We start from the raw sequence: 82735 nt of genomic DNA on the forward strand, positions 1-82735 counted from the left end.
ACTTCAGGATGTCCTTCGTGTCCGATCAAAATTGCTTTTGTTCCTTTACGGCTGGCTCTCGCCACCTGCATATGGACTTTAGTCACAAGCGGGCAGGTCGCATCAAACACTTTTAATTCACGACGTTTGGCTTCTTGACGTACGGCTTGCGAGACACCGTGAGCGGAGAAAATCACAATCGCACCGTCCGGCACCTCATCCAGCTCTTCGACGAAAACCGCCCCCTTAGCTTTTAAACCGTCGACGACGAAGCGGTTATGCACCACTTCATGACGTACATAAATCGGTGCACCGTGAATTTCCAACGCAAGTTCTACGATTGAAATCGCGCGGTCTACCCCCGCACAAAAGCCCCTCGGATTGGCTAAAATAATGTTCATTTAATCACTCTTTTTTACTTTTACGATGTTCTAACACGGAGTCTAAAATCAGTAATCCGGCTCCCACGACAATACCGATATCGGCAATGTTAAACACCGGATAATGATAAATATCCCAATAAAAATCTAAAAAATCAACGACATAACCGTGATATGCCCGATCAACGGCATTCCCTATTGCGCCACCGATAATTAAGGCATAAGCTGCGTTTTGCAATTTAAGTTCGGCATTATTTTTAAACAGCATCACCACGAGCGCAATCGAAATCACGATAGCTAACCCTAAGAAGAAATACTTTTGCCAACCGGCGTGATCCGCCAAAAAGCTAAATGCCGCACCGTAATTTCGTACATAAGTGAGGTTAAAAATCGGCAGTATATTGACACTTTCATACAACTCAAACCGTTGTACCACAATATATTTGGTCCATAAATCCACGACCAGCACGACAGCACTCAGCCATAACCACGGCAAACCTGTTTTTTTCATGTGTTTCCTTTTATCTTATTTAAAAAAGAGGTAAAGTTTCTTTCAATCCGCTCTCCCGCTTTATTAACGTGGGGGAACTTAAATGGCTTCTTCGTTCTCTTCGCCCGTACGGATACGGATCACACGTTCCACGTCGTACACAAAAATTTTACCGTCGCCGATTTTACCCGTTTGAGCGGTGTCGATAATCGCTTCAATGCATTCATCCACCTGTTCGTCCGTGACGATAATTTCTAGCTTCACTTTCGGCAGAAAATCGATGGCATACTCCGCCCCGCGATAAAGTTCCGTATGCCCTTTTTGGCGACCGAAGCCTTTGACCTCGGTGACGGTCATCCCCTGAATACCGACATCCGTTAATGCTTCACGGACATCATCTAATTTAAATGGTTTAATAACAGCTTCAATTTTTTTCATCTTTTCTTCCTACAACTAAGCTAAATAAATCATCGGGATATCGTTATCCAAATCCTCAACCGAGACGGCGTCTTTTAATCCGTTGATGAGGGATAAAATAAGGCTGTCCGCATTTTCAATGCGCTCTGTCGGAATAGCTAAGAAATTGGTATCGGCGGCATGTGTATCAAGTTCATTAAACGGCATTGATTGATAAAAATTTTGCTGTTGGTATCGAAGCGATACCGCCCAAACGACACGGTAGTTCTCTTGTTTTAACAAATGCAATACCTCGTCGCAAGTATCATACTGAAATTCGACAAAAATATACGGGCGGAAACGCCGAATAGTATTTACCGCCCCTTTCAGTACGTTAGCGTCAAACCCTTCGGTATCAATTTTCAATAAATCGAGGGAATCTAACCGCTTGATCGGGGCAAAGTCATCCAATGCAATAATATCAATTTCTTCTTTTGAGACATTACCGATAAACGGATATTCCGTGCTGAAGCCTTTATCAATCGAAAAACTGCCATAATTCCACGGTTGAGCGTAATCGCTGCTTTCAATCCAAGCCTTACCGTTTTGTTCACTGACTCCCTGTCGATAACTTTCCACATTGACCAAATCATTCAGCGCTAAATTACAACATAAAAGTTGATAAATAATGCGCTGAGGTTCAAAGCACAGTACCTTCCCCGCAGGAACGGCTTTTGCCAACGGAACCGTATGCATGCCGATGTTGGCACCGACTTCGATGACCGTCGAATGCGGTTGAAGGAGTTGACGGAGAAGTCGCACTTCGGTTTCCGCCCATTCTCCGTAATGTGCGGCTCTCTCGCTAATCATATCGCCTTTGATGAGGTTAAATTTGCCCCAACGAAGATCTTTCAAATAGGTTTTCATCTTATCTTCTCGCCGCTTTCGGTCGAAAACTCTCACAAATTTCAGGGTGAGTGTCGATATAAATGTCGCTTAACAGCTGTAAACAGTAAGGAACAGCGCTGAAAATACCGCGAACAAGTACGTTTCCGTGTTGATCTTTTACGCCTTCTAAGGTTTCTCTAATCGCCTTAGGCTGCCCCGGTAAATTTAAGATGAGCGAGTCGTGGCGAATCACACCGACTTGGCGGGAAAGAATGGCCGTCGGCACAAAGTGCAGGCTGACTTGTCGCATCTGTTCACCGAAACCGGGCATTTCACGGTGAGCGACGGCAAGGGTGGCATCGGGGGTGACATCACGTTTTGCCGGACCTGTCCCACCGGTCGTGAGAACAAGATGGCAAGCGCATTGATCGACGAGTTCAATCAGTGTTTGTTCAATCATCGCTTGTTCATCGGGAATGAGACGGGTTTCAAGCTCGAAAGGCTCAATCAACGCAGATTGTAACCAAGCCTGAAGCTCAGGAATACCTTGATCGGCATAAACACCGGAAGAAGCGCGATCGGATATGGAAACCAAACCGATTTTGAGGATTTCTTTACTTAAACAAGCGGTCATTTTCATTCTCTTTTTTGCAAAAATTAACTACGTGTTATTCTACCGTGCTAACTTCTTTTTCCAAAGTTTTAATCTTAAAGAAGAAATAATAATATTGATAAACAATAACGAGTGCTAACGTGAGTCTGCCCCATACGCTCGGCATGGTAATAAAGGCAACAATGCAGAAGGGCGCAGCAAAAGCCAAAATACTGATTTTCTGCTTCATCGTCATTGAGCGGGTGCGGTCGTACTCTTTAAGGTATTTATCGTAAATTTTAGTGCCCATGAACCAATGTTGAATGCGTTCGGATCCTTTGCCAAAGCAATAAAGCGCCAGCAATAAAAAGGGCGTAGTCGGCAAGCCGGGAAGTACAACCCCGATTAAACCTAACATTACACTGGCAAAACCTAAAAAAAGATAAATCGCTTTCATGTATGTAATTGAGAATAAATCGCATATTCGGATAATAGCGCATCGAGGATTTTTTTCAATGGATTACTCTTGGCTCCACTCCAGATTTAGCGGCAGAATTCCACGATGTTGTTCGGCTAAACACTTTTGCAAAGTGAGCATCTGTTGACAAATGTTCTCTGTCACGGTATTTGCCTCCGCTAAATGTGCTTTTGTCACGCCCTCGCGTATTTTGCCGAATAAAATGGTATCCAATAAATATTCTGCATGCATCCCTTCTCGACAGAAATGAAGTACGCCGTCGTCCTGAAAAGCGGTAGCTACTTGGGCGATTCTGGTGGTTGCAATGGCTAAGGCGCCGTCCTCTCCGCCAAATTTTCGGAATAGCTGATTTTGCGGAAATCCGCCACAGGCAAGAAAAAAATGGCGTCGGAAAACGACATTGCCGCCGCAAGTCATCCGCATATGTTGCCATGCATATTCAAAATTGGGATGAGTGCGATAACGTTCGGCGAGGTCAACAGGATTGAGCGCTAGTCGTACTACAGCGGTTTCGGGGCGAAATCGGAAAATTCCCTCCGCAACTTGCAGTGCGTTTGGTTGATAGGCATCGTCAGCATCTAAAAATGCAATAAATTCCGCTTCACTTTGTAAAGCTCCCCAATTACGAGCCTTTGCCGTACCGCCGTTACGAGGCATTTTTTCCACGTTAATTTTTGTCGGAACCTGTGCTTCAAATTGTTTTGCCAAGGCAAAGGTGTTATCCGTCGAAGCATCATCAATCAGCCATAGCGTACCAAGCTGCGGCTGGTTCAACACACTTTGCACCGCTCGTTGCAAGGTGTTTTCAGCGTTGTAGCAAGGGATAATCACATCAATCATTCAGCGTTCCTCATTAAATGCAAAACCTTGTGGCGATACCGCTAAAATTGAAGCGGTGTTACCCCAGTCGCCAAGGACAATGCGAGTGAACAAGCGGTCGGGTTTTGCTAATTTTTTGCAAAAATGCACCGCTTGTCGATGAGTATGCCCGTGAATTAACCAATCTGCCTGAAATTGCTCAACGAGTTGTGCGGTAAATTGTGGATTTACATCCATGATTTCAACCGATTTGGATTGTTTATCCGCACGGCTTTTAGCACGAATTTTCCGTGCAATTTTGAGGCGCAGCGAAAGCGGTAAACGCAAAAATAACCATTGTCGCCATATCTGATGAACTTTTTGACGAAAACGTTGATAGTGAACATCATCAATGCAGAGTGTGTCGCCGTGGCAAATTAAGGTTTTTTTACCGTATAAATCAATCACATCATAATCCGGCAATAAAACCATACCGGTTTCACGGGCGAAGCGTTCACCGATTAAAAAATCACGGTTACCGTGAATGAAATAGCACGGAACACCATTTTTGGTCAGTCGGCGAATGGCTTGTTTTACGGTATCAATCAGTGGCGATTGCTCATCATCACCAATCCAAAAATCAAACAGATCTCCTAAAATATACACTGACTCTGCAAGCGGTGCTTTTTCGGTCATAAATTGCAAAAACAGTTCGGTGATTTCAGGTTGGGATTCGTTGAGATGAAGATCAGCGATGAAGTAGATGGTCATTGAAGATATATTCTCGTTTTATGCCAAAGTGACTTTTTTAAAATCTCCTTGCTGCCCCTCTTTTTCAAAGAGGGGAACTAGCCTTGAGCAAATTTAATGTTCGGCGCTTTTGATTCCGCAAAATGAGCGCCCCCTTTTGAAAAAAGGGGGGATTTTTATTTACTGCTATCAAACCACCCTCGGATAAATTGCACCGAGAGGAAGAACGTTAATGCAAAGAAGGCGTAGAACAGATAACTAAACCATGGTTTTGAAACGGTTTCACCCGCTGGCAATGGTTTGATTGAAACGATGTTACGGAATTCGTTCAACCAATTAATACGCCAACCGTAATATTTGATTTCTACCATCTGTTTTTCATTTGCATAAGCTTGAGCTTTGGCTTGAATATCTGCCGAACCGAATTTGAAATACGGAGGTAGCCCCCAACCGGTATCTTCATTGCGATATACCATGACTTTTTTGGTAGTCGGCTCTTCGGTAAATAAGAAGTAGACATCACGCACGGCACCGTCCGCTGGGTTTGATTGGCTGATAATGCCGTCTTTATCCATACGGCGAACTTCCATTCCTGTTACCATTGTTGCTTCATAACTCGGCATAGCGTAGTTAATTGCGCCGATCAACACGATATGAAATGATAACATCACCAAAATCAGAAAATATTTAATCATTGCTTTCATAGAGTTTTCCTTTAATTAATGCGCAGGTTATATCCCGACTAACAGTTTATTTTAAACAGATTTTTCACGTTTTGGGTGGTTATTCGTGCAAATTCTTCGGTTGAAACGCCTTTCAATACCGCCATATACTCGCAAACTTCGCGGACATAAGCCGGTTGGTTCGGTTTGCCGCGATAAGGAATCGGAGCTAAATAAGGCGAGTCGGTTTCTACCAATAGACGATCGAGCGGCACTTGGCGGATGACTTCCCGTAATTCTTCCGCATTACGGAAGGTAATTATTCCGGAGATAGAAATATAAAAACCGAGATCCAATGCACGTTTCGCCATTGTCCAATCTTCCGTAAAGCAATGTAACACACCACCGCATTGTTCTGCATTACCTTTTTCAAGAAAATGCATCGTATCTTCGCGCGCTGAACGGGTATGCACGACAAGCGGTTTATTCACCTGTTTGGCAACCTCGATATGCTGTGCGAACAATGATTGTTGTAGGAATTTTGTTTCCGGCGTGTAGTGATAATCCAAACCGGTTTCTCCCACTGCAACTACGCGTGGCTCTTTCACCAAACGTTGTAGTTTTTCATAATCAAAAGGTTCATCTTCCACATTGAGCGGATGTACACCGCATGAAAGTGAAACTTCATGACGATGAGCGGTAAGCTGTTTAACGGTTTCAAAACGTCCAAGGGTCGTACAGATTGAAATCAGATGATGTACATCCCGCGCTTTGGCATTATCAATAACTTCGTCCACATTTCTGTGGCGGGTTTCATAATCTAACGAGTCTAAGTGGCAGTGTGAGTCAATAATAAATAAATTGTTCAAAGTTGTTCCTTTTATATAAATATAGGATGACGCAAGCGTTTACCATGATGTTTTAAATCAAGCTCTTTCTACCCCGAACGCCATCACTTGTTCGATACGTTCTAAGCCCATTGCAATCATTAATAAACGATCAACTCCAAGGGCAACACCGGAACAGTTTGGAATACCGGCACGAAGAGCATCTAAAAAGCGCGTATCCAATGGCTGAGGCGCTAATCCCATCGCCGTACGTTGTAAATTATCTTGTTCAAAACGACGAATCTGCTCTTTGGCATCAGAGAGTTCGTGGAAACCATTGGCTAATTCCAAGCCTTTATAGTAGAACTCAAAACGTTCTGCTACACGGTGATCTTCCGAACTTAGCTGTGCTAATGCGGCTTGTGTCGCAGGAAAATGATAAACCACCGTCGGACGTTCTTTGCCGATTTTCGGTTCTACGACTTCGCTAAATAAAAACTGCAACAGCGTATCGCGGTTTTCGTCATCTTCACACTGTAATCCCTGTTCGCGAGCTTTCGCAACCAACTGAGTTTTTGTTGCAGAAAGTGGATCCAAGCCGACATAGGTTTGAAACACAAACTGATAGCTATAAGATTCGGCTGATTCGCAGTCCAGAATTTGTTGCAATAAATCGTCGACTTCATTGATTAAACGATACATATCAAAAAACGGTCGATACCATTCCAGCATTGTAAATTCAGGGTTATGCCGTTTACCTGCTTCTTCATTACGAAAGACTCGGCAGATTTGGAAAATCGGACCGCTACCGCTGGCAAGTAAACGCTTCATGTGATATTCGGGGCTGGTAATTAAATGCAGCGTTTTAGCTTTGTTTTCAAAGGGGGAAAGAAATTGGGTACTAAAAGTTGAAAGATGTACATCGGTGACCGAAAATTCGCTCATAGCCGGTGTTTCCACTTCCAATAAACCGCGTTCGGTAAAAAATTGACGGATTTCCGTCATAATTTTTGCTCGTTTGAGTAAATGTTGAATGGTTGCCGAAGGTTTCCAATCCGGCAGCTCGTTTTGCAAATTTTCCATTAAATCGTACCGCTTGTAATCAATGAGTGAATATTATAGCAAAACCTTGTTTCGAGAAAGAATTTGACTGATAGAAAAAGGCGAGTACCATTGCATCTATTCAGATTTATAGGAATCGATCGTGCAATTTTTATCAATTATCCGCATTGTTGGCATTTTAGTGATGTGTTTTTCGTTCACTATGCTTGTGCCGGCCTTTGTTGCGCTGATTTATGGTGACGGCGGCGGGCGTTCGTTTTTAGAAGCGTTTTTGCTGAACTTTACCGTGGGAACCATACTTTGGTGGACGTGCCGAAAAAACAAACAAGAATTACGTTCACGCGAGGGCTTTTTAATTGTCGTGCTGTTTTGGGTGGTCCTTGGCACCCTTGGGGCTGTGCCGTTTATTCTATTGGAAAATCCGGATCTCAATTTTTCAGAATCCATTTTTGAATCTTTTTCCGGTTTAACTACCACCGGTGCAACGGTTATTACCGGTTTGGATAGTTTACCGAAAGCGATTTTATTCTATCGCCAGTTTCTACAATGGCTAGGCGGGATGGGGATCATCGTACTTGCGGTGGCAATTATTCCGTTATTGGGTATTGGCGGAATGCAGCTTTACCGAGCTGAAATGCCGGGACCGCTCAAAGAACAGAAAATGCGTCCGCGGATTGCCGAAACCGCGAAAGCGTTATGGATGATCTATGTTTCTTTAACAGCACTTTGCGCATTTGCATATTGGCTGGCGGGAATGAGCGGTTTTGATGCCATCTCTCACAGCTTTGCTACCGTTGCTATCGGTGGGTTTTCGACCCATGATGCCAGTATCGGCTATTTTAACAGTTCGATGATCGACTTTATCACGGTACTGTTTTTGTTGATCTCTTCCTGTAATTTTGCACTGCATTTTGCTTTTTTTGATCAATTTAACGGGCGCTATAAAAATAAACGCAAATCGAATTTTCTCAAATTATATTGGCGTGATTATGAGTTCCGTTTCTTTATTCTAGTGCAGTTTTCACTGTTTGTGATCTGTTTTGCGGTGTTGTTACTTTATAGTTATTTTGATAATCATTCGGTGACATTGGTGCAGGCGTTGTTTCAATCGGTTTCAATTTCAACAACGGCAGGATTCACGACGAATGATTTCAGTCAATGGCCGTCATTTTTACCGTTATTGTTAGTGCTTGCCTCTTTTATCGGTGGTTGTGCCGGTTCAACGGGGGGCGGTTTGAAAATGTTCCGTGTGTTGCTGCTTTATTTGCAAGGCAGACGCGAAATCCATCGCTTTATTCATCCGAACGTAATTCAGCCGGTAAAATTGGGGAAGTACGTGTTGTCCGAACGCATTATTGATGGCGTTTGGGCATTCTTTGCCGCTTATTTCTTTGTTTTTGTACTTTGTTGGATAGCAACCATTGCTTGTGGTATGGAAACTTTTGATGCATTGAATGCCGTTATTGCGACCATGAATAATCTTGGTCCAGCGCTCGGTACAGTCAGTAATAATTTTGTGCAAGTGCCGGACAGTGCCAAATGGGTACTTACCTTTGCAATGGTGTGCGGGCGATTGGAAGTTTTCACTTTGTTGGTTATTTTCAGCCCGACATTTTGGCGAGATTGATGGGAAGAAAGGTCAAGTTTGAAAAGATTTGACCTTTTCGGGTTAATTATTCGCTTTATTCCTATAAACGTGTTTTAATGCGCCCTAAGCTTAGACAGCCATTTATTTTAGTTCGTTATTATTGCACTTCCTGTTCTACAAGTTTTAAATTTGTTCTTGAAAGTTCTACCAATATCTACCTATGTAATTCAGTTCTTAGCGTTACTGCGTGTTCAAGCGCAAATTTAAATTTCTACAAAAGTAAGGAAGACAATATGTCTAAATTAAACGGTACAGTAAAATGGTTCAACGCTGACAAAGGTTTCGGTTTCATTACCCCTGCAAACGGCGGTAAAGATGTATTCGTGCATTTCTCCGGCATCGTAGGTGATAAATATAGAACATTAAACGAAGGCGATCGTGTTGAGTATAGCGTTCAAGATTCACAACGTGGTCCGTCAGCCGTTGATGTTGTTGTCGCACGTTAATCAAATTCGTGTTTAAAAGCCTCAGTCATGAGGCTTTTTTGTTTTTTATGTGCTTTGCACATTAAAAAATTCTAAAATTTTTTATTTTTCCCCTTGAAGCCCTCAATTTCATCCCTATTTATTGTTCCGTCTGAGCGGGAACGTCAAACTACTTCCCGTTTCTTTTTTGAAAAATGTTTGAGTTACCCTTGAAATGTGGTGAAAAAACACAATCTTGTCGCTAACTTGAACAAACTAACCAAATTTATATTAGAGGAATCAAATTATGGGAAAAATCATTGGTATTGACTTAGGTACAACCAACTCTTGTGTGGCGGTAATGGATGGTGACAAACCGCGTGTTTTAGAAAACGCAGAAGGTGCGCGTACAACCCCTTCTATCATTGCATATACGGATAAAGAAATTTTAGTCGGTCAGCCGGCAAAACGTCAGGCAATCACTAACCCGAAAAATACGTTATTTGCGATCAAACGTTTAATCGGTCGTCGTTTTACCGATGCTGAAGTACAGCGCGATATTGAAATTATGCCGTTTGAAATCACCAAAGCGGACAATGGTGATGCTTGGGTTTCTGTGAAAGGCGAAAAAATGGCTCCGCCACAAATCTCTGCCGAAGTATTGAAAAAAATGAAGAAAACTGCAGAAGATTTCTTAGGTGAGCCGGTAACCGAAGCGGTCATTACCGTGCCAGCGTACTTCAACGACGCACAACGTCAAGCCACCAAAGATGCCGGTCGTATTGCAGGTTTAGATGTAAAACGTATCATCAACGAACCAACAGCCGCTGCATTAGCCTACGGTTTGGATTCTAAAAAAGAGAACCAAATCATCGCAGTATACGACTTAGGTGGTGGTACATTTGATATTTCAATTATCGAGATTGATAATTTCGACGGCGAGCAGACTTTTGAAGTACGTGCAACCAATGGCGATACCCATTTAGGTGGTGAAGACTTCGATAACCGTTTAATCAACTACCTTGTTGAAGAATTCAAAAAAGAGCAAGGTGTGGATTTACGTAATGACTCAATGGCGATGCAACGTGTGAAAGAAGCCGCGGAAAAAGCGAAAATCGAGCTTTCTTCCACTCAATCAACCGAAGTGAATCTCCCTTATATCACTGCAGATGCAACAGGTCCGAAGCACTTGGTTTTAACGGTAACTCGTGCGAAATTAGAAGCGTTGGTTGAAGACTTAGTGAATCGCTCTTTAGAACCGTTAAAAACCGCATTGGCAGACGCAGGTTTATCCGTAAGTGAAATTCACGATGTTATCCTCGTCGGCGGTCAAACCCGTATGCCGTTAGTACAGAAAAAAGTGGCGGATTTCTTTGGCAAAGAGCCACGTAAAGACGTAAACCCGGATGAAGCGGTAGCTATCGGTGCAGCAGTACAAGGTGGCGTGTTAGCCGGTGATGTAACAGACGTATTATTGTTAGATGTCACTCCGTTGTCATTAGGTATCGAAACCATGGGCGGCGTGATGACAACCTTAATTGAGAAAAACACCACGATCCCAACGAAAAAATCACAAGTGTTCTCAACGGCGGAAGATAACCAAAGCGCGGTAACCATCCATGTGTTACAAGGTGAGCGTAAGCGTGCAAGCGATAACAAATCGCTCGGTCAGTTCAACCTTGAGGGGATTAACCCGGCACCACGCGGTATGCCGCAAATCGAAGTCACTTTCGACATTGATGCAAACGGTATTATCCACGTTTCTGCCAAAGATAAGAACACAGGTAAAGAGCAACAAATTAAGATCCAAGCCTCTTCCGGTTTAAGTGACGCGGAAGTTGAACAAATGGTACGTGATGCGGAAGCGAACGCGGAAGCCGACCGTAAATTTGAAGAGTTAGTTCAAACCCGCAACCAAGCGGATGCGATAGCTCACTCAACCCGCAAACAGATCACTGAAGCCGGCGATAAGTTAAGTGCGGACGATAAAGCGAAAATTGAACAAGCGGTGAGTGAATTAGAAGCCGTTGTGAAAGGTGAAGATAAAGCGGCTATCGAAGCCAAAATCGAAGCCTTAGTCAAAGCTTCTGAGCCTTTACTCCAAGCAGGTCAAGCGCAGGCTCAAGCAGGTCAGCAACAAGCCCAACAAGGTCAAAAAGATGACGGCGTGGTAGATGCTGAGTTTGAAGAAGTGAAGGATAATAAATAATATCCCTGCTCTTTGAGCATAATAAAGGGCGTGGAGACACGCCCTTTTGGTGTATTTAGACATCACTCAGATAGCACAAGTCCTCATGCTTGTGCCATCGTTTATAAGTTATAACAAGCGGTCTGATTTACAGGAAATTTTGCAAAAATGGCGCTTCAACTTTATCCGTTAGATTTTATTCGCACCCATAATTTTAACGAAAATGCAGGTGAGAAAATCCGCTCTTTATGGCAACGTAATGTGAAGCTGCTTCCGCAAAATGAGTCTTGTTATGTGGTGTATGATAATTATGAATCGGATTTTAATGGCAATTACCAGGTGAGTCTTGCTTTAGAAAGCAACCCGACAGGTAATACCGCAATTATTGAGATTGAAGACTTTGCTTGGTATGAGGTATTTCCAACTACTCGCGAATGTATCCTTCAAACCTGGCGACAGATTTGGAATAAAGAGAAACAGGGCTTACTAAAACGTGTTTATCAGACGGATTTTGAGAAATATTATCCTGACGGTAATGTTGAAATCTATATTTCACTTCAGCCACATTGTTAATCATGTCCTGATAGCGTAAGCGTCCGCGTTTGTGATTAAAAATAAAATGTGGCAGCTTGGCGTCATCATTGCTTATAGACAAGCGGTCAGATTAAGAAAGAATTTTACAAATTCAAAACGGAAAAAACTATGTCCAAAAAAGATTACTACGAAGTCCTTGGTTTGAAAAAAGGCGCCGATGATAAAGAGATCAAACGTGCGTATAAGCGTTTGGCAGCGAAACATCACCCTGACAAAAACCAAGGCAGTAAAGACGCTGAAGAAAAATTTAAAGAGATTCAAGAAGCCTACGACGTATTAGGTGACAGCGAAAAACGTACAATGTACGACCAATACGGTCACCAAGCCTTTGAACAAGGCGGTGGAGCCGGCGGTGGCTTTGGCGGATTCGGTGGCAGTGGCTTCGGTGGCTTTGAAGATATCTTCAGCGAAATGTTCGGCGGTGGATTTGGTGGTGGTAGCCGCCGTCAGCGCGTGATTCGCGGTGATGATTTACGCTACGACCTAGAAATTACCCTTGAAGAAGCCGTTAAAGGTGTGAAAAAAGATATCCGCATTCGCACACTGATGCAATGTGATACTTGCCACGGTTCAGGCGCGGAAGCCGGTAGTAAAGTGGAAACCTGTCCGCACTGTCACGGATCAGGACGAATTCGTCGTCAGCAAGGCTTCTTTATGACCGAAACCGTCTGTCCAAGCTGTCACGGTACCGGTAAGAAAATCGAAAAACCGTGTAAATCTTGTCACGGTGACGGGCGTGTGGAGAAAACCAAAAATCTCTCCGTCACCATTCCGGCAGGCGTGGATACAGGCAACCAACTTCGCTTATCCGGCGAAGGTGCTGCAGGGGAAAACGGCGCGCCGGCAGGTGATTTATATGTGGTCATTCACGTAAAAGATCATGATATTTTCGTGCGTGACGGATCAAATCTCTATTGCGAAGTGCCGATCAGCTTCACCATGGCTGCACTTGGTGGTGAAATCGAAGTGCCGACTTTAGACGGGCGAGTGAAACTGAAAATCCCAGCGGAAACCCAAACCGGTAAATTATTCCGTGTACGCGGTAAAGGAGTCAGCGGCGCAAGAGGCGGCTATGCAGGGGATTTAATCTGCAAAGCCATTATCGAAACGCCGGTATCGTTAAACGAAGAGCAGAAAGAACTCTTGCGTAAACTGGAAGAAAGTTTAGAAGGCAAAGGCAAACACCGCCCGAAACATGAAGGGTTCTTTGACGGTGTGAAAAAGTTTTTCGATAACCTTGGGAAATAATCCAAGAGGTAAATTAGTAAAATTAGGCGCCAAACCGACCGCTTGTCGATATCAAAAAAAGTCCGAGAGTATGTCTCGGGCTTTTTTATTTCAACGGATAATGCCTTTCAACAGAATCTCTTTTATAATCCGACAACATCTAACAAAAACGTGGTGCTTGTGATGAAGCGTGAAGCATTAATTGAATATATTCGGCAACAATATGCGGTGGAACCTGAATTTCCATGGTCAACATCACCCAATTTTGCGGTTTTCCGCCACACCGGCAACCAAAAGTGGTTTGGATTGGTGATTGATATTTCAGGGGATAAACTTGGCTTGGCGGATAATCGAATTATTGAAGTGTTGAATGTAAAAGCACCGGTGGAAATGGTTGGCCAACTGCGCCAGATAAAGGGTATCTTTCCGGCTTATCACATGAATAAAGAACACTGGATCAGTGTTCTTTTAGACGGCGGGCTAGACGATAAAACGATTTTAGAAATATTGGATGACAGCTACTCGTTAACAGCGCCCCGCCGCCCGAAATCAACGGTTTAAATTTTGTGATGGTATCTCTGCTCTTTGATCACAAATCCCCATAATTGCGGCAGCATTTGTACAATCAAACGTAATTGCTGCAACAACATCAAAGTTTGTTCATCAATTTTTTCCTGATAGTCCGTTTCAAACTGTAATAATTGCTGATCCATCTCACGAATGGTATTCTCGGTACATGTTTCTCCTTTCGCCATATCCTCCAGCAATTTCGCCACCAGTTTTCCTTGCTTAAAAAAGATCGCTGCAAAATCAATATGATGGTTAAGATTGTGACAGTCAGTACGGTGAGCGCCTAAGGCGGAAATATAACTGAGTAAGGTGTAACCTAATCCGAGTAATGTCGGTGCAAAGGTTAACGCTTCGCGGTATTTTTGGGGTTCGCCCGTCATATCCGATACCGCCGTACTTAGCCCTGCAACGGCATTTTGTGCTGCACGACGTGCAATTCGGTAAGACAGTTGGTCACGGTAACCGAATTGTAATTGGGCGATAATATAGCGCAGATAAGTCGCACTGCTTGACAAGGTATTTTTCAGACTGTTATGCAGATTGAGATATTTCCAATCCGGCCACAAATAGGAAACGGCAAACCACGCAATGCCTGCCCCTATCAACGTATCGATAATACGCGGTAACATCGCTCCGTCAGGATCCAATCCTACAACATCAAAACTAATAAGTACCTGAATAGTAATGAAAAAAGTTGAAAAGCTATAATTGTTGGTTCGGAAGAAAAAGAACAGGCTACTGGAAGCCACAATCAACCCGAGCTGCGCTTCCAGACTCGGAGAAAGGTAACGAAATGAAAGCCCGACAACCACCCCCAGTATTGTACCGACAACCCGTTGAATCAATCGTTTCTTCGTTGCCGAATAGTTTGGTTGGCAAACTAAAATCGCAGTTAAGAGAATCCAATAGCCTTGCTGTATTTGAAAGACTTCAATCATCAGACTACTGAAAAATACCACAATGGATAATCGGACAGCATGGCGAAAAAGCGGTGAACCAAAATGGCATTGACTACGAATGGCTTGTATCATATTGCGAAAGCCGGAAATATTTTCGGCGATCAAGCGGGCGGTTTTCGGTGATTTTTTGCGAATATCCGGTGCAATCGTTTCGTCGGCAAGTTGCGCTAATTGCCCTTCAATATTGCGTAAATTTTCTGCAATGGATTGAAGCTTATAAAGCTGTTTCACTCCTTTTTGTTGATGATAAATCAAAGATTGTGCCAACCCCTGCAAAGCTTTTTCACCACGGATGTGATGCTGATAAGGCTCGTTGTGGCGCAATGCCGTCGCGACTTGTTGGCAGGCGATGGCTTGTAATTCCAGAATACGCTGGAAGCGAAAAATTAAATCCGAATTTTGCAGTTGTTGAAATAGCGCATCATATTGTGAATGGCTAGAGCTTGCACGTTCCCAAATATCCTGTCCGGTAAAATAATAACGTAACATCTTTTGGGTGCGTAAATGACGGTGCTGCCCGCGTAATCGGTAAAACAGCGATACACGCGCTTTATCAAACGTATTCATCACCGCAATATTTGCTTTAGCAAGCGCAAGCTGTTTGGTCGGTAGGCTGTCTGTTTCATCAGGGTCAAAAAAATCCGCTTTAATCTGTAGATAGCGACTTAATGCTTCAAAATATTGCGCCATATTTTCTTGTACCGTGCGGTTCGGAAAAATCAAATAAACGGCTACTGCGACAAAACCGTAAAGTAACGTGCCGGCCAAAATCAGCAACGGATTGCTGTACCAGTCGGTTTCAGGGGTATAGCTGAGCGTGGTATAGACTGCTACCAGCAAAGTGCCGAAAGCAATGGTACTGTAGCGTTGTCCAATGGCTCCAAGCATAATTACCACAAAAGTAATCAACGTAATCAGCGGAATAAAAATCCACGCGTGACTTAAGGCAAGTTGTGCGCTTAATGAAGAAACGGCAAAGGCGATTAAGGTGAAAAATAAATTTTTTAAACGACCGGTCAAGCGGTTATCCAAATCCGATAATCCGGCGGCAATAATGCCCAGCACCAACGCCATGGTATGTTCGGAAATATCAAGTTGCCAAACGGTCAACGCAGCCAAATTTGTCGCAAAAAAGATGGGTAAGGCACCGATAATATTGGTATTTAACCAATCTGAGGAGAGTTTTTTTAACAACATATTCATACAAGCGGTCGGTTTAAGCGGATATTTTGCAATTTTATGCCAAATTCAGGCACAAAAAAACCTCGAACGAGTCGAGGTTTTTTCTATCACATCAAATTATTTGAATTCATAACGACGAATCGTTTTTAAATCCGCATCTTCTTGATTGTACGTATCGGCAACGACAACTCGAGCACCTACTGCCGCATGTGCGTCATACGCACGTGTTAAGGTAACAAGTTCACCATTGTCTTTTTTTACGGTTAGTTCTTCTACGCCCGGAGAAACGGTTTTACTGCTGATAACGGTTGCATTGCCTTTATTCGAATAGACATTTGCCGTACATGCAGCCAAAACCGCACTCATTAATACAATCAAAGATAATTTTTTCATGTGATGTCCTTATGATATAAAAAATAAAAGAAAGAAATGAATGAATTATAAAATCGAAACGTTGAGATCCGAGCTTGAACCCACGATTCTCACGCGTTTACCCGGAACGAATCCTTCCTCTTTTTTCTGAACAACAGCAATTTCTTTGCCATCGTCTTTACGAATAACCATTTCCAACGCAGTGACTTGGCTTGCTTTTTCTTCTACTTTGCTACCAATCATTGCACCTGCAATTGCACCAACTGCGGCTGCCAGGGCTTCCCCTCTGCCGCCGCCAATAGCTGAACCGGCAATACCGCCGACTACACCACCGCCGACAGGACCGATGATTCCGGAGTTCTCCGCTTGAATTTTTACTTCACGTACTGACACGATAGTCCCGTAGCTGATTGATCGCGCTTCTTTTGCTTGATCGCCACGATAAACATTGCCACCATATACATCGGTATTTGCACAACCGACCAGCAATAAGCCAGACATAAATGCCGCTGCTAAGCCACATTTTTTCATATTTATTCTCCAATTAAAAAATTCAGAGTTCATTACTCTGAACAAATGACGTGCTTTATATCATAAGGATGCAATTTTAGACAACAATTATTACCGGAAGTTAGTGATTTTATTGTAAATGTGATCGCAATCGTTGGGTTCGGTAATTGTTCGCCTTTCACCTGTGGTTGGCTGATTTTTAACTGAATGTGCGGGTTGGTTTCCAGTTTGAAATGTGCAAGTGTGCGGGCAACCCATTGCTCAGCCGTTTCATCATTTAGTCTCGGAAATACCGCCTCAATATGTTCCCAGCCTTGCTCCGGATAAATTTTGCCTTTCGGAAACGGTAATTCAATCACATCAACGGGTTGCCCGCAAAATATTAACGGTTGATTCAACTTAAACAAGCCGATCGAACGTCCGTTTACTTCGCTCTCTTTCAACAATTTGCTGCCTTCAAGCAGCATTGTACGCCATGTTCGGGCAGTTTCGTTGTCGTTCATTCTGACGGCTAAGTGATCGATATGTAATGATGTTAAGTCGATCCCTGAAACTCGGGCTATTTGTATGATATTGTCTTCAAATCGGTTAAGTTCGCCGAAACAAGCGGTCAGTTTCATGAAAAAATTTGCAAATTCTGAGCTTTTAGCGGGGTTTTTTAGTATCATTGCATTCATTTTTGTATCTGGAAAATAATAGGTTAACTTGTGAATATTCAACACATTCTATCGGAAAAAATTAAGCAGGCAATGATTGCAGCGGGGGCTGAACAAAACGTTGAGCCGTTAGTTCGTCAATCAGGAAAACCGCAATTCGGTGACTATCAAGCAAACGGCATAATGGGAGCGGCAAAAAAATTAGGTATCAATCCGCGCGAATTTGCTCAAAAAACGTTGGATAACGTTGAACTTAACGGTATTGCGGATAAATTGGAAATTGCCGGTCCGGGATTTATTAATATTTTCCTCAATCCGATATGGCTTGCTTCCCAAGCACAGCAAGCATTAAATGATGCACATCTTGGCATCGCTCGCAACCAAAACCAAACCGTGGTCGTCGACTACTCTTCGCCAAATGTGGCGAAAGAGATGCATGTCGGACATTTACGCTCCACTATTATCGGCGACGGAGTGGTGCGTGCGTTAGAATTTTTAGGCAATAAGGTGATTCGTGCCAACCATGTAGGCGATTGGGGAACTCAATTCGGTATGTTGATCGCCTATCTTGAAAAAATGGAAAACGAACACGCTTCCGAAATGGAATTAAGTGATTTAGAAGCCTTCTACCGTGCGGCAAAAGCGCATTACGACAGTGATGAAGCTTTTGCAGAAAAAGCGCGCAATTATGTGGTGAAACTGCAAGGCGGAGATGAATATTGCCGTACGATGTGGAAAAAATTGGTGGATATCACCATGCAACAAAACCAGCATAACTACGAACGGTTAAATGTGACTCTTACCGAAAAAGACGTGATGGGAGAAAGTCTATACAACCCGATGTTGCCAGGTATTGTCGCGGATCTAAAAGCGCAAGGTTTAGCGGTAGAAGATGACGGTGCATTGGTCGTATTTTTAGATGAATTCAAAAACAAAGACGGTGACCCGATGGGGGTTATCGTACAGAAAAAAGACGGTGGCTTCCTTTATACGACTACCGATATCGCCGCAGCCAAATACCGTTATGAAACGTTGAACGCTGATCGTGCATTAGTATTTTCCGACACTCGTCAAAGTCAACATATGCAGCAAGCGTGGTTGATTACCCGCAAAGCGGGCTATGTACCGGAGTGCTTCAGCCTTGAGCATCATAATTTCGGAATGATGTTAGGCAAAGACGGCAAACCGTTCAAAACTCGTACAGGCGGTACGGTAAAATTGGCGGATTTATTGGATGAAGCGGTAGAACGTGCAGAAAAACTGATCGCAGAGAAAAATCATAGTTTAACCGTCGATGAATTAAATGCGGTTGTTGAAGCGGTGGCAATCGGAGCTGTGAAATATTCCGATTTATCTAAAAACCGTACCACCGACTATGTGTTCGATTGGGATAATATGTTGAGCTTTGAGGGCAATACCGCCCCTTATATGCAATATGCTTACACACGTATCCGCTCGATCTTCAGTCGTGCAGGTATCGAGCCGAGCTGTCTTTCCGGCAATATTGTATTAACCGATGATAAAGAACGCGCTTTAGCATTGAAGCTTCTACAATTTGAAGAAGCCGTCACCGCCGTTGCCAAAGACGGTACACCACACGTGTTATGCCAATATTTGTATGAATTGGCGGGCATATTCTCCGGTTTTTATGAAGTTTGTCCGATTCTCAATGCGGAAGAAAGCGTGAAACAGAGCCGTTTACAATTAGCTCATCTCACCGCCCAAACCTTAAAGCAAGGTTTGGATCTATTAGGAATTAAAACCGTCGAGAAAATGTAGTTTTTAAGAATAGTAGCGAGAGCAAATGCTTGCGCTACTCGTATGTACCTTTGCTCAAAGTTCAAGCAAAACACTTCTCCTGATTCCACACGTTATTATATCGAATGTATAGATGGTTTTCGTGAAATAGTTGTTTCACTTTCACCCTGTCCGAAAGGGATAAAAAAACGCTTGTAGAATTTCTTCTACAAGCGGTCTGTTTGGGGAAAAGTTTTGCAAATTACTTTCTACACGCTCTCGTAAGTAAGGCAAACTCAGCGATAATGAGCGGGGCGCTAAGCCATAGCGGGAGTGATTCAAACTTCCAAAAGGTGGTAATAATGATGGCACCGAGAATAGTTAAGCGGATGAAACTGCTGCTACCGTTTTGGTTTTTTAGGCTTTGATTAATTTCGCTGAGGCGTAAATTAATCTGTTTTTGTTGCTGTAACGCTTGGAACATTGCCTCCGGAAACTCGGCAAAATGTTCTCTGAATTGAGGCGCACGCTGTTTTAAATCGCGCCACATTGCTTTAAAACCAACCTGTTCATTTAGCCAATCTTGTAAAAACGGTTTTGCTGTTTGCCATAAATCTAATTGCGGATAGATTTGGCGCCCTAAGCCTTCGATATAGAGCAACGTTTTTTGTAGTAGCACTAATTGCGGTTGCACTTCCATATTAAATTCACGTGCAACATTGAACAGATTCAGCAAAACGTGCCCGAAAGAGATTTCCGACAAGGGTTTGGCGAAAATCGGTTCACACACTTCGCGGAAGGCTTGTTCAAAGGCGTCGATATCCGTGTCGGCAGGCGTCCAGCCCGATTCTACGTGCATTAACGCCACACGGCGGTAGTCACGGTTAAAAAATGCGACAAAACTTTCTGCCAGATAGCGTTTGTCATTTTGGTTGAGCGTACCGACAATACCGCAATCAATACCGATATATTGTGGATTTTCCGGGTGATTCGGGTTGACGAAAATATTGCCCGGGTGCATATCGGCGTGGAAAAAGCTGTCGCGGAAGACTTGGGTAAAAAAGACCTGAACGCCACGTTCCGCCAATAATTTCATATTGGTGCCGTTCGCTTCCAGTTCGGCGACATTCGCCACCGGAATGCCGTAAATGCGTTCCATAACGATCAGATTTTTGTCACAGAAACTCGGATACATTTCCGGAATATAGAGCATTTCGCTGTTTTCAAAATTCGCGCGTAAGCGGACGGCATTCGACATCTCTTTGCGTAAATCCAGTTCGTCGAGCAAGGTTTTTTCATATTCGCGGATCACTTCGACGGGGCGTAAGCGCTTGCCCTCTTTATTCAGACGCGGAATCCAACTTGCCAAGAGGTACATTAAATCAATGTCGTCTTTAATTACGCCTTCAATTTCAGGGCGAATCACTTTTAATACCACTTCTTGACCGGCAAAGGGCTGAGATTGATTAAATCGTGCGGTATGTACTTGAGCAATGGAGGCGGAGGCAAGCGCCTGCTCATCAAAATCATCAAACCAAGTTTCGAGCTTGTCGCCCAACGTGTGTTCGATAATTTGGCGGGCAAGCTTGCCGTCGAACGGTTCGACCGAATCTTGCAATAATGCTAATTGGTCGGCAAGTTCTGGTTCAAATAAATCACGGCGAGTAGAAAGCATTTGTCCGAGTTTAATCCAAACCGGTCCAAGTTCTTGTAATGCTAATCGTAACCGTACGCCGAAAGGCTGATTCGGGTATTGGTTTTTCACCCAACAGAGCGATTTACGCCCAAAACGTACCGTGCGAGTGAGCGGAATATCAGGAATGACCTCGTCAATGCCGTAGCGCAGAAAGGTATGAATAATATGATAAAGGCGGCGGATATTTTTAGCTTTCATTAATCAATCGATAGTTCTTTAAGTTATTTAACGCGGCAGTAATTTTGCAAATTTTTGCTCTAAACGGACCGCTTGTTGCTCCAGTTCGCTGACTTGATCGCAAAAATCGGCGATTTGCAAACGGTGAACCAGCACCGGGCGCTCCACCAATAAATTATCCACCAGATATTGGCTGTCTTGTTGAAACTGCCGTTTAAGTTTGTCAAAAATACCTTTTGCAAAATCGGTGGAAGATTGGGAGATGACATCTCCGACAAACGGTGAGAGCAGTTCCGCAGGATCTTTTTCCAACTCATCTAACAGCGCAGTGAAATGTTGTAAAACTTGAATATCACCTTGTAATATCAACGACTTATTATTAATTAACTCGGTCAGTTTGGTTTTATCGGCAAGTTTAGGTAGCGCCGTTACTTCAAGTTTAATGGCACAACTTGCTTCGCCTTCGTAATTTCCTAATAAGTCGATACGGCTTTCGCTGAAAAAGAGAAAAAGGTGCGCGTTCGGTTGAGTTAATTGAATTTCCAGTATTTTATCGTCAAGTTTGCGTAATATCGGCAATGCGGAAGGTGAACGGTTAATTAACGCATTGAGTGCCGTTTCTAGCGCTCCGACTGCAAATTGAGCAAACATCAGTTGTTGGGTAACTGTTTTCATCATCATTCCAAATAGTCAGTGACAATAACAACGCTAAAACTTATAACCTCGATGTAATGCTACAATTCCGGCGCTGAGATTATAGTAATTGACGTTCTCAAAGCCGGCATTTTCCATCATTGTTTTCAGTTCGTCCTGTTTCGGGTGCATTCGGATAGATTCGGCGAGATAACGGTAGCTATCACCGTTATTCACCACTAATTCCCCCACTTTCGGTAAAATATTGAAGGAGTAAAAGTTATACACTTGGCTGATGGGGTCGATAATCGGTTTGGAGAATTCCAAAACCAGTAAACGTCCGCCCGGTTTCAATACGCGGAACATGGAACTTAACGCTTTATCTTTGTCGGTGACATTACGTAAACCAAAGCTGATTACAATACAGTCAAAAGTATTATCGGCAAAAGGCAGAGATTCCGCGTTTGCTTGTACGTAATTCACATTGCCGACGACGCCTAAATTGCGTAATTTCTCTCGTCCGACTTGGAGCATGGAGCTATTGATATCGGCGAGTACCACTTCACCGCTTTCGCCCACCATTCGTGAGAATTTGGCTGTGAAATCGCCGGTTCCGCCTGCCAAGTCCAATACTTTTTGCCCTTTACGTACGCCGCTGCAGTCGATGGTAAAACGTTTCCACACGCGGTGAATACCAAATGAGAGCAAGTCGTTCATTAAGTCGTATTTACCGGCTACGCTGTGGAACACATTGGCAACTAACCGCTGCTTTTCGTCTTTGGCAACGGTTTTAAAGCCAAAATGAGTCGTTTCATTTTGTGGTTGTTGAGGAGATTGTGTGTCGTTCATAGTGTTAAATATGTATCCAAAAAATTAGGCGTACCATAACAAAAAAGCGGTTTGATTTCCTTAACATTTTACAAAATCTGTTAAGATAGCGACAAAATATTCTGGGAACGATAATGATGAAAACCTTAATACTTTATTTAACTCGTGACGGGCAAACTCAAAAAATCGCGGAGAAATTGGCGCAGGATTTAACCGGAGAAGCGGAGGTGCTTTCTTTACGGGAAAATATCGAAATAAGTGTGGAAAAATTAGCGGAATATGATTTGATCGTAATTGGTGCCTCTATTCGTTACGGTCATTTTGATCCGTGTTTAGAGCCATTTATCACCAAACATTATCCGTTATTAAACCAAAAGAAATCGGCATTTTTCAGTGTAAATTTAACCGCCCGTAAATCTAACCGTAATACACCGGAGACAAATGTCTATACCCGAAAATTATTAGCGCGAATCCAATGGCAGCCAACATTAGTGGAAGTCATTGCCGGTGCATTGCTTTATCCGCGTTATAAGTGGTTTGATCGTGTGATGATTCGCTTTATTATGAAAATAACCGGCGGTGAAACGGATACAAGTAAGGAAGTCGAATATACCGATTGGCAGCAAGTTAAAATATTCGCGCAGCGTTTACAAAAAATAGTGTAATTAATACCTATCAATATATTGTTATTAATTGTATAAGCGTAAATTTTGTTAAATTTTTACTCAAAAGGGCGAATTAGATTATAATAATTGCCTGCCAAATTTCAGGCAGTTTATTTTTTATTCATTTTTGTGTTTAAGGAAAAGTAATGAGTATTTTAAAAGAGTTCCGTGAATTTGCGGTAAAAGGTAATGTTGTTGACCTAGCAGTCGGTGTGATCATCGGTGGTGCTTTCGGTAAAATCGTTTCTTCTTTGGTAAGCGATGTGATTATGCCACCGATCGGTTTATTAATTGGCGGCGTGGATTTTAAAGATCTTGCAATCGTTTTAAAACCGGCACAAGATGGTGTGGAAGCAGTGACATTAAAATACGGTGCATTTGCTCAACATGTTTTTGATTTCTTAATTATCGCAATCGCTGTGTTTGCAATGGTGAAAGTGATCAACAATCTGAAGAGAGCGCCAGAGCCTGAGCCGGAAGCTGCTCCTGAGCCGACAGCGGAAGAGAAACTGCTTACTGAAATCCGTGATTTGTTAAAAAATAAATAATCGCAGATTAAAAATAAAAAACGCGAACTTCGGTTCGCGTTTTTTATCGGAATTTGCAAATTATTGTCGATAGCTGACCGCTTGTAACGCTAATCGGCACGAATACGGTGTAAGAATCGTTTAGTACGCTCATGCTGCGGATTTGCAAATAAGTCTTTCGGGGAGCCTTGTTCAACAATTTCGCCGCCGTCCATCACAATCACTACATCCGCGACATCCAAGGCAAATTTCACTTCGTGAGTGACTACGACCATTGTCCAGCCTTCATTTGCCAGCGCTTTCATGGTATTTAGCACGTCTTGTACCAACTCCGGGTCGAGAGCCGATGTCGGCTCATCAAACAGCATTAATTCCGGTTGAATCGCGAGCGCTCTGGCAATCCCTACACGCTGTTGCTGTCCGCCGGAAAGTTGAAACGGGTAGAGATCCATTTTATCCGCTAATCCAACCTTCGTAAGTAACGCTTCTGCTTCGGCTCGCGCTTGTTCTGCGGGTTTACCTTGTACAAAAACCGGTCCTTCCATCACATTTTCAAGAGCGGTTTTATGCGGAAATAAGTTATAGTTTTGAAACACCATGCCCGATTTACGTCTTAGGGCTAGGATATCTTTTTTGATTGATTTTGCGGAAAAATCAATTTTAAGCGGAGCGTCGTTGTTAAATTCAATCGTACCTTGTTCCGGCATTTCCAATGCATTTAAACAACGCAAGAAAGTGGTTTTTCCGGAGCCTGAAGGACCGAGAATAACGATCACCTGACCTTTATCGATATCTAAATTAATACCGCGTAAAATCGTATTGTCACCGAAGGATTTATGAATATTTCGAATTTTAATCATCGTTTATTTCGCCACATATCGATCAAATCGTTTTTCTAAACGGGCTTGAATTAAAAACAGTACCCAGCAATAGCACCAGTAAATGACGGCAGCTTCAATATATACCGGTAAAAAGTCGTACGACATATTGGCAACCTGCTGGGCAACACGGAACATTTCAGTTACCGTAACGACTGATGCCAATGACGTATCTTTGAATAAACCGATAAATGTATTACTTAACGGCGGCACGGCAACACGGAATGCTTGCGGAGCAATAATTCGGCGAAAGGTCTGCATATATGTCATACCGATGGTATAGCCCGCTTCCCATTGCCCTTTCGGCACAGAAAGGATTGCGGCGCGGATCGTTTCAGATCCGTATGCTCCGATATTTAACGAAAAACCGATAATGGCCGCCGGAATCGGATCGATAAAGATCCCGATCGCCGGTAATCCGTAAAAAACGATACAGATCTGTACCAGCATCGGTGTGCCGCGAATGATCGAAATATAGGTTTTAACGAACAGAGTAAGTAAGCGATGAAACAAACTTCTTGACAGGCTAACGCGCACCAAAGCGACCGCTACGGCGATCACCATACCGATTAAAAAAGAAGCGATGGCAAGCGGAATAGACACGAGTATTGCCGCTTGTACCATCGGTAAAAAACCGTTTATGACCAATTCCGCACGGGCATCGGTCATAAACGGTAGGGACGTTAATATACTATTTAACACTAATATCTTTTCCGAAGAATTGTTCACCTAATTTTTTCAACGTACCGTCTTGCTGAAGTTCTACGACTGCGGCACTGATTTTAGCTAAGGCTTCATCATTTCCTTTATTGGCAATGAAACCGGCTCCGATTTTTTCGTTCGACTCCCAAACCGGTTTTAAGCCGGAGTTCGGGTTTTTCTTTAAATAATCTAATAATGCTAACGAATCATTAAACGTCACGTCCGCACGTTTTTGTTGAATTAACAGCAAACCTTGCGCCATGCCGTCAATCGGTACGATTTCCGCTTCATATTTACGTGCCATTTCACCGTAGTTAGAACTTAATGTTTGTGCTGCTTTCAAGCCTTTAACATCTTCCGGCTTAGTAATTCGGGTTTCGTCATTGCGCGCTAACAACATCGCCCCTGACCAACTGTACGGCTCGGATTTATCAAACGTTGCTTGGCGTTCCGGAGTGGTTAAACCGACTTGGTTTGCGACTAAATCAAAGCGTTCACCTTTTAAGCCGGCGAGCATAGCATCCCATTGAGTCTCTTTAAAATCGATTTTTACGCCGAGTTTTTCTGCGACAGCGCGAGTCACTTCCACATCGTAACCGGTTAATTTACCGCTGGCATCATGATAAGTGAAAGGAGCATAAGTTCCTTCGGTTCCAACGGTGATCGTACCTTTATTATTGATACGCTCTAACAGGCTTTCTTTTGCCGTCGCTGAAACGGAAGTTATCAGAGCAAGTGCGGATAATGTAATAACTGATAGTTTTTTGAACATAATAGAATCCTTTTAATAGGTAAAATTAATTTTTTGCAAATTTAAGGGTAAAACGGACCGCTTGCAAATAACCAAATGGAATATCTAACAATTAAATAGATATACCAAGTTAAAGGATTCCGCAACAGTGTTTAAATTTTTTGCCTGAGCCGCAGATACAGGGCTGTTTTTGTGAAGGACGAGGCACGGTGGGATCAACAAAATACCAGCGTCCGTCTATCCGTACAAACAAAGATAATTCGTGATGCGCTTGTCTTCCTTCTTCAGCGTGAAACAGTGCGTTGAATTCAACCGTACTATGATTTTTGCTCAGGTTCGGTTGGTGAGAAAGTATTTCTAATCCGGCCCATTGGGTTGTTCTTCCCCATTGTTCCATCGCATCTTGGTTAAGCAGTTTTTGTTGGCTCGGCACTGTTGTCGCAACGAGATAAGCAATGTTTACTTGCGTATAAGCTGCATAACGCGAACGCATTAACTGTTCTGCCGTTTCCGGCAATACTGAACCTAAGTGGAACGGTTGGCAGCAATCGCTGTAGCGTTTGCTGGATTGGCAGGGGCAAAAGGTTGTCATATTTTTCCTTATCATATAAAAAAACCTGCATTATTTCACAATAACGCAGGTTTTGATTTTATTTTGTCAGATTATTTTTTAGTACGGGTGTGTAAACCTTTCTTCTCTAAATTACGATAAATGAGCCATTGTTGGACAATTGTAATTAAGTTTGAGGTTAACCAGTAAAGCACTAAGCCGGATGGGAACCACAAGAAGAAAACGGTAAATAGCACTGGCATAAATGTCATGACTTTTTGTTGCATTGGATCGGCAATCGGGGTTGGAGACATTTTTTGTAATAGGAACATCGAACCACCCATTAATAACGGCATGATGTAATACGGGTCTTGTGCCGATAAGTCCTGAATCCAGCCGAAGAATGGCGCATGACGTAATTCTACCGCTTCCATAAAGGTCCAATATAATGCGATGAAAATCGGCATTTGTAGTAGAATCGGTAAACAACCGCCCATTGGGTTCACTTTTTCTTCTTTATAAAGTTTCATCATTTCTTGGCTCATGCGTTGACGGTCATCACCGAAACGCTCACGCATTTCTTGAATACGCGGCTGCAACATCCGCATTTTTGCCATGGAGGTGTATTGCGCTTTGGTTAACGGATAAAGTATGGTTTTAACCACGATAGTGACGCAAATAATCGCTAAACCCCAGTTAATCACGACTTTTTGAATATTGGTTAATAACCAGAAAAGCGGTTTAGCAATAAACCAAGCCCAGCCGTAGTCTACGGTGAGGTCGAAGTTATTTGCAGCTTCTGCCATTGCCGACTGATCTTTCGGACCGGTCCATAAATGGCTGGTGATTGTCGCTTCACTGTTCGGTGCAACTTGTGTAATCGGACCGCGATAACCTATTGTGCCAATGCCGTTTGCGGTGCGGCTATAAAGGTTGTTATCTACATCTTGATTAGGGATCCAGGCTGAAACGAAATAGTGTTGCAAAATGGCTGCCCAACCGGCTTTCGTATCGATCGACAAGTTTGCTTTCGCCATGTCGTCAAAGCTGTATTTTTTGTAGTTCACTTCAGAAGAAGAATAAGCGCCACCGGTATAGGTCGGCATAGCAAAGTTGCCTGAACTGTCGATTAAGGTATGTTTTAACTGACCGTACGGTTGAAGTTCGAGCGTTTCTGCCGTCGGGTTGTTGATCGTATAGTTCACCGCGATATCATAGCTGCCACGTTTTAATACGAACGTTTTGGTGTAAGTGACACCATCTTTCTCAAACACGAGCGGTACGCTTAATTCGTTCTGACCGTCTGTTAACGTGAATTTGTCTGCGCTTGTTTGATATTGCGCACGGCCGGCATTGGTATCAATTCCGTTTTTGCCGACTAAACCGCTTTGTGCAACGTACAGTACTTTACCGTTGTCTTGTAATAATTCAAAAGGTGTATTTGAATTTAATTCCGCGTTATATTTTAACAAATCAGAATCAACCACATCACCGCCTAAAGTATCAACGGTTAAACGTAGTACATCCGTTTCAATGGTAATGGTTTTACCTTTAGTTGATTGTTCGTTAATCGCTGACGCTGCATTGGAAGACGCGGGTACATCACCGCTGGATTGTGCGGCAGCTTGTTGTGCTTGAGCTTGAGCATGGGCTTGCTTTTGAGCCTGGATTTCCGGGTCAAAATCTTGTTGCCATTGTGTAAAAATCAAAAATGACACAAGAAGCAAACCCATAATCAGTAAACTACGGTTTGAGTTCATTTTAGGTTCTCTGTGGTTAAAGTGAAAAGGCGGTAAGCCACCGTGAAAAGCAACTATTCTAATATAGGTTGCCGAACTCTCCAATGGCCTTTTGCAAATTTTAGTGAGAAAACGACCGCTTGTAGCGCTTTGCAGGCGGTCGGTAAAGTGCAAAATCATTGAACATTATTGTGATGTAATTCAAAAAAATAACAAAAATGTAACAAATATCCGCCAAAAAGTGTGGATTTATGCCATAATTTCAACTACCGCATTCGGCGGCAATGACACATAGCAAAACATCTCTTTTAGGAGGTTCTTGTGAGCCAAAAAAATACCATTATCTATACTCATACCGATGAAGCGCCCGCTTTAGCTACTCAGTCTTTACTACCGATCATTCGCGCTTTTACAAAAAGTGCCGATATTGATGTCGTGCTTTCCGATATTTCATTAGCCGGTCGTATTATTGCCTCTTTCCCTGAATATCTGAACGCCTCGCAGCGTATTCCTGATGCGTTAGCCGAATTGGGCGAGTTGGTGACAAAACCGGAAGCGAACGTCATTAAATTGCCTAATATCAGTGCTTCCGTGCCGCAACTGGTTGCAGCAATTACCGAATTAAAATCGCAGGGGTACAACTTGCCTGACTATCCGTCGGATCCTCAAACGGACGAAGAGAAATCGGTACGCGAGCGTTATGACCGAATCAAAGGCAGTGCGGTAAACCCAGTATTGCGCGAAGGAAACTCTGATCGTCGAGCACCAAAAGCCGTGAAAAATTTTGCGAAAAAATATCCGCACGGCATGGGCGCATGGAGCAAAGACTCCAAATCACACGTTGCGACAATGCAGGGCGGAGATTTCTTTGCAAACGAGCAGTCGGTGACGGTAGCGGCGCCGACAACGGTTTCTATCGTATTTACCGATAAAACCGGTCAAAAAAGCGAATTACGCAAACCGTTAGCATTAAAAGCCGGTGAAATTATTGATGCGACAGTCATGAGCAAAAAAGCGTTAGTCACGTTTTTAAATGAGCAAATTGCGGATGCTGCCGCTAAAGGCGTTCTGTTTTCTTTGCACATGAAAGCAACAATGATGAAAGTGTCCGACCCGATTATTTTCGGCCATGCAGTGAAAGCCTACTTCGCCCCGGTATTTGAACAATTCGGTGAACAATTAGCTGCCGCCGGTGTGAATGTGAATAACGGTTTCGGCAATTTGTTGGCAAACTTAGATAAATTAGACGCAGCGACCCGTAGCGCCGTTGAAAATGCTATCGCGGCGGTATATGCGCACAACCCTGATTTAGCTATGGTTGATTCCGACAAAGGCATTACCAATTTACACGTGCCGAGCGATGTGATTGTCGATGCGTCTATGCCTGCGATGATTCGTAATTCAGGTCGTATGTGGGATAAAAACGGTGAAGCACGTGACACCAAGGCCGTTATTCCGGACAGCAGCTATGCAGGCGTATATCAAACCGTGATTGATTTCTGCCGTGAACACGGTGCTTTTGATCCGGCAACAATGGGGACAGTACCCAATGTCGGTTTAATGGCGCAAAAAGCCGAGGAGTACGGTTCGCACGATAAAACTTTTGAAATCGCAACGGACGGTGTTGTTCAAATCGTGGATGACAAAGGCAATGTGCTAACTTCTCACCACGTGGAAGCAGGCGATATTTGGCGCGCTTGTCAAACCAAAGATGCGCCTATTAAAGACTGGGTGCAGTTAGCGGTCAATCGCGCTCGTTTAAGTCAAACACCGGCAGTGTTCTGGCTGGATAAAAACCGTGCGCACGATCGCAGTTTAATCGCCAAAGTGAACCAATATTTAGCGGAATCGGACACCGAAGGCCTGGATATTCAAATTCTTTCACCGGTTGAGGCGTGTTTATTTAGCTTGAAACGTTTGAAAAACGGCGAAGATACCATTTCTGTGACCGGTAATGTGCTACGCGACTATTTAACCGATTTGTTCCCGATTTTAGAGTTGGGTACCAGCGCTAAAATGTTATCGATCGTGCCATTAATGAACGGTGGCGGTATGTTTGAAACCGGTGCCGGCGGTTCAGCGCCGAAACACGTTCAACAATTCATCGCGGAAAACCATCTCCGTTGGGATTCTTTAGGCGAATTCTTAGCTTTAGCGGTGTCGTTAGAGCATTTGGCGCAGAAAAACGGCAATGCGAAAGCGCAAGTGTTAGCAGATACTTTAGATACGGCAACGGAACAGTTGTTATTAAACGACAAATCGCCGAAACGCAAAGCCGGTCAATTAGATAACCGCGGTAGCCATTATTTCCTCGCGCGCTACTGGGCGGAAGCTCTTGCGGCACAAGAGAAAGACGTTGAATTAAAAGCGCGTTTTGCGCCGATTGCCGACAAATTAGCCGGTGGGGAAGCTCAAATCCTTGCGGAATTAAATCGTGTTAGCGGTGCTGTGGATATTGGCGGCTACTATGCGCCGAATCCGCAAAAAACGGCGCAGGCAATGCGTCCAAGTGCAACGCTAAACGCAGTCATCGATTCGTTGTAATCTGCGTTATCTATCATTGAAAAACAAGCGGTCGGAATTTGCAAAAAATTTGCAGATTTCGACTGCTTGTATTTTTATCTAGCTTTGGAGTCAATACCGTCTATCGTACCGAATTGCAAAATATTGCTGCAATCAGACCGCTTGTCGTTACAATAAAATGGTGACTTTCAAACCTTTTTCACCGTTTATGTCATAGCCGTTTTCCACCTTCAGGTTGAAATGATGTAGCTCGGCGATACGCTGTACAATCGATAGCCCTAAGCCGCTACCTTTTTCATTTTGCCCGGCGGGACGATAGAAACGTTGTCCGAGTTTTGCCAAATCGACGTCATCTACGCCGCCGCCGTTATCTTCTACAATAATCTGACGCTTATTGAGGCTGATTTTCACCGTGCTGCCTTCCGGACAGTAACGTAACGCGTTGTCAATCAGGTTACGCAACATTAATGACAGCAACAATGGTTGACCGTTTTTCACATCCGGTGTGGCGATATGTTCGAATTCCAGTTCTATATTACGTTTTTGCGCACTGAAGTAGAGTTCGCCGATTAATGACGGAATCAATTTATCCCAATGAATCTCTTCAAGCCCTTCCAACGCTTTTAAATTATCCAAACGGGAAAGGGTGAGCAGCTGCTCAATCAGCTGTGTTGCACGATTAATTCCTTGAGTCAGATTGCCTAGCGCCTTTTCACGCAGAGCGATATCGTCACCGGCAATTTGTGCGATTTCCGTTTGGATTTTTAATGCGGCAAGCGGGCTACGCAGTTCGTGGGCGGCATCGGAAGTAAACCGCCGCTCTCTGAGTAACATGGTCGATGTTCTATCAAAAAAGTGATTTAAGCTGTTGACCAAAGGTAATATTTCTTTCGGCACTTCCGTTGAAAGCGGGCTGTTATCGTCAGGCGCCCGCTGTTTGACTTGTTCGCCGACACTTTTTAATGTTTGTAATTCTCGATTAATTATCCAAACAATTAAACCAAGCAGTAAGGGTAAACTGGCAAACCAGATCCACATTTGGCTAAACACCATGTCCGGCGTGAGATCATTGCGGTAGTCGAGTTCCTGCCCGACCGCCACTAAAAAACGATCGTTTACGGGTAGCCAGAAAATTCGCCATTCATCGTCATCCTCGGAATTTAATCGGGATATGGTAAAACCGCTGGCTTTTTCAAAAGGAAAATTTGCTCCATTGTTACCGTCGCTGAGTACCATTTCCCCTTGAGCGGTAAAGATAGCAAAGGCTAAAGCATCGTCATCAAATTTTGCTTTTTTGAATTTTTTATGATGTTCGCCTGTATATGGGCGTTGAGATTTGCGTTCTACCAGTAATGTACGAAGATCAGAAGAGGCGAGGCGCTGTGCAAATAAAATCTGATGGGCATCAAAGACTTTATTGACTTCGTGGCGAACTTGAACCCATGCAATTGCGGTGGAAACCAGCCAAATCAATACTGCCGTGCATGAAATCACGACGATTAAGCGAAAGCGTAGGCTGGTATTTTTAATAAGTTTCATCGTGTTTTCCTAAGGCATAGCCTACGCCGTGAACGGTACGAATAAATTGTTTTCCTAATTTTTGGCGTAAATTGTAAATATGGACTTCCAGCGCGTTGCTGCTGACTTCATCGTCCCAAGTATAGAGTTTTTCCTCAATCGCCGAACGGGTCAACACGCGGTCTTTGTTCAGCATAAACAGCTCGAGCAGATTATATTCGCGGGTCGTCAGCGTCACTTCTTCATCGCGTAAAAAAACTTTGCGTTGGTTCGGATCAAACTTAACCAAACTATGTTCAATAACCGGATTGGTATGGCCATAGCGACGGCGAATCAGTGCTTGTAAGCGGGCAACCACTTCGGCAAGAGCGAACGGTTTACAAAGATAATCGTCCGCACCGCGTTGTAAACCGGTAATGCGCTCGTCTAAGGTATCGCGGGCGGTTAAAATCAAAACAGGGACATCTTGATTGGCTCGGCGCCAGTTTTGTAACACATCCAAACCGTCCATTTTAGGTAAGGTGAGATCGAGTACAACGGCATCATAAGGCGCAGAGTCAATGGCATTTAAGCCGGTTTTTCCGTCGGTAAACCAATCGACACTGAATCCCGATTTGGTTAACCCGAGTTTTAAGCCTTCACCGATTAACGAATCGTCTTCAATTAATAAAATTCTCATTGCTCACCTCTCATTCAAACGGAAAAAGTGGCATTACTGCCACTTTCTACCGACGGGTTAGTTTAGTTTTTCAATGTTGTGGGCTTCCACTTCGGTTTTATTCCACGATTTATCTACTTCACCGTACACTTTGATTTCATCATTCGGCGTAATTTGCTGACTGCGCCATGCTTTACGTTCAATTTCAACCACAATCTCACCTGATGCATCACGGAAAAGAAATTCATCGTTATCGACTTGTTGAACGATTTTGCCTTGTAACACGACATATTGATCGTCTTTCATTGATGCAATATCAATCACTTGGCTCACGGCTTGTCCTTTATTCACGAAACCACCGTTTTGCATTGCTGCCTTGTTCGATTGATCTGACGGCCCTTGAAATCCGCCTTGTTGCGGGCTGGCTAATGCAGAAACGCTTGCGGTGGATAAGACAAGCGCTGTGATAAATGCTAATTTTTTCATAAATAAATCTCCGATAAAAGGTATTACAAATTTGCCGTAACATTGCCTCTTGGCTTTGTTGGATGCTATTACAGCAAACGAATCTTAAGGAAATCTTAAGCACTTAACAAATAAAAAGTGTGGCGATCACACACGTAATACAAGCGGTTGGTTTACGGTAATATTTTGCAAAAATCTTTAATACGTATCTTGATCCCGTAACAAATGCACATTCCCTTTGCGCCGTAAAAAACCCGAGCGGTCGAAATATTCAATCAATTGTACGGTGAGTTTACGCCCGTATTGGATTTCATCACGTAGTTGATTGACGGAAATTTCACCGTGTTGCACGATAAAATCTTTGATCAATTGTGCAAAGGCGACGATCTGCTCGTGTAATAAGAAACGATCTTTAACGATCGGCACCAAATAGCCGAGTTTACCCGCTTTATACAGCAGGTTTCGCATGTGTGTTTCATCCACCGAAAGGGCGGTAGCAATATCGCGTACCCAAAGTGCTTGGTTGGTGCGCTCAAAAATCGGGCGAATTTCCGCCCAAAGTTGCAATTCTGAATCGCTCAACTCAATACGATGTTGCGGAGTGTGGATCCAACCGCGGGTTTGGGCTAACTGTTTGTTTTCAATCAGTTCGTCAATAAAGTTGTAGATCAAAGCCTCTGGCTGTTCTAACGCGGCAATGCGATATAAGCGGGCTTTGGTGACACCGAGTTGATCATTGTGTTGGTGATGGTATTCCGTCAGTTTTTCGATAATCCGTTGCTGAATGTGTTGCTTGAAGGTCTCGGTAAATAACCATTTGGCACGGGTTTGATAACCGAGTGCGGCGAGATCTTCGGCAAAGATCTGTTCTATCCACAACAGTTTGTCCAGCGGCATGGCTTTGTCCGCCAAATAAATTGCAAATTTTTGCGCTAAATCGACCGCTTGTAACAGGCGGGTCAGATAAACCAATCGGAGATCGCTGCGTTTATGCCGTTTCGGCGAATCTATTTCGATCACATGTGCGCCGGCGAGGGTTTGGCTATCGTCACCGCTGCGGATAATCAGCTTATCGCCGAATACAATATGTAACGGTTCGTCCAAGATGATTTCGGCGACAGTTTCACTGTTCGCCGCCGCTTGTTTATCCGCTAATAAATTCATTTTGCCGGTAATATGGCTGGCGTAATGATAGAGATGGACAATGGTATTTTCTTTCAACGCTTGCGCCGTGGTGAGTTTTACCGTAATACGATCGGTGGCAAAGTTCGGAGCAAGTTCGGTGATCCAATCGCCACGCTGAATCTGTTCTTTTTCGACATTCGCAAGATTCAACGCCAAACGTTGTCCGGCAACGCCTTTTTCACTTTCTTGATTTTGAGCGTGAATATTTTTAATACGTACTTTTTGACCATCGGAGAGATAAAGCTCGTCACCGATATTCACACTGCCGGCGACAGCAGTGCCTGTAACGACTAATCCTGCGCCTTTCACATTAAAAACGCGGTCAACGGCATAGCGGAACGGTTTGTCGATCAGCTTGCTTTGCTGACTCAAATTCACCAAATGCTGTTTCAGCGGTTCAAGTAAACCCGCCGTGGCGGAGGTAATAAAAAACAGTCCGTCCTGTAAAAACGGAAATTGTTGTTTGAGCTGTTGAATTAAGGCTTCGATTTGGCTTTGCTGTGCACGATCGGCTTTGGTAATCACCACCATAATGTGCTTAAAATTGAGCAAACGAAGAATGGCTAAATGCTCGACGGTTTGCGGTTTAATCCCTTCATCCGCTGCGACAACCAGCATGGCGTGTTGTACCCCGCCCAAACCGGCAAGCATATTGGATAAAAATTTCTGATGCCCCGGCACATCAATAAAGCCGAGAATATCATTTTCAATCGGCAAATAAGCATAGCCGAGGTCGATAGTCACTCCGCGCCTTTTTTCTTCAGGCAAATGGGCGGTGTGCGTGCCGGTTAAGGCGTGTAATAAAGTCGTTTTGCCATGGTCCACGTGACCGGCGGTGACGATGATCATTGTGTCTCCAACATCAAAATAAGTTGCTCAAACTGCGCCACGCTTCTTACATCCAACCACATTTTTTGTTGGAAAAGACGGGCGATGATTGGGCGGGAGAAGGCTTTAAATTGCTGCTCTAATTCAAGTAAATCGCTCTGTTTGTCGGCGGAAATCGTGACTGCAAGAGAAGCGATGTTTTCGGTCGGCAACGCCCCGCTGCCGATTTGGGCGGAACTTGGTTCGATTTGCAAAATATAGCGCGAATCTAACCGCTTGTGGAGGGCGTTTTTAAGCCGTTCGGCTTTAAGCTGCAAACTTTCCGGCGATTGAGTCAGCAGCTGTAATGTCGGTAATGCTTCGCTTAACCGCTCCGGCAGTAAATAGTGGCGCAAAGTTGCTTCCAGCGCGGACAAAATCACCTTATCACAGCGCAGTACCCGTTTGAGCGGATGTTGTTGTAGCCGTTCGATAAAATGTTGCTTGCCAACGATAATCCCTGCTTGCGGTCCGCCTAATAATTTGTCGCACGAGAATGAGACTAAATCTACACCCGCAGCAACTTTTTGTTGCACCATCGGTTCGGCAGGCAAGCCCAATGCTGCCATGTCGATGAGTGAACCGCTTCCTAGATCGCTGATAACCGGTAGATTGAATTCTTTAGCAAGAGCCACTAATTCCTCTTCGCTGACGCTGGAAGTAAATCCCTGAATTTGATAGTTACTGGTGTGAACTTTCATTAAAAAGGCGGTATTTTCGTTGATCTCGTTGCGATAATCCTTTATATGGGTTCGGTTGGTCGTGCCGACTTCTACCAATCTACAGCCGGCTTGCGCCATAATATCGGGAATACGGAATGCGCCACCGATTTCGATCAATTCGCCACGTGAAATAATCACTTCTTTACCTTGTGCAAACGTTGCCAACATCAATAATACGGCTGCCGCGTTGTTATTGACGATACAAGCGGCTTCTGCACCGGTGAGTTGTTGAATCAATTTGGAAATGTAGAGATCGCGGTGGCTACGTTTACCTGCATCAATATCAAATTCTAACGCTACGTTATGACGCATTGCGTTCGTTGCGGCTTCTATCGCTTTTTCCGACCATAAACCTCGCCCGAGATTGGTGTGTAAGACCACGCCTGTCAGGTTAAACACACTTTTGATTTCTACCTGCTGTTGCTGTTTTAAACGTTGCTCAATCACCGAGAAAATAGAAGTCTCGGATGTGATAAAGTTCGGTAGCGAATGGGTTCGTTGGATTTGTCGGCGAATTTGTTCGATCAACTCGCGAGCTTGCTCCACAACGGTTTTATGCCCGAATTGTACAATTAATGATTTACCTTGGGGTGTCTGAATCAGCTTGTCGATCGAAGGAATAGCTCGAAATAAATTTTGCATAGAAGGAATCCGTTGAGATATTTTGCACAATTCTAATAAATTCAGTAGAATAGCGCCACTTTTTCGGAGGTGCGTCATGTCCGGTGATGTGGCAGGATTTCAAATCCTGTTGAGGACGCCAGCGTTCTCGGGTGGGTTCGACTCCCATGCGCCTCCGCCAATAAACTGACTCTTCAAACCATGACCAGCAAACGTAAACGTCCGACACTTCAAGATATTGCCACTCATCTCGGTATTACCAAAATGACCGTTAGTCGTTATTTACGTAAGCCGGATTCAGTCGCGTTTGAAACGCAACAGCGTATTGCTCAAGCGATTGAACAGTTCGGTTATATTCCGAATCGTGCGCCGGATATTCTGTCAAATGCCAAAAGCCGTGCAATCGGTGTGCTAGTACCTTCTCTTACCAATCAAGTTTTTGCCGATGTGATTAAAGGGATTGAACTGATTACCGATAATGCCGGTTATCAAACGATGTTAGCGCACTACGGCTATAGTGAAATAAAGGAAGAACAGCGAATTGAGTCTTTACTTTCTTATAATGTGGACGGTTTGATTTTGTCGGAAAATCATCACACCGAGCGTACACTGAAAATGTTGGAAGTTGCGAATATTCCGGTGATCGAAATAATGGACAGTAGCGAAATCGGAATTCAACAAGCGGTCGGTTTTGACAATATTTCTGCAGCGCAATCGATGGTTGAAACGATGATCAACCGCGGGCATAAAAATGTGGTTTATTTTTCTGCGCGGATGGACAAACGGTCTCATCTTAAAATGCAGGGCTATGAACAGGCAATGCGTAAACACGGTTTAACTCCGCACAGCTTAACCACCGAAGAACCGTCCTCTTTTACTTTGGGGGCGCAGCAGTTACGCCAAGCGTTAAAACAATTTCCTGAAATTAACGGTATTTTCTGCACCAACGATGACTTGGCGATCGGTGCGTTGTTTGAGTGTCAGCGTTTAGGGATTAAAATTCCAAAACAGATTGCCATTGCCGGTTTTCATGGTCACGATGTCGGACAATCTCTTACCCCGCAGTTAGCGACAGTGATCACGCCGCGTTTGGAGATTGGTAAAGTCGCCGCTCAAGAGTTACTCAACCGCATTCACGGTATTCCACAGCAAAGCAGTATTATTAATCTCGGCTATCAAATTCATTTAGGGCAGAGTATTTAATTTACAAGCGGTCTGTTTCTGCGGATTATTTGCAAATAAAAAACGCAGACAGAAGACCGGCTGTCAGCGCTTTTTTAAATAGATTTAGATTAAATGGCTGCGGCTTTTTGTCTGACGATCTCAAACAAACACACGCCTGTCGCCACGGATACATTCAGCGATGATACCGATCCTGCCATTGGAATACTCACCAGTTGATCACAATGTTCACGGGTAAGACGACGCATTCCATCCCCTTCTGCCCCCATCACTAACGCAACCGATCCAGTTAATTTCACCTGATACAGACTTTCTGTGGCTTCGCCAGCTGTGCCGACGATCCAAATATTACGTTCTTGTAACTCACGCATAGTACGGGCGAGATTTGTTACGCGAATAAGTGGCACGGTTTCCGCTGCACCGCAAGCCACTTTGCGAGCCGTTGAAGTGAGCTGTGCCGATTTGTCTTTTGGCACAATCACGGCATCAACCCCTGCCGCATCGGCAGTACGCAAACAAGCCCCTAAGTTATGGGGATCGGTCACACCGTCTAAGATCAATAAGAACGGATTTGCTTTGCGATCTAAAATTTGGTCAAGATCGCTTTCATTTAGCTCTTTAGCTGGAATGACTTTGGCGATAATCCCTTGATGTACTTCGCCTTGGGCTTTGTTATCAAGGGCTTGGCGATTGACCTGCTGAACTCGAATACCTAAACGTTGTAATTCGTTGAGTAATGGAGTTAATCGTTTATCTTCACGACCTTTTAGCACAAACACTTCGATTAATCGTTCGGGTGCGACATCTAAAAAGGATTTAACGGCGTGAATACCGTAGATTTGTTCGCTCATAATAGTATTTTGTTAAATTAGACTTTGATTGTTTTCTCTCACTTCGTGTTTTAAGGCTGCCAAATCTCCCCTAACCCCTCTTTGCTAAAGAGGGGAATTAAATCGAAGAAAATTATTCATTCATTTGACAAATTGATATCGTTTTGAAGTTCTTCGATATTTAAATTTCCTATGAAACAGTCCCCCTCTTTAGCAAAGAGGGGTTAGGGGAGATTTGGCAGAATAAATTCACGAAGAAAATAATTTTAATGCTCTCTTGTTTTAAAGAATTCCACATCCGGATAACGTTCTTGAGCCAAGTTGAGATTTACCATTGTCGGGGCTATATAGGTTAAGTTATCGCCACCGTCTAAGGCTAAATTCTGCTCGTTTTTGCGTTTAAATTCTTCAAACTTCTTCACATCTTTGCATTCCACCCAACGGGCGGTCGCCACATTGACGGTTTCGTAGATGGCTTCGACGTTATATTCAGTTTTCAAGCGTGAAACCACCACGTCAAACTGAAGCACACCGACTGCACCGACGATTAAGTCGTTATTCATCAACGGACGGAACACTTGCACCGCACCTTCTTCCGACAGTTGTACCAAGCCTTTAAGCAACTGTTTCTGCTTGAGCGGATCTTTTAGGCGGATACGGCGGAACAATTCAGGGGCGAAGTTCGGAATACCGGTAAATTTCAAGTTTTCCCCTTGGGTAAAGGTATCGCCGATTTGGATCGTGCCGTGATTATGTAAACCGATAATATCGCCGGCGTATGCTTCTTCAGCGTGAGAGCGGTCGCCAGCCATAAAGGTTAAGGCATCGGAAATGATCACATCTTTGCCGATACGAACGTGCTTGAGCTTCATTCCTTTTTCATATTTGCCCGATACTACACGCATAAAGGCAACACGGTCGCGGTGTTTTGGATCCATATTCGCTTGGATTTTAAACACAAAGCCACTGAATTTTTCTTCGTTGGCTTCCACTTTGCGTAAATCAGACTCACGGGCTTGCGGAGCGGGTGCCCATTCCGTTAGACCATCTAAGAAGTGATCGACCCCAAAGTTACCTAATGCTGTACCGAAGAAAACAGGGGTTAATTCGCCGTTTAAGAAGGCGTCCAGTTCAAATTCGTGGCTTGCCCCTTGTACCAGTTCTAATTCGTCACGCAATTGTTGGGCTAAATCATCGCCCACAGCGGTATCAAGTTCAGGATTGTTCAAGCCTTTGACGATACGCACTTCCTGAATGGTATGTCCTTGCCCTGTTTGGTAAAGATAGGTTTCATCTTTATAGAGATGATACACCCCTTTGAACAACTTACCGCACCCAATCGGCCACGTGATCGGCGCACAGTTGATCTTCAACACGTTCTCAACTTCATCTAACAGTTCCATCGGATCACGAATATCACGGTCTAGCTTGTTCATAAAGGTTAAAATCGGCGTATCACGCAAGCGGGTGACTTCCATCAATTTAATGGTACGTTCCTCAACCCCTTTTGCACTGTCGATCACCATCAAACAGCTGTCCACCGCCGTTAAGGTACGATAGGTATCTTCCGAGAAGTCTTCGTGCCCCGGGGTGTCAAGTAAGTTTACCAAGCAATCGTTATAAGGGAACTGCATTACAGATGTGGTAATCGAAATCCCACGTTGTTTTTCCATTTCCATCCAGTCGGATTTTGCGTGCGCTTGCGAGCCTTTGCCTTTTACCGAACCTGCGGTTTGAATAGCGTTTCCGTAAAGTAACACTTTTTCGGTGATGGTCGTTTTACCGGCATCGGGGTGAGAAATAATCGCAAAGGTTCTGCGTTTATTGACTTCTTGAGGGTAGTTATTTAGTGACATTCTATTCTCGTTTTCTGTTTCAAAAATGGCGGGTATTTTCGCTTATTTGAGTGCTCATCACAACCGACAAAGGCGTTTTATCCTAAATTTGCAATATTTTTGCCAAAAGTGACCGCTTGTAAGTTACAACGCTGACCGAAAGCCCAAATAATTTCAGTGCATAATTTACAAGCGGCAAGATTTTAAGCATAATTTGTACATAATTCTTTGATCTTTCAACTTTACTTTTTTATAGGAGCTTACAATGCGTTGGTATTTTTATGCCATAAAAAATATTTTTAACTATAGTGACCGAGCGAGAAGACGGGAATATGGTTGGTTTTTTCTCGGGAATTTTTTGGTTTCACTTGCGATAGTTCTTATTTTATGGTTAGTGATGGCAGGGGCGGTTTTAAGTATTGTTTCTTTCGGTCAAAACACTAGTATGTCGATGGGCGGAGCGGTGAGCTTGGGCATTTTTGGGATTTTAATCTACTTGTTTCTCTTTCTTTACGGCGCCGTTGTGTTTCTCGTTTCACTGAGTGTCACTGCGCGTCGTTTGCATGATTTGGGCTGGTCCGGTTGGTGGCAGATACTGTTTTATGCTCTTCCGATTTTTGCGTTCATTCCGTTTCTAGGTGCTTTGGCTGATATGGGGATAGAGATGGAGCGTTTAAATACGGATATTATTCCGTCTCAGTATGTTTCTATGGCGAATACATTTGAATTAACGTTTGGGGCCGTTTGTCTTGTGATGTTGGTGATTTCTTGTTTTTTAATGTTCAAAAGCGGGCAGCCTTTTGACAATAAATACGGTCCGAATCCAAAAGCGGGAGAATCTAAACCAACGACAGAAATTACTCCGCAACAGATTGAGCCTAACGTGTCAGAAGTTAAGGCACAAACTCCACAACAACATTCGCGTTTTGTTCAATAACAGCAATATCTTCGTTTAAAAGTCGATAAAAAGGAAGCGTTCGGATTATTTTGAAGCAAATTAGTGTGATCTTTTACTGATTTTGAAGAACGACTTCTTTTTTGTTTGCCAGAACTATGTAACTATTGAACAATGAGTCGACAAAGTTCGTGTTTTCATATTAGAAAACTCGTATAATTCGTCGCACACTTTTATTTCATTTATTTATTCTAAGAGGTAACACTATGGGTGGTATTAGTATTTGGCAACTGCTGATTGTTGTGGCAATTATCGTTTTATTGTTCGGTACGAAAAAACTGCGAACCCTCGGTTCGGATTTGGGGGAATCGGTGAAAGGTTTCAAAAAAGCGATGAGTGACGATAAACCGAAAGATGCCGAATTTGAAAAAGTAGAACAAAAGCAGGCGGATTCGGCGGAACAAAAAGCAAAAGACAAAGAGCAGGCATAATCCGTGTTTGATATTGGTTTTTCCGAATTAGTCCTCGTGTTTATCGTGGGCTTGGTGGTGTTAGGGCCGAAACGCTTACCGATCGCCATTCGTACGGTGATGGGATGGGTTCGTACTATTCGCGGATTGGCGGCAAACGTTCAAAATGAATTGGCACAAGAACTCAAATTGCAAGAGCTGCAAGAGAGCATAAAAAAAGCCGAAGCATTGAACTTAAGCAAACTTTCACCGGAATTAAGTAAAACCGTTGAAGAATTAAAGCAATCGGCGCAAAAAATGCAAGCGGATTTGACCTCGGCCAAAAGTGATATTCAGCACCTTACGGAAGAACAAGTTGCCGAAATTCAAAACAAAATAGAGCAGGAAAGCCAAACGTTAGCGTCGGGAAATCTGCAAAATTCCGAGTCAAACGCACCTGATGTAGAAACGACAGAACCTCAACTTTCGGAGGCTGAAATTGCTGAACTTGCCGAAGCAGATGAAGAAAAACTGATGGCATACTATCCGCCTGACGATGATCTTGCTTCTGTTGACCCTCAACCAAAACAGGATAAACAGAATGTCAGTTGAAGAGTCTCAACCCCTGATTACTCATTTGATTGAACTGCGTAACCGCTTACTCAAAGCGGTTATTTGCGTTTTAATTGTATTTTGTGCCTTGGTTTATTGGGCGAATGATATTTATAGTTTATTAGCCAGCCCGCTTACCGAACGTTTACCGGCAGGGGCGACTATGATTGCGACAAATGTCGTGACGCCGTTTTTTACGCCGATTAAGCTGACGGCGGTCGTTGCCGTGTTTTTGTCGGTGCCTTACATTCTGTATCAAGTTTGGGCGTTTGTTGCACCGGCATTGTATAAAAGCGAGAAACGTTTAGTTTATCCGTTATTGATTTCGAGTACTTTGTTATTTTATTTAGGTGTCTTTTTTGCTTACTACGTCGTGTTTCCGTTAATCTTCGGGTTTCTGACGACCACCGCACCGCAAGGTGTGGTGATGGCGACGGACATCAACAGTTATCTGGATTTTGTGCTGACCATTTTCTTGGCGTTCGGTGTCTGTTTTGAAGTGCCGGTTGCGATTATTCTGCTTTGTTGGGCAGGCGTGACGACGCCGGACGATCTCCGCGCCAAACGTCCTTACATTATTGTGGCGGCGTTTATTATCGGCATGTTGCTGACGCCGCCGGATGTGTTTTCGCAAACCTTGTTGGCGGTGCCGATGTGCTTGTTATTCGAGGTCGGCGTGATTGTGTCTCGATTCTACACACCGAAAGACGATGAAAACGAATCGGAACACGAACATAACGCATAGCATACCCTGTCAACCCGCTTACAAGCGGGTTGATTGTTTACATATTTTGCAAAATAGGAATTGAATATGACCCAATATCTTTTATCACCTTTTCCGACGCGACGCATGCGTCGTTTACGTAAACATGATTTCAGCCGTCGTTTGGTGGCGGAAAATACATTAACGGCGGCGGATCTGATTTATCCGGTCTTTGTCATTGAAGGGGAAAATCAGCGGGTTGCCGTACCGTCGATGCCCGGTGTCGAACGTTTAACCCTTGATCAACTATTGATTGATGCGGCGCTGTTAGTTAAATACGGCGTACCGGCGATCGCCCTGTTTCCGGTGGTCGGCGACGCGAAAAAATCGCTGACGGCGGAAGAAGCGTATAATCCGAACGGATTAGCACAACGCGCGGTGCGGGCGTTGAAACAAGCTTTCGGTGACAAACTTGGAGTGATTACCGATGTGGCGTTGGATCCGTTCACCACTCACGGACAAGACGGCATCATTGATGATGAGGGGTATGTGGTCAATGATATTACTACCGAAGTGTTGGTTAAACAGGCATTATCGCATGCCCAAGCCGGTGCGGATATCGTTGCACCGAGCGATATGATGGACGGACGTATCGGCGCCATTCGAGCCGCCTTGGAAGATAACGGCTTTATTCATACGCAAATCATGGCGTATTCGGCAAAATATGCTTCGAATTATTACGGTCCGTTCCGTGATGCCGTCGGTTCTGCGGGCAATCTCAAAGGCGGAAATAAGAAAACCTACCAACTCGATCCGGCGAACGGTGACGAAGGGTTGCAGGAAGTGGCTCTCGATATTCAAGAAGGCGCGGACATGGTGATGGTGAAGCCGGGTATGCCTTATTTGGATTTGGTTTATCGGGTGAAAGAAGCCTTCGGTGTGCCGACGTTTGCTTACCAAGTATCGGGCGAATATGCCATGCATATGGCGGCGATTCAAAACGGCTGGCTGAAAGAGAAAGAGTGCATTATGGAATCACTACTTTGCTTTAAACGTGCCGGCGCCGACGGTATTCTGACCTATTTTGCCAAACAGGTGGCGGAATGGTTATATCTTGAAGCCAAAGCTAAATAGCTCTATAAGCGGTGGTTTGGTAAATCTGGGGCATCACAAGTGAAATTTCCGATCTACTCCCACCGCGCAAATTCAATGTATTCCGCTAATTCCGGATATTGTTTTAACCATTTTTGCCATTGCACTTTATCCACTTCCACTTCAATCAACCGATCACCGAATTGATTAAAACGTTCGGCTTTAATGCAATGCTGTTGGTAAAATTCGGCATAAATCCGACCGCTTGTTGTAGGTAACAGCACGGTTTCGCAAACTAATTCATTTTTCAACCTTGCGCGTATTGCCTCAAACAATAAATCAATGCCCTGATTGGTTTGGGCTGATAAATACACAGCCACCGGTTTGTCGTCATCACTGTAATCAATATGCGGCTCAATCCCTTCCAAGCGATCGACCTTGTTAAACACTAACAAGGTGGGAATATCTAAGGCGCCGATCTCATCCAACACGGCATTGACCGCTTCAATATTCTCATTTTTACGTTGATCGGCGGCATCAATGACGTGCAATAGTAACGTAGCTTCGGTGGTTTCTTGCAGCGTAGATTTAAACGCCGAAACTAAATCATGCGGTAAAAAGCGAATAAAACCGACTGTATCGGCAAGAATGGCGGTACCAACATCTTGTATTTGAATGCGTCGCAACGTTGGATCAAGAGTAGCGAACAGTTGGTCCGCGGCATACACACCGGCATGAGTAATTGAATTAAACAGTGTGGATTTGCCGGCATTGGTATAACCGACTAACGATATCGTTGGAATATCCGCTTTTTGGCGCGTCTTACGGTTTTGATCACGCTGTTTGCTAACTTTTTCCAAACGGTTTTGGAGTTGTTGAATTCGTACTCGAATTAAACGGCGATCGGTTTCCAGCTGTGTTTCACCCGGTCCGCGTAAGCCGACGGCTCCACCTTTTTGCTGATCCTGATTACCTAAACGGCGCACAAGACGGGTAGATAAGTGGCGAAGCTGTGCCAATTCAACCTGTAACTTACCTTCATGAGAACGCGCTCTCTGTGCAAAAATATCGAGAATCAACCCTGTTCGGTCAACAATACGGCAGTCACATAACGACTGTAGATTACGGGTTTGCGCAGGGCTGAGCGAATGATTAACCAATACTACCGTTGCTTCAAACTGTTTTACTGCATCGGCGATTTCTTCTGCTTTTCCTTGCCCGACATAATATTTGATGTGCGGAGCGGAACGGGTTGTCGTGAGGGTTGCTGCAATTTCTACCCCGGCAGATTCGGCTAAAGTTTGGAATTCAATTAAATTCTCAACGTCTTTATGTTGAGACAAATAGAGATGAACCAAAATCGCGCGCTCTTTCGCCTGATTTGGCAGTTCCGTCGCGGGCGGAGTTGATTTTTCTTCAGACAATGTAAAACCAAACACAGAATCCTCTGTGTTTGGTTGTGATAATACGAAGTGTGGTGTCGTACTCAGTTGCGATTATTCCGCTTTTTCCGCCACATCGCTTTGTTGCTGCGCGTGACCTGAATTATTGTTGTGAGAAATCGAACGAGCCGGAACTACAGTCGAAATAGCATGTTTATATACCATTTGACTTACGGTATTTTTTAATAAAATTACAAATTGATCAAAAGATTCGATCTGCCCTTGTAACTTAATGCCGTTAACAAGATAAATTGAAACAGGAATACGCTCACGGCGAAGAGCATTCAAATATGGATCTTGTAAAGACTGACCTTTTGCCATTTTCTTTTCCTTCTAATAATTATATTTTATGTAATTTTAGGATAATAAATATTTATCATCCCAGCCCTTAAAAGCAGGATGATATTACCACAGTTTATCTTGCTTTTGCTCCAAATTTTCAATGATTTTCATATACGAACCTTGCGGATTCAAGCTATCAAGCCACTCCAGTTCACTGCTCCAACCTCTTAACCACGTAATTTGGCGCTTAGCAAGTTGACGGGTAGCGCATATCCCTTTGAAGATCGCCTCATCCAAACCGATCTTCCCATCGAGGTATTCCCACATTTGGCGGTAACCTACACAACGGATTGAGGGTAAATTTGCGGTTAAATCGCCGCGTTCGTATAAGCGTCGTACTTCTTGTTCAAAGCCCAGTTCAATCATCTTGTGAAAGCGTTGTTCAATACGTTGATGCAATACCGCACGCTCTTGCGGCGCAATGGCAAACTGTAAAATATCGTAAGGAATCGGCTCACCTTGTTGTGTAGTCAATTCGGTCATTGTTTTGCCTGAAATATAGAACACTTCTAACGCTCGGTTAATCCGTTGGCTATCGTTCGGATTGATCCGTTCGGCAGCAATCGGATCGATTTTCAGCAGATCTTGATGTAACGCTGACCAACCGAACTGCGCCGCTTTTGTTTCGATTTCGGTTCGAACAGCCGGATCGGATGATGGCAAAGGAGATAACCCCTCCAACAAGCCTTTGTAATATAACATGGTGCCGCCAACCAACAAGGGGATCTTCCCTTGCGCACTGATGTCTGCCATTTCACGCAAGGCATCTTCGCGGAAATTAGCGACCGAATAACTTTCCAGCGGATCGAGAATATCGATCAGGCGGTGAGGAGCCAGCTCAAGTTCGGCTTTGCTCGGTTTGGCGGTACCGATATCCATGCCTTTATAAATCAGCGCAGAATCGACGCTAATTACTTCAACCGGTAGATTTTGACGGAGTCTGATGGCGAGATCGGTTTTTCCCGATGCGGTCGGTCCCATTAAAAATATGGCAAGAGGTTTCTGCATTTGGTGGTTATCTAAAAAATTACAAGCGGTGCGATTTTACCGAAAATTTGCAAATTTTTCAGTAAATCTGACCGCTTGTTTGCGATTCGATGACATTATAATCCTATCGCATATTTCAACGCTTTTTTCTTTAACGGCGATACTTTTTCCGCCATAATCAACGCCAAATTGCGAGCCACTTTAATCGGTAATAACTCCGTTTTAAAGGCTTTATAAAATACGTCCATGCCGGTTTGCATTAACAGATTATCCGGTTTGCGTTTTTGTTCATAGCGTTTTAACACGGCGTTATCGGCTAAGTCTTCGCCTTTAGACAACGCTTTTTCAAACACGTCAAGCAGTGCTTTGACATCTTTGAAGCCTAAATTCACCCCTTGACCGGCAAGCGGATTGATCGTGTGAGCGGAGTCTCCGACCAATACAACACCGTTTTTAAAATAGTGCTGTGCGTGTTGGCGTGTCAGCGGAAAACCGGCGTGATGGATAACATCGACTTTGCCTAAACGCGTTGGGAAATGACACTTGATCTCCTCACTTAATTTCGCCGATGACATCTGTCTTAGCTGCTGAATTCGTTGCGGAGAATCATACCAAACCACACAACCGTTATGATCTGACAAAGGTAGAAATGCCCGCGGACCACTCGGAAAAAACTGTTGCCAAGTAACACTTTGCTGTGGCAGCTCGGTTTTTACTATCGCCAGTAAACAGTGCTGACGATACTGCCAACTGGTTAAGCCGATTCCCGCCCAGCTACGAACTATCGAGTTCGCACCGTCACAAGCAATCACTAACGGGGCGGAAAATTCCGTGTGATTATCTAAAGAAATCCGCCAATTCCCCATGTCATCCCGATTTGCAAAAATGTGCTCGAATCCGACCGCTTGCACACAATTCGGGTAATGATTAAGCGTTTGCCAAATCCCGATTTGAATCACGTTGTTTTCTACCATATAACCCAGTTTATCCAATCCCAATTCATTCGCATGAAAAGTCGTGTGAAAACCGTCGATTTCCCACGTTTCCAAACCGTCGTAGGGGCAAACCCGCATTGTCGCTATTGCCTGCCATGCGCCAAGTTTCTCCAGTAAATCCACCGATGCTACGCTGATTGCCGAAATGCGGACGTCGTACGGGTCCTCGGTCGAAAACGTCGGTAACGGATTTTTTTCAATTAAAGCGACCTTCAAGCCGAGTTTTGCCAAACCCAATGCTGTCGCTGCGCCGACCATACCGCCGCCAATCACAATAATCTCTTGCTGACTCATTATTTTTATCCTTTCAAAAAGTTGTGGAAATTTTACTACAACTGAGGCGAACCACACCGATTTTTGCGGTATTTTTGTGATCTGCGTCGACAAACCGATATTTTTTACTACTCAGGCAAGGAGATTCTTCCTAAGCTAGCGAAAAAGGAGGAAGATGATGTCTTTAGCGATTGTTTATAGTCGCGCTTCTATCGGGGTTGAAGCGCCGCTGGTGACTATTGAAGTACACATGAGCAACGGTAGCCCGGGGCTGAATCTTGTCGGCTTGCCCGAAGCGAGTGTCAAAGAAGCGCGTGATCGGGTGCGCAGTGCGTTGATAAATGCCAATTTTGATTTTCCTGCACGGCGAATTACCATCAATCTTGCCCCTGCCGATTTGCCCAAAGAAGGCGGGAGATTTGATTTGCCTATCGCCATCGGTATTCTCGCCGCTTCAGGGCAGATCGATTCGGATAAATTGAAATGTGTTGAGTTTTTAGGCGAGCTTTCACTCACAGGGCATTTACGTGCGATACAAGGGGCGATTCCTGCGGTGATTGCCGCCCGAAAAACCAAACGTGAAATTATTATTCCCCGTTCCAACAGCGACGAAGCTTCTTTAGTTCCCAATACCCGAACTTACTGTGCCAATACGTTATTGCAGGTTGCCAATTTTTTGAATAATCGTGACCAACTGCCCGTTGCTCAGCAACATTTGCAAAATAATCCGCCAAACCGACCGCTTGTATACCGTGATTTAACCGATATTATCGGGCAGCAACATGCGAAGCGAGCCTTGATGATTGCCGCAAGCGGGCAGCATAATCTACTGTTTTTAGGTCCGCCCGGTACAGGAAAAACTATGCTTGCCAGTCGGCTTGCCGATCTTCTGCCGGAGATGAATGATGAAGAAGCCATTGAAACGGCTTCGGTAACCAGCTTAGTACATAATGAACTCAATTTTCACAACTGGAAAAAACGCCCGTTTCGTTCCCCTCATCACAGTGCGTCAATGGTGGCGTTGGTCGGAGGCGGTTCGATCCCCAAACCCGGTGAGATTTCCCTTGCGCATAACGGCATACTTTTTTTAGACGAGCTGCCCGAATTTGAGCGTAAAGTATTAGATGCGCTTCGCCAACCGTTAGAAAGCGGCGAGATTATTATTTCGCGCGCCAATGCCAAAGTACAATTTCCAGCACGCTTTCAGCTGATTGCGGCAATGAACCCGAGTCCGACCGGGCACTATCAAGGTAGCCATAATCGTGCCACTCCACACCAAGTGATGCGATATTTAAACCGTCTGTCAGGTCCGTTTTTAGATCGATTTGATCTGTCTATCGAAGTGCCGTTATTGCCAAAAGGGGCGTTGCAAAATCGTAACGAACAACGCGGAGAAACCACCGAACAGGTGCGCAAGCGGGTGTTTGACGCGAGAAATTTGCAAATTGCCCGGCGAGGTAAAATCAATTCGCAACTGACTACCCGCGAAATTGAACAGGATTGCCGTTTAAGCGCCCAAGATGCTGCTTTTTTGGAAAACGCACTGACTAAACTAGGGCTTTCGGTACGTGCCTACCATCGTATTCTCAAAGTTTCCCGTACTATTGCCGATCTTGCCAACGAGCCGCAAATTCAGCAGGTACATTTAGCCGAAGCTTTGGGATATCGGGCGATGGATAAGTTGCTGCAACGATTACAGGAATAAATTTCCCTAGCCGAATACCTCTGTCACTAACTTGGTTAAGCAATCCATGAGCATTAATTCTTGATTAACCGCATTCACTTCTACCAAATCCCGTTGGGTTTGTTGAAGAATTTGATGCCCTTTCAATAATGCTTGAGAAGAGAGTACTTGGCTGAACGGAATAATTCCGTTTTGTAAATCGGGATTCACCCAACTGGTTGCGATAGCCATTTTGGCTTTTAGTGCGTCCGCAAAAAAAGAATCCAGCCATTCCAATTGTTCCAACACTTGGGCTTTTTCTTTATCAAAGGCGGAAAACAGCAACCAAACATCGCGGCTTTTATAGAATCGCCAAAATGTTTGCAGGAAGGTTTTTCGGTTCTGTAAGCGGTCGTTTTCAAGGAAAGTTTTGCAAATCAGCGGGCGGTGATGGCAAATACGTAATGCCGTTTCAATATCTGCCGTAGGAATTTCAGGGAATTGATGATGTAACCAATCATAGGCTTGAGCCATTTCCGGTGCATGAATCAACCACGTTTGGCAGCGGCTTTGAATCGTGGCGAGCATTGCCGATTGCTGTGGGGCTTTCAGCAAAAAATAGACTTTTTCATGGGGTTCTTCAAGGGTTTTCAATAACGCATTGGCTGCGGCTTCCGTTAAACGTTCCGCATTTGTAATATACACCACAGAATTACCGCCCTGTTGTGAAAATTGGTGTAATTTCGCGGTAATATCTCGAATTTGGTCGATACCGATATCTTTGTCGTCAATGGATTCGATCGGGTGAAAATCAGGATGATTACCGCTTTGCCACAGCAGGCAGCTTTTGCACTGCCCGCAAGGTTCACTGCCGTGCGGTTGCTGGCAGAAAAGCCAATGGGAAAATTGACGGATAAGATCGGTTGTATCAAGACCAATATCCGTTTTAAATAGCAAGGCGTGATGTCCCCGTCCGTTTATAAAAGCGTCGGTGAGTCGGGTATAGGTTTGAATATGCCAAGGATAGAGTGCGTTCATTTTTAACATCAAAGAAATAGCGATAAATGCTGCAACCAATTTTCCAACGCACGTTTAATATCCGCTGAAACTTGTTCCATCGGCTGCTCGGCGTCAATAATTACCGCTTTCGGATTATGTTGGGTCAATACCAGATAACGCTCACGGGTACGGTGGAAAAAGTCGATGTCGAGTTGCTCAATACGATCTAACGCCCCACGTCCCCTTGCTCGTTCCAACCCAATTGACGGTTCAATATCAAGGTAGATCGTAAAATCAGGTTCAAAATCACCTAAAATCACCGAGCCCACATTATCCACCAGATCTGCCAACCCTCGCCCACCACCTTGATAGGCTTGGCTTGACATATTGTGACGATCGCCGACCACCCATTTTCCTGTTGCCAATGCCGGCTGAATCACGGTTTCAACTAACTGGGTGCGGGCTGCAAAAATCATTAAAACTTCGGCTTTATCCGTGGTATGTTCACCGTCTTTACCTTCTTTCCATAAATTGCGAAGTGCTTCAGCAATCGGCGTTCCACCCGGTTCTCGAGTGGTAATAAATTCAATACCGTGCGCCATTAAAGTTTCGCTCACAACACATTGTGCATTGCTTTTGCCAGCCCCTTCCAATCCTTCAATGACAATAAATTTTCCACGCATTATTTGTTCTCACTCTTTTTATTTCGCTCAATTTGGATCCACTCTCGCACCGCTTTATTGTGTTCATCTAAGGTACGACTGAATTTATGTCCGCCCGAACCGTCCGCCACAAAATAGAAATAAGGCGTACTGTCAGGCTGTGCCGTCGCCTTAATCGAAGCCTCACTCGGCATTGCAATCGGTGTCGGCGGTAAGCCATCAATTACATAAGTATTATAAGGCGTAGGTTCAAGCAGATCTTTTTTACGAATGTTTCCGTCATATTTATCACCCAAACCGTAAATGACGGTCGGATCGGTTTGTAGTTTCCAACCGTCACGCAGACGATTAATAAAGACCGAAGCGACTTGCGGGCGCTCGCTTGCCACGCCGGTTTCTTTCTCTACAATCGAAGCTAAAATCAGCATTTCATACGGCGTTTTAAGCGGTAAATTTTCCGCCCGATTTTGCCAAGCTTGTTCTAACGCTTTTTGCTGTTTTTGATAGGCTCGTTTCAGCACCTCTATGTCTTTTGAATAAGGGACATAACTATAAGTATCCGGAGCAAACCATCCTTCTAACTTTTCATGAGGTACACCAAGCAATTTAGCAATTTCCGCTTCACTTTTACCCGTTAAGGTTTGCTCTAAATAACGCGCTTTCGTCAGCTGCTCCCGCCAAGTATTAAATGTTTTTCCTTCAATAAATTGTACGTTTAGCTGAACTTCTTTACCACTGTTGAAATGCTGTAACAGTTCTTGCAACGAGTTTATTCCGTTCAACGAATAAACCCCCGCTTTGAAATTACTGAGCTCAGGGTGTAAACGGATCAAATAAGGCAATAAGTCAATATCCGAGCTGTTGATGATACCCTGCTCTTTCAATAGATTCGCCAGCTTTTGGCTTGATGTGCCTTTTTCAAGGACAAATAATTGGTCCGGTGTGGTTGTTACCGCTTGGTTAGCTAACGTATCCAGCTTTTGCCATACATAAACGGCTCCGCCCGCTGCGACAATAAAAACTAACCCTATGATAAATAAAAACTTTTTAAACATTATTTTAAATCACTCAAAAATAAAAGGAGATAAACCTTACTATAACACCACAGAAAAAGCTACGACAAGCGGTGAGATTTTCGGCAAAGTTTGCAAATTTTTCAAAATTTTGTAAGAGGATGAGTACTGGGGATGACAAATAATTACGCAAAAGACCATATAATAATTGTGGCTAATTGCTATTTTTCTGTTTTTTAAATTTTTTAGTTCATTGTTGTGTGTTTAAAATAGGAGAAACCCCATGGAAAAATATCCCTTCCATAAAACCCTTATTGTGATTGCATTAGGTTCCCTCACCTTTTCCCTGTCAGCGCAAGAACAAGAAGCTGAAACTGCTTCAACGATAAATCCTCATGAAACCATCGGGCTGACCGAAGCGCTCAGCCAAAAGTACAGTGGCAAAAATGTGCGAATAGGTATCGTCGACAGCGGATATTTAGTCGAGCATCCGCTGGTCAACCGTAGCAAATTAAATTTAATCAAATTTACCTTGGACAATCTTCAAGGCAAAACCGAAACCTTCGACCCCGCACATTACGAAATTGAAGTCGAGCAGACAGAAAACGGAAAAAAAGAGGTTTATAATCAGCACGGAGGGCAAGTTGCCGGTACTATCGGAGCCGTTGCGGACTCGAATAGTGCATATCGTGGCGGTATCGCACCGCAAGCCGATCTGTATATTGCCACGACGGAGGCCAAAAATGAGCCGGAAATTTCCCCTTCCGAACCGGACAGCCCTGAATCGGAAGAAAAGAAAATCACGTCCTTACTGTTAGACAACGATGAAGACAACCGTCAATTGCGCAGAGTGCTTTCCACCGCGCTATCCAAAGTTGCTGAAAATAAGCCGTTTGCAATTAATAACAGTTGGAACGAAGATCCACAGGATGATACCGTACAAGAGGTCGATCAACGTTATAAAGCCGGGATTATGCAGGCAAAAGAGAATGTACTCCTCAACACCATTAAATCTATTGCTCAAAAACAAACATTACTGGTTTTTGCTGCCGGTAATGAAAAAAAACGGCAACCGGGTATTATCGCCGCGTTACCACGTTATCTTCCTGAATTAGAGCCTTATTATTTATCGGTTGTTGCGGTAGACACCGATAAAAATTTGGAAACTTATTCCAATCACTGCGGCGTATCCAAACAATGGTGTATTGCCGCTCCCGGTACCTTTACCTTGATTAATACGGAAGGTGCCGATACACGTAAAAAAATAGACGGACTCGCCACAGAATCCGGTACATCCTATGCGGCACCGGTGGTCACAGGCTCCCTAGCATTGTTGAAAGAGCGTTTTGCTTATTTTACTCCGACTCAAATTCGAGATACTTTGCTCACCACCGCCGAAGATTTAGGTGAAAAAGGCGTCGACGACCAATATGGTTGGGGATTAATCGACATCCGAAAAGCCTTGAACGGACCCGCGCAATTATTACGGGACGAAACATTCACCGTCACACAACATGACACATGGTCGAATGATTTAACCGGTAACTTCCGTTTTACCAAACAAGGTAAAGGCAACCTGACTCTTCGTGGTAATACTCAACTTCATACGATCAACAACCTTGAAGGGCGCATTAATCTCACCGGTAAAACCACTGCTTCCCAATTACATAATCAAGCAACATTATCCATTGCCGATGTCACCGTGACGGAAAGATATCAAGCTTCCCCGAACAGTACATTAATCCTCAACGGTTCAGCAGGGATCACGGCGAAAGATAACGCCGACATCATATTAGCCGGTAAACTTACCGTTGCCGAAAACAGATTGAGTAACGCGGTTAGCGGAACCAACAATACATTACTCACCTTACAGGATAAAGCGAATTATCAAGGCGGATTTACTCAACTGACCCCGAGCCAAACGCTCAAAAGTAAAGGGCTACGCCAAGATATTTATTTTACCGATAACGGTATTACGCTTAAAGTCAATAAAGAGGAGACTTTCCGTGATCCGAGCGCAAGCCACGATGCTCAAACCGGTTTGACGTTACTGAATAAATTGCGTGATACGCCGACGGCATGGCGTAAAGGGTTCTATAATAATTGGTTGCAAACCGCCATTGAAAACGGGAATCTACAAAACCTGCACTATGCAGTGACCAATACACTCTACGCAAACAGTTTGGATTTCCTCCGTCATACCGGTTCGGCGCAACTGATCAATACCCACGCCATACTAAACGATCACCAATATTTAGCACCCCATAGCACGAAACTATGGTTAAATAATCACAACGCCAAACACAAATCGATTAACACACCGTCTGCGGACAAAATGAGCGGTAAAACGCATCAAACCGAATTCGGACTTGCGCATCGTTTGAATGATGATCTGCTATTTTCCGCCAATATCCATCACCAAAGATCAACCTTTGAAAAATCAGCCGCATCCGCCGACATCAAACAAATGTACCTCAATGGTGGTATACGCTATCAACCGTCGAAAGATTGGTTTATCGGAACCTCCGCCCATTTCGGCAACGTCCGCTATCATCAAAAACGTGAGTTTAACGGCTCGACGCTCGGTAAAGCGGATAACAAAGGATGGCTGTTCGGTGCCGAAGCCCGTTTAGGGAAAAACATATTATTCAAAGACGGCTGGATGCTGGAACCGAGCGTTGGCTTGCAAGCGGTTCGTTTGACCATGAAATCGTTGAAAGAAACCGGAGAATTGCCTATCTCGACGCGGTCTTTCAAAACAACGGATACCAATGCACTTGCCGCCGTTCAAGTGAAAAAAACCTTTGAACCGGGAAGCTGGAAAATCAGCCCGACATTGAATATCAGCTATATTCGCCGCTTAAATGCCGGTGCTACGCAAATGTCTAGTCATATAAACGGCATTCGTTTCAACAATAAGGCAAGCCTGTTTCACAAACATCATCTCCATACCGAGCTGGGCGTGATGTTTGAGAAAAATCATTGGACGTTGGCGACAAGTTTCGGTCAAAGCTGGTTCAATAACGGCATATCGGCACAAGGCAATGCCAAAATTACCTATCGGTTCTGATTCAGCGGCAACGTGATTTGCATTAGTTATGCAGCTCATTCGAGAGATTGAATGGGCTGTTTTTTTACACAACAACAAACAACAAGCGGTACGATATGCTCGATTTTTTGCAAATTAATGAAATAAATGGTGGGTCGTGAAGGATTCGAACCTTCGACCAACGGATTAAAAGTCCGCTGCTCTACCGACTGAGCTAACGACCCGTGTGGGAATGGAATTCTAAAGTGGTGGGTCGTGAAGGATTCGAACCTTCGACCAACGGATTAAAAGTCCGCTGCTCTACCGACTGAGCTAACGACCCTTTAGAAAGGACGCTGAATTAAGTGGTGGGTCGTGAAGGATTCGAACCTTCGACCAACGGATTAAAAGTCCGCTGCTCTACCGACTGAGCTAACGACCCCTTAATTTGCGTAACGGAGGCATATCATACGGATTTTAAAGGTTCGATCAACCTTTTTTTTCTTTTTTTAAATTATTTGCATAGTTTGCAAACGATTTAGAAAATGCAAGCGGTGCGATCTTGCAAAAAATTTGCAAAATCGCACCGCTTGTCAACGGATAGAATTACGCTTTCGCTTTTTCAGCCGCTTTCACGATGACCGCAAAGGCTGGAGCTTTCAGTGACGCACCGCCCACTAACGCACCGTCAATGTCCGGTTGGGTGAATAATTCCGCCGCATTGGCATCATTTACCGAACCGCCGTATTGGATAATCACTTGATCCGCCACCGCTTGTGACTGTTTGGCAATGTGACTGCGAATGAAAGCGTGAACCGCCTGCGCTTGTGCCGGAGTTGCCGATTTACCGGTACCGATCGCCCATACCGGTTCGTACGCAATCACTGCACCATTGAACGCTTCTGCACCTAAGGTGTTTAAGACCGCGTCCAATTGACGCGCACATACTGCTTCGGTTTGACCTGCTTCGTTTTCCGCTTCGGTTTCACCGATACATAACACCGGCACTAAACCCGCTTCTTTTAATGCCGCAAATTTTTTCGCGATAAATTCATCGCTCTCTTTGTGATAAGTACGACGCTCAGAGTGACCGATAATGATATATTTCGCCCCGAAATCTTTTAACATTGCGGTTGAAATATCGCCGGTGAAAGCACCTTGCACGTTCACATCGACGTTTTGTGCGCCTAATGCAATGATTTTTTTGGTTGAACAATCACAGCCGCAGCTGGCTAATGCCGCTTCCGCTTCCGCTAAATACATTACCGGCGGAGCGATTGCCACATCACAACCCGTTACTCCATCAAGTTCTCTTTTTAAGCCTTCCACTAATTCTTTCGTGAATGCTTTGCTACCGTTTAATTTCCAGTTACCCATTACTAACGGACGACGTGCCATTGTGTTTCTCCTATGTGAGTTAAAAATAAATACAAGCGGTACGAACTATAGCAAATTTTGCAAAAGAATTTGATGATTTTCGTCAGAATTTGCTCATCTAAATGGCGATAATCTTCACTAAACGACAAATCTTTAGCAAAATCATCGTGTAAACAAAATAATGAAATGAAAAAACAGCATTTCGTCGAGCTAAAATTACGTTATAATTGCCAACAATTTAGGCTAAACATAAAAAGGCACTTACATCAGTGCCTTTTTTAATGGGATTTTGATGAACAAACTTAACTATCTTTTTGCAGAGCCGTTACAAGCGGGTCGTTTGAAAGCGGAATTTGCAGATTTTATCGTGAAAGAAGAATTGGGCTACCCACTTAGCGGTGAAGGTGAATTTGTCGCTGTAAAGATCCGTAAAACCGATGCAAATACCTTGTTTGTCGGTGAAAAATTGGCAGAATTCGCAAATCTTTCTGCGAAACAAATGAGCTATGCGGGACTCAAAGATCGCCATGCCGTGACGGAACAGTGGTTTTGCCTGCACTTAGCCGGCAAAGAAACGCCTGATTTTACTCAATTTCAGGCGGAAGGTGTGGAAGTGCTCGAGGTTACCCGCCATCATCGCAAAATCCGTATCGGCAGTTTAGCCGGCAATCATTTTGAGTTGTTCTTAAGAGACGTAAAAGAAAGCGACGATCTAACCGCTCGGTTGACGCAACTACAAGCGCTCGGTTTTCCGAATTATTTTACCGAACAGCGCTTCGGGCGTGACGGGCATAATTTAACCCAAGCGATGCGTTGGGCAAGTGGTGAGATCAGCATCAAAGATCGCAAAAAGCGCGGATTTTACCTCTCTGCCGCCCGCAGCGAGATCTTCAATTTGGTGGTCTCCGATCGAATCGCTCGAGGCTTAACGCAGCAGGTGATTGAGAATGATATTGTTCAACTGGCGGGTACAAACAGCTGGTTTGTCGCCCAAAAAGATGAGTTGGATGCACTCAACAAGCGGTTGGATTCGGGAGATATTTTACTAACCGCACCGTTAATCGGTGAGAATTCGTTAACCTTGACGGTTTCCGAATATGAACAACGCATTGTTGCCGAACAACACGCTTTGCTCGGCTTAATGACGCAAGAAAAAATGCAAGCGGCACGGCGCGCAATGTTTTGTAAACCGCAGAACTTTCAATGGAAATTTGAGTCGGAAGGCTTACGTCTTTCTTTTTTCTTAGAGGCGGGAAGCTATGCAACCGGCTTAGTCAGAGAACTTATTCAAATTGAACAAGAACAATAATTCAGAAAAGTGTATGAACATTTTAGTCAGTAATGATGACGGCTTCCACGCCAACGGCATTCAGTTTTTAGCCAAAATCTTACGCGAAGCGGGACATCAAGTTACCGTTATCGCCCCGGATCGCAATCGTAGCGCAGCATCCAGCTGCCTCACTTTAGTCGATCCGCTTCGGATCCATCAATTTGAAAACGGTGATTGTTCGATTATTGCCGGCACACCGGCGGATTGTGTCCATTTGGCCTTAAACGGTTTATTGAATACGCCTTTCGATTTAGTGATTTCCGGTATTAATCACGGCGCAAATTTAGGCGATGACGTGGTTTACTCCGGTACTGTCGCAGCCGCATTAGAAGGGCGCCACTTACCGCTACCGTCCATTGCCGTATCACTTGTCGGTGACAATGGAGAGACCTATCTCTCGGAGAATTGCCATTTTGATACGGCGGCACGTGTGATTTTAGAATTATTACCTAAAATCAAAATCGGCATTATTCCTGCCCGCCAAGTCTTAAATGTGAATGTCCCGAACTTGCCTTATGATGCACTAAAAGGCATTCAAATTACTCGCTTGGGCACGCGTTCACCGTCGGCGGAGATTGTGAAATATCAAGATCCGCGCGGGCTGAATGTTTATTGGCTGGGCGCAAACGGAAAACCGGTCGATACCTCTGAAGGTACCGATTTTTACGCTATCGACAATCATTATGTGTCGATTACCCCAATTCAGGCAGATATGACTGCCCATCAATCCATCTCCGTACTAAACGAGGTATTTTAAATGAAATTATTTGGCGCCATTTATGATAAAACCATGGAGTGGTCTAGGCACCGCTTAGCTGCATTTTGGCTGAGTTTCGTCAGTTTTATTGAAGCGATTTTCTTCCCGATTCCACCGGATGTTATGTTGATTCCTATGTCAATGAGTAAACCGCATATGGCGACGCGTTATGCGATATACACCACGATAGCGTCCGTACTGGGTGGGATCGTCGGTTACTTTATCGGTTATTTCGCTTTCGATTGGGTCAAAGGCATTATCTCGGACTGGGGCATGCAAGCCAATTTCGATCAAGCTATGATTTGGTTTGAAACTTGGGGCGTTGCTATTGTTTTTTTAGCGGGGTTCTCGCCAATTCCGTTTAAAGTGTTTACAATTTGCGCGGGCGTAATGCAGATGGCATTTCCGCCGTTTGTAATTACTGCGGCTATTTCTCGTTTTGCACGTTTTATCCTTGTGGCAAAATTATCTGCTTGGGGTGGCGAGAAATATGCAGATAAAATTCGTAGATCGATCGAACTTATCGGTTGGGGTACCGTTGCTGTTGCGGTTATCGCTTATCTTCTTTATACCTTATTTAATTAGGGACAACATTTTATGAAAAAATCATTTCTTTTATTACCTTTAGTTGCAATCGTATTAGCGGGCTGTTCAAATTCATCCAATGACACAGCAGCTGCAGAAGTTACTGATGCAAATAGTTCATGGCAGACAGAAGTACAACAAACCGAAATGCCAAGTTCTATGGCTCAACCGGTTTATAACAATACCCAGCCAACGTATAATAATACGCAACCGACGTATTCCGCACCGCAACCGACTGCCGGTACGACTTACCCGGCAACGCAACAACCAAACTATAATCAAAGCGGTTATGGTCAGCAAACCGAAACTGTCGGTGGTTGCCAAGTCGTTCGCGATGCAAACAATGCACCGGTTTACGGTCAAATTCAGAAAGGTTGTTATACCGGTGACAGTTATACCGTCGGTAAAGGCGATACCATGTTCTTGGTTGCCTATTTAACGGGCAGTAGTGTGAATAATATTGCCGCATTAAACAATATGAGCGAACCGTATCAACTTCGCGTCGGACAAGTACTCCGCGTCAGATAGTTGTCGGATAGATATAACAAAAGGGGACCTAAAGGTGCCCTGTTGTCGTTTTGAGTAAGGTACTCAATTAGCGTCTTTCGATTCTATAAAAGGATATACAAATGAAAAAATCGTTTTTGGTATTACCATTAACAACATTAATCTTAGCTGCGTGTGGTTCAAATAATCCCGCACCAGTAGTCAGTGCTGATGGCTCGGATTTAACTCCCGGTGTCATGCAACCTGTTTCAGGTACAGGTGCAACGGATACGAGCTATGGCTGGCAAACCGATGTACAAAATACAGAAATGCCAAATTCAATGACTACATCGGCTCCTCAACCGGTGGTACAACAGCCGCAACCGGTATATCAGGCTCCGCAACCCGTAGTACAGCAACCACAGCCTGTGGTACAACAACCACAACCGGTTGCTCAGCCGCAACCCGTAGCGCAAACGACTACGCCGGTAAAAAAACAGGTTTCGCAAGATTTCACGATTCCGCGCGATGAGAAAAATGCCCCGATTTACAGCCAAATCGATAAAGGCTTCTACAACGGTGACACCTATACCGTTCGTAAGGGCGATACGATGTTCTTAATCGCATATATTGCCGGTAAAGACGTCAAAGAAATTGCGGCATTGAATAACATGAGTGAACCGTATCAGTTACGTATCGGGCAAACACTAAAATTGAGCAATGAACCGGCGAAAGCTGCACCGACAAAACAAACCGCACAGCAAATACAAGCGCCAAAACCGGTTGAACCTACAGTGACTTACACTCAAGCGCCATACGGTACGGCTTATGGTTCCGACGGCACAGTGACCGGTCCGGTTAAAGCCGGTACGGGAGCTGCGGCAGGAGCAGGAGTGACAGCGACGGCAGGAACAACCACGCCGACAGTGACGGCAACGGCGGGAGATCAAACTACTCGTACAACCACGCCGGCGCCGGCAGTGTCATCCATTAAATGGCAGTGGCCGACGCAAGGCAGAGTAGTTTCCGGTTTCTCTTCTGCGGAAGGTGGTAATAAAGGTATTGATATTGCAGGCAACAAAGGTCAAGCGGTTAAAGCTGCCGCCGCAGGTCGTGTTGTCTATGCCGGCAATGCTTTACAAGGCTACGGTAATTTAATCATCATAAAACACAGTGATGATTTCCTCAGTGCTTATGCGCATAACGACAGCATTAAAGTGGATGAACAAGACAACGTGAAAGCGGGTGAAACCATTGCAACGTTAGGTAGCACCGGAACCAACAGTAACAAACTGCACTTTGAAATCCGTTACCAAGGCAAATCCGTTGACCCGACACGTTATTTACCGAGACAATAAACGCAATAAATTATTTTTGCAAAAAATCGGCGCAATCCGACCGCTTGTAGCCTTTACAAGCGGTCATTTTTTATAGGAAATTTGCAAATGACCACAAGATGCAGTTGGGCTGGTGACAGCGAAATGTATATCCATTATCATGATAACGAATGGGGCAAACCTGAATTTAACAGTTTGAAATTATTTGAAAAAATCTGTCTTGAAGGTCAACAAGCGGGGCTTTCTTGGATCACCGTACTGAAAAAACGCGATGCCTACCGCGAAGCATTCCACCAATTTAATCCGCAAAAAATCGCACAGATGACGGAAAGCGATATGGATAAGCTAATGCAAAATGCAGGGTTAATCCGCCATCGTGCTAAATTGGACGCGATCGTCAAAAATGCCAAAGCGTACTTGGCGATGTTGGAAAAAGGGGAAGATTTCAGTGAGTTTATTTGGGCGTTTGTCGGCGGTAAGCCGCAAATCAACGATGTCCCTACGTTAAGTGTCGTTCCGGCTAAAACGGCGGTTTCCGCCGCAATGTCAAAAGCACTGAAAAAACGCGGCTTTGTGTTTGTCGGCGAAACAACTTGCTACGCCTTTATGCAATCAATGGGTTTGGTGGACGATCATTTAAACGACTGCCATTGTAAAACCAGAGGCTGATATGCCGAATCCCGTGCTGGATATTGTGTTTGCCCGTAATGATGTGACGCTTCCGTCAAGCTTTGTCGATTACGGCAAGCCGACAAAACCGCTCGACCGGCTTTCCGAACCGTTGATTAACAAATGGAAAAGCCGTCGGGTTGCGCATTTTTTATTGCATCAACTTTTTAAACGTCATCAACTTGACCTCCATTTACTCCAACAGATAAAAAGAACGGAGAGCGGTCGCCCCTTTGTTGATCACCCGAATCTTGATTTCAATATCAGCCATTCGGGAGAATGGGTAGCGGTGATACTTTCTTATGCACAGCCGAAAAGTGTGGTGGGCATTGATATCGAACATCCGCGCAAAGTGCGCCGTGTTGACGCCTTACTCGCCTATTATGCCGGCGAGCAAGAACGGCGGGAAATCCAACATCCTGATATTCTTCCGCAGTTAACGGGAATCGACAGCCGTTTTTATCTGACTTGGTGTTTACGTGAAGCGGTGTTGAAATCTCAAGGTGTCGGCATTGTCAAATTGTCAGAAGTTCGGCATATTCCGAGTGAGCAAAAAATTGTCTCTGCTCATTGTCCGCAAGGCAAACTGTATTTTTACCCTCAATTACCTTTTTATTTGGCATACTTTTATGCCCAACCGCAATCCGTGCTATCATCAACGCCAAAGCTGTTTGAGTGGAAAAACGGTACATTTCAATTACAACATTCAATACCGATTATTTATCAAGTTAATTAAGGAGCCTTTATGCCGAAAGTAAGTTTTGAAGGGCATCATTCCATACTGGGAAAGTGGATTTCGGAAATATTTCAATGGATATTAAATATTTCTTTATTAGTTGCCGGAGCCATTCTCGCTTACGCCCTTTTTTCCGAAGCTTATGAGTTATTTAAACTGTTGATTTCCCATGGCGATAAATACCATTTTATTGAGAGAATTGTTGTCTTCTTTCTTTATTTTGAATTTTTAGCGCTGATCGTCATGTATTTCAAATATCACTATCATTTTCCGCTGCGCTATTTTTTATATGTCGGTATTACGGCGATGATCCGTTTAATTATCGTCGATCATTCAAACCCGATGCATACGCTGTTATTCGCCCTTGCCATTTTAGTTATGGTAGTCGCCTTATTTATTGTACATTCAGAACGCTTGCGTAAAAGCTAAGGAACATTCTATGAGCCAGATTCGTCAATTTCAGCAAAAAGATTTAGAAATACTTCGTGAAGAGGTGGTCTATCAAGGCCACTTCACCATGAAAAAAATGTACTTCCGCCACAAACTGTTTAAAGGCGGAATGAGCGGTGAAGTGGTTCGCGAATTAATGATCAAAGGAGCAGCCTCCGCACTGATTGCCTATGATCCGGTTCGTGATAGCGTCGTCTTGGTCGAACAAGTCCGTATCGGTGCTTATGACCCGACAAGCCATGAATCGCCATGGTTGGTTGAGCTGATTGCCGGCATGGTCGATGAGGGCGAAACGCCGGAAAATGTCGCCATCCGTGAAAGCTACGAAGAAGCCGGTTTGACCGTAAGCAACGTCGAACACGCACTCAGTATTTGGGACAGCCCGGGCGGTGCCGTGGAGCGCTTACACCTCTTTTTGGGTTTGGTTGACAGCGCTCAAGTCGGCGGTGTGTACGGTTTGGAAGAAGAGAACGAAGACATTCTTGTTCACGTGGTCAGCCGCGAACAAGCGTACCAATGGGTTGTTGAGGGCAAAATTGATAATGTCATCGCCGTTGTCGGCTTACAATGGTTACAATTGAATTATCAGAAATACCGAAAAGCCTAGCTCATTTATCAAAATTTAAACAACAAGCGGTCATTTTGCGGCGGAATTTTGCAAAAACATTTACAAAATTCTGCCGCTGTCTTTATCTTCTATTTTATCTAACTCTTCTAACTGATTGGTTTTGCTAAAAATTGCTAAACTTTTGTGGGCATAAAATTTACATAACTTTTATTAAAGTTTCATTTGTATATATATATATATATATATGGGTAAAATATAGTCTATTTTATTTGTTACCAAAGGAATTTACTATGAAAAAACAATTAAAACTATCATTAACTGTACTTTCTTTATCTGTTTTAACGGCTTGTTCAGGAGGCGGTGGAGCAGATTCAGCCAAGGCTATAGAAAATCAGGCTCAACAAGCGTCTCAAGCAAAAGATAAAGTACAACAGCCGGCGAATAACGCGGTGGCTAACGGTAAGAACGCAATTCAAACACTCACGAATGCTGAAGCATCTGCTGTTGAGTCATCAACACAAGCGGCAAACGCGATTCAAGCCGTTATCGACAAACGTGGATTAACTGAAGCAACTGCTCCTATCGCACAGAAAGCTGCCATTATCCAAAAAGAGGCAGCAATGGCTGCTGAAGTTGCTTTACTGGCTGCCAAAGAAAAATTAGACGCAAGCAAATCTCAAGTAGAAGCCGCAAGAAGAGCGGTGGAACTCGCAAGTTTGAGGGCAAAGGCTGCTACCGTTGAGGCAGAAACAGCCGCTTCAGTTGCAGCGAATATTTTTGTCTATCGAGTAGAACCATCAGATGCTAGACTTTCTGCCATTAAACAAACGCTTACCACTCAACAACAAGCATTATTCACGGCTTATAACGGCTTAAATTCTGAAGAAATCGCACTGAATCTTGCAAAAGCACAAGCTGCAGCAGAACAATTAAACACCGCGGTCACTGTGGCTCAAGGTGTGCTTGACGAAGCATATAATGCACAACATTACGCTCAAACTGCATATGAAGCTGCGGTAGCAAAAGTTGAGGAAATGAAGACAACTATCGAAGCGGCGAAAGCTTACAGCTTTGTCGACTCAAGTTATCAGGATGCTGTTCGCCAAGCGAAAACCATTACAATTGATGAGACCGAAATCAGTTTAATTGATGAAACTCTCGGTTATGAAATGACGAATATTGGTGACAAACAAGTTAAAGCCTACAACTTAGCCTATTCTGCTGCCGGCTATGTACTTCCTAAAAACGTGAAAACCGATAGTAACGGACAATTAATGTCTGCTTACGAGAATACCGAAGGATTAGGTTATCGTGCCGTCGGATTGAGCACCGAATATACCAACTTGCCGTCATCAAGTAGTGACACTTATTATTACGGTAAATCTTTCGGTGTAAAAACAGAAGGCAATCTCGAATTAACGGTAAATTTTGCAAATAAAACATTATCAGGTTCAGTAACTGATCGCATTGAAACCGGAACAACAACCAAACTTAGCGATATTATATTAGAACAAGCGAATATCACTCCTTCAGATGAGAATATTGCCGAATTTTCAGGTAAGGCGACCTATAAAACAAAAGATAATATTGATGTTACCGGTAGCTATCTCGGTCAATTTATGGGACCAAACGCTGAAGAGGCTGTTGGACAAATCAAGGATGCCAATGGTTATTTCTATGAGGCTTATGCCGGTAGCAGCAAGGAACCGTTTGTAACAACAGAAGAGTAATCTAACGAATTTTTTGCAAAAAACAGGCTGAAACTGACCGCTTGTAAACGCAAATTTTGATCTGCCCTCCAACAGTTAGGCGATAAACCTAACTGATTCAGGGGCAGATCGACACACCTTCCGTTATAACCAACCTTTACGTTTGAAATAAATATACGGCGAGGCTGCCGCACAAATCATCAAGCAGATTGCCATCGGATAGCCGTATTCAAATTTCAGTTCTGGCATAAATTCAAAGTTCATTCCGTAAGTCGAGGCGACCAACGTTGCCGGAAGAAACATGACTGACACAACCGAGAAGAATTTCATAATTCGGTTCTGTTCAATATTGATGAAACCCATTGCCGCTTGCATTAAAAAGTTGACCTTTTGAAACAACGCTTCATTATGCGGTTGAAGCGATTCAATATCGCGCATAATGTCGCGCGCCTGTTCTAGCTGATTATTCGGTAAACGGGTTTTACGAATCAAGAAGCTCAATGCACGCTGGGTATCCATCAAACATAAACGGACTTTTGAGCTGGCATCTTCCAACTCGGTAAGATCAGACAGCGCATCATCAAAATTATGATTCGCTTTATACTGCTCTTCTTGTGCAATTAATACTACGCGACTTAATTTTTCCAAATCGGCATAAATATTCTCAATAACATCCGCCAACTGCTCGATTTTAGTTTCAAATAAATCCAGTAATAGCTCATAAACATTGCCGTCGATTAATTTGGTGCGACGGGAACGCATACGGTATAAACGAAAAGCGGGTAAATCGCGCTCACGCAGTGTAAACAAACGACCGTCACGAATCGTAAAACCAACAGTGGCAATATCCGCATAATCATCGTCGTCCAAGCAGTAAAAGAAGGAGTGTAGATGCAAGCCGTCTTCATCTTCAAAAAAACGGGCGGAAGCCTCTAAATCTTCTAATTCGTGTTCTTCTGCAAGGGTTTGGTCTAAACGATGTTCGAGAACGCTACGTTCTTCATCGGTCGGATCGATCAGATCAATCCAAATTGCGTCATTTAATTGGTTTTGAATCGTTTCATCAACACTGATTAAGCGATCGTTATTTAACGAAAAAGCTCTGATCATGTCATACTCCTAAAAAATGGTATGAGGCGATGAACAAAAATGAACAAAAAATAAGATACTGACAGGAGCTACCGAAACTCGTCGGCAACCCGAGAGGTGCTTTGGACGAGAAGGGGTTAAAAAGCTGATAAGTATCGACTGTGACTGTCCAAAATGCGTATCCTCAAAGTAAAAAAACGGGCGAATGGTACAGATTTCACCGCAAATCGTCAAGAAAAAGCGGGAAGTTTTCTGATTTAAAACAGAACAAGCGGTCCGTTTTCGTTAAAATTTTGCAAATTTCGGTATCATAGACAAAATTTCACGGGTTTCTGACCGCTTGTTGAATCACTTCCGCCTTAGATTGGGCGCAGAAGTTTTATTTAAAATCAATTAATTAGGCTGTTTTAAGGCGCTTTACGTATACGCCGCAGCCAATGCTCCGGCAGCTTCCACCACCACGCCCACCGCACGATCTTCCGTGCCTTTAATGGTTGCTTCGTTCGGAATCTCTTGTTGAGTGCGGTTTACAATTACCCCTGAAACCATCCCCGCTTTTAAACCAAGGGCAGAACACATTGTGAATAATGTGCCGGATTCCATTTCAAAATTCATTATATTCAATTCTTGCCATTGTTGTAATGATCCGCGGAATTTACGGTAGATTTTACCGGTAAAGGTGTCATAACGCTCTTGACCCGGATAGAAAGTATCGGAGGAGGCAGTGATGCCGACATAAGGCTCAATGCCTTGGTTTTTCGCGGCGGCATAAAGGGCGTTGGTACAGTTGAAATCTGCGACGGCAGGATATTCCAACGGAGCAAAATGGCGGCTTGCACCGTCTAAACGCACTGCTCCGGTGGTAACAAGCACATCGCCGACATTAATATGCGGTTGAATCGCACCGGTGGTACCGATACGAAGGAAAGTACGGACTCCCAACTGCGCTAACTCTTCGACACAGATAGAAACGGAAGGTCCGCCGATACCGGTTGAACAAACAACGATAGGTTGACCGCCAACATAGCCTAACCAAGAGGTATATTCACGGGTTGATGCTAAAAATACCGGATTTTGCATTTTGGCAGCGATGCGCTCACTACGCGCCGGATCCCCCGGGACGATGGCAACTTTCGCGCCTTTTAACATTGCTTTAGTTAAGCCTAAGTGAAAAACTTCTGACATCATTATTCTCCTATTTTGAGTTTAATGCGTTGATTCTAATGACAGTCTCTATGACAAGCGATTGTTTTTACCAAGAAATTTGCAAATTTGTGAGAGAGATCACAGGTAAACGTTTGCCCTACGGCTTGATATCTCGCAGGATCGGATTTTGCATAGAGATCAAGGTTTCCGTCGATTGGATCTCGTCAATTAATTGGATCTTGGTTGCCAACACGCGGTGAAGTTCTTCGATCGTGTGCGTCATGACTTTTAAAAAGATCGAATAGTTACCCGTTGTGTAATAGGCTTCAACGACTTCATCAAAATCTTTTAATTTTGCGATCACTTTTTCGTAATCTTTGGCACTTTTTAGAATTATGCCGATAAAGCAGCAGACGTCATAGCCAAGTTTACGTTCATTAATGCGGATTTTAGTGCCTTCAATAATGCCGGCTTGGCGCATTTTTTCAACCCGTACGTGAATGGTGCCGGGGCTAACGCCAAAATTTTTCGCCATTTCGGCATACGGGGTACGCGCATCTCGGGTTAATACACGCAAAATTTGTTGATCAAGTTGGTCAATTTGCGTGGAGTATTGATAATTGGTATGCAAATTTTGCTCCTTTTAGGTGTATTGTTAGATTTTATATAAAATATGTGTGTCAAATTTAGATTGTGTCTAACAGCAAAAGCATTTTGTTTGATACATATTGAATTTTTCAGAGATTCCTTTAAATTGTATTCATCTTTTCCAATTCATAGAGCACGAGAGACATTTATTATGAAAAAATCATTTATTCTACAACAACAAGAAATCAGTTTTGTGAAAAACACCTTTACCCAAAACCTCATCGAACAATTAGACATCGTTGAAGTTCAAGGTCCTATCTTAAGCCAAGTAGGTAATGGTATGCAAGATAACCTTTCAGGGATTGAAAAAGCGGTTCAAGTAAACGTGAAATGTATTCCGGGCGCAGTATTTGAAGTGGTGCATTCGCTTGCAAAATGGAAACGCCATACGTTAGCGCGTTTCCAATTCAAAGAAGGTGAAGGCTTATTCGTCCACATGAAAGCGTTACGTCCGGACGAAGATTCTCTCGATCCGACTCACTCTGTGTATGTGGATCAATGGGACTGGGAAAAAGTGATTCCGGCGGGTAAGCGCAATTTTGATTACTTAAAACAAACAGTACGTTCAATTTATCGTGCCATTCGTTTAACCGAATTAGCGGTAGAAGCCCGTTTTGATATTCCGTCTGTGTTACCAAAAGAGATCACCTTTGTTCACAGCGAGGATTTGGTTAAACGTTACCCGACTTTAACCAGTAAAGAGCGTGAAAATGCGATTTGTAAAGAATACGGCGCGGTCTTTTTAATCGGTATCGGCGGTAAATTATCGGATGGCAAGGCTCACGACGGACGTGCGCCGGACTACGATGACTGGACAACGGTTTCCGAAGGCGAATACAAAGGCTTAAACGGCGATATTTTAGTCTGGAACGAACAACTCGGTACGGCATTTGAACTTTCGTCTATGGGTATTCGCGTAGATGAAACGGCATTACGTTTACAGGTTTCATTAACCGGCGACGAAGACCGTTTAAAAATGGACTGGCACAAAGATTTATTGGAAGGCCGTCTACCGCTTTCCATCGGTGGCGGTATCGGTCAATCGCGTATGGCCATGTTCTTATTGCGTAAAAAACACATCGGTGAAGTGCAATCCAGCGTGTGGCCGAAAGTGATGGTTGAGAAATTTGAAAATATTCTGTAGTTTTAACTAAACGCTTATTTAAACCCACTGTTTTATACGATAGTGGGTTTTTTCTTTATCAATCAGAGACTTTTATTCAAGAATGGCGCTGATGACACGTGCGGGAAACCATAAACAAGCGGTCGGTTTCGATAAATTTTTTGCAAAATAATTCGAAAAACCGACCGCTTGTTGAACGTTATTTCGCTTTACGGCATTGCGCCAGAATATCTAACTCCGGGTTATACACGGAAAGGGTTAAGTCCATATCGTTCAGGCTCATCATCGTATGAAATAAATTATCGTGAGAAAATTCCTTGGTTTGAGCATTGTGACGCACGCAATTTAAATCAAAAGGTTCGTTTTTTACCCACTCTTTAGAGAACCACATAATCATCGGAACTTTAGTTTGCGAATCCGGCGCAATAGAATAAGGCGCACCGTGCAGATAAAGCCCGTTTTCTCCTAACGATTCACCGTGATCGGACACATAATAGAGCGCACTTTCCCATTTTTCATGTTTTTCTAATTGACGGATGATCTTATCCAAAAACTGATCCAGATAAACGATACCGTTGTCGTAGGTATTTCTTAACTCTTCGTCTGAGCAGCGATTGATCTCATTTGTATCACAAGTTGGAGAAAATAGTCGTTCTTCCGGGGTATAACGTTCGTAATAGGTCGGTCCGTGGCTGCCCATGGTATGCACGACAATAAAGAGATCTTTGCTTTTCGACTCGGCTAACGCTTTCTCAATTTCAGGTAATAGAATATTGTCCAAACATTCGCCGTCTTTACAATATTCAGGCAGGTTAAGGTTTAAAATGTTTTTATTCGGCACCCGTGCGCAAACGCCTTTACAGTCGCTATTATTGTTCAACCATAAAATATCGATGTTTGCCCGTTGTAAAATATCCAACAAATTGTCCTGCTTATGGGCAAGGCTGTCTTTATAATCGTCTTTTCCTGCGGCAGAGAACATACAAGGTACGGAAACTGCGGTTGCCGTACCGCAACTGCTTACGTGGCGAAAGTTAATGATTTCGTTACCGCGAGCTGCAAGTTTTGGTGTGGTTTGGCGTTCATAACCGTTTAAGCCCCAGTTTTGCGCTCGGGTTGTTTCTCCGACAACCATGATTGTCACATGGCGGTAATCATCCGGTTTGTCCTGTATGGAATCTAAACCGATTTGCTGATAAGGCGTATTATCGCGATAGTAGTAGCGGATTTTCTTCACCGTTGACGCCACGAAATTGGACGGTGTGATCAAATGCGGTAAATTTTTATGATTTCTGAAAAACGAGGCGTAATCCTGATAAAAGAATTTTGCTACACTCAAAATCACCACGACGGAAAGCAAGATAGAACCTAAACGAAACAGTAGCTCTTTCCACCAAGGTTTATAATCGATTTTTACCATCATGTATAATACAGCCGGAATAATGCCTAAAAAGACAAGCCATGCAATATAAGATGGCGTTAATAAACGCGTACTTTCGGCAGCGTTGGTTTGTAGCACGTTATCCAACATACCGACATTAAAATAGATATTAAAAAAGAGAGAGTTATAACTAATTGCCGCACTGATTATAATTAATAATGGAACAATCACTTTGTGTAGAATAGGAATAGAGAGAATATTGAGAATAATATTCAGCGCAAAAAAGTAAACAAAAGGAATAGTTAATAAAAAATAATCTTCCGTTTTACCTGTAAATGGTTGAATTTTTAATACTTCTTGATAAAAACCGAGGTTTAATGCAAGGGTAAAGTATAAAGAAACAATGAAAATAATGGTTGTTGAAGAAAGTCTCCAGTTGGAGAAAGAAATATTCATAAAATAAACCTCAATAAAAAATTGCAATGCTATGACTTTGGATTGTGAAAAATGTTCTATTGAAAAAATAAAAAAATGAATTAAAAGATTAACTGCAATAAATAGATTTTATTGAAAATAATTCTTATCTTTTTATCGGCTCGATTTTTTTATTTTAGATATAAAAAAACAGTGAATTTTGCAAAATTTTTGCTCAAACTCACCGCTTGTTCCGTTTGTGATCAACGCATTTCAAACAGTTCTTGATGGAATTGTGCCATGTGTAGATCGGATTTAAGTTGTTCGCCAAATTGGCTGTTTCCGGAGAACCAAAGGCTGGCATTTGTCAGATCACCTGTTTTTTGCCGAATATCGGAAGCCATTAAGCGCCCTTGTGTGGCGGAATGCCATAAGATCAACTGTACGTTAGCTTGCGCAGACTTTTGCTGTAACTCATGAATGAATCTTTCATCCGTATTACGATAACAATAGAACAGAAAAACCTTTTGTTGATTTTCTCTCTGTGCGAGTTGCTCTAAACGGGCGATAAACGGGGTAATACCGATTCCCGAACCCACCCAAACTTGGGTTGAAACATTGTCTTTAAACGTAAAATAGCCGTAAGGTCCTTCGATTTCGACTTTATCGCCCACGCGGAAGTGTCGGGCGGTTTCGGCGGTATAGTCCCCCAAATTTTTGATTAAAAACCGTAGAGAATTCGCGGTAAAAGAGGCGATAGTAAACGGATGTATTTCCTGATTGCTGCGCAAATTGCGGATAAAGGCAAATTGTCCGGCTTGATGACCTTGCCAATTCGGTACATCGATGAAGAGTTCTACACTGTCGCATTCCGGTAATGATTGGATTTCAGTGACTGTGCCAATGCTTTTTTGCGCCACGCCGACTCGTTTAAACAAGACGATTAATGCGGATATCGTTCCGGCAACTAATAAGATTGCCAAAAGCCAACCTATAGGCTGTGACCAATAATCGAATTTAATTAAAATCACTGCGTGAAAAACTAAACCAAGATAAACCACCGCTAACCATTTGTGGAACTTTTTAAACCAATGATAAGGAATGCGTTTGATTAATGCCATACAAAGCAGAACAAGTGCGAGATAGAACGTCCATTCGCCAGCCGTTTCCGCAATACCTTTAAAACTTCCCAACCAATGCTCTAAATTAAAAGGTGCATTGAGTGCTTCAGCCGGTTTTTGAGGTCTATTCGGTCTTTCCAGCCAGCCCCAACCGACCATCCATTTCGTTCCTTTCGTCAACCCAAAATGGGTCAGTGCACTGACCAATGCGGTGATACCAAGCCATTTATGCAGGCGATAACCTTTATCTAAACCGTGCAACCATGGTTCCAGCCATTTTGGGCGCACAGCCAATAACATACAAAGGCTCATCGAGCCCATGGCTATTGAACCGCTGTATTGATTGGCAAGGTATCTGAATTCAAAATAAGTGAAGGATTCCGGAAAGGTATTTGCCATCAACCACAATCCGCTCACGATGATTAAAAATCCCCAAAGGGCGAATTTGATGTTTTTCATTATGTGTTCCCCACAAACACAAAGCGGTGAGTTTTGCAAAATTTTTGCTAAAACTCACCGCTTGTAGGTTATTTCTTCGTGATTTGTTTCACATCGACTTCAACGGTATTCCATTCTTTGTCCACTTTACCGCGGATTTGAATGGTATCTTGTGGAGTGATGTTTAACCCGTTCCACGCACGTTTGCTGACGTCGATTTGGATTTCACCGCTGGCATCTTTAAAGATAAATTCGTCTTTATCGATTTGTTTGACGATTTGTCCTTCTAACAATGCCGGAGTGTCATCCGCCGCTTTGAGTGCATCGGCTACGCTTTTAACCGCGAGACTTTCATCAAAAAAGAAGCCTTGCTGGGCTTGCGCTTTGCCGTCATGGTAGCCACCACGATGGTCGTCGTTACCGCCTTTTGCCATGGTGACGGTAGATACGGCTAATAATGTTGTCAAGATAATTGCTTTTTTCATAGATTGTTTTCCTTGTTTAAATTTTTTTAAATGAACTGAGTGTGTATCGCAAGGACGTTGCCTTTTGATGTGTGCATTAAATCAAGCAAATCTTAACAAAATCTTAAGAACGAAAAATTTTTTTGCATTGCGGTAAAAATTTCATGCCGACAATGAAAATTGCCGCAAGACCGATGATGATCGGATCAAGCGTGAGGCTTTTTACCGACCAATAATAGTGCACTACGGCTAAGATTAATGCCGGGTAGGCAAGTTGATGAAGCGTTCCCCAGTATTTACCCAAGCGGCGTTTAAGCGCCGGCAATGAGGTAAGTGCCATTAAGGTGAGTATCACAAAGGCGATACCGCCTAATATTAAATAAGGTCTCGCAGTCAGTTCACTAAAAAAGAGAGAAAGATCCAACCCTAATTCCAGCACTAAATAAGCGGTGATATGTAATGTGACCCAAACAAACGTCCATAATCCCAGCGGGCGACGTAAAATTTGATACGGGTTTTTCTTAAGCCATTGCAATGCGATGCCGAGCAGAAACATGCTGCAAAAGATAACAATGGCGCCATAGCCGAGAAAATGGATCAATTCTTTGACGGGATCCGCACCCAATGTCGCTTCATTTCCGCTTAACAGAACTTGTGCCAGCCAAATCAGAGGCGCGGCACAGCCGAGATGAATGAAAATACGTAATAGCGTTAACATCAGTAATTCACCTTCAAGTCTAATCCATGGTATAAATATGCGACGTCGTTTTCATAGCCGTTGAACATGAGTGTCGGTTGACGTTTGGTTGACAGTAGTCCGCCACTGCCGATAACCCGTTCGGAGGCTTGTGACCAACGGGGATGATCCACGTTCGGATTAACGTTGGCATAAAAGCCGTACTCGTGCGGGGCGAGTTTTTCCCACGTGGTCAGGGGACGGGTTTCCGAAAATGTGATTTTGACAATCGATTTGATGCTTTTAAACCCGTATTTCCACGGCACGACCAAGCGAATAGGCGCGCCGTTTTGCGGCGGTAGGGCTTTACCGTATAAACCGACGGAAAGCAACGTCAGCGGGTGCAACGCTTCATCCAAACGCAACGCTTCAACATACGGATAATCAATGCTGCCGCCCAATAAACGGTTTTTTTGCCCCGGCATTTGTTCCGGATCATAAAGTGTATGGAATACGACATAGTTGGCTTTGCTTGTCGGTTTGGCTTTTTCAATGAGGCGGGCTAATTCAAAACCGATCCACGGTACAACCATCGCCCAAGCTTCGACGCAACGAAAACGGTAAATGCGTTCTTCTAACGGAAAAGTATCGAATAATTGCGCATAATTTAAACGGAAAGGATTTTCTACTTCGCCGTCAATTTCAAGTGTCCACGGATCGACGTTAAATTGTCGGGCATTCTGTGCCGGTGCACTTTTATCGACACCGAATTCGTAAAAGTTATTATAGCCGGTGACTTTGCTCTCGGGCGTTAGGATTAACCCGTTATCCTTATCTCGAGTAAAGTCTAGAGCGTTGAGCACCGGTTTTTCTTCGGCAAACACGCTTTTCGGCAACGCTGAAGCCGCAAGCCCTAACCCGAAAGCAGCAATAATTTTACGGCGTTGGTGAAAAACGGTTTCCGGTGTGATGTCTTGAACGGTTAATTTTTTCATCAATGATTTCTCCCAAATAACATAATTTGCTTATATTTGACGAAAATGATCTAAAATACTTACAGTGAATTTAATATTATTTTGAGGATAGATACACGATGAATACGTTAACTTCCGAACAAATCGATGACATTCGACACCAAATGGTGAAATTTGCCATGTTGCAACTTGCCGATAAAGATTTAGCCGAGGACGTCGTTCAAGAGGCATTAACCAACGCTTATAAGTACGCCGAGTCATTTCGGCGTGAAGCGGCACTGAAAACATGGATATTCGCTATTTTAAAGAACAAAATCGTCGATTTAATTAAAAAGCGACACAAACTTGTACCGGTCAGCGAATTATGTGAAGAGGAGTCGCAGGAGGCGTTTTTCGACCAACACGGGCATTGGTTGGAACAGCGGGATGTGACGGAATGGCAAGGTGTTGATCAAGCAACCTATCAAAAGGAATTTTGGGCAATTGTGGATATTTGTTTAAATAAGTTACCCGCCCAGCAGGCTCGGGTTTTTATGATGCGCGAGCATTTGGAAATGAGTAGCAGCGAAATTTGTTGCGAATGCGAGATTTCACTGACTAACTTAAATGTGTTGCTTCACCGGGCGCGTTTGCGTCTACAGGAGTGTTTGTCTCTGAACTGGTTTAGTGAGGAATCAAAATGAAATGTCAACAGGCCACGGAATTGATTTCATTGTCTTGTGATCAACAACTCAATTTGTTGCAACAGATGCGTTTGCAGCTGCACCTTTGGATTTGCCCGAAATGCCGTAATTTTCAGCATAATACCAAACGGTTAGGACATATTTTGAAAGGATATTGCCATCACGATAAAGACGAAAGCTGATAAATTTATGTAGAGGACCGGCGGGCGGCATTGTTTCTCGCGTTTAACTTCTGTATAATCTCCCTCCTTTTAGTAAGTCTAAATTTCACAAAATTCGGAGTAAATAATGGCTCGTGTAACCGTACAAGATGCAGTAGAAAAAGTGGGCAATCGTTTTGATTTGATTTTGACGGCGGCGCGCCGTGCAAGACAATTACAGCTTCACACCCGTGAACCGCTTGTGCCGGAAGAAGATGATAAGCCGACAGTCATCGCACTACGCGAAATTGAAGAAGGTTTGATCAACAACCAAATTATGGATCAGCAAGAAAACATCGAATCACTTCAATTAGAAGCGGCAGAAAGAGAAGCGATCTCTTTCCTTGCCGATGTACAAGCAAATTCGTAATCCCATCGATTGAACGTTGTAGATGTTCCGACCGTTTGCAAGCGGTCGGATTCGGCAATAAATTTGCAATGTTCTATTCTCTGCGTTCAATGCCATATCCGTTTGCTGTTGGGGGCTACATGGAATATTTTGAAGATCTTAATGCTATTATTCAGGGGTATTTGCCCGCTGATAAAATTGAAATCGTCAAACGTGCCTACGAAGTTGCGCGGGATGCTCATACAGGTCAATTTCGTTCTAGCGGCGAACCTTATATTACCCATCCTGTTGCCGTTGCCTGCATTATTGCAGAAATGAAATTGGATCATGAAGCCGTCATGGCGGCATTGTTGCATGATGTGATTGAAGATACCCCTTATACCGAAGCTCAATTGGCGGAAGAATTCGGTAGCAGCACAGCAGAAATTGTGCAAGGTGTTTCCAAACTCGACAAACTGAAATTTCGTACCCGACAAGAAGCGCAAGTGGAAAACTTCCGCAAAATGATCTTGGCGATGACCAAAGATATTCGTGTGGTATTAATCAAACTTGCCGACCGTACGCATAATATGCGCACACTGGGGTCGCTACGGCCTGACAAGCGCCGTCGTATCGCCAAAGAAACTCTCGAAATTTACACCCCGCTCGCCCACCGCTTGGGTATCGAACATATCAAAAACGAATTAGAAGACCTTTGCTTGGAAGCAATGTATCCGCACCGTTATCGGATTATGAAAAGAGCGATTGATATGGCGCGCGGCTCACATCAGGAAATGATCAAACGCATCTCATCTGAAATTCAAGCAAGGTTAGATGAAGTCGGGATTAAAGCACGTATTTACGGTAAAGAGCGCCCGCTCTATTATCTGTATGAAAAAATGCGCCAAAACGAACAACATTTTAATTCTATTTTAGATATTTATTCTTTCCGTGTTGTGGTAGACAGCGTAGATAACTGCTATCGCGTCTTGGGGCAGATGCACTCGCTCTACAAACCACGCCCGTTCCAAGTAAAAGATTACATTGCTGTGCCGAAAACCAACGGTTATCAATCGTTACATACTTCAATGATTGGTCCGAAAGGCGTGCCGGTGGATGTATTGATTCGTACCGAAGAAATGGACCAAATGGCGAGACTGGGGGTTGCAGCCCACTGGGGATATCAAGACCACGCCAATACCAGCGTACAGCTTCGCGCTCAACAGTGGTTGAAAAGCATTGTGGAAATGCAGCAAAGTGCAGGGAATTCGGCAGAGTTTATCGAAAACGTTAAGTCGGATTTATTTTCAAGCGATATTTATGTCTTCACGCCGAAAGGCCGTATCGTTCAGCTGCCGGCAAAAGCAACACCGGTCGATTTTGCTTACGCGGTGCATACTGACGTGGGCGATCGTTGTATCGGCGCGGTGGTTGACCACAATCCATATCCTTTGTCACAGCCTTTACAATCCGGGCAAACCATTGAAATTCAAACGGCGGACAGTATTCGTTTGAATGCGTTATGGCTCAATTTTGTGGTAACGGCGAAAGCACGTTCCAGTATTCGCAGCACGCTAAAACGGCAACAGCGCGATGAAGCTATTTCGTTAGGTCGCCGTCAATTATTGCTCGCTTTAAATTTGCAAAATTTTGATGAAATCGAACCGCTTGCAATTCAATCGGTTTTAGAGGAATTAAAACTGGCGACCTTCGAAGATTTATTGGCGGAGATCGGCTTAGGCAACCAGATTAGTGGTGTTATTGCACAACGTCTTTCCGGGCAAAAATTACAAATTGATACCGACGGCAATCCGGAAAACAATCAGCCGCTTGCCATTCAAGGTGTGGATAGCGGTTTAATCAGCTTTGCCAAATGTTGTTTACCTGTGCCGGGGGACGATATTATTGCGCACATCAGCTCCGGTAAAGGATTAATGATTCATTGTATCGGTTGTCGTAATGTGAAAGACGCTGCCATTGATCAACGTAATTATTTACCGGTAACTTGGGAAGTGGCAAAAGATAAAGCGATTGAATTCGAGGCGGAACTGTGCGTCGATATTTTCAATCAACAAGGGGTTTTGGCGGAGATCACCACGACGATCGCAAAAATGAATAGCAATATTCTCAGCATTCAAAGCCAAGCGCGAGAGGGTGGGATTTATCAGGTCGTATTGCTCATCAGCGTAAAAGATAAAGCCCATTTACAAGCGATTCTGAACAAACTCAGCCATCTTTCAAGCGTGGTACAAGCGGTCAGATCTTCCACATAATTTGCAAATGAGCAAACAACTATTAGACGGTGTGCCGCTAACCGCCCTTTCGGGTGTCGGGGCGGCGATTTCAGAGAAACTCAGTCGGATCGGCATTAATAATGTGCAAGATCTACTGTTCCACTTACCGATGCGCTACGAAGATCGCACGCGCATCACACCGATCATTGACCTGCGTCCCGAATCTTACGCCACAATTGAAGGCATTGTGCAACTGACCGAAGTGCAGTTTGGTAAGCGCCCGATTCTTTCAACGGTACTTTCCGACGGTAGTAGCAAAATTACGCTCAAATTTTTCAATTTTAATGCAGGAATGAAAAACAGCTTGGTCGCCGGTGTGCGGGTAAAAGCTTTCGGCGAAGTTAAACGCGGGCGCTTTATGGCAGAAATTCATCACCCTGAATATCAAATTATTCGGGGAAACCAACCGCTTGAGCTGGCAGAAACATTGACACCGATTTATCCGACGACCGAAGGCTTGAAACAAGCCTCTTTGCGTAAATTAACCGATCAAGCCTTGGCGTTACTTGAGCGTGTGCAAGTGGCAGAATTGCTTCCCGATGAATTTAATCCACACAAATATAGCTTAAAAGAAGCCTTGCGGTTGTTACATCGACCGCCACCGAGTGTGTCGTCCGAATTGTTAGATAAAGGCGAACACCCTGCACAAAAACGGCTGATTTTTGAAGAGTTGTTGGCACATAATTTGGCAATGCAACAGGTGCGAATGGGCGTGCAACAACATTTTGCCGAACCGCTACGTTATCAAACCGATTTAAAACAACGCTTTTTGGCGACTTTGCCGTTTCAGCCGACTAACGCCCAAAGCCGTGTAACCGCAGAGATTGAACAGGACTTGGCGAAACCTTTCCCGATGATGCGACTGGTGCAAGGCGATGTGGGTTCAGGCAAAACCCTTGTGGCAGCATTGGCAGCACTGTTGGCGATTGACAATGGTAAACAGGTAGCGTTAATGGCTCCGACCGAAATTCTCGCCGAGCAACACGCCCACAATTTTGCCAACTGGTTACGACCTTTTGGGATCGAAGTGGGCTGGTTAGCCGGCAAGGTGAAAGGCAAAGCGAGAACCGCTCAGTTGGAAGCGATTAAAAATGGCGATGTTCATATGATTATCGGCACGCACGCCCTGTTTCAAGATCAGGTCGAGTTCAATAATTTGGCGTTGGTGATTATTGATGAACAGCACCGTTTCGGCGTACATCAGCGTTTAACCTTACGAGAAAAAGGGGCGAAGGGCGATGTGTATCCGCACCAGTTGATTATGACCGCAACGCCTATTCCACGCACCTTAGCGATGACTGTTTATGCCGATTTGGATACCTCCATTATTGACGAACTTCCCCCAGGGCGAACGCCGATTACGACGGTGGCGATTTCAGAAGATCGCCGAGATGAAGTGGTTCGCCGTGTTTATCAAGCCTGTAAAAATGAAAAACGCCAAGCCTATTGGGTTTGTACGCTGATCGACGAGTCGGAAGTGTTGGAAGCACAAGCGGCGGCGGCGATTGCCGAAGATTTGCAACGAGCCTTGCCCGATTTGCGTATCGGCTTGGTTCACGGGCGAATGAAACCGCAAGAAAAACAGGCGATTATGGCGGAATTTAAGGCGGCAGATATTGATTTGTTAGTGGCAACAACGGTGATTGAAGTCGGTGTAGATGTGCCGAATGCCAGTTTGATGATTATCGAAAATTCCGAACGCTTGGGGCTGGCACAGTTGCACCAACTGCGTGGGCGTGTCGGGCGTGGGGCGACGGCTTCCCATTGTGTCTTGATGTACAAAGCCCCATTGGGTAAAATTTCAACTAAGCGGTTACAGGTGCTGAGAGACAGCCAAGACGGGTTTGTGATTGCTGAAAAAGATTTGGAAATTCGTGGACCGGGCGAAGTACTAGGCACAAAACAGACGGGAATGGCAGAGTTCAAAATCGCAAATTTAATGCGAGATCGTAAGATGATTCCATTGGTGCAAAATTATGCAAAACAGTTAATTGTCACTTACCCTGAAATTGCTAAATCGCTTATTCGTCGTTGGTTGGATGAGAAAACAATGTATTCTAACGCATAACAAGCGGTCATTTTTTACAAAAACTTTGCAAGCTCATTTATAATAGTCAAAAATTTTTTAATCACGACAATGCAATATTTTTCGGCTTACCGCAATATTTTATTCCGTTCAAATTGGCAGACAGATGAAATTCATCTGCCTACAGCCGTTGCTAATTGGCTATTTCATTCGGATTCTCTTACTGAAAAATTACAACAGATTTGCCCGAACTTGAGCGTCGAGGTGATTAATCAGGGTTGGCAAGCGGTCGGTTTCGACGAAAATTTTGCAAAAAAAACCAAAAAACAGACCGCTTGTTGGCTGCGTGAAGTGATATTGAAATGCGGTGAACAAAATTGGATTTTTGCTCAAACCAGATTGCCGAAAATAACGATCGACAATGTAGCACAGGACGTTTTAACTCTGGGTAATCAGCCTATCGGCTTATGGCTTTTTCCTCAAAATCCAAAAAGGCAAACGTTGGAATGGCAGCAAGATCTACAATCGGGACTTTATGCACGCCGTTCCCTATTACACCTTCAACAGTATCCGATTGAAATTTGCGAACTTTTTCTTCCGCAATTTCCATTTGAACGATAAACAAGAAAAGAGTAGCATTTCCGCCAATTTTTTATGGTGAGTACTGATAATGAAACCAACAATTCTTTTATATGACTCGGGTATGGGCGGTTTGACCATCTATGATGCGATTCGCGCCAGCCTGCCAAACGCTCACTATTTATACTGTTTCGATAACGCCTATTTTCCATATTCCGAAAAATCGGAAGCCGTTTTGATTGAACGAGCGGTTAAAATTGTGCAAAAAATTGCCGAAAACTACCCGCTTAATATGGTGGTTGTCGCGTGTAATACCGCCAGTACCGTCGTTTTGCCGGCACTGCGCGAGAAATTTTCGATTCCGGTGGTTGGTACTGTCCCGGCGATTAAACCGGCTGCAAAAGTTTCGCAGACTAAAACAATCGGCTTATTAGCGACTAAAGGTACGGTCGCACGCCCTTATGTGGCGGATCTTATCCATAAATATGCGGATGATTGTGTTGTAGAAAAAATAGGTACGACGGATCTTGTTGAAATTGTTGAAGAAAAACAACAAACCGGCATTGTTGATATGCGACGCTTACAAAAAGTAGTCGAGCCGTGGCTGAATTATCCGACCCTAGATACCGTGATTTTTGGTTGCACCCATTTCCCTTTGGTAAAAGAGGAATTACAGCAGCTGTTACCACAAGTAAAGTTTTTCGTCGATCCTAGCGCGGGTATTGCTAAGCGGGTTGTTGCGTTATTGAATTCCTATTCTCAAAACGGAAACAAACAAAGTGAAAATGCGGCTTTTTGCACCAAACCATTAAGTGAAAAGAGTTTTTATAAAGAATTGGTACAGAGTTGGGGATTCCCGACTTTAACGGTTTTGGAATTATCCGAATAGTTTTTTGCGTAGAATAAAACAACAAATTGTACTAATTTTGATTCGTTAAATAATTTTCTCAAAAAATTTTGCAAAAATCGCTTGCGCGGAATTCTAAAATCTCTATAATGCGCCCCACACAACGACGCACTGTTGTGAAGTGATTAAATTAAACAGTGCGTCGTTGTTTTTTGCTCTTTAACAATTTATCAGACAATCTGTG

Annotated in this window: 81 protein-coding genes, 4 tRNA genes and 1 pseudogene; 37 read left to right on the top strand and 49 right to left on the bottom strand. The window is 43.8% G+C overall.

All coding sequences use genetic code 11. The annotated features are described in order from the left end of the window. The 11 genes and pseudogenes from ispH to epmA form a co-directional block, all read right to left on the bottom strand. Positions 1-380, bottom strand: a pseudogene (gene ispH / locus ACEYJ7_RS01005) (4-hydroxy-3-methylbut-2-enyl diphosphate reductase); the annotation flags it as partial. Between the two features lie 4 nt (positions 381-384). After that, entirely contained in the window at positions 385-870 is a 486-nt protein-coding gene (lspA, locus tag ACEYJ7_RS01010; RefSeq protein WP_373767515.1) for a signal peptidase II, read from the bottom strand. Between the two features lie 78 nt (positions 871-948). Continuing rightward, positions 949-1287, bottom strand: coding sequence for a nitrogen regulatory protein P-II (glnB, locus tag ACEYJ7_RS01015; protein ID WP_373767514.1), 339 nt, complete (start codon positions 1285-1287; stop codon positions 949-951). Positions 1288-1302: 15 nt separating this feature from the next. Next, positions 1303-2172: an FkbM family methyltransferase gene (locus ACEYJ7_RS01020; RefSeq protein WP_373777172.1), complete on the bottom strand. Its 870-nt coding sequence runs from the start codon at positions 2170-2172 to the stop codon at positions 1303-1305. 1 nt (position 2173) lies between these two features. Further along, positions 2174-2767 (bottom strand): molybdopterin adenylyltransferase, encoded by a 594-nt coding sequence (gene mog, locus ACEYJ7_RS01025; protein WP_373777242.1) that lies wholly within the window; start codon positions 2765-2767, stop codon positions 2174-2176. Positions 2768-2801: 34 nt separating this feature from the next. Continuing rightward, a complete protein-coding gene (locus tag ACEYJ7_RS01030; protein WP_373777173.1) occupies positions 2802-3182 on the bottom strand; it encodes a YbaN family protein in 381 nt (126 codons plus the stop codon). A gap of 63 nt (positions 3183-3245) precedes the next feature. Next, a complete protein-coding gene (locus ACEYJ7_RS01035) occupies positions 3246-4043 on the bottom strand; it encodes a glycosyltransferase (protein WP_373777174.1) in 798 nt (265 codons plus the stop codon). Then, entirely contained in the window at positions 4044-4772 is a 729-nt protein-coding gene (lpxH, locus tag ACEYJ7_RS01040; RefSeq protein WP_373777175.1) for a UDP-2,3-diacylglucosamine diphosphatase, read from the bottom strand. Positions 4773-4927: 155 nt separating this feature from the next. Next, on the bottom strand, positions 4928-5455 hold the full coding sequence (locus ACEYJ7_RS01045) for a DUF1523 family protein (RefSeq protein ID WP_373777176.1): 528 nt from the start codon (positions 5453-5455) through the stop codon (positions 4928-4930). Positions 5456-5493: 38 nt separating this feature from the next. Beyond that, positions 5494-6282, bottom strand: a complete 789-nt coding sequence (locus ACEYJ7_RS01050) for a YchF/TatD family DNA exonuclease (RefSeq protein WP_373777177.1) — start codon at positions 6280-6282, stop codon at positions 5494-5496. 57 nt (positions 6283-6339) lie between these two features. Then, a complete protein-coding gene (epmA, locus tag ACEYJ7_RS01055; protein ID WP_373777178.1) occupies positions 6340-7323 on the bottom strand; it encodes an elongation factor P--(R)-beta-lysine ligase in 984 nt (327 codons plus the stop codon). A 121-nt stretch (positions 7324-7444) separates the two neighbouring features. On the opposite strand from epmA, the gene ACEYJ7_RS01060 reads away from it, so the two are divergent. The 6 genes from ACEYJ7_RS01060 (at position 7445) to ACEYJ7_RS01085 (ending at position 13924) form a co-directional block, all read left to right on the top strand. Beyond that, positions 7445-8929 (top strand): TrkH family potassium uptake protein, encoded by a 1485-nt coding sequence (locus tag ACEYJ7_RS01060; protein ID WP_373777179.1) that lies wholly within the window; start codon positions 7445-7447, stop codon positions 8927-8929. 254 nt (positions 8930-9183) lie between these two features. Next, the gene (locus ACEYJ7_RS01065) at positions 9184-9396 is read left to right on the top strand and encodes a cold-shock protein (protein ID WP_373777180.1); all 213 of its coding nucleotides are present in this window, start codon (positions 9184-9186) and stop codon (positions 9394-9396) included. A 265-nt stretch (positions 9397-9661) separates the two neighbouring features. Continuing rightward, a complete protein-coding gene (gene dnaK / locus ACEYJ7_RS01070) occupies positions 9662-11563 on the top strand; it encodes a molecular chaperone DnaK (protein WP_373777181.1) in 1902 nt (633 codons plus the stop codon). A 147-nt stretch (positions 11564-11710) separates the two neighbouring features. Continuing rightward, positions 11711-12115: a GyrI-like domain-containing protein gene (locus ACEYJ7_RS01075; RefSeq protein WP_373777182.1), complete on the top strand. Its 405-nt coding sequence runs from the start codon at positions 11711-11713 to the stop codon at positions 12113-12115. 129 nt (positions 12116-12244) lie between these two features. Next, positions 12245-13384, top strand: a complete 1140-nt coding sequence (dnaJ, locus tag ACEYJ7_RS01080) for a molecular chaperone DnaJ (protein WP_373777183.1) — start codon at positions 12245-12247, stop codon at positions 13382-13384. A 162-nt stretch (positions 13385-13546) separates the two neighbouring features. Further along, positions 13547-13924 (top strand): MmcQ/YjbR family DNA-binding protein, encoded by a 378-nt coding sequence (locus ACEYJ7_RS01085; protein ID WP_373777184.1) that lies wholly within the window; start codon positions 13547-13549, stop codon positions 13922-13924. Here ACEYJ7_RS01085 and yccS read toward each other — a convergent pair. From yccS to ACEYJ7_RS01105, 4 genes are all read right to left on the bottom strand, one after another. After that, complete coding sequence (gene yccS, locus ACEYJ7_RS01090; protein WP_373777185.1) at positions 13921-16095, bottom strand: YccS family putative transporter; 2175 nt, start codon at positions 16093-16095, stop codon at positions 13921-13923. The genes ACEYJ7_RS01085 and yccS overlap by 4 nt on opposite strands. Positions 16096-16191: 96 nt before the next feature. Next, positions 16192-16467: a deoxyribose-phosphate aldolase gene (locus ACEYJ7_RS01095; RefSeq protein WP_373777186.1), complete on the bottom strand. Its 276-nt coding sequence runs from the start codon at positions 16465-16467 to the stop codon at positions 16192-16194. A 45-nt stretch (positions 16468-16512) separates the two neighbouring features. After that, positions 16513-16977, bottom strand: coding sequence for a glycine zipper 2TM domain-containing protein (locus tag ACEYJ7_RS01100; protein WP_373777187.1), 465 nt, complete (start codon positions 16975-16977; stop codon positions 16513-16515). Positions 16978-17009: 32 nt separating this feature from the next. Beyond that, on the bottom strand, positions 17010-17624 hold the full coding sequence (locus tag ACEYJ7_RS01105) for a VOC family protein (RefSeq protein ID WP_373777188.1): 615 nt from the start codon (positions 17622-17624) through the stop codon (positions 17010-17012). Positions 17625-17663: 39 nt separating this feature from the next. Here ACEYJ7_RS01105 and argS point away from each other — a divergent pair, with 39 nt between their 5' ends. Continuing rightward, positions 17664-19391, top strand: coding sequence for an arginine--tRNA ligase (argS, locus tag ACEYJ7_RS01110; protein WP_373777189.1), 1728 nt, complete (start codon positions 17664-17666; stop codon positions 19389-19391). A 220-nt stretch (positions 19392-19611) separates the two neighbouring features. On the opposite strand, the gene ubiB is transcribed toward argS, so the two are convergent. From ubiB to ubiE, 3 genes are read right to left on the bottom strand one after another with little or no spacing between them, the layout of a single operon-like run. Then, entirely contained in the window at positions 19612-21243 is a 1632-nt protein-coding gene (gene ubiB, locus ACEYJ7_RS01115) for a ubiquinone biosynthesis regulatory protein kinase UbiB (protein ID WP_373777190.1), read from the bottom strand. A gap of 27 nt (positions 21244-21270) precedes the next feature. Further along, a complete protein-coding gene (locus ACEYJ7_RS01120; RefSeq protein ID WP_373777243.1) occupies positions 21271-21900 on the bottom strand; it encodes an SCP2 domain-containing protein in 630 nt (209 codons plus the stop codon). Between the two features lie 30 nt (positions 21901-21930). Then, positions 21931-22704 (bottom strand): bifunctional demethylmenaquinone methyltransferase/2-methoxy-6-polyprenyl-1,4-benzoquinol methylase UbiE, encoded by a 774-nt coding sequence (gene ubiE / locus ACEYJ7_RS01125; RefSeq protein ID WP_373777191.1) that lies wholly within the window; start codon positions 22702-22704, stop codon positions 21931-21933. A gap of 116 nt (positions 22705-22820) precedes the next feature. On the opposite strand from ubiE, the gene hemG reads away from it, so the two are divergent. Both hemG and mscL read left to right on the top strand, forming a co-directional pair. Beyond that, complete coding sequence (hemG, locus tag ACEYJ7_RS01130) at positions 22821-23348, top strand: menaquinone-dependent protoporphyrinogen IX dehydrogenase (RefSeq protein WP_373777244.1); 528 nt, start codon at positions 22821-22823, stop codon at positions 23346-23348. A gap of 146 nt (positions 23349-23494) precedes the next feature. Next, positions 23495-23896 carry a large-conductance mechanosensitive channel protein MscL gene (gene mscL, locus ACEYJ7_RS01135; RefSeq protein WP_373777192.1) on the top strand — a complete coding sequence of 134 codons (402 nt, stop codon included), beginning with the start codon at positions 23495-23497 and terminating at the stop codon, positions 23894-23896. 89 nt (positions 23897-23985) lie between these two features. Here mscL and ACEYJ7_RS01140 read toward each other — a convergent pair whose 3' ends face one another. From ACEYJ7_RS01140 to yidC, 5 genes are all read right to left on the bottom strand, one after another. Beyond that, positions 23986-24735, bottom strand: coding sequence for an amino acid ABC transporter ATP-binding protein (locus tag ACEYJ7_RS01140; RefSeq protein ID WP_373777193.1), 750 nt, complete (start codon positions 24733-24735; stop codon positions 23986-23988). 3 nt (positions 24736-24738) lie between these two features. After that, positions 24739-25422, bottom strand: a complete 684-nt coding sequence (locus ACEYJ7_RS01145; protein ID WP_373777245.1) for an amino acid ABC transporter permease — start codon at positions 25420-25422, stop codon at positions 24739-24741. 22 nt (positions 25423-25444) lie between these two features. Continuing rightward, a complete protein-coding gene (locus ACEYJ7_RS01150; protein ID WP_373777194.1) occupies positions 25445-26227 on the bottom strand; it encodes an amino acid ABC transporter substrate-binding protein in 783 nt (260 codons plus the stop codon). Positions 26228-26336: 109 nt separating this feature from the next. Then, positions 26337-26798: a YchJ family protein gene (locus ACEYJ7_RS01155; RefSeq protein WP_373777195.1), complete on the bottom strand. Its 462-nt coding sequence runs from the start codon at positions 26796-26798 to the stop codon at positions 26337-26339. A 71-nt stretch (positions 26799-26869) separates the two neighbouring features. Then, on the bottom strand, positions 26870-28516 hold the full coding sequence (yidC, locus tag ACEYJ7_RS01160) for a membrane protein insertase YidC (RefSeq protein ID WP_373777196.1): 1647 nt from the start codon (positions 28514-28516) through the stop codon (positions 26870-26872). Between the two features lie 300 nt (positions 28517-28816). Between yidC and ACEYJ7_RS01165 the strand changes: the two genes are divergently transcribed. Then, positions 28817-31039 carry an NADP-dependent isocitrate dehydrogenase gene (locus ACEYJ7_RS01165; RefSeq protein WP_373777197.1) on the top strand — a complete coding sequence of 741 codons (2223 nt, stop codon included), beginning with the start codon at positions 28817-28819 and terminating at the stop codon, positions 31037-31039. Positions 31040-31186: 147 nt separating this feature from the next. Here the strand turns inward: ACEYJ7_RS01165 and qseC are convergent, their stop codons facing one another. The 5 genes from qseC to selA form a co-directional block, all read right to left on the bottom strand. Next, on the bottom strand, positions 31187-32557 hold the full coding sequence (gene qseC, locus ACEYJ7_RS01170; protein WP_373777198.1) for a quorum sensing histidine kinase QseC: 1371 nt from the start codon (positions 32555-32557) through the stop codon (positions 31187-31189). Continuing rightward, positions 32544-33215, bottom strand: coding sequence for a response regulator (locus ACEYJ7_RS01175; RefSeq protein WP_373777199.1), 672 nt, complete (start codon positions 33213-33215; stop codon positions 32544-32546). Before ACEYJ7_RS01175 ends, qseC begins: the two co-directional genes overlap by 14 nt. 57 nt (positions 33216-33272) lie before the next feature. Beyond that, positions 33273-33680 carry a YgiW/YdeI family stress tolerance OB fold protein gene (locus ACEYJ7_RS01180; protein ID WP_373777200.1) on the bottom strand — a complete coding sequence of 136 codons (408 nt, stop codon included), beginning with the start codon at positions 33678-33680 and terminating at the stop codon, positions 33273-33275. A gap of 177 nt (positions 33681-33857) precedes the next feature. Further along, positions 33858-35693: a selenocysteine-specific translation elongation factor gene (selB, locus tag ACEYJ7_RS01185; protein ID WP_373777201.1), complete on the bottom strand. Its 1836-nt coding sequence runs from the start codon at positions 35691-35693 to the stop codon at positions 33858-33860. Continuing rightward, positions 35690-37075 (bottom strand): L-seryl-tRNA(Sec) selenium transferase, encoded by a 1386-nt coding sequence (gene selA, locus ACEYJ7_RS01190; RefSeq protein ID WP_373777202.1) that lies wholly within the window; start codon positions 37073-37075, stop codon positions 35690-35692. Before selA ends, selB begins: the two co-directional genes overlap by 4 nt. A 65-nt stretch (positions 37076-37140) precedes the next feature. Between selA and ACEYJ7_RS01195 the strand changes: the two genes are divergently transcribed. Then, positions 37141-37235 (top strand) — tRNA-Sec (locus tag ACEYJ7_RS01195). A gap of 20 nt (positions 37236-37255) precedes the next feature. Continuing rightward, positions 37256-38257 (top strand): gluconate operon transcriptional repressor GntR, encoded by a 1002-nt coding sequence (gntR, locus tag ACEYJ7_RS01200; RefSeq protein ID WP_373777203.1) that lies wholly within the window; start codon positions 37256-37258, stop codon positions 38255-38257. An 89-nt stretch (positions 38258-38346) separates the two neighbouring features. On the opposite strand, the gene rlmB is transcribed toward gntR, so the two are convergent. Together rlmB and prfC are read right to left on the bottom strand one after the other, a co-directional pair. Further along, positions 38347-39087, bottom strand: coding sequence for a 23S rRNA (guanosine(2251)-2'-O)-methyltransferase RlmB (gene rlmB / locus ACEYJ7_RS01205; protein WP_373777204.1), 741 nt, complete (start codon positions 39085-39087; stop codon positions 38347-38349). A 245-nt stretch (positions 39088-39332) separates the two neighbouring features. After that, on the bottom strand, positions 39333-40922 hold the full coding sequence (gene prfC / locus ACEYJ7_RS01210) for a peptide chain release factor 3 (protein WP_373777205.1): 1590 nt from the start codon (positions 40920-40922) through the stop codon (positions 39333-39335). Positions 40923-41166: 244 nt separating this feature from the next. Here prfC and ACEYJ7_RS01215 point away from each other — a divergent pair, with 244 nt between their 5' ends. From ACEYJ7_RS01215 to hemB, 5 genes are all read left to right on the top strand, one after another. Then, complete coding sequence (locus tag ACEYJ7_RS01215) at positions 41167-41838, top strand: DUF805 domain-containing protein (protein ID WP_373777206.1); 672 nt, start codon at positions 41167-41169, stop codon at positions 41836-41838. Positions 41839-42062: 224 nt separating this feature from the next. Continuing rightward, the gene (tatA, locus tag ACEYJ7_RS01220; protein WP_373777207.1) at positions 42063-42287 is read left to right on the top strand and encodes a Sec-independent protein translocase subunit TatA; all 225 of its coding nucleotides are present in this window, start codon (positions 42063-42065) and stop codon (positions 42285-42287) included. A 3-nt stretch (positions 42288-42290) separates the two neighbouring features. Further along, entirely contained in the window at positions 42291-42857 is a 567-nt protein-coding gene (gene tatB, locus ACEYJ7_RS01225; protein ID WP_373777208.1) for a Sec-independent protein translocase protein TatB, read from the top strand. Next, positions 42847-43602: a twin-arginine translocase subunit TatC gene (gene tatC, locus ACEYJ7_RS01230; RefSeq protein ID WP_373777209.1), complete on the top strand. Its 756-nt coding sequence runs from the start codon at positions 42847-42849 to the stop codon at positions 43600-43602. The genes tatB and tatC overlap by 11 nt, the downstream gene beginning before the upstream one ends. Positions 43603-43668: 66 nt before the next feature. After that, complete coding sequence (hemB, locus tag ACEYJ7_RS01235; protein ID WP_373777210.1) at positions 43669-44694, top strand: porphobilinogen synthase; 1026 nt, start codon at positions 43669-43671, stop codon at positions 44692-44694. 53 nt (positions 44695-44747) lie between these two features. On the opposite strand, the gene hflX is transcribed toward hemB, so the two are convergent. From hflX to ACEYJ7_RS01255, 4 genes are all read right to left on the bottom strand, one after another. Further along, a complete protein-coding gene (gene hflX / locus ACEYJ7_RS01240) occupies positions 44748-46091 on the bottom strand; it encodes a ribosome rescue GTPase HflX (protein WP_373777211.1) in 1344 nt (447 codons plus the stop codon). Positions 46092-46148: 57 nt separating this feature from the next. Continuing rightward, positions 46149-46415 (bottom strand): RNA chaperone Hfq, encoded by a 267-nt coding sequence (hfq, locus tag ACEYJ7_RS01245; RefSeq protein ID WP_373777212.1) that lies wholly within the window; start codon positions 46413-46415, stop codon positions 46149-46151. Positions 46416-46499: 84 nt separating this feature from the next. After that, complete coding sequence (miaA, locus tag ACEYJ7_RS01250; RefSeq protein WP_373777213.1) at positions 46500-47444, bottom strand: tRNA (adenosine(37)-N6)-dimethylallyltransferase MiaA; 945 nt, start codon at positions 47442-47444, stop codon at positions 46500-46502. Positions 47445-47539: 95 nt separating this feature from the next. Then, positions 47540-48712 (bottom strand): FAD-dependent oxidoreductase, encoded by a 1173-nt coding sequence (locus ACEYJ7_RS01255; RefSeq protein WP_373777214.1) that lies wholly within the window; start codon positions 48710-48712, stop codon positions 47540-47542. Positions 48713-48869: 157 nt separating this feature from the next. Between ACEYJ7_RS01255 and ACEYJ7_RS01260 the strand changes: the two genes are divergently transcribed. Next, positions 48870-50396, top strand: a complete 1527-nt coding sequence (locus tag ACEYJ7_RS01260; RefSeq protein ID WP_373777246.1) for a YifB family Mg chelatase-like AAA ATPase — start codon at positions 48870-48872, stop codon at positions 50394-50396. 6 nt (positions 50397-50402) lie between these two features. Here the strand turns inward: ACEYJ7_RS01260 and ACEYJ7_RS01265 are convergent, their stop codons facing one another. The 3 genes from ACEYJ7_RS01265 to mltG are packed head-to-tail and all read right to left on the bottom strand — an operon-like array spanning position 50403 to position 53070. Then, the gene (locus tag ACEYJ7_RS01265) at positions 50403-51392 is read right to left on the bottom strand and encodes a DNA polymerase III subunit delta' (RefSeq protein WP_373777215.1); all 990 of its coding nucleotides are present in this window, start codon (positions 51390-51392) and stop codon (positions 50403-50405) included. Between the two features lie 8 nt (positions 51393-51400). Beyond that, on the bottom strand, positions 51401-52036 hold the full coding sequence (gene tmk / locus ACEYJ7_RS01270) for a dTMP kinase (RefSeq protein ID WP_373777216.1): 636 nt from the start codon (positions 52034-52036) through the stop codon (positions 51401-51403). Beyond that, entirely contained in the window at positions 52036-53070 is a 1035-nt protein-coding gene (gene mltG / locus ACEYJ7_RS01275) for an endolytic transglycosylase MltG (protein ID WP_373766594.1), read from the bottom strand. The genes tmk and mltG overlap by 1 nt, the downstream gene beginning before the upstream one ends. 241 nt (positions 53071-53311) lie before the next feature. Between mltG and ACEYJ7_RS01280 the strand changes: the two genes are divergently transcribed. Next, the gene (locus tag ACEYJ7_RS01280) at positions 53312-56098 is read left to right on the top strand and encodes a S8 family serine peptidase (protein WP_373777217.1); all 2787 of its coding nucleotides are present in this window, start codon (positions 53312-53314) and stop codon (positions 56096-56098) included. 127 nt (positions 56099-56225) lie between these two features. On the opposite strand, the gene ACEYJ7_RS01285 is transcribed toward ACEYJ7_RS01280, so the two are convergent. From ACEYJ7_RS01285 to tpiA, 4 genes are all read right to left on the bottom strand, one after another. Continuing rightward, positions 56226-56301 (bottom strand) — tRNA-Lys (locus ACEYJ7_RS01285). 22 nt (positions 56302-56323) lie between these two features. Then, positions 56324-56399 (bottom strand) — tRNA-Lys (locus tag ACEYJ7_RS01290). 23 nt (positions 56400-56422) lie between these two features. Then, a tRNA-Lys gene (locus ACEYJ7_RS01295) sits at positions 56423-56498 on the bottom strand. A 164-nt stretch (positions 56499-56662) separates the two neighbouring features. Continuing rightward, the gene (gene tpiA, locus ACEYJ7_RS01300; RefSeq protein WP_373777218.1) at positions 56663-57454 is read right to left on the bottom strand and encodes a triose-phosphate isomerase; all 792 of its coding nucleotides are present in this window, start codon (positions 57452-57454) and stop codon (positions 56663-56665) included. 271 nt (positions 57455-57725) lie between these two features. Here tpiA and truD point away from each other — a divergent pair, with 271 nt between their 5' ends. The 10 genes from truD to ACEYJ7_RS01350 all read left to right on the top strand — a co-directional run bounded on the left by truD (position 57726) and on the right by ACEYJ7_RS01350 (position 66081). After that, positions 57726-58742 (top strand): tRNA pseudouridine(13) synthase TruD, encoded by a 1017-nt coding sequence (truD, locus tag ACEYJ7_RS01305; RefSeq protein ID WP_373777219.1) that lies wholly within the window; start codon positions 57726-57728, stop codon positions 58740-58742. Positions 58743-58755: 13 nt separating this feature from the next. Further along, on the top strand, positions 58756-59520 hold the full coding sequence (gene surE, locus ACEYJ7_RS01310; protein ID WP_373777220.1) for a 5'/3'-nucleotidase SurE: 765 nt from the start codon (positions 58756-58758) through the stop codon (positions 59518-59520). Continuing rightward, positions 59521-60105, top strand: coding sequence for a YqaA family protein (locus tag ACEYJ7_RS01315; RefSeq protein WP_373777221.1), 585 nt, complete (start codon positions 59521-59523; stop codon positions 60103-60105). A 12-nt stretch (positions 60106-60117) separates the two neighbouring features. Continuing rightward, the gene (locus ACEYJ7_RS01320; protein WP_373777222.1) at positions 60118-60633 is read left to right on the top strand and encodes a LysM peptidoglycan-binding domain-containing protein; all 516 of its coding nucleotides are present in this window, start codon (positions 60118-60120) and stop codon (positions 60631-60633) included. Between the two features lie 101 nt (positions 60634-60734). Beyond that, positions 60735-61949 carry a peptidoglycan DD-metalloendopeptidase family protein gene (locus ACEYJ7_RS01325; protein ID WP_373777223.1) on the top strand — a complete coding sequence of 405 codons (1215 nt, stop codon included), beginning with the start codon at positions 60735-60737 and terminating at the stop codon, positions 61947-61949. Positions 61950-62036: 87 nt separating this feature from the next. Beyond that, the gene (locus ACEYJ7_RS01330; RefSeq protein WP_373777224.1) at positions 62037-62597 is read left to right on the top strand and encodes a DNA-3-methyladenine glycosylase I; all 561 of its coding nucleotides are present in this window, start codon (positions 62037-62039) and stop codon (positions 62595-62597) included. A 1-nt stretch (position 62598) separates the two neighbouring features. Next, positions 62599-63333, top strand: a complete 735-nt coding sequence (locus ACEYJ7_RS01335; protein WP_373777225.1) for a 4'-phosphopantetheinyl transferase superfamily protein — start codon at positions 62599-62601, stop codon at positions 63331-63333. Between the two features lie 9 nt (positions 63334-63342). Continuing rightward, positions 63343-63762, top strand: a complete 420-nt coding sequence (gene psiE, locus ACEYJ7_RS01340) for a phosphate-starvation-inducible protein PsiE (RefSeq protein ID WP_373777226.1) — start codon at positions 63343-63345, stop codon at positions 63760-63762. Positions 63763-63772: 10 nt separating this feature from the next. Beyond that, positions 63773-64390 carry an ADP-ribose diphosphatase gene (nudF, locus tag ACEYJ7_RS01345; RefSeq protein WP_373777227.1) on the top strand — a complete coding sequence of 206 codons (618 nt, stop codon included), beginning with the start codon at positions 63773-63775 and terminating at the stop codon, positions 64388-64390. Positions 64391-64641: 251 nt separating this feature from the next. Beyond that, entirely contained in the window at positions 64642-66081 is a 1440-nt protein-coding gene (locus ACEYJ7_RS01350; RefSeq protein WP_373777228.1) for a factor H binding protein domain-containing protein, read from the top strand. Between the two features lie 123 nt (positions 66082-66204). On the opposite strand, the gene corA is transcribed toward ACEYJ7_RS01350, so the two are convergent. The 3 genes from corA to asnC all read right to left on the bottom strand — a co-directional run bounded on the left by corA (position 66205) and on the right by asnC (position 68926). Further along, a complete protein-coding gene (gene corA / locus ACEYJ7_RS01355; RefSeq protein ID WP_373777229.1) occupies positions 66205-67170 on the bottom strand; it encodes a magnesium/cobalt transporter CorA in 966 nt (321 codons plus the stop codon). Positions 67171-67566: 396 nt separating this feature from the next. Then, positions 67567-68334, bottom strand: a complete 768-nt coding sequence (gene udp, locus ACEYJ7_RS01360; RefSeq protein WP_373777247.1) for a uridine phosphorylase — start codon at positions 68332-68334, stop codon at positions 67567-67569. Positions 68335-68452: 118 nt separating this feature from the next. After that, the gene (gene asnC, locus ACEYJ7_RS01365) at positions 68453-68926 is read right to left on the bottom strand and encodes a transcriptional regulator AsnC (protein WP_373777230.1); all 474 of its coding nucleotides are present in this window, start codon (positions 68924-68926) and stop codon (positions 68453-68455) included. 168 nt (positions 68927-69094) lie between these two features. Between asnC and asnA the strand changes: the two genes are divergently transcribed. Then, positions 69095-70087 carry an aspartate--ammonia ligase gene (asnA, locus tag ACEYJ7_RS01370; RefSeq protein WP_373777231.1) on the top strand — a complete coding sequence of 331 codons (993 nt, stop codon included), beginning with the start codon at positions 69095-69097 and terminating at the stop codon, positions 70085-70087. A gap of 178 nt (positions 70088-70265) precedes the next feature. Here asnA and ACEYJ7_RS01375 read toward each other — a convergent pair whose 3' ends face one another. From ACEYJ7_RS01375 to msrP, 5 genes are all read right to left on the bottom strand, one after another. Next, positions 70266-71903, bottom strand: coding sequence for a phosphoethanolamine transferase (locus ACEYJ7_RS01375; RefSeq protein ID WP_373777232.1), 1638 nt, complete (start codon positions 71901-71903; stop codon positions 70266-70268). Positions 71904-72124: 221 nt separating this feature from the next. After that, complete coding sequence (locus ACEYJ7_RS01380; RefSeq protein WP_373777233.1) at positions 72125-73441, bottom strand: ferric reductase-like transmembrane domain-containing protein; 1317 nt, start codon at positions 73439-73441, stop codon at positions 72125-72127. Positions 73442-73509: 68 nt separating this feature from the next. Next, positions 73510-73905 carry a YgiW/YdeI family stress tolerance OB fold protein gene (locus tag ACEYJ7_RS01385; RefSeq protein WP_373777234.1) on the bottom strand — a complete coding sequence of 132 codons (396 nt, stop codon included), beginning with the start codon at positions 73903-73905 and terminating at the stop codon, positions 73510-73512. A gap of 103 nt (positions 73906-74008) precedes the next feature. Beyond that, positions 74009-74602 carry a protein-methionine-sulfoxide reductase heme-binding subunit MsrQ gene (gene msrQ / locus ACEYJ7_RS01390; protein ID WP_373777235.1) on the bottom strand — a complete coding sequence of 198 codons (594 nt, stop codon included), beginning with the start codon at positions 74600-74602 and terminating at the stop codon, positions 74009-74011. Further along, positions 74602-75555 (bottom strand): protein-methionine-sulfoxide reductase catalytic subunit MsrP, encoded by a 954-nt coding sequence (msrP, locus tag ACEYJ7_RS01395; RefSeq protein ID WP_373777236.1) that lies wholly within the window; start codon positions 75553-75555, stop codon positions 74602-74604. Before msrP ends, msrQ begins: the two co-directional genes overlap by 1 nt. 98 nt (positions 75556-75653) lie before the next feature. Here msrP and ACEYJ7_RS01400 point away from each other — a divergent pair, with 98 nt between their 5' ends. The 7 genes from ACEYJ7_RS01400 (at position 75654) to murI (ending at position 82533) form a co-directional block, all read left to right on the top strand. Beyond that, complete coding sequence (locus ACEYJ7_RS01400; RefSeq protein ID WP_373767956.1) at positions 75654-76217, top strand: sigma-70 family RNA polymerase sigma factor; 564 nt, start codon at positions 75654-75656, stop codon at positions 76215-76217. After that, the gene (locus ACEYJ7_RS01405) at positions 76214-76399 is read left to right on the top strand and encodes a zf-HC2 domain-containing protein (RefSeq protein WP_373777237.1); all 186 of its coding nucleotides are present in this window, start codon (positions 76214-76216) and stop codon (positions 76397-76399) included. Before ACEYJ7_RS01400 ends, ACEYJ7_RS01405 begins: the two co-directional genes overlap by 4 nt. 106 nt (positions 76400-76505) lie before the next feature. Then, positions 76506-76787, top strand: coding sequence for a DNA-directed RNA polymerase subunit omega (gene rpoZ, locus ACEYJ7_RS01410; protein ID WP_373777238.1), 282 nt, complete (start codon positions 76506-76508; stop codon positions 76785-76787). Positions 76788-76906: 119 nt separating this feature from the next. Then, entirely contained in the window at positions 76907-79018 is a 2112-nt protein-coding gene (spoT, locus tag ACEYJ7_RS01415; RefSeq protein WP_373777248.1) for a bifunctional GTP diphosphokinase/guanosine-3',5'-bis pyrophosphate 3'-pyrophosphohydrolase, read from the top strand. A gap of 7 nt (positions 79019-79025) precedes the next feature. Next, a complete protein-coding gene (gene recG, locus ACEYJ7_RS01420; RefSeq protein WP_373777239.1) occupies positions 79026-81107 on the top strand; it encodes an ATP-dependent DNA helicase RecG in 2082 nt (693 codons plus the stop codon). A gap of 69 nt (positions 81108-81176) precedes the next feature. Beyond that, positions 81177-81686: a chorismate lyase gene (locus ACEYJ7_RS01425; protein WP_373777240.1), complete on the top strand. Its 510-nt coding sequence runs from the start codon at positions 81177-81179 to the stop codon at positions 81684-81686. A gap of 49 nt (positions 81687-81735) precedes the next feature. Next, entirely contained in the window at positions 81736-82533 is a 798-nt protein-coding gene (murI, locus tag ACEYJ7_RS01430; protein WP_373777241.1) for a glutamate racemase, read from the top strand. Positions 82534-82735 lie beyond the last annotated feature (202 nt).

The organism is Glaesserella sp. (genome assembly GCF_041814905.1).
Taxonomy (GTDB): Bacteria; Pseudomonadota; Gammaproteobacteria; order Enterobacterales; family Pasteurellaceae; genus Glaesserella.

Bases quoted from the DNA above. Each gene is read 5' to 3' on its own strand.
- lspA (WP_373767515.1), bottom strand. From the start codon at position 870: ATGAAAAAAACAGGTTTGCCGTGGTTATGGCTGAGTGCTGTCGTGCTG.
- glnB (WP_373767514.1), bottom strand. From the start codon at position 1,287: ATGAAAAAAATTGAAGCTGTTATTAAACCATTTAAATTAGATGATGTC.
- ACEYJ7_RS01020 (WP_373777172.1), bottom strand. From the start codon at position 2,172: ATGAAAACCTATTTGAAAGATCTTCGTTGGGGCAAATTTAACCTCATC.
- mog (WP_373777242.1), bottom strand. From the start codon at position 2,767: ATGACCGCTTGTTTAAGTAAAGAAATCCTCAAAATCGGTTTGGTTTCC.
- ACEYJ7_RS01030 (WP_373777173.1), bottom strand. From the start codon at position 3,182: ATGAAAGCGATTTATCTTTTTTTAGGTTTTGCCAGTGTAATGTTAGGT.
- ACEYJ7_RS01035 (WP_373777174.1), bottom strand. From the start codon at position 4,043: ATGATTGATGTGATTATCCCTTGCTACAACGCTGAAAACACCTTGCAA.
- lpxH (WP_373777175.1), bottom strand. From the start codon at position 4,772: ATGACCATCTACTTCATCGCTGATCTTCATCTCAACGAATCCCAACCT.
- ACEYJ7_RS01045 (WP_373777176.1), bottom strand. From the start codon at position 5,455: ATGAAAGCAATGATTAAATATTTTCTGATTTTGGTGATGTTATCATTT.
- epmA (WP_373777178.1), bottom strand. From the start codon at position 7,323: ATGGAAAATTTGCAAAACGAGCTGCCGGATTGGAAACCTTCGGCAACC.
- ACEYJ7_RS01065 (WP_373777180.1), top strand. From the start codon at position 9,184: ATGTCTAAATTAAACGGTACAGTAAAATGGTTCAACGCTGACAAAGGT.
- dnaK (WP_373777181.1), top strand. From the start codon at position 9,662: ATGGGAAAAATCATTGGTATTGACTTAGGTACAACCAACTCTTGTGTG.
- ACEYJ7_RS01075 (WP_373777182.1), top strand. From the start codon at position 11,711: ATGGCGCTTCAACTTTATCCGTTAGATTTTATTCGCACCCATAATTTT.
- dnaJ (WP_373777183.1), top strand. From the start codon at position 12,245: ATGTCCAAAAAAGATTACTACGAAGTCCTTGGTTTGAAAAAAGGCGCC.
- ACEYJ7_RS01085 (WP_373777184.1), top strand. From the start codon at position 13,547: ATGAAGCGTGAAGCATTAATTGAATATATTCGGCAACAATATGCGGTG.
- yccS (WP_373777185.1), bottom strand. From the start codon at position 16,095: ATGAATATGTTGTTAAAAAAACTCTCCTCAGATTGGTTAAATACCAAT.
- ACEYJ7_RS01095 (WP_373777186.1), bottom strand. From the start codon at position 16,467: ATGAAAAAATTATCTTTGATTGTATTAATGAGTGCGGTTTTGGCTGCA.
- ACEYJ7_RS01100 (WP_373777187.1), bottom strand. From the start codon at position 16,977: ATGAAAAAATGTGGCTTAGCAGCGGCATTTATGTCTGGCTTATTGCTG.
- ACEYJ7_RS01105 (WP_373777188.1), bottom strand. From the start codon at position 17,624: ATGATACTAAAAAACCCCGCTAAAAGCTCAGAATTTGCAAATTTTTTC.
- ubiB (WP_373777190.1), bottom strand. From the start codon at position 21,243: ATGAAAGCTAAAAATATCCGCCGCCTTTATCATATTATTCATACCTTT.
- ACEYJ7_RS01120 (WP_373777243.1), bottom strand. From the start codon at position 21,900: ATGATGAAAACAGTTACCCAACAACTGATGTTTGCTCAATTTGCAGTC.
- ubiE (WP_373777191.1), bottom strand. From the start codon at position 22,704: ATGAACGACACACAATCTCCTCAACAACCACAAAATGAAACGACTCAT.
- hemG (WP_373777244.1), top strand. From the start codon at position 22,821: ATGAAAACCTTAATACTTTATTTAACTCGTGACGGGCAAACTCAAAAA.
- mscL (WP_373777192.1), top strand. From the start codon at position 23,495: ATGAGTATTTTAAAAGAGTTCCGTGAATTTGCGGTAAAAGGTAATGTT.
- ACEYJ7_RS01140 (WP_373777193.1), bottom strand. From the start codon at position 24,735: ATGATTAAAATTCGAAATATTCATAAATCCTTCGGTGACAATACGATT.
- ACEYJ7_RS01145 (WP_373777245.1), bottom strand. From the start codon at position 25,422: ATGACCGATGCCCGTGCGGAATTGGTCATAAACGGTTTTTTACCGATG.
- ACEYJ7_RS01150 (WP_373777194.1), bottom strand. From the start codon at position 26,227: ATGTTCAAAAAACTATCAGTTATTACATTATCCGCACTTGCTCTGATA.
- ACEYJ7_RS01155 (WP_373777195.1), bottom strand. From the start codon at position 26,798: ATGACAACCTTTTGCCCCTGCCAATCCAGCAAACGCTACAGCGATTGC.
- yidC (WP_373777196.1), bottom strand. From the start codon at position 28,516: ATGAACTCAAACCGTAGTTTACTGATTATGGGTTTGCTTCTTGTGTCA.
- qseC (WP_373777198.1), bottom strand. From the start codon at position 32,557: ATGAAACTTATTAAAAATACCAGCCTACGCTTTCGCTTAATCGTCGTG.
- ACEYJ7_RS01175 (WP_373777199.1), bottom strand. From the start codon at position 33,215: ATGAGAATTTTATTAATTGAAGACGATTCGTTAATCGGTGAAGGCTTA.
- ACEYJ7_RS01180 (WP_373777200.1), bottom strand. From the start codon at position 33,680: ATGAAAAAATTAGCATTTATCACAGCGCTTGTCTTATCCACCGCAAGC.
- selB (WP_373777201.1), bottom strand. From the start codon at position 35,693: ATGATCATCGTCACCGCCGGTCACGTGGACCATGGCAAAACGACTTTA.
- selA (WP_373777202.1), bottom strand. From the start codon at position 37,075: ATGCAAAATTTATTTCGAGCTATTCCTTCGATCGACAAGCTGATTCAG.
- gntR (WP_373777203.1), top strand. From the start codon at position 37,256: ATGACCAGCAAACGTAAACGTCCGACACTTCAAGATATTGCCACTCAT.
- rlmB (WP_373777204.1), bottom strand. From the start codon at position 39,087: ATGAGCGAACAAATCTACGGTATTCACGCCGTTAAATCCTTTTTAGAT.
- prfC (WP_373777205.1), bottom strand. From the start codon at position 40,922: ATGTCACTAAATAACTACCCTCAAGAAGTCAATAAACGCAGAACCTTT.
- ACEYJ7_RS01215 (WP_373777206.1), top strand. From the start codon at position 41,167: ATGCGTTGGTATTTTTATGCCATAAAAAATATTTTTAACTATAGTGAC.
- tatA (WP_373777207.1), top strand. From the start codon at position 42,063: ATGGGTGGTATTAGTATTTGGCAACTGCTGATTGTTGTGGCAATTATC.
- tatC (WP_373777209.1), top strand. From the start codon at position 42,847: ATGTCAGTTGAAGAGTCTCAACCCCTGATTACTCATTTGATTGAACTG.
- hemB (WP_373777210.1), top strand. From the start codon at position 43,669: ATGACCCAATATCTTTTATCACCTTTTCCGACGCGACGCATGCGTCGT.
- hfq (WP_373777212.1), bottom strand. From the start codon at position 46,415: ATGGCAAAAGGTCAGTCTTTACAAGATCCATATTTGAATGCTCTTCGC.
- miaA (WP_373777213.1), bottom strand. From the start codon at position 47,444: ATGCAGAAACCTCTTGCCATATTTTTAATGGGACCGACCGCATCGGGA.
- ACEYJ7_RS01255 (WP_373777214.1), bottom strand. From the start codon at position 48,712: ATGAGTCAGCAAGAGATTATTGTGATTGGCGGCGGTATGGTCGGCGCA.
- ACEYJ7_RS01260 (WP_373777246.1), top strand. From the start codon at position 48,870: ATGTCTTTAGCGATTGTTTATAGTCGCGCTTCTATCGGGGTTGAAGCG.
- ACEYJ7_RS01265 (WP_373777215.1), bottom strand. From the start codon at position 51,392: ATGAACGCACTCTATCCTTGGCATATTCAAACCTATACCCGACTCACC.
- tmk (WP_373777216.1), bottom strand. From the start codon at position 52,036: ATGCGTGGAAAATTTATTGTCATTGAAGGATTGGAAGGGGCTGGCAAA.
- mltG (WP_373766594.1), bottom strand. From the start codon at position 53,070: ATGTTTAAAAAGTTTTTATTTATCATAGGGTTAGTTTTTATTGTCGCA.
- ACEYJ7_RS01280 (WP_373777217.1), top strand. From the start codon at position 53,312: ATGGAAAAATATCCCTTCCATAAAACCCTTATTGTGATTGCATTAGGT.
- tpiA (WP_373777218.1), bottom strand. From the start codon at position 57,454: ATGGCACGTCGTCCGTTAGTAATGGGTAACTGGAAATTAAACGGTAGC.
- truD (WP_373777219.1), top strand. From the start codon at position 57,726: ATGAACAAACTTAACTATCTTTTTGCAGAGCCGTTACAAGCGGGTCGT.
- surE (WP_373777220.1), top strand. From the start codon at position 58,756: ATGAACATTTTAGTCAGTAATGATGACGGCTTCCACGCCAACGGCATT.
- ACEYJ7_RS01315 (WP_373777221.1), top strand. From the start codon at position 59,521: ATGAAATTATTTGGCGCCATTTATGATAAAACCATGGAGTGGTCTAGG.
- ACEYJ7_RS01320 (WP_373777222.1), top strand. From the start codon at position 60,118: ATGAAAAAATCATTTCTTTTATTACCTTTAGTTGCAATCGTATTAGCG.
- ACEYJ7_RS01325 (WP_373777223.1), top strand. From the start codon at position 60,735: ATGAAAAAATCGTTTTTGGTATTACCATTAACAACATTAATCTTAGCT.
- ACEYJ7_RS01330 (WP_373777224.1), top strand. From the start codon at position 62,037: ATGACCACAAGATGCAGTTGGGCTGGTGACAGCGAAATGTATATCCAT.
- ACEYJ7_RS01335 (WP_373777225.1), top strand. From the start codon at position 62,599: ATGCCGAATCCCGTGCTGGATATTGTGTTTGCCCGTAATGATGTGACG.
- psiE (WP_373777226.1), top strand. From the start codon at position 63,343: ATGCCGAAAGTAAGTTTTGAAGGGCATCATTCCATACTGGGAAAGTGG.
- nudF (WP_373777227.1), top strand. From the start codon at position 63,773: ATGAGCCAGATTCGTCAATTTCAGCAAAAAGATTTAGAAATACTTCGT.
- ACEYJ7_RS01350 (WP_373777228.1), top strand. From the start codon at position 64,642: ATGAAAAAACAATTAAAACTATCATTAACTGTACTTTCTTTATCTGTT.
- corA (WP_373777229.1), bottom strand. From the start codon at position 67,170: ATGATCAGAGCTTTTTCGTTAAATAACGATCGCTTAATCAGTGTTGAT.
- udp (WP_373777247.1), bottom strand. From the start codon at position 68,334: ATGTCAGAAGTTTTTCACTTAGGCTTAACTAAAGCAATGTTAAAAGGC.
- asnA (WP_373777231.1), top strand. From the start codon at position 69,095: ATGAAAAAATCATTTATTCTACAACAACAAGAAATCAGTTTTGTGAAA.
- ACEYJ7_RS01375 (WP_373777232.1), bottom strand. From the start codon at position 71,903: ATGAATATTTCTTTCTCCAACTGGAGACTTTCTTCAACAACCATTATT.
- ACEYJ7_RS01380 (WP_373777233.1), bottom strand. From the start codon at position 73,441: ATGAAAAACATCAAATTCGCCCTTTGGGGATTTTTAATCATCGTGAGC.
- ACEYJ7_RS01385 (WP_373777234.1), bottom strand. From the start codon at position 73,905: ATGAAAAAAGCAATTATCTTGACAACATTATTAGCCGTATCTACCGTC.
- msrQ (WP_373777235.1), bottom strand. From the start codon at position 74,602: ATGTTAACGCTATTACGTATTTTCATTCATCTCGGCTGTGCCGCGCCT.
- msrP (WP_373777236.1), bottom strand. From the start codon at position 75,555: ATGAAAAAATTAACCGTTCAAGACATCACACCGGAAACCGTTTTTCAC.
- ACEYJ7_RS01400 (WP_373767956.1), top strand. From the start codon at position 75,654: ATGAATACGTTAACTTCCGAACAAATCGATGACATTCGACACCAAATG.
- ACEYJ7_RS01405 (WP_373777237.1), top strand. From the start codon at position 76,214: ATGAAATGTCAACAGGCCACGGAATTGATTTCATTGTCTTGTGATCAA.
- rpoZ (WP_373777238.1), top strand. From the start codon at position 76,506: ATGGCTCGTGTAACCGTACAAGATGCAGTAGAAAAAGTGGGCAATCGT.
- spoT (WP_373777248.1), top strand. From the start codon at position 76,907: ATGGAATATTTTGAAGATCTTAATGCTATTATTCAGGGGTATTTGCCC.
- recG (WP_373777239.1), top strand. From the start codon at position 79,026: ATGAGCAAACAACTATTAGACGGTGTGCCGCTAACCGCCCTTTCGGGT.
- ACEYJ7_RS01425 (WP_373777240.1), top strand. From the start codon at position 81,177: ATGCAATATTTTTCGGCTTACCGCAATATTTTATTCCGTTCAAATTGG.
- murI (WP_373777241.1), top strand. From the start codon at position 81,736: ATGAAACCAACAATTCTTTTATATGACTCGGGTATGGGCGGTTTGACC.